The 115,343-nt window shown below is 43.4% G+C and carries 99 protein-coding genes and 1 pseudogene (1 of these 100 running past the window's edge); 15 read left to right on the top strand and 85 right to left on the bottom strand.

Going from position 1 to position 115,343, the window contains the following annotated elements; translation table 11 throughout:
• From EDD59_RS05300 to EDD59_RS05285, 4 genes are all read right to left on the bottom strand, one after another.
• Window positions 1-311 carry the 5' portion of an LCP family protein gene (locus EDD59_RS05300; RefSeq protein WP_132379755.1) on the bottom strand. The gene continues 1,084 nt to the left of window position 1, outside the view, so the window shows 311 of its 1,395 coding nt (coding positions 1-311); it begins with the start codon at window positions 309-311; its stop codon lies off the left edge, out of view.
• Window positions 312-417: 106 nt separating this feature from the next.
• Window positions 418-1,347: a glycosyltransferase family 2 protein gene (locus EDD59_RS05295; RefSeq protein WP_132379653.1), complete on the bottom strand. Its 930-nt coding sequence runs from the start codon at window positions 1,345-1,347 to the stop codon at window positions 418-420.
• A gap of 10 nt (window positions 1,348-1,357) precedes the next feature.
• Window positions 1,358-2,647, bottom strand: a complete 1,290-nt coding sequence (locus EDD59_RS05290; RefSeq protein ID WP_132379651.1) for an LCP family protein — start codon at window positions 2,645-2,647, stop codon at window positions 1,358-1,360.
• A gap of 27 nt (window positions 2,648-2,674) precedes the next feature.
• The gene (locus EDD59_RS05285; RefSeq protein ID WP_132379753.1) at window positions 2,675-4,078 is read right to left on the bottom strand and encodes an undecaprenyl-phosphate glucose phosphotransferase; all 1,404 of its coding nucleotides are present in this window, start codon (window positions 4,076-4,078) and stop codon (window positions 2,675-2,677) included.
• Between the two features lie 249 nt (window positions 4,079-4,327).
• Here EDD59_RS05285 and EDD59_RS05280 point away from each other — a divergent pair, with 249 nt between their 5' ends.
• Complete coding sequence (locus tag EDD59_RS05280; protein WP_132379649.1) at window positions 4,328-5,308, top strand: glycosyltransferase family 2 protein; 981 nt, start codon at window positions 4,328-4,330, stop codon at window positions 5,306-5,308.
• Between the two features lie 14 nt (window positions 5,309-5,322).
• On the opposite strand, the gene rfbD is transcribed toward EDD59_RS05280, so the two are convergent.
• The 28 genes from rfbD to mreB all read right to left on the bottom strand — a co-directional run bounded on the left by rfbD (window position 5,323) and on the right by mreB (window position 36,263).
• Window positions 5,323-6,168, bottom strand: a complete 846-nt coding sequence (gene rfbD / locus EDD59_RS05275; protein ID WP_132379647.1) for a dTDP-4-dehydrorhamnose reductase — start codon at window positions 6,166-6,168, stop codon at window positions 5,323-5,325.
• A 1-nt stretch (window position 6,169) separates the two neighbouring features.
• Window positions 6,170-8,641: a glycosyltransferase family 2 protein gene (locus EDD59_RS05270; RefSeq protein ID WP_330571905.1), complete on the bottom strand. Its 2,472-nt coding sequence runs from the start codon at window positions 8,639-8,641 to the stop codon at window positions 6,170-6,172.
• Between the two features lie 5 nt (window positions 8,642-8,646).
• Entirely contained in the window at window positions 8,647-9,246 is a 600-nt protein-coding gene (locus tag EDD59_RS05265) for a hypothetical protein (RefSeq protein ID WP_132379645.1), read from the bottom strand.
• A gap of 15 nt (window positions 9,247-9,261) precedes the next feature.
• A complete protein-coding gene (locus EDD59_RS05260) occupies window positions 9,262-9,996 on the bottom strand; it encodes an ABC transporter ATP-binding protein (protein WP_132379643.1) in 735 nt (244 codons plus the stop codon).
• Between the two features lie 10 nt (window positions 9,997-10,006).
• Window positions 10,007-10,783: an ABC transporter permease gene (locus EDD59_RS05255; protein ID WP_132379641.1), complete on the bottom strand. Its 777-nt coding sequence runs from the start codon at window positions 10,781-10,783 to the stop codon at window positions 10,007-10,009.
• A gap of 19 nt (window positions 10,784-10,802) precedes the next feature.
• Window positions 10,803-11,360, bottom strand: coding sequence for a dTDP-4-dehydrorhamnose 3,5-epimerase (gene rfbC, locus EDD59_RS05250; protein WP_132379639.1), 558 nt, complete (start codon window positions 11,358-11,360; stop codon window positions 10,803-10,805).
• 19 nt (window positions 11,361-11,379) lie between these two features.
• Window positions 11,380-12,264: a glucose-1-phosphate thymidylyltransferase RfbA gene (rfbA, locus tag EDD59_RS05245; RefSeq protein WP_132379637.1), complete on the bottom strand. Its 885-nt coding sequence runs from the start codon at window positions 12,262-12,264 to the stop codon at window positions 11,380-11,382.
• 100 nt (window positions 12,265-12,364) lie between these two features.
• Window positions 12,365-13,441, bottom strand: coding sequence for a dTDP-glucose 4,6-dehydratase (gene rfbB, locus EDD59_RS05240; protein ID WP_132379635.1), 1,077 nt, complete (start codon window positions 13,439-13,441; stop codon window positions 12,365-12,367).
• A gap of 68 nt (window positions 13,442-13,509) precedes the next feature.
• Window positions 13,510-15,456, bottom strand: a complete 1,947-nt coding sequence (locus EDD59_RS05235; RefSeq protein WP_132379633.1) for a hypothetical protein — start codon at window positions 15,454-15,456, stop codon at window positions 13,510-13,512.
• 1 nt (window position 15,457) lies between these two features.
• On the bottom strand, window positions 15,458-15,811 hold the full coding sequence (locus EDD59_RS05230; RefSeq protein ID WP_132379631.1) for a DUF2304 domain-containing protein: 354 nt from the start codon (window positions 15,809-15,811) through the stop codon (window positions 15,458-15,460).
• A 6-nt stretch (window positions 15,812-15,817) separates the two neighbouring features.
• Window positions 15,818-16,510 (bottom strand): glycosyltransferase family 2 protein, encoded by a 693-nt coding sequence (locus tag EDD59_RS05225; RefSeq protein ID WP_132379629.1) that lies wholly within the window; start codon window positions 16,508-16,510, stop codon window positions 15,818-15,820.
• Between the two features lies 1 nt (window position 16,511).
• Window positions 16,512-17,648 (bottom strand): glycosyltransferase family 4 protein, encoded by a 1,137-nt coding sequence (locus EDD59_RS05220; RefSeq protein WP_132379627.1) that lies wholly within the window; start codon window positions 17,646-17,648, stop codon window positions 16,512-16,514.
• A gap of 467 nt (window positions 17,649-18,115) precedes the next feature.
• Window positions 18,116-20,077, bottom strand: coding sequence for an LTA synthase family protein (locus EDD59_RS05215; RefSeq protein WP_165920868.1), 1,962 nt, complete (start codon window positions 20,075-20,077; stop codon window positions 18,116-18,118).
• A gap of 165 nt (window positions 20,078-20,242) precedes the next feature.
• Window positions 20,243-21,463: a lipopolysaccharide biosynthesis protein gene (locus EDD59_RS05210; RefSeq protein ID WP_132379623.1), complete on the bottom strand. Its 1,221-nt coding sequence runs from the start codon at window positions 21,461-21,463 to the stop codon at window positions 20,243-20,245.
• Entirely contained in the window at window positions 21,460-22,482 is a 1,023-nt protein-coding gene (locus EDD59_RS05205) for a glycosyltransferase (protein WP_132379621.1), read from the bottom strand. The genes EDD59_RS05210 and EDD59_RS05205 overlap by 4 nt, the downstream gene beginning before the upstream one ends.
• Window positions 22,483-22,512: 30 nt before the next feature.
• On the bottom strand, window positions 22,513-23,598 hold the full coding sequence (locus EDD59_RS05200) for an NAD-dependent epimerase/dehydratase family protein (protein ID WP_132379618.1): 1,086 nt from the start codon (window positions 23,596-23,598) through the stop codon (window positions 22,513-22,515).
• A 36-nt stretch (window positions 23,599-23,634) separates the two neighbouring features.
• Entirely contained in the window at window positions 23,635-24,486 is an 852-nt protein-coding gene (locus tag EDD59_RS05195; RefSeq protein WP_132379614.1) for a LicD family protein, read from the bottom strand.
• An 18-nt stretch (window positions 24,487-24,504) separates the two neighbouring features.
• Complete coding sequence (locus EDD59_RS05190; RefSeq protein WP_132379611.1) at window positions 24,505-25,221, bottom strand: IspD/TarI family cytidylyltransferase; 717 nt, start codon at window positions 25,219-25,221, stop codon at window positions 24,505-24,507.
• 141 nt (window positions 25,222-25,362) lie between these two features.
• Window positions 25,363-26,916: an S-layer homology domain-containing protein gene (locus EDD59_RS05185; RefSeq protein ID WP_132379607.1), complete on the bottom strand. Its 1,554-nt coding sequence runs from the start codon at window positions 26,914-26,916 to the stop codon at window positions 25,363-25,365.
• 451 nt (window positions 26,917-27,367) lie between these two features.
• Window positions 27,368-28,288 carry a nucleotidyltransferase family protein gene (locus EDD59_RS05180; protein ID WP_132379603.1) on the bottom strand — a complete coding sequence of 307 codons (921 nt, stop codon included), beginning with the start codon at window positions 28,286-28,288 and terminating at the stop codon, window positions 27,368-27,370.
• Between the two features lie 4 nt (window positions 28,289-28,292).
• A complete protein-coding gene (locus EDD59_RS05175) occupies window positions 28,293-28,568 on the bottom strand; it encodes an HPr family phosphocarrier protein (protein WP_132379599.1) in 276 nt (91 codons plus the stop codon).
• A gap of 17 nt (window positions 28,569-28,585) precedes the next feature.
• Window positions 28,586-29,890 (bottom strand): CdaR family protein, encoded by a 1,305-nt coding sequence (locus tag EDD59_RS05170; RefSeq protein ID WP_132379595.1) that lies wholly within the window; start codon window positions 29,888-29,890, stop codon window positions 28,586-28,588.
• Window positions 29,877-30,749, bottom strand: coding sequence for a diadenylate cyclase CdaA (gene cdaA / locus EDD59_RS05165; protein WP_132379593.1), 873 nt, complete (start codon window positions 30,747-30,749; stop codon window positions 29,877-29,879). Before cdaA ends, EDD59_RS05170 begins: the two co-directional genes overlap by 14 nt.
• Window positions 30,750-30,802: 53 nt before the next feature.
• Entirely contained in the window at window positions 30,803-31,864 is a 1,062-nt protein-coding gene (locus EDD59_RS05160) for a hypothetical protein (RefSeq protein ID WP_132379591.1), read from the bottom strand.
• A 4-nt stretch (window positions 31,865-31,868) separates the two neighbouring features.
• The gene (locus EDD59_RS05155; RefSeq protein WP_132379589.1) at window positions 31,869-32,264 is read right to left on the bottom strand and encodes a hypothetical protein; all 396 of its coding nucleotides are present in this window, start codon (window positions 32,262-32,264) and stop codon (window positions 31,869-31,871) included.
• Between the two features lie 56 nt (window positions 32,265-32,320).
• Window positions 32,321-32,995, bottom strand: coding sequence for a ComFC family protein (locus tag EDD59_RS05150; protein WP_165920866.1), 675 nt, complete (start codon window positions 32,993-32,995; stop codon window positions 32,321-32,323).
• 5 nt (window positions 32,996-33,000) lie between these two features.
• The gene (gene recD2 / locus EDD59_RS05145; RefSeq protein WP_132379585.1) at window positions 33,001-35,211 is read right to left on the bottom strand and encodes an SF1B family DNA helicase RecD2; all 2,211 of its coding nucleotides are present in this window, start codon (window positions 35,209-35,211) and stop codon (window positions 33,001-33,003) included.
• Window positions 35,212-35,273: 62 nt separating this feature from the next.
• Window positions 35,274-36,263, bottom strand: a complete 990-nt coding sequence (mreB, locus tag EDD59_RS05140) for a rod shape-determining protein (RefSeq protein WP_132379749.1) — start codon at window positions 36,261-36,263, stop codon at window positions 35,274-35,276.
• Between the two features lie 565 nt (window positions 36,264-36,828).
• On the opposite strand from mreB, the gene uvrB reads away from it, so the two are divergent.
• Together uvrB and uvrA are read left to right on the top strand one after the other, a co-directional pair.
• Window positions 36,829-38,823, top strand: coding sequence for an excinuclease ABC subunit UvrB (uvrB, locus tag EDD59_RS05135; RefSeq protein WP_132379747.1), 1,995 nt, complete (start codon window positions 36,829-36,831; stop codon window positions 38,821-38,823).
• Window positions 38,824-38,851: 28 nt separating this feature from the next.
• Window positions 38,852-41,734, top strand: coding sequence for an excinuclease ABC subunit UvrA (gene uvrA, locus EDD59_RS05130; RefSeq protein ID WP_132379583.1), 2,883 nt, complete (start codon window positions 38,852-38,854; stop codon window positions 41,732-41,734).
• Window positions 41,735-41,743: 9 nt separating this feature from the next.
• On the opposite strand, the gene ytvI is transcribed toward uvrA, so the two are convergent.
• The 7 genes from ytvI to EDD59_RS05095 all read right to left on the bottom strand — a co-directional run bounded on the left by ytvI (window position 41,744) and on the right by EDD59_RS05095 (window position 49,826).
• Window positions 41,744-42,880 carry a sporulation integral membrane protein YtvI gene (gene ytvI, locus EDD59_RS05125; RefSeq protein WP_132379745.1) on the bottom strand — a complete coding sequence of 379 codons (1,137 nt, stop codon included), beginning with the start codon at window positions 42,878-42,880 and terminating at the stop codon, window positions 41,744-41,746.
• 2 nt (window positions 42,881-42,882) lie between these two features.
• On the bottom strand, window positions 42,883-43,470 hold the full coding sequence (gene yihA / locus EDD59_RS05120; RefSeq protein ID WP_132379581.1) for a ribosome biogenesis GTP-binding protein YihA/YsxC: 588 nt from the start codon (window positions 43,468-43,470) through the stop codon (window positions 42,883-42,885).
• A 23-nt stretch (window positions 43,471-43,493) separates the two neighbouring features.
• On the bottom strand, window positions 43,494-45,818 hold the full coding sequence (lon, locus tag EDD59_RS05115) for an endopeptidase La (protein WP_132379578.1): 2,325 nt from the start codon (window positions 45,816-45,818) through the stop codon (window positions 43,494-43,496).
• Window positions 45,819-45,922: 104 nt separating this feature from the next.
• Window positions 45,923-47,194, bottom strand: coding sequence for an ATP-dependent Clp protease ATP-binding subunit ClpX (clpX, locus tag EDD59_RS05110; RefSeq protein ID WP_132379573.1), 1,272 nt, complete (start codon window positions 47,192-47,194; stop codon window positions 45,923-45,925).
• A gap of 25 nt (window positions 47,195-47,219) precedes the next feature.
• Window positions 47,220-47,801, bottom strand: a complete 582-nt coding sequence (gene clpP / locus EDD59_RS05105) for an ATP-dependent Clp endopeptidase proteolytic subunit ClpP (protein WP_132379571.1) — start codon at window positions 47,799-47,801, stop codon at window positions 47,220-47,222.
• A gap of 16 nt (window positions 47,802-47,817) precedes the next feature.
• Complete coding sequence (tig, locus tag EDD59_RS05100) at window positions 47,818-49,104, bottom strand: trigger factor (RefSeq protein WP_132379569.1); 1,287 nt, start codon at window positions 49,102-49,104, stop codon at window positions 47,818-47,820.
• A gap of 164 nt (window positions 49,105-49,268) precedes the next feature.
• The gene (locus EDD59_RS05095) at window positions 49,269-49,826 is read right to left on the bottom strand and encodes a DJ-1 family glyoxalase III (protein WP_132379567.1); all 558 of its coding nucleotides are present in this window, start codon (window positions 49,824-49,826) and stop codon (window positions 49,269-49,271) included.
• A gap of 353 nt (window positions 49,827-50,179) precedes the next feature.
• Here EDD59_RS05095 and EDD59_RS05090 point away from each other — a divergent pair, with 353 nt between their 5' ends.
• Window positions 50,180-50,626 (top strand): CYTH domain-containing protein, encoded by a 447-nt coding sequence (locus tag EDD59_RS05090; protein ID WP_132379743.1) that lies wholly within the window; start codon window positions 50,180-50,182, stop codon window positions 50,624-50,626.
• Window positions 50,627-50,829: 203 nt separating this feature from the next.
• On the top strand, window positions 50,830-51,204 hold the full coding sequence (locus tag EDD59_RS05085; RefSeq protein ID WP_132379565.1) for a helix-turn-helix domain-containing protein: 375 nt from the start codon (window positions 50,830-50,832) through the stop codon (window positions 51,202-51,204).
• A 102-nt stretch (window positions 51,205-51,306) separates the two neighbouring features.
• Here EDD59_RS05085 and EDD59_RS05080 read toward each other — a convergent pair whose 3' ends face one another.
• The 14 genes from EDD59_RS05080 to EDD59_RS05015 all read right to left on the bottom strand — a co-directional run bounded on the left by EDD59_RS05080 (window position 51,307) and on the right by EDD59_RS05015 (window position 69,091).
• The gene (locus EDD59_RS05080) at window positions 51,307-52,515 is read right to left on the bottom strand and encodes an aspartate kinase (protein ID WP_132379563.1); all 1,209 of its coding nucleotides are present in this window, start codon (window positions 52,513-52,515) and stop codon (window positions 51,307-51,309) included.
• Window positions 52,516-52,561: 46 nt separating this feature from the next.
• Window positions 52,562-53,782, bottom strand: a complete 1,221-nt coding sequence (locus EDD59_RS05075) for a cofactor-independent phosphoglycerate mutase (protein ID WP_132379561.1) — start codon at window positions 53,780-53,782, stop codon at window positions 52,562-52,564.
• 36 nt (window positions 53,783-53,818) lie between these two features.
• Entirely contained in the window at window positions 53,819-55,036 is a 1,218-nt protein-coding gene (locus EDD59_RS05070) for a homoserine dehydrogenase (protein WP_132379559.1), read from the bottom strand.
• Window positions 55,037-55,073: 37 nt separating this feature from the next.
• A protein-coding gene (prfB, locus tag EDD59_RS05065; RefSeq protein WP_132379557.1) for a peptide chain release factor 2 occupies window positions 55,074-56,175 on the bottom strand; the annotation gives its coding sequence in 2 pieces (ribosomal slippage) (window positions 55,074-56,099 and window positions 56,101-56,175; 1,101 coding nt in all).
• Window positions 56,176-56,383: 208 nt separating this feature from the next.
• On the bottom strand, window positions 56,384-58,957 hold the full coding sequence (gene secA / locus EDD59_RS05060) for a preprotein translocase subunit SecA (protein WP_132379555.1): 2,574 nt from the start codon (window positions 58,955-58,957) through the stop codon (window positions 56,384-56,386).
• A gap of 66 nt (window positions 58,958-59,023) precedes the next feature.
• Window positions 59,024-59,803: a phosphoribosylformimino-5-aminoimidazole carboxamide ribotide isomerase gene (gene hisA / locus EDD59_RS05055; RefSeq protein WP_132379553.1), complete on the bottom strand. Its 780-nt coding sequence runs from the start codon at window positions 59,801-59,803 to the stop codon at window positions 59,024-59,026.
• Between the two features lie 109 nt (window positions 59,804-59,912).
• The gene (locus EDD59_RS05050) at window positions 59,913-61,145 is read right to left on the bottom strand and encodes a phenylacetate--CoA ligase family protein (protein WP_132379551.1); all 1,233 of its coding nucleotides are present in this window, start codon (window positions 61,143-61,145) and stop codon (window positions 59,913-59,915) included.
• A 13-nt stretch (window positions 61,146-61,158) separates the two neighbouring features.
• A complete protein-coding gene (locus tag EDD59_RS05045) occupies window positions 61,159-61,749 on the bottom strand; it encodes an indolepyruvate oxidoreductase subunit beta (RefSeq protein WP_132379549.1) in 591 nt (196 codons plus the stop codon).
• Entirely contained in the window at window positions 61,742-63,553 is a 1,812-nt protein-coding gene (gene iorA / locus EDD59_RS05040; RefSeq protein WP_132379547.1) for an indolepyruvate ferredoxin oxidoreductase subunit alpha, read from the bottom strand. The genes EDD59_RS05045 and iorA overlap by 8 nt, the downstream gene beginning before the upstream one ends.
• A gap of 364 nt (window positions 63,554-63,917) precedes the next feature.
• On the bottom strand, window positions 63,918-64,214 hold the full coding sequence (locus EDD59_RS05035) for a hypothetical protein (RefSeq protein WP_132379545.1): 297 nt from the start codon (window positions 64,212-64,214) through the stop codon (window positions 63,918-63,920).
• A 230-nt stretch (window positions 64,215-64,444) separates the two neighbouring features.
• Window positions 64,445-66,397: a fructose-1,6-bisphosphatase gene (locus EDD59_RS05030; protein ID WP_132379543.1), complete on the bottom strand. Its 1,953-nt coding sequence runs from the start codon at window positions 66,395-66,397 to the stop codon at window positions 64,445-64,447.
• A 23-nt stretch (window positions 66,398-66,420) separates the two neighbouring features.
• Complete coding sequence (gene dapB, locus EDD59_RS05025; RefSeq protein ID WP_132379541.1) at window positions 66,421-67,179, bottom strand: 4-hydroxy-tetrahydrodipicolinate reductase; 759 nt, start codon at window positions 67,177-67,179, stop codon at window positions 66,421-66,423.
• A 273-nt stretch (window positions 67,180-67,452) separates the two neighbouring features.
• Window positions 67,453-68,343 (bottom strand): 4-hydroxy-tetrahydrodipicolinate synthase, encoded by an 891-nt coding sequence (gene dapA, locus EDD59_RS05020; protein WP_132379539.1) that lies wholly within the window; start codon window positions 68,341-68,343, stop codon window positions 67,453-67,455.
• A gap of 118 nt (window positions 68,344-68,461) precedes the next feature.
• Window positions 68,462-69,091 (bottom strand): single-stranded DNA-binding protein, encoded by a 630-nt coding sequence (locus EDD59_RS05015; protein ID WP_132379537.1) that lies wholly within the window; start codon window positions 69,089-69,091, stop codon window positions 68,462-68,464.
• A gap of 517 nt (window positions 69,092-69,608) precedes the next feature.
• Between EDD59_RS05015 and typA the strand changes: the two genes are divergently transcribed.
• Together typA and hpf are read left to right on the top strand one after the other, a co-directional pair.
• Window positions 69,609-71,435, top strand: coding sequence for a translational GTPase TypA (typA, locus tag EDD59_RS05010; protein ID WP_132379536.1), 1,827 nt, complete (start codon window positions 69,609-69,611; stop codon window positions 71,433-71,435).
• A 112-nt stretch (window positions 71,436-71,547) separates the two neighbouring features.
• Entirely contained in the window at window positions 71,548-72,105 is a 558-nt protein-coding gene (gene hpf, locus EDD59_RS05005) for a ribosome hibernation-promoting factor, HPF/YfiA family (protein WP_132379535.1), read from the top strand.
• A 95-nt stretch (window positions 72,106-72,200) separates the two neighbouring features.
• On the opposite strand, the gene EDD59_RS05000 is transcribed toward hpf, so the two are convergent.
• Window positions 72,201-72,863, bottom strand: coding sequence for a YigZ family protein (locus EDD59_RS05000; protein ID WP_132379534.1), 663 nt, complete (start codon window positions 72,861-72,863; stop codon window positions 72,201-72,203).
• 204 nt (window positions 72,864-73,067) lie between these two features.
• Here EDD59_RS05000 and EDD59_RS04995 point away from each other — a divergent pair, with 204 nt between their 5' ends.
• Complete coding sequence (locus EDD59_RS04995; protein WP_132379533.1) at window positions 73,068-75,650, top strand: PBP1A family penicillin-binding protein; 2,583 nt, start codon at window positions 73,068-73,070, stop codon at window positions 75,648-75,650.
• Window positions 75,651-75,760: 110 nt separating this feature from the next.
• On the opposite strand, the gene EDD59_RS04990 is transcribed toward EDD59_RS04995, so the two are convergent.
• From EDD59_RS04990 to ftsH, 4 genes are all read right to left on the bottom strand, one after another.
• Entirely contained in the window at window positions 75,761-76,696 is a 936-nt protein-coding gene (locus tag EDD59_RS04990) for an ROK family glucokinase (protein WP_132379532.1), read from the bottom strand.
• A gap of 33 nt (window positions 76,697-76,729) precedes the next feature.
• Window positions 76,730-77,659, bottom strand: a complete 930-nt coding sequence (gene hprK, locus EDD59_RS04985) for an HPr(Ser) kinase/phosphatase (RefSeq protein ID WP_132379531.1) — start codon at window positions 77,657-77,659, stop codon at window positions 76,730-76,732.
• Between the two features lie 14 nt (window positions 77,660-77,673).
• On the bottom strand, window positions 77,674-79,557 hold the full coding sequence (gene uvrC, locus EDD59_RS04980) for an excinuclease ABC subunit UvrC (RefSeq protein ID WP_132379529.1): 1,884 nt from the start codon (window positions 79,555-79,557) through the stop codon (window positions 77,674-77,676).
• 119 nt (window positions 79,558-79,676) lie between these two features.
• Window positions 79,677-81,644 carry an ATP-dependent zinc metalloprotease FtsH gene (gene ftsH, locus EDD59_RS04975; protein WP_132379527.1) on the bottom strand — a complete coding sequence of 656 codons (1,968 nt, stop codon included), beginning with the start codon at window positions 81,642-81,644 and terminating at the stop codon, window positions 79,677-79,679.
• 139 nt (window positions 81,645-81,783) lie between these two features.
• Here ftsH and EDD59_RS04970 point away from each other — a divergent pair, with 139 nt between their 5' ends.
• Together EDD59_RS04970 and EDD59_RS04965 are read left to right on the top strand one after the other, a co-directional pair.
• On the top strand, window positions 81,784-83,262 hold the full coding sequence (locus EDD59_RS04970) for a DUF1846 domain-containing protein (RefSeq protein WP_132379525.1): 1,479 nt from the start codon (window positions 81,784-81,786) through the stop codon (window positions 83,260-83,262).
• A 77-nt stretch (window positions 83,263-83,339) separates the two neighbouring features.
• Window positions 83,340-84,944, top strand: coding sequence for a CTP synthase (locus EDD59_RS04965; protein WP_132379523.1), 1,605 nt, complete (start codon window positions 83,340-83,342; stop codon window positions 84,942-84,944).
• 36 nt (window positions 84,945-84,980) lie between these two features.
• Here EDD59_RS04965 and EDD59_RS04960 read toward each other — a convergent pair whose 3' ends face one another.
• Window positions 84,981-85,529 (bottom strand): phosphatase PAP2 family protein, encoded by a 549-nt coding sequence (locus EDD59_RS04960; protein ID WP_132379521.1) that lies wholly within the window; start codon window positions 85,527-85,529, stop codon window positions 84,981-84,983.
• A 115-nt stretch (window positions 85,530-85,644) separates the two neighbouring features.
• Window positions 85,645-86,763, bottom strand: coding sequence for a M23 family metallopeptidase (locus EDD59_RS04955; protein ID WP_132379519.1), 1,119 nt, complete (start codon window positions 86,761-86,763; stop codon window positions 85,645-85,647).
• A gap of 107 nt (window positions 86,764-86,870) precedes the next feature.
• Here EDD59_RS04955 and EDD59_RS04950 point away from each other — a divergent pair, with 107 nt between their 5' ends.
• Window positions 86,871-87,473, top strand: coding sequence for a manganese efflux pump (locus EDD59_RS04950; protein WP_132379517.1), 603 nt, complete (start codon window positions 86,871-86,873; stop codon window positions 87,471-87,473).
• Here the strand turns inward: EDD59_RS04950 and EDD59_RS04945 are convergent.
• From EDD59_RS04945 to EDD59_RS04895, 12 genes are all read right to left on the bottom strand, one after another.
• A complete protein-coding gene (locus EDD59_RS04945; protein ID WP_132379515.1) occupies window positions 87,470-88,411 on the bottom strand; it encodes a tRNA dihydrouridine synthase in 942 nt (313 codons plus the stop codon). The genes EDD59_RS04950 and EDD59_RS04945 overlap by 4 nt on opposite strands.
• 4 nt (window positions 88,412-88,415) lie before the next feature.
• The gene (locus tag EDD59_RS17715; RefSeq protein WP_165920865.1) at window positions 88,416-88,610 is read right to left on the bottom strand and encodes a hypothetical protein; all 195 of its coding nucleotides are present in this window, start codon (window positions 88,608-88,610) and stop codon (window positions 88,416-88,418) included.
• Window positions 88,574-89,488, bottom strand: a complete 915-nt coding sequence (locus EDD59_RS04940; RefSeq protein ID WP_132379513.1) for a sensor histidine kinase — start codon at window positions 89,486-89,488, stop codon at window positions 88,574-88,576. Before EDD59_RS04940 ends, EDD59_RS17715 begins: the two co-directional genes overlap by 37 nt.
• 22 nt (window positions 89,489-89,510) lie before the next feature.
• Complete coding sequence (locus EDD59_RS04935; RefSeq protein ID WP_132379511.1) at window positions 89,511-90,287, bottom strand: ABC transporter permease; 777 nt, start codon at window positions 90,285-90,287, stop codon at window positions 89,511-89,513.
• Window positions 90,281-91,207: an ABC transporter ATP-binding protein gene (locus tag EDD59_RS04930; protein ID WP_132379509.1), complete on the bottom strand. Its 927-nt coding sequence runs from the start codon at window positions 91,205-91,207 to the stop codon at window positions 90,281-90,283. Before EDD59_RS04930 ends, EDD59_RS04935 begins: the two co-directional genes overlap by 7 nt.
• Window positions 91,208-91,320: 113 nt before the next feature.
• A complete protein-coding gene (locus tag EDD59_RS04925; RefSeq protein ID WP_132379507.1) occupies window positions 91,321-92,019 on the bottom strand; it encodes a response regulator transcription factor in 699 nt (232 codons plus the stop codon).
• Window positions 92,020-92,130: 111 nt separating this feature from the next.
• A complete protein-coding gene (locus tag EDD59_RS04920) occupies window positions 92,131-92,664 on the bottom strand; it encodes a hypothetical protein (RefSeq protein WP_132379505.1) in 534 nt (177 codons plus the stop codon).
• Window positions 92,655-93,296 (bottom strand): J domain-containing protein, encoded by a 642-nt coding sequence (locus tag EDD59_RS04915; protein WP_132379503.1) that lies wholly within the window; start codon window positions 93,294-93,296, stop codon window positions 92,655-92,657. Before EDD59_RS04915 ends, EDD59_RS04920 begins: the two co-directional genes overlap by 10 nt.
• Window positions 93,277-94,134, bottom strand: coding sequence for a DUF5685 family protein (locus tag EDD59_RS04910; RefSeq protein ID WP_132379501.1), 858 nt, complete (start codon window positions 94,132-94,134; stop codon window positions 93,277-93,279). The genes EDD59_RS04915 and EDD59_RS04910 overlap by 20 nt, the downstream gene beginning before the upstream one ends.
• 113 nt (window positions 94,135-94,247) lie before the next feature.
• Entirely contained in the window at window positions 94,248-94,856 is a 609-nt protein-coding gene (locus EDD59_RS04905) for a DedA family protein (RefSeq protein ID WP_132379499.1), read from the bottom strand.
• A gap of 81 nt (window positions 94,857-94,937) precedes the next feature.
• Window positions 94,938-95,477, bottom strand: a complete 540-nt coding sequence (locus tag EDD59_RS04900) for a methylated-DNA--[protein]-cysteine S-methyltransferase (protein ID WP_333676346.1) — start codon at window positions 95,475-95,477, stop codon at window positions 94,938-94,940.
• A gap of 96 nt (window positions 95,478-95,573) precedes the next feature.
• Entirely contained in the window at window positions 95,574-96,806 is a 1,233-nt protein-coding gene (locus tag EDD59_RS04895) for a [Fe-Fe] hydrogenase large subunit C-terminal domain-containing protein (protein WP_132379495.1), read from the bottom strand.
• Window positions 96,807-96,990: 184 nt separating this feature from the next.
• On the opposite strand from EDD59_RS04895, the gene EDD59_RS04890 reads away from it, so the two are divergent.
• The gene (locus EDD59_RS04890) at window positions 96,991-98,865 is read left to right on the top strand and encodes an APC family permease (protein ID WP_132379493.1); all 1,875 of its coding nucleotides are present in this window, start codon (window positions 96,991-96,993) and stop codon (window positions 98,863-98,865) included.
• 69 nt (window positions 98,866-98,934) lie between these two features.
• On the opposite strand, the gene EDD59_RS04885 is transcribed toward EDD59_RS04890, so the two are convergent.
• The 5 genes from EDD59_RS04885 to spoVT form a co-directional block, all read right to left on the bottom strand.
• Window positions 98,935-99,549: a DNA-3-methyladenine glycosylase gene (locus tag EDD59_RS04885; RefSeq protein ID WP_132379491.1), complete on the bottom strand. Its 615-nt coding sequence runs from the start codon at window positions 99,547-99,549 to the stop codon at window positions 98,935-98,937.
• Between the two features lie 65 nt (window positions 99,550-99,614).
• Window positions 99,615-101,543, bottom strand: a complete 1,929-nt coding sequence (locus EDD59_RS04880) for an oxidoreductase (RefSeq protein WP_132379489.1) — start codon at window positions 101,541-101,543, stop codon at window positions 99,615-99,617.
• Between the two features lie 16 nt (window positions 101,544-101,559).
• Window positions 101,560-102,105, bottom strand: coding sequence for a PadR family transcriptional regulator (locus EDD59_RS04875; RefSeq protein WP_132379487.1), 546 nt, complete (start codon window positions 102,103-102,105; stop codon window positions 101,560-101,562).
• Window positions 102,106-102,412: 307 nt separating this feature from the next.
• The gene (locus EDD59_RS04870) at window positions 102,413-102,799 is read right to left on the bottom strand and encodes a TIGR04086 family membrane protein (protein ID WP_132379485.1); all 387 of its coding nucleotides are present in this window, start codon (window positions 102,797-102,799) and stop codon (window positions 102,413-102,415) included.
• A 196-nt stretch (window positions 102,800-102,995) separates the two neighbouring features.
• Window positions 102,996-103,541, bottom strand: a complete 546-nt coding sequence (spoVT, locus tag EDD59_RS04865) for a stage V sporulation protein T (protein ID WP_132379483.1) — start codon at window positions 103,539-103,541, stop codon at window positions 102,996-102,998.
• Between the two features lie 248 nt (window positions 103,542-103,789).
• On the opposite strand from spoVT, the gene EDD59_RS04860 reads away from it, so the two are divergent.
• Both EDD59_RS04860 and EDD59_RS04855 read left to right on the top strand, forming a co-directional pair.
• Window positions 103,790-104,236: a GatB/YqeY domain-containing protein gene (locus EDD59_RS04860; protein ID WP_132379481.1), complete on the top strand. Its 447-nt coding sequence runs from the start codon at window positions 103,790-103,792 to the stop codon at window positions 104,234-104,236.
• A gap of 62 nt (window positions 104,237-104,298) precedes the next feature.
• The gene (locus EDD59_RS04855; protein ID WP_132379479.1) at window positions 104,299-105,219 is read left to right on the top strand and encodes an AEC family transporter; all 921 of its coding nucleotides are present in this window, start codon (window positions 104,299-104,301) and stop codon (window positions 105,217-105,219) included.
• 192 nt (window positions 105,220-105,411) lie between these two features.
• Here the strand turns inward: EDD59_RS04855 and eno are convergent, their stop codons facing one another.
• Window positions 105,412-106,707, bottom strand: a complete 1,296-nt coding sequence (eno, locus tag EDD59_RS04850) for a phosphopyruvate hydratase (RefSeq protein WP_132379477.1) — start codon at window positions 106,705-106,707, stop codon at window positions 105,412-105,414.
• A 211-nt stretch (window positions 106,708-106,918) separates the two neighbouring features.
• Here eno and EDD59_RS04845 point away from each other — a divergent pair, with 211 nt between their 5' ends.
• Entirely contained in the window at window positions 106,919-107,815 is an 897-nt protein-coding gene (locus EDD59_RS04845) for a YitT family protein (protein WP_132379475.1), read from the top strand.
• A gap of 51 nt (window positions 107,816-107,866) precedes the next feature.
• On the opposite strand, the gene EDD59_RS04840 is transcribed toward EDD59_RS04845, so the two are convergent.
• The 7 genes and pseudogenes from EDD59_RS04840 to EDD59_RS04805 form a co-directional block, all read right to left on the bottom strand.
• Entirely contained in the window at window positions 107,867-108,175 is a 309-nt protein-coding gene (locus EDD59_RS04840; protein WP_132379473.1) for a YolD-like family protein, read from the bottom strand.
• 1 nt (window position 108,176) lies between these two features.
• Window positions 108,177-109,445: a Y-family DNA polymerase gene (locus EDD59_RS04835; RefSeq protein WP_132379471.1), complete on the bottom strand. Its 1,269-nt coding sequence runs from the start codon at window positions 109,443-109,445 to the stop codon at window positions 108,177-108,179.
• 246 nt (window positions 109,446-109,691) lie between these two features.
• On the bottom strand, window positions 109,692-111,386 hold the full coding sequence (ade, locus tag EDD59_RS04830) for an adenine deaminase (RefSeq protein ID WP_132379469.1): 1,695 nt from the start codon (window positions 111,384-111,386) through the stop codon (window positions 109,692-109,694).
• A 75-nt stretch (window positions 111,387-111,461) separates the two neighbouring features.
• Window positions 111,462-112,856, bottom strand: coding sequence for an NCS2 family permease (locus tag EDD59_RS04825; protein ID WP_132379467.1), 1,395 nt, complete (start codon window positions 112,854-112,856; stop codon window positions 111,462-111,464).
• Between the two features lie 331 nt (window positions 112,857-113,187).
• A pseudogene (locus EDD59_RS18060) lies at window positions 113,188-113,331 on the bottom strand (VOC family protein); the annotation flags it as partial.
• A gap of 223 nt (window positions 113,332-113,554) precedes the next feature.
• Window positions 113,555-114,160 carry a Rossmann-fold NAD(P)-binding domain-containing protein gene (locus tag EDD59_RS04810; RefSeq protein WP_132379465.1) on the bottom strand — a complete coding sequence of 202 codons (606 nt, stop codon included), beginning with the start codon at window positions 114,158-114,160 and terminating at the stop codon, window positions 113,555-113,557.
• 12 nt (window positions 114,161-114,172) lie between these two features.
• Window positions 114,173-114,967: an HpcH/HpaI aldolase family protein gene (locus EDD59_RS04805; RefSeq protein WP_132379463.1), complete on the bottom strand. Its 795-nt coding sequence runs from the start codon at window positions 114,965-114,967 to the stop codon at window positions 114,173-114,175.
• Window positions 114,968-115,343 lie beyond the last annotated feature (376 nt).

The raw sequence follows: 115,343 nt of genomic DNA, 5'->3' as shown, positions 1-115,343 counted from the left end.
TTCAGGCTGACAACGATGATTGTATCACTGCGGTCTCCCGAGGTGATAGCCCCGTCGCGGGAATCAAGGCCAAATAGCGCTACATTCAAGTACCCCGTTTCATTATGTTTAATTTCCGATGAAATATTCAATTTTGTTGTATCCAGCTGTGTTGTCTCCAGTTTGCCCAGCTTTGATGCCGCAAATGCTACACCTGCTGTTGTCAATAAAACAAAAGCCCCGCCGACCACAGCCAGTACTATCTTCCATGGTGTCATCTTTCTTCGGTCTTTTTGTACTCGTCTGTGTCTTCTGTGTCTTTTCTTTGTCATGGTAATCCCTTTCTGACAATTATTGATTACATAATTACACTTTATCATACAATAATTTCGGACAAACTTCAATCACAAGATGACTGAACTGTAATGAACTGCAACTCTATACTTGAACCTTTGCCCAATACTTGGGGCTGGAGGAACACTTTATCACTAGTTTTAACGGCAGTCTTTTATATTTTTTCCCAAAGAGATATCCTGCATACTTAAAACCACTGTTCACAACTAATTTTATAATCAACCATGGTTTTTTTATTCTAACAAGATATGCGGCAGTCTTTTTCACAAGCCGAATACCTTCTTTTTCAGGGGGAACTCCTTCAAATATTTCTGGGTGTTCAGCCTGAGATACAGCCAAATCAAAATTTCTTTTAAACTGTTGTATGCACGTGTAGTTGTGGGAATGCACCACTTTTGCCTCCGCCGCATAAAAACATTGATATCCGAGCTTCATCATATTGGCTGCCATAATCATGTCTTCATTAAATATGGTACGTTTTACAAACCCCCCTGCCTCCTCATAACAGGTTCTCCGGTAGGCCGCACATACATTGGAGCAGAAAAATGCTTTAATTCCCATATTTTTTATAGAATCCAGATTTTTCACACAGCTCCGAGGCGGATAATTAAATTCTCTGATATACCTTTCAATCACATCACTCGTTTCATCGGGAAGTTGTCTTGCATAAGTACACCCTACACTTTCATCTGCAAAAGGGGCAATCAGATTTTCAATCAGCCGGTTATCCCGGGGTACGGCATCCTGGGTCATGAAAACTACCGCATCCGCATCCGACAACCCTACAGCCATGCGTCTGGTACCCCCATGGTCAAATTCACTTTTGCTGATTTCCTTTACCACAATCCGCGAATCGAATCCCACGATATCCCACGGAAATGTATCAGTTTTTGTGTTTACCACAATAATCTTCTGTACCGGGAATGTCTGACGCAGCAGATGCCGGATTAATTGCTCAAACTTCTCATCCGGCTTATACGTCGGTATGATAATATCCACTTTCTTAATATTCATTTATCTCCCTCTAGTAACCATAATCTCCACTGTCTCCGTAGCCGCTGTCATCCGTATAGCCACTGTCATCTGTATAGCCGCTGTCATCCGCATACCCGCTGTCATCCGCATACCCACTATCATCTGCATAGCCACTGTCATCCGTATAGCTCCCGTCAGTGCCTCCGCTGTCCTGTCCGTCTGCAGGAGGTACCTCATAGTCATCCCCGTCTATGCCCGTAAGGTATACTATATCATCATTAATCTCCTGCACCTTAGCCGAAGGCTGATAACTCTCTTTGTCAAATAGAAATTTGTGAAGCTGCTTTACGTTATCGGCAAATCCGATAGCCACAACATAAGAGCCCTCAAAGCCTGTTACATTTTCTGAGGTTGTAACATCAAAGGGGAATCCCTTCATCTCCCCGAGCTCATATTTTACCGCATTCGCCGCCATTCCCATAAAATCAGAAGCTGAGAGGTTCGTTGAAACCTGGGGCAGCACTTTGTCAATAATTCTATTTAAAGTGGGAAGGCTTGCTTTCTTTGCCTTTGCAACTACCTGCTGCAACACAAATCTCTGCCGCTCTGCCCTTCTGAAGTCAGTTCCATCATTCGGGTCTCCATCGAAAACCTGATACCTGATCCGGGCATAGGAGACAGCCTGGATTCCATCCAGGGTTTGCTTTCCTGTCTCAGTCAGCTGTGTAGTTGTGCGCCCAACTACCTTGGCGGTCTCAGTTCCATAACCGTTCACAAGCTCTACTTCCGTAGGAGTTTTTAAGTCAACTTCAATACCGCCCAGCAAATCTATTATATCGGCAAGGGCATTAAAATTCACGCTTACATATTTCTGAATATCCAAATCAAGATTACGGTTCAAAAGGGCAACTGCCTTTTCCGGCCCTCCATAGGAATAGGCTGCATTTGCCTTTTCGTAAGACCCGTCTCCCTGCTGGGTCAAAGTATCCCTGAATACGGATACCACTTTTACAGCCTTTGTCTTGTTATTGATGCTTACAATCATAATTGTATCACTTCTCACACCCTCCTCCGAATCCCAATCCACCCCCCTGGAGTCCAGTCCGAAAAGTGCAATATTCGTATAGTCACCTGTATCCTGATAAATTTCCAGGTTTTTCTTATTCAGCGTATGAAAATCTAGTTTGTCCAGTTTGGACATCCCATATGCGGCCGTCCCCAAAATTATAAGGATAAGAATTTCCAGCACAAGGAGGATAATCCTCTTCCTCATTTTTTTCTTGTGCAGCAAGGCACGCTGCTGCCTTGTCAGTCTACCTTTGGATTTCTTTCTTGACATATTTTATACCCCTTATTACAGTCTGCTTTAATAAGCGTTTTTATTAACAAAACCTTTGAAAAAAGTCAGGAACAATATTTTAAAGTCAAAACCAATCGTCCAGTTCTCAATATAGTACAGGTCAAACTCAATACGCTTCCTTATGGAAGTATCCCCTCTGTATCCGTTGACCTGAGCCCAGCCGGTGAGTCCCGGACGCACCTGGTGCTTTATCATATATCTTGGAATTTCTTCTTTAAATTTCTCCACAAACAGAGGCCGCTCCGGTCTTGGCCCCACCAGACTCATATCCCCTTTAAGCACATTCCAAAGCTGTGGTAATTCATCAATACTTGTTTTTCTTATAAACCTTCCTACTTTAGTAACTCTCGGGTCATCTTTGGTTGTCCACTTATTCTTCTCTCTACTTGCGTCCTGTACAACCATGGAGCGGAATTTGTACATAGCAAAGGACTTATTCTGAAGCCCTACTCTCTCCTGCTTGAAAATAAGAGGACCGGTCGATGTCAACTTAATCGTCAAGGCAGTAATCAGCATAACCGGAGAAAATAAGACCAGTGCAAATACGGCTCCAAAAATATCGACTGCCCTCTTTGCAGCTTTATTGACTGTATTGTTCAGTGGAACATGACGGATATTTACTACAGGCAGCCCCAGCAAATCTTCTGTATAGGGTTTCGTAGGAATCATGTTATTGTAATCAGGAATAAACTGCGTGTGAACACCGGATTTCTCGCACATATTTACAATATATTCCAGCTTATGATACTCCTCAAGCCCTAAAGTAATTGCAATCTCATCTATAGTATTCTGCGGAAGAATAATCATCAGATTGTCAATACTTCCAATTACTTTTACTCCTTTGTATTCCATACCTCTTGGCTGATGGTCGTCCAAAATCCCTCTGATAGAATATCCCCATTCCGGATTCGCCGTAATTCTGTCGATATACTGTTCCGCTGCCCGGCTGTACCCCACCAGAATTAAATATTTCTGATTGAGCCCTTTCTTCCTGATGTTCCTCAGAAACATACGTATCAAATTCCGGGCCAACACCTCAAGAAAGACATTGATAAGGAAAAATACGAACAACATCGTCCTGGAAAAATTCTGTTCCTTTGTCAAATACAGAACAAGAATAAATCCCAGCAGACCAATCACATTCGCCTGTGTGATGTGCCACGCTTCCAGCCTTCTCCCCTGTACCCTTTTTGGCGTATATAATTGAAAAACCCCATATAGCACCAGATAGCCGGGAACTACATAGGTTAATGCCTGCAAATATATTGCCATCGAAAGATACCCTTCATCCATGGCAAAAAGTCCACTTCTGAACCGAAGATACCACGCTAAAACATAGGCTATAACAATAATCAACCCGTCTGCCACGACCTGTATACGGTTGAAATATTTCTGATTATCTTTAATCACCGATTTCACCCTGCTTCTCTTAATCTAATGTGTTCATCCAAGTCATATTTAACCTGACGAATCATATAATTATCTGTTATATGATACAATACTTTTCTCAAAAGGACAAGTACATTCTCTCCAGTATTTAACATTCCCTTAACAACTTTGTAATCATGTTTAATCTTTTTATGAAGAATTAATGGCATCCTGTTCTATTCTCTGCTATAATAAAGAAATCTTAGCAATTGATTCGGAGGATGCTCATCAATGGAGGTTACAATTATTATCCCCAATTACAATGGAAAACATTTTATGAAGCTCTGTCTTGACTCATTGAAAAACCAGTCCCTTTCCGATTTTAAAATTTTAGTGGTAGATAACGGCTCAACTGACGGCAGCCTTTCTTATATGGAGGAAAATTATCCTCACATTGAAGTCATTGCCCTGGGAAAGAATTTTGGCTTCAGCAGAGCGGTGAATGAGGGAATCCGACACACCCGCACTCCCTATGTGATTTTGCTGAATAACGACACTACTGTTGATTCACACTATGTGGAAGAAATGGTCAAGGCAATCAGTTGGTCCCCAAGGATTTTCTCCGTGAGCAGTAAGATGATACAGATGTACCATCCTGAGCTTATCGACAGCGCCGGTGACCTGTATACAGTCATAGGCTGGGGGATATGCCGCGGCAGCGGCCGTCCTGTCACAAATTATACAAAGCCCTCCCCCATTTTTACGGCCTGCGCAGGAGCTGCTATTTACAGGCGTTCTGCTTTTGACAAAATCGGATATTTTGACGAAAGTCATTTTGCATACCTGGAAGATATCGATGTTGGCTACCGCGCTAAAATCTATGGCTACCGTAATATGTACTGTCCCTTGGCACTTGTTTTCCATGTGGGAAGTGGGACAAGCGGCTCCAAATACAACTCCTTTAAAGTAAAGCTGTCTGCTAGGAACAGTGTATATCTTAACTACAAAAACATGCCTTTGTTCCAGCTGATTCTGAATTTTGTTCCTCTGGCCGCAGGCTACTGCATTAAATATCTTTTTTTCTGCAGAAAAGGGTTTTCAAAAGATTACAGAGAAGGACTTGCAGAGGGATTTAAGACATTAAAAAAGCAAAAAAAGGTACCGTTTAATTTACGGCACCTTCCCTATTATTGTCGTATTGAGATAGAATTAATCATTAATACTTTTTCCTATGCAAAGGACTGGTTCACAAGAAAGCTGATGAAAAAATAATAGCTCAATTCTCTTTATTCGCCTATGAGTGTAAGGTATCTTTTCAGCGCATCCTCCCATCTTGGCAGATGTGTAAATCCATTTTTCGTCAGTTTATCTTTGTTCATCCTGCTGTTGAATGGTCTCTTTGCCTTTGCAGGGAACTGTTTACTTGTCACAGGTGTTACCTTGACATCAATCCCCGCCTGTCTGAAAATCTCACGGGCAAATTCATACCAGGTACATAGGCCTTCATTTGTGGCATGATAGTGCCCGTAATGTTCTGTTTCAATCATATCTACCAGAAGCCTTGCCAGATCCGGGGTGTAAGTGGGTGAACCAATCTGGTCATTTACTACACTTACCTCGCCCCTAGTTTTTCCCAGGTTAAGCATTGTTTTCACGAAGTTTTTCCCATTCAAACCAAATACCCACGCAATCCGGACAATGAAGAATTTTTCCACATTTTCTTCCACTGCTAACTCACCCTCATATTTGGTCTGTCCGTATACATTCAGAGGATGTCTTTCATCATCCGGCTCCCAAGGACGTTCTCCCTCTCCGTCAAATACATAGTCTGTACTAATATACATCATTTTCAAACCATGCTCTTTACAGACCTTCGCAATATTTTCTGTACCCGCGGCATTAATTTTGCGGCACAACTCCACGTTATCTTCTGCCGCATCCACTGCAGTATAGGCAGCACAGTGAACCACGGCTTCCACATCTGCCTGCGCAATCACCTCTTCCACTTTTTCCAGATCAGTGATATCCATCTCTTCTACATCAGTTCCGATGCCGACATGTCCGTGTTTTTCCAGCTCCGCCATTACGTCACTGCCCAACTGTCCCTTTGCACCTGTAACCAAAACTCTCATACTATTGACCTCCTATTTTATCCATATTTACATTCAGGCTAAAATCATTCTTGTCCAGTGTCAGATTAGGGTTATAATAAGGATCGCCTTTTATCAGGAATTCCTTCCACCTACTTGAAAACAGTCTTACCTCGGAATGAAATCTCTCAACCTTCTCATCGCTGTCCTCATATCCTCTTGACTTTGATTCATAATGTTTTAGCTTTGCATACGGATTATAAACAATCAAATACCCGGCTTTGCGGATCTTCATACATAAATCAACATCATTAAAGGCAACAGCGTATTCCTCATCAAACCCACCCACTTCTTCAAAAACTTCTCGTTTAATCATCATACACGCAGCAGTTACGGCGCTATAATCCTGTGCCATTACAATCCGGCCAAAATATCCCGGGTCACCAGGACCTGCTCCCACAAACGCATGCCCTGCAACGCCCCCAAGTCCGACAATGACACCCGCATGCTGAATCGTTTCGTCCTCATAAAAGAGTCTGGCCCCAACTGCTCCGACATCACTGCGCATACAGAATCCAAGCATTTCTTCAATACAATCTTTATTCAAAATCTCAGTATCATTATTTAGAAATAGAATGTAATTTCCTTTTGCCTGTTTTTTGCCAAAATTATTGATTGCGGGGTAATTAAATCCTTTTCCTTCCCAAAAAATGACACGGGCCTTGGGATTATTTTTTTCCAATTCCTTATAGAAATCGAAAGTCCTTTCTTCTTTACTATTATTCTCGACAATAATGTATTCCAGGTTTGTGTATTCGTTTTTATTTTGTAAAGATTTGATACACTTATCCAAATCCTCTATGTGATCTTTATTGGGAATAACAATTGATACCAAAGGCTGTTCCGTTAGAATGTACTTTGTACGATATATCCCGTTAAGCGCAGTGGAACTTACCTTTGCCTGGATCCTCAATCTGTCATAATGTGCCTGGACAGCTCTCACGCCTGCCTCAAACGCATACATTTTACTTTCGGGATTTTCTGCCGTTGAATCCTTATGTGCACGCCAGTGGTATAGTATTTTCGGAATATGTTTAATATTCCCTGTTTTTTCGATGCAACGTAGGACAAAATCATAATCCTGTGCCCCGTCAAACTCATGATTTAACATTCCTACCTTTTCATAAATATCTCGTTTCACAACAAACAGATGACAAATATAGTTCGTGCTGCGCAACATATCAATGTTAAAATCTGTTTTAAAATGGGGCATAAAATGTTCTTTTCCGCTCATATCTATTTTATCTTCATCAGTGTATATAATATCAATATCTTTATTTCTATTTAATTCGTATATACACTCAAATAATGCATTGGGGGCAAGCATATCATCGTGATCCGTAAACGCAATAAACTCTCCTGTTGAAATCTTTAATGCTTCATTTGTATTATCTGAAATCTTCAATGGTTTTTCGTTATAAACTACCCGAATCCTTTTATCTTCATTTTCATACTTCTGAAGCACATCCTTAATAGGAGAATTTGTTCCACTTCCATCAGACAGACATAATTCCCAGTTTAAATAGCTCTGTCCCCTTATAGATGCAATCATTGCCGTCAAGTATTTTTCAGGAGTCTTATATAGGGGTACAACAATTGAAATCTTTGGCATATATGGAAATACCTGTTTACTTTGGGCGGATAAAACACTCCGCGATGGCCGCTGCATCTTATACCATGATTGATAACTTATCGTATCGCGTTTGGTAGCCTTACCGTAAATCTTCTTAACTGTTGACACTGCCCCAAACTGATGATAGTAACTTTTTACTTTATTATATCCCCTTTTCAGTTTGATGCTTTTTCTTCGTAATGCAGACATCTTCAAGGTCAATACATAATCATTCTTTTTGGTGTCCGATTCCAGATGTACTCTTACTTTTTTAGGAACTTCACCTTTATATGTCGCTACAAATCCCACAATCTCCGATTCTTGAACTTCCGGGTATGCACGCGCAACATCAAGACGCTTTTTGATCTTAATATACATCGGGTAGTTCTTACCATTTGCATCCCAAAATGTCATTTTTACATTCTCATAGTCAATATACCAGCCAGATACACTGAAGCCATTATCAGTCAGTGTACCCGCATCAATATGTTTAGGCATCTTCTGTCCAGCGTGCTGCAATTTTTCGGTTGTCACCATGCAGCATGTATCATTCTTATCTTTCCGAGTATTTATAACATATAATTTTTTACTTTCCTTCCAATTTGAGGGCAAATTAACCCACAGATAGTATTGTTTTGTTATGAGCATTCCATCTCTTTCCTTCTGCTCCCCAATAACCAAATCTTTTTCTTCCACAACAAACGAAAGCTCTTTCTTATCCAGAAGGACTGTTAAACGGTTATCACTCATCTGATTTTCCCAGAACCAGCCCATAATCAATAATTTATTTTTATCTTTTACATGAAGCCTGCATACTGTTACCACAAATCTGTTTTTCATCATATCTCCTACTCAAATAACCCGTATAATACTTTTATAAACACAACCACAAACGCTATAAACCCTAATAAAACAATAAAAGTTTCAAGATCAAATCTATGGCTGATCAATCTGACAACCAGAGAACCTTGTGTTTCATTCCCTTTTACGCTTAAACTCTCTTTGGCTTTTGTTGAATCAATATAAAAGCTAACCCCATTACTTAAATCTGTACCAGTTTCTGATAGTGTAAGAGTGTAGCTTTTATCCTTAGCACCGTTGATTCTCGGAAATGTGTATTCATTAAATTTGTTATTCTTTATTTCTGTCCCCTTGGCAGTCTCTTTTGTGATTTCACCTGTTTCATTGTCTATAATCGCATATTCTAAAAGCACATTGTCTACACTTCCGACAATTGTGGACTTCAAGTTAATGCCATCCAGAGCCTCCTCCCTACAGAAAAATGTTTGTGAGATTGTTTCTCCCTTCTGCAAAACTCCTGTCTGGACATAACTTTCCAGTTCGGCATTTCTATCGTATAGATAAGTGTTTTTATCTATACGTGCATATAAAAAAGCCAGTGCAATTACTATCAAAGCTATTGCTATTGATTTTATCTTTTTTTTCATTTTCAAGATCCTCACTCAAGATTCTGCATATATCTTACATATCTCTTCTGCGTCGCCAAACATTTTCAAATGTCCCTTTTCAAGCCATACAATTCTGTCACAGATACTCTCCACCTGTTCCAAGCTATGTGATACAAATAATATTGTAGTCCCATTGTCTCTCATTCTCTGAATGCGAGCTTCACATTTTTCCTGAAACCGAAAATCGCCTACTGACAGCACCTCATCCACGATCAAAATGTCGGGGGTTCCTATGGTTGCAATGGCAAAAGCCAGCCTGGAGACCATTCCTGATGAAAAGTTCTTGACCGGAATATTCATAAATTCTGACAGTTCTGAAAACTCTACAATATTTTCATATTGTTCCTCCATCTGTGCACGATTATATCCCAGAAGCGCCCCGTTTAAGAAAACATTTTCTCTGGCAGTCAAATCCATATCAAATCCTGCGCCCAATTCAATCAGCGGAGCTATATCTCCATTCACAGTCAATTTGCCCTTTGTGGGTTTCAACACTCCTGCTATGACTTTAAGCATTGTGCTTTTCCCACTTCCATTCAAGCCAATCAATCCCAGAGATTCACTTCTTTTTACCTCGAAGGAAACATCCTTAAGTGCCCAAAACTCGTCAAAGCTGACCTGTCTTTTAACACTCTTTATCACATATTCCTTGAAACTGTCAAACTTTTCAGAAGACAGATTAAATTTCATAGATACATGTTCAACCTTTACAATTGTATCACTGTCCATGTCACGTCTCCTATATATTTAAAATAAATTCATCCTGCTTCTTATAAAATACGTAAACTCCTAATATCAGTACAATTACCATTTCTGCAATCCCAACTAATATAGAAGACCAAGACGGCAATGTATTATCCAGCATCAAATTTCTAAACATAATCAAATAATTGGTAAGAGGATTCAGCATTACAACCTGTTTAATCCTCTCCGGCAAAATATTCATGGGGTAAATAATAGGAGTCAGATACATAAGGCCTGTAGTGAACACAGAATATAAATGCATTATGTCCCTGAATTTCACCGTCAATGCTGCCAGAATTAATCCTACCCCCAGTGAGAAGCCCACTACCATAAAGAGTGGAATAAATGCCAGAAATGCCGTCCAGTGAAGCTCTATACGAGTCGCCATCATGACAAGCAAAAGAGCAGTAAACGCCGCCATTAAATTAATAAAACTTGATACAACTCTGGATAAGACAAATAAATATTTGGGCACATATACTTTTTTAATTAATGATGCGCTGCTGATAATAGATGTCATGGAATTAGTTGTTGCATCATTAAAAAAATTAAAAATAACCTGTCCACTCAATACATACAATGGGAAATTTTCCACCTCAAATTTAAATATATTAGAAAATACAATGGACAGGATAATCATCATAAACAATGGATTTAATAATGTCCATAAAACTCCCAGAACAGAACGCCTGTACTTAATTTTAATATCCCGGGCAACTAATTCTGATAATAAAGGCTGAAATTTCAAAAAATTATTTATATATTTCGACACAATATCCCTCCGAGGCTTTCTATTTCAGCGCTTTGATTCCTGGCCATTTCTGATCTTTCTCAGAAATAATCAAATCTTTTGCTGTCATACCCTCCGGCATTGGCCATTCTACACCGATATCCGGATCGTTCCAGGCAATTCCGCCCTCATCATTTGGATGGTAAAAATCCGCACATTTATATGCAAATTCAGCATTTTCAGAGAGGACAATAAATCCGTGTGCAAAGTTTTTTGGTATAAAGAACTGCTTTCTATTTTCTGCAGAAAGTCTCACACCATACCACTTTCCATAAGTTTTCGATCCTTCTCTCAAATCAACAGCCACATCAAATACTTCTCCGCTCACAACACGGACCAGTTTATCCTGAGGATAGTTGATTTGAAAATGCAGGCCTCTTAGCACACCTTTTTTGGAACTGGACTGATTATCCTGGACAAAATCCATGTCAATTCCAGCTTCTTTAAAGTCATTTTGATTATAGGTTTCCATAAAATACCCGCGCTCATCCCCAAATACAGAGGGTGTAATAACCTTCAGTCCCTCTATTTCGCAGGTTTCTACTGTGATCTTACTCATTGCTAAATCCTTCTTTCTGTTATTGCTGGTCAATATACTTTCCGTCCAGAACATCCTTAAGATAGCTTCCGTACTGATTCTTCTGATATAGTTTGCAGGCACATTCAAGCTTTTCCTTATCAATCCAGCCATTGTTAAAAGCAATTTCCTCCAGGCATGCAATCTTCCGGTTCTGGTGCGTCTCTACAGTTTTCACAAAGGTTGTGGCATCTACCAAAGATTCATGTGTACCAGTGTCAAGCCAGGTAAAGCCCTGACCAAGCAGAGTCACATCCAACTTTCCGTTTTCCAGGTAAATTCTATTCAAGTCTGTAATTTCCAGTTCACCTCTGGAACTTGGTTTAATCTGCTTGGCATATTCCACAACATGACTGTCATAAAAGTATAGTCCGGTTACCGCATAATTAGACTTTGGCTCCTCAGGTTTTTCCTCAAGAGACACTGCTTTTCCTTCCGCATCAAATTCTACAACACCAAAACGTTCCGGGTCATCCACATAATACCCAAATACAGTAGCTCCTTCTTCTTTTGCTGCCGCCGCCTTAAGTCTCTTGCGTAGCCCATGCCCCTGGAAAATGTTGTCTCCCAGAATCATGGCGCAGCTGTCTCCGTCAATAAACTCTTCTCCTAATAAAAATGCCTGTGCAAGACCGTCCGGCGATGGCTGCACTTTATACTGCAGATGAATTCCGAATTGACTGCCATCCTTTAAGAGCTCTTCGAAGCGCGGGGTGTCTTCCGGGGTGGAGATTATCAGAATCTCACGGATTCCTGCTTCCATTAAAATACTTAAAGGATAATAAATCATAGGTTTATCATAAATAGGAAGCAATTGCTTACTTGTCACCTGTGTCAATGGATACAATCTTGTCCCTGAACCGCCTGCTAAAATAATGCCTTTCATTCTTTTACCTCCATCTTTTGCATGGCAGCTTAAATTCTCACACTGCCCTTCGCATAACGTAAACCAGCAGTATCTCTCGATACTGCCTGTCTGAATTTTATTACTTATACATCTCTTCGTAGTACTTCTGATAGTCACCGCTAGTCACATTCTTCATCCACTCTTCATGCTCAAAGAACCATTTTATTGTAAGTCTGATTCCCTCTTTAAACATTGTCTCAGGATACCATCCTATCTCTTCTTTAATCTTATCCGGTGCAATGGCATAGCGCCTGTCATGCCCTTTACGATCTTCCACGTAGGTAATCAGTTTCTCGGAAACAAGGTCTTTCCTTGGATCATCCTCAGGCAGCATCTCCTGCAGTGTATCCAGGATAATATGAATAATCTCAATATTCTGCTTCTCATTGTGCCCGCCGATATTGTAAGTTTCGAAAAGCCGTCCCTTTTCCTGTACCATATCAATGCCTTTGGCATGATCTTCTACATACAGCCAGTCACGTACATTCTTTCCGTCTCCGTAAACTGGAAGACTCTTACCCTGCAGTGCGTTGTTGATAATCAGGGGAATCAGTTTCTCTGGAAACTGATACGGGCCGTAATTGTTGCTGCAGTTTGTAATATTTGCCGGGAATTTATAAGTGTCCATATAGGACTTCACCAGCATATCGGAGGAAGCTTTACTTGCAGAATACGGACTGTGGGGATCATATGGAGTCGTCTCATAGAAAAACTCATCTTCCTTTTCCAACGAACCGTACACCTCATCCGTAGAGACATGTAAAAACTTCTTGTCTGCCTTGAAGGATCCGTCTTCCAGTTCCCATGCTGCCTTCGCCGCGTTCAGCATTACAAGTGTACCCAGCACATTAGTCTTTACAAATATATCCGGATTCTTGATGCTTCTGTCAACATGACTCTCTGCCGCAAAGTGCACAACCCTGTCAATCTCATTTTCGTCAAAAATCCGGTTGATGGCATCTGCATCACAGATATCGGCTTTTATAAAAGTATAATTGTCTCTGTTTTCAACGTCTTTGAGATTTTCCAGATTGCCTGCATACGTCAGCTTGTCTACATTGATGATACGAATTTCATTATTATATTTTTTAAACATATAATGAATATAATTTGATCCTATGAACCCGGCTCCGCCGGTTACTAAATACGTTCTCATATTTACCTCCACTAAATAATCTTAGCCTAGTATAGCATCGCATAAACAAAATAGCAAGAATAAAGGATCTATATATCTTTGTTATCCACTGATGGACGATACCAGATATAATAGAAGTTATCTTTGGTTACTGAATACAATTCATATCCCATATTTCTCAGCCATTCTGAACAATTTGTATTCTGTGTCACAACACAGTTTACCTCTGCTTTGTCCAATTCTTTCTCGAAAGCTGCACTATTTTTCTCATTAGGCTCCGCCACAAATTTGGCATATGCATCCTGATTATAGAATTCCAACGGTGAACCATTATTGACGGGAAAGCGTCCTGAAGCAGATACCGAAACGATATCGGGGGCAAAGGTTCTCAGTATAACTGCCAGAGCATGTGGGGCCTGATTATCTTCAACCCACTCCGGAGTTACAACGTATAATTGCTCATCAATCTCTTTCGTCAGTTGTTCTAAGCTATCTCCTAATACTATAGTGGAGTCCGGGGCGAAATATATATTATTTCTGATTACTCTGAGACAGCCCTTGACATCTGTCTCCTCTACATCTTCATCCGCAGTTATGGCATTTCCTGTTTTATTAAATCCATATGCTGTCATTACAATTAAAACAGCACCAAGGCACGCGTAACATGCCTTCAACACTCTCTCTTTAGCCCCCAGCTTAGTTATTATAGAACATAGATAGATTGAATTTAATATAATGAATGTGTAAACCCAGGTTGTCCAGGCCCTTAATAAAACAAAGGTATAAACCGAAAGTTCTTCAGCAATATCATTCACCTGAGGAACCAGCATAAGCATTGCGCTCAGAATCATAATACAATTTATTCGGTTAATTACCTTTTCTTTCAAAAAAAAGCTACACAGGAAAATAATAATTCCCCCTATAATTACAGGAGAATGCAGTGAATTTATTACATCAGAATATAGTGCCGTCTGTGTGTCTGATGAGCCAGGTATTATTATTGCCGCTAAAAAATAAGCCGTTACAAACAATAAAGAAAGTATCTTTCCCCCTTTCTCGTAATTAAAAAACAGGCAAGTTATTAAGTATGAGCAAACTGTAATCAAAATGATAGGTAACGCAATTGTAGATTTAGAAATTAAAATCAAACTAGTCGCCATAACAACTGTCACCATTTCCCATGTCAGTTTTGGAGTATCTGTATAATAAAACAACAAAAAAACAATGCCCAGCATTTTAACCAGAGTACCACCTAAAAACATTCCCGTGTTAAAGTGAAAAGTATCTCTCAATACAAGTAAATGTGCTTTTGTTGTAAATACATAATATATGCCAAACAGCAGAGTAATGATAACCGTATACTGAACTATACAGTCTGCTATATTAATTTTTATTTTCTTTAGAATGTTTTCTGCAAAAGCTTTCACTATATTCAAAAACAAAAAATAATAAAATGCAGACTGAAACAGGCGCAAAAACAGTGTCGGTCTCACACCCAACAATTTTATATACACCGAAGCTTCCAGTTCCCATGTATTAAAAATATAGCTGTCCATTCCGGCATTCACCACCCCCACAGAATAATTTGCACTATAGCTGCTGTGTGTAAAGGGGAGTGTTGCCACTTTGGTGATATAGTAGCCATCATCCAAATGATTTCCTATCCAGAAACCTCGGTAATAAAAAAACAGCATCCCCACAAATACCGCCAAAACAGTATAAATAACCCAATTATTCTTTATATACTGTTTGATACTAGTTTGAAAGAAACTTATAGGCTCCTTCTTTTGTCTGTACAAAATGTATGCTATAAGTACCATCCATATAACAGCAGTATAACCGGCAAAAATTACCCACGGCAGATTTGCAAACTGTATAGCCATCCCCCCCACAGCTATCAGGATACTATACACCAGATATCCGGTCATCAGTCCATATGACTCACTTTTTTTCCCTTTTGTAGCCACTCTGCCCAACATATGTAAAAGCAATGTGAATATTGTCCAGAATACGCCACATAATACATAATTTCTCATTCTAGTCTACCTTTTTTTTCTCTTTATCAATCTTCCTATCTATTGCAATCTGTTGCACTAGAGCTTCCACCCTATGCTCCAACTGTGATATCTGTAAAGTCATAAAAAACATCTTAACAATCAAGACAAAAATAATCACCAAGTATACCATATTAATAGGTGATTGAAATCCTATAAGGTCAGAAATCACATAAAGTACACCCGGAAAAATTCCCATAATAACAAGAATTACCGAAAAGACTATCCAAAATATCATATATTCAATTTTTAGTTTTGCCTGCCGGATTTTTTTTAACATAAAGACAAGCATTAAAACGGCACTGATAATTAGCAAAACCCTTATTAAAACTGACATGCTTTTTTATCCTCTTTTCCTGAAATTTTGTACCAAAAATATAGAAATCAGCATTTTTATCATATATTTCGCAGAACCAGTCAGGTTCAGGTAGCTTTCTCCAAATTGTCTTTTTTCCATTTTGACCTGTACTTCAGAAACCTTCGCTCCATTCTTTAGGAGATACGAAACAGTATCTGGTTCCGGTCCATAGTTCAGATTCTGAGCAAATTCCTTAATCATAGATTGAGAAAACATCCGCATCCCAGATGTAGGGTCTGAAACCCTTACTCCCGTAGTTATTCTAATAGCCGCTGTCAGCATTTTACTTCCTATCATTCTCAGAGATTTACTTTTTCTGTGATTTAAAAAACGAGAACCAATGACTATATCATAACCTTCTTTTATTCTGTCCAGCATGGCTTGGATAAATTCCGGTCTGTGCTGTCCATCCGCATCAAACTGAATAGCATAAGAATATTCTTTAATGTAGGCATATTTTAAGCCTGCCTGAAAAGCCCCCGCAAGCCCCAAATTAGTCGGAAGATCCAGAAGTTCATAACCTTTGCTTCTGCATATCTCCGCAGTCCGGTCTCTTGAACCATCATTAACAACAATATAATCATACTGCCCATAATTATCCCGGATGTATGTCACTACGCTTTCTATATTTTCCTCTTCGTTATACGCAGGTATCACGATTAGTAAGTCGCTTTGCATATTATAATATTTCCTCCATTTCCTTCGCTCTGGTATCCCATGTGAAGTATTTTAGTACTCTGTTATAATTATTCTCTACTGCTCTTCTGCATAATTCAGGATTATCCAACACATATTCTATAGCATTCTTTAATACTTCAGCACCTTGGTTTTGTTCCAGAACCATCCCATAGTCCATACCGGTGAGCAATTCCTTTGATCCCCCTGCAGTTGTAGTAATGGTATAGCATCTGCAAACTGCAGCTTCAAGCACAGAAGTGGGAAAACCTTCCGCGTAATCAGACGGGAGACAAAAAATCAGCGACCTTTTCATCAATTCCAGTACCTCATTATGCTTTACCCTGCCTAGCCATATACAATTTCCCACATTCTTTTCAGAAAGCTCTTTATACAGTTCTCCATCCCCCGCAACCACCAGGCATAATTCCGGATGCTTTTCTCTCAGCCCACTAACAGCTTCTACCAATTTTTCAATTCCCTTTTCCCTTAACAGCCTGCCTGCATATAAGATAATCTTCACGTCCTCAGGAATAGCATATTTTTTTAATATATCATGAGCCTGCATTTCCTGTGCCACTTCCCGTTCAATTGAATTATATAAAACACCTTGAGGAACAATATGAAAATGCTCCAGCCATCTGTTGCAGGCCTGAGAAACACCAAAAAACCTGCAGTCCAAAGATTTTAAAATTTCTGTCATAACATGCTCATAGACTGCAAACATCTTGTTGATAACACTTCCTCCAACATTGACATGAGCTGTAGAATGATCCAGTACAATACAGGAAATGTTTTTCATTTTAGCATATCTGGCACCATAGACGGATATCGGATAATATCTTGTCTGGACAATCACTAAGTCAAACGTCTCACTTTTAAAATTCCCGCAAAATTTCCTAAAAGCTTTATTAAATCGAATTAAGGGAAGTCTTCCAGCAAAAGCATCTATTCCCGGGATCTTAATGATTCGAATTCCATTATCCCACTGAATTTCAGATACCTTTTTATCATTCAGCGTCACAATAGTAACTTCATTTCCTCTTCTTACCAGCGCCTTTGCCAAACACTGTGTATATATCTCCACCCCACCCAGCTTGGGTGGGTAGTTCGCTGTAAAAAAGCAATAAATTCTTCCCATGAAGTTTCCCTTTCCTTTAGATGTTCGAAAATAATCTTTCACATGTGCCAGAGTGTTTCATCGACTTTAACTTACCCAAATCTTTATGAACCAATACACCAAGTACTGCACTTATACTCATAATTATGCACCAGCCAACAACGCCTCTGAATCTGGAAACAGTTATAGTATCAAGAACATAATGTAAGTACACATTCTTCATGAAAATATGTATCAGATATATCTCAAACAAATATTTTCCGGCAGCACTCAGAAAACGATTCAGCCATTCTGCGTTCACAAGTCTCAATATAAGTCCAATACACAGACATCCTATAAGTCCCCCAAGCGGCGAATATATTAAACGCAAACTTTCTAAATACCTACGATATAATTTAATATGAATGCTGCAGCAATAAGCACCAGGTAATCGGGCTGTTTTCTTCTCTTTTCAAAAATCTGTCCTTCGAACCTCTTTCTGTCCTTTTCTATCTGTCAAACAATTCCTTGTACTGCACAATAGAATAATCCTGAATTTCCTTGAAATTCTGTGCTTCATCCCAACTGTGCCATTTCCCCTCTCTGTCCATAACCCCGTTCACGTTGATCACAGGATAAATCTTATACAAATTTTCCAGATACTTCTGATAATCATTAAGTGGAAGTCCTGCCGCTTCCATGAGCAGCACCTGCAAATAATTCACACTCAGATTATCAATTTGTTGTCCCTCCATCTCATAATTCGAGTAAAGAATATAGGGGGTCTGATATTTCTTTGCCAATTTTACAATATCCGAATCTTCAGAAGCCTGTTGAATTTCATTGAAGAATTCATCTTCGACAGAAGGCTGGTGATCTCCGAACATACAGATAAGTACCGGATTTTCTTTTTGGGAAAAGTAAGTTACCAGCTCTTTAAAAGCATTGTCTGATTCCCGTATTAAACTCAGGTACTGCTCTGTCAAAGGATAATTCCCCTCTAAATCTGTGATATGCACAGTACTCTCATATGACCCATCAACATAGCCCCCATGATTCTGCATTGTAACATTGAAGAGAAATACATTATCATTCTCTTTTTTTGCTTTTTCATATCTGGAAATCACATCTTTATAATCACCGCTGTCGGACACCGCGCCACGCAGCATCTCCGGATTTTCCCAGTCTTCAATATAATATGCCTCGTCAAATTTCAAAGCCTGATAGACATTTTTCCTATTCCAGCCATTTGAGTTCATCGGATGCATAAAGATACTATAGTATCCCTGTGAAAAAAGTTGCTCCCGAAGACTTGGGGTATTATCTTTCACATAATTTTGATAAGGCATAATCCCCGCAGGAAAGAATGCATTAGAAAATCCTGTCATAAATTCAAATTCTGTGTTTGCAGTTAACCCTCCAAATACAGGTACACTGGTGTAACCCCGAATCACATTATCCTGCAGGCTGTTAAAGTAATCCAGATATTCCGTATCTGTATCAAAATTGCCTACCTGCCTCAAATCCGAAAAGCTTTCATTCATAATCACTATAATATCCGGTTTCTTCCCATTTAATTTCGTATGAACATTCAGTCTACTGTCCTCACTGGCCCCCTCTTGTTTCAGTTCCTGCGCTTTTGCAGAAGAATATGATATCGGCTTTTCCACCTTCAAGCCCGGAATTCCTGCCGCAAACTCAAGAACTCCTCCGTGATTTTTAGCGCTCTCAGTTAACTCCCACAGATAGGGTTTCACTGCATTTTCTGTCATGAATTCATTATCCCAGAAGATGCTATACATGAGAACCAGATAACATAGAGTTACAGCCGCAGTCTGGATTCTCCTTTTTACATTTTTTTGCCGGTAATCACATCGTAGCCCTAAAAGTATTACCGCAAACGCAACTAGAATAATATACCCTCTCTGATGTGTAAAAACAAGAGAATATCTTCCCGACACATTGAACGCGGTCTTCCATGCGTAAATATCTGCCGTGCGGATTCCATTCCCCCTGAATTCTGTAATAAAACTGTTTGTCAGAGCATAAATTGTAAAGACACTCATTCCAAGACAAACCGCAATCTGTACTCGGTTTGTCAGGAGATACAGAACAAGAAAAGCCATTAAATAAAGAGCATAATTCAGCACTACCATTAAAAAGGTCATTTTTCGGATTTGGTTTCCCACTGCCTCCTCCGTATTTATAAGACACAGCGCCGGGGCAATTATAAGTAGCAGCCAGCAGAACACTCTGTCATAGTGTTCTGAAAGCCTTACTCTTGCAAATAATGTCACACATAAAAAACAATCCAGAAGGAACATAATCATTGTATCTCCCTTAAATGTAGGAAAGTTCCTTGGAAGGGATTTCCAAAATATCAAAAATAAAAGAAACAGGCACCCGGAAACAACTCCCCATTTCTTATCCAAAACTATATATTTTTTATACAAATCCTTTATCTTATCCACGCATTTGCCCAAGTATCCCATCACCATTTTATCCTGCCTTCAATATATTTATTTATCTTTTAATATGGCTATATTAACACTTTTTCGACATTTTTTCCACCCTTTTCGTTTCATAGCTATCTTGAAAACTAAAGAGCTTTTAATAATTTGAAAATATCAAAGTGTTTAGTCTTTGCGTACTCTCATGATTGTCGTAGCCAAAATGATTAAAAAAACAAGTCCCATTATAGTCATAGAAACAATATAGGAATAGCACGCCCCCATTAAAGAATATTTTTTAACCAACATTGGACAAAAAATAATTGTAACTACAAATGCAATAACATATCCCCACATAGACATTAATTGTTTCCTGACAACCGTCAGGGTGAAACGTAGAATCGTGACAATAGCATTTGCCCCGCCTCCCAGCATAATAAGCATTAAATGGAGTTTATATGGCGTTAAGTCAATGCCATATATAACCGATAAGATTGGTATTCCTAATAAATATGCCGCACCCAGACCTAATGCCAATACAACTAACGCCCAAACCAGTGCCTTACCTAAGATTTTCAAAAAAGAATAAATCTTTTTTTCATTCCAGCTGATAGCCATGCTTGTCAGCATAGGCCTGAAAACAAACAAGCTAAAAAGATTTATTACAAAAGCTGGCATAAATATAATAGAAAAAACGTTTTGTGTCTCCGGTCCCAAATAGGCATCCACGGCATATTTAGGAGCATTTCCCACATAAAGTGCAAGAAAAGCCCCTATTGCCAAAGGTATACACTGAATTCCCAGACCTTTCCATTTAGAAGGTTCAAATGTCATTTTAAATTTAAACCAATTTTTTTCTGTGGTATATTTATTATAAACAGCTGCAACTGTCAGCGCTGAAATGAACATTATTAACGTGGAAAGTACAAGGTTTTTCGTCAACACAATTACTACTACAAAAATGGAGGTGGCTATAACAATTCTGTAAACCGCTGCCTTTCCTGACAAGTCAATTCTGTTTTTCTGTTGATATAATCCTTCAAATACATCTGAAAAAGCTTCTACCATTTTATATAAGCATAATAAAATGGTAATTATCATCTTTTCCGCAGTATAGCCATTGGCAAATACGTAACAAATGCTGCAAAAAAGCATAAATGCACATGTACTTATTCTAAAAGAATAATAATCATTAAAGCTAAATTCTTCTTTAACATCTGTAGCTTGATAGTTCCTAACTTCCAGCGTTCCTAATGTTGTCATCATCTGTGCAGTAGCAAACCCTAATGAAAATATACCGCCATTATAAGGGGTCGTCGCTCTGTTAACAACAATCAAAAGCAGCATGGAAGAAAAAGCATTACATAAGCTTCCAAACATATTCCAGATAAACATCTTTTTCTTCATGAATGATTTCTCCTAAATAAGTAATTACAGTGCCTTATAAAATTGTATAGATTTAAAGCTTTAATAGTAAATGAAAACCCTAATAATTTATAAAATTTTTTAATTTTTTTCATATAAGGGTTCGTATCATAATTCAACACAAAAGCATATTTTTTTATATCTTGAATATCCTTCTTGATCCTACTATCTTTTATCCCTCCGGTAAACATCATTAGAACAGCATAGGGATAGGCAATATATGAATAATATACTTCTTTTAGCTCTTCTGAATCATTCGATTTCTTAACGGTCTCTATAAAATCAACACATACATCCTTTAAATCTTTTGCTATCTGATAAGACACCTTTTGATCAGACTGTGATTTCCCCGTGCCTTTTCTGTACATATATGTAGCCAAATCGCACCAATCAAAAGTACTAGCGTATCGTATAAGTTCACCTGTAAAATAGGTGTCCTCATTGCGTTTACCCTCTGGGAAAAAAATATTGTGGTCAATTACTAATTGCCGTTTTATTGCCTTTGTCCATACTGCACGGGTTAAAATATCTGTTTTAATACAGTATTTTAAGGCTTTAGCTTTTGAAGAAGTATTTATTATACTTCTATCTATTGAGGTAGTTGTTTCTACATTTTCCCCATTTTCCCAAAAATCAGTTCTTCTAAACATAATTACATCTGGTTGGGTTTGAGATAAACAGTTAACTATATTGGAAAATACGTTATTGCTCTTATAAAAATCATCATTATCCATAAACATTAGATAATCACCCACAGCATTACTTATCCCTTTATTTCTAGCAGCTGATACGCCTTTACGATTTTGGAGAAATACCTTAACTCTATTATTCTTTTCAGCATAAGAAAAGCATTTTTCTCTTGAACCATCATCGGACCCATCATCAACTAAAATAAGCTCATAATTTGTATACGTCTGACTTAAAATGCTGCAGATACACTCTTCAAAATAAATGCCCGCATTATATACGGGAACTATTATACTCATTTTTATCGAATCCATACTGTCTCCTATCCAAACATTTCAAACAGTCTACCGCATCATATCGCAGATCATCCGCTCGTACATCTGCTGCAAATCCACTTCAGGTTCCCAGCCCAGGCCTCTCATTTTGGCGCTGCTTAGTTTCATTTTTACTATCGGTGCATAACCAAATGCCTGAGTAGATTCTGGTATCTCAAATCTGACTTGGATCTTTCCCCCACTAATTTTTTCTGCTACTAATTTGGCCATCTCCCGTATCTGCATATGGGTACTTTCATTTACAATATTATACGCTTCACCTTTTTCACCCTTATACCCCAAAAGAAGCAGTGCTTTTACAACATCTCTTATGTAACAGTAGTTTCCTTCTGAGGTTCCCTCCGTGTGTAGCACAATATCTTCACCATAAATTGCGCTTTTGGCAAACTGTACATATACCCGGTTATCATTTGGCAGAATCCCTGCGCCAAAGGTCTGAGCCAGTCTGGCAATTTTCACTGGTACATTGTATTCTGAGACATACCCCGAGCACAGGCATTCACAAATCCGTTTCCCTTCTGAATAACTGCTTCTCACGCTGCTGATATCTATATATCCCAGATCCTTTTCCGTTACATATTCAAATTCTGAATCCGGTCTTCCATATACCTCCATGGAAGACACATATACCAGCCCCCTGGCCTGTTTTTCTCTGGCAAGCTCCAGCACATTGTGAGTTCCCTGATAAGCTGTTTCTATAGTGCCAACCGGGTGTTCCACCATAGTCTTGGACGCAGTAACACTGGCAGTATGAAAAATATATTCTATACTTCCCTTGTAAACCATTGGTTCTGTCACGTCACCGATGTATAGCTCTAAGTCAGATCTCTCCAGCAACTTTCCATATATTCTTTCAGCTTTATTTGTGCTTCTCACAGCTGCAATCAGATGCATACCCAAGCTATTTTTCTGATTACTGTATAAAAGGCTTTTTATAATTGACGAACCGATTAATCCGGTTGCTCCCGTAACAAATACAGTAGTATTACGATACATTTCAAAGTCAAGACTGTTATCGCCGGCAATGAGTTCTATGTCCTCCTGCTGCTTGGACTTTTTGGGAGATTTTTTATCCAAAGTTGTTCTTTCTGTCATACTATTGCTCCTCGTCATAATAGGATTATAATCTGATTACCGTTCGTCCCCAAAATCAATCAAATATGGTCTGTGATTGATACGCTTATCTTTTGGAGGTAGCTGCATGTAGTCTCCAAAAATCGTAGTCAACAGCTGATCAGTATTTTTAGGTATCTTTACTGTAAAATCCATAAAAGGCATATCCTGCAGCGGATATGCATCACTCTTTCTCATAGCGTTGGCCCATGGCTTAGGCGTTTCAAAAGCGGCATAATATTCTGTCCGTCTGAGATTGTACCTCTGTGAAACCTTTTGAAATCTCCGATATACCTTTATCGGAGTGATATGCAGGACTCTAAGCCCCCATCGTACCAGATTACAAATCAACTCTGCTGCTTTTTTCTTCACACCTGTATAAGGTATAAACGGAGTCCCTTTTCCGCTGAGATATAGCAAGCGGCCCAGAAACCACGTCATAAAATATTGGTATTTTCTTGCTATACAGCCATCTGCAAGATGGTCATATACAAAAATATCAATATTAATTCCCGGCGTATATTTACAATCTTTCACATCTCTCGAAATAAACTTTGTTCCTTTTTTCTGAAAATGTGTTACTGTGCACGCATAATTTTTATTTGTTTCACAGGTGAGAAACTCATACCTGTTCCCCAGGTCTTCCTCAGCTGCTCTTTTAAAGCGGGGCAAGTCTTCTCTGAATATACCAATATCAATATCATCATCCCAGGGAATAAAACCCTGATGGCGCACAACACCCAGGGCGCTTCCAAAAATAATAAAAATATCTATTTTGTGCCTATCACACAAAGCAAGGACATCCTTAAGGATGTCCGCCTGTGTTTTTTGTACCTTTTCCAGTGTTTCTTTGTCATAAAACTCTTCCATAATTTCCAACTTTCATCTTTAACCAAAAATCTGTGAGTTTTCCTCTGCCTCCACAATTGCCCGGAAGGTATAAAAATCAGAAGGAGTCGTTATCTTTATATTGTCGGGTCTCCCAACTACAGGATATAATGTATGCCCGGCTTCCGACATCATAGTGGCAGAATCAATCATGTTAATGATGCCTTTTTCTCTTGCCCTGTCATGTGCGTTCATCAGCTCCTGATAGATAAAGCTCTGGGGAGCCCGCACCACCCGGCATTTATTCCGGTCAACACTCTCAACAATCTCTCCTTTATCATCTACCAGCATCACGGTCTCTATCGCAGGAACAACCGTAACAGCACAACCCTTCTCTTGCACCATTTTGATATTGTCGGTAATAAGTTTTTCATCAATCAGAGGACGGACACCGTCATGAATTAGAACAATAGAGTCCTTATCAATATCACCCCGCATAGCATTAAGTCCGTTAAAAATAGACTCCTGACCTGTACCGCCCCCCGGTGATATCCACTTTACCTTCTGTATATGATATTTCTCCAATAGCTTTTTCAGATAATCTATCCATTCTGCAATGCATACAACCGAAATCCCCTCTATCCCCGGATGATTTTCAAAGTGCTCAAGTGTATATATTATAATTTCCTTCCCATGCAATGTGAGAAACTGCTTTGGCCGGGTTTTCGTGTTCATCCTCGTACCGGTTCCCCCAGCAAATATTACTGCATAATTCATCAGGTTTTCTCCTTCATGCTTTGAAACGTATCTTTCACGTTCATAAAGTATAACACTATTTGCACAGTCTAGCAACCGCTGAATTTTTTTAATCTCCGTTGAATTTTTTTAATCTCCGTTAGATTCGTATCTGTATATTGTCTATTTTATAGTTGTTTTATAGCGCATCACAGTCGTAGCGCCGGCTGCACGGTCTGCGTAGGCCTGAGGTGCCAGCGTTCCATTCTCATTCCCGGTAATAATTCCTGCTCCCACACACCACTGAGCTGCTGTCAGAGCAAATGGACTAACCTGCCCACCATCTCTAAATCGGTTGAGGTTTCCCCGGGCTGAAACATCATATCCTTTATAGATTGCATATCTGTATAACATGCTCATCATCTGTTCACGGGTTATATTATCTGCCGGTCCAAAATATCCATTGTCATATCCTGTTGTTATTCCCGCCGCTGAAGCCCACAGTGCTGCACTTGTATAAAACTGATTTGCCGCCACATCTGGAAAAACCCTAGAGTAAGCTGTGGCTGGAGAGCCCGACATACGATACAGCATTGTTACAAAATGCGCACGGCTCACTTTCGTAGCCGGTCCAAACTTCGTTGAATTCAATCCTGTCATAATCCCATTATTATACACATACAAAACCGCATCATAATACCAGTCCGTTGCTCTTACATCAGCAAAGGGAAGCATACTGCCCATCAAAAAATTTAAATCCACTTCTCCATTTATTCCCGCTACACTGCCTTCACTTGTACACTGCCAAAGATCATAAGTTCCGCTATACTTGCAGGTTGTATTATACTGCGCTACCCATTTTGACCAGGAGCTGTTATTAAATACTGAATCTGTGAGCTCGTTATCCCACCAGTCCAGATTCGCATAAATACCCACCTTGTATCCTGCTGCCGATACTGTATCACAGAAAGTCTTCGCCAGCTGCCCCTTTGTTGCTGGATTTAGAGACTTGATTCTATCCTCTTCCATGTCTAAATAAACCGGATAAGAAGGATTATGACCATTGAGCAGTCTCAGCACATGTGCTGCTTCACTTTTTGCCTGCGTTGTCGTTGTCGCATAGGAATACAGATAAACACCATAGGGAATGCCAAGCCGCTCACATTCAGATACATTATATTTCCACTGGGGATCATCCTGGCTCGAATCATTATCGCCATAACCACATTGAATGATTGCAAAATCAATTCCATCGGACTTCACCTTGGCCCAGTCAATTTTTCCCTGGTAAAAACTAACGTCAATACCCTTTTTTGTGGCACCTTTAATCGGTTCACCGACACTATTGACATAAACTCCGTTGATTTTCCGCCACGCATTTGCATTTGGCACCGATCTTGAGCGAAATTTTGGATTTGTGATCAGTTCCCCATCTTGATAACTCCAACTGTTTTTTAACAATCCGTTTTGTGACTCTGTATCCGTTGTATCCTGGCTTTTCGTAGCATCACTTACAGATTCTGCATTTTCGTCCTCTCCGCTTTCGGCATCTTCATTTTCTATTTCTGTTGTTTCTGATACTTCATTATCTGTATCCCCAGCAGATTCCTCTACTATTGTCTCTTGTTGCGAGTCCGTCCTTGTCTCATCTACCGCAGAAACCTTTACGTCCTGTGTAGAAATCATCCCTAAAATCAGGCAAACACTCACCCCAACAGCCAACCACCTTTTTTTCATATACTCACCCTTATCTTTAGTCCTTTCTGCAAATCAACATTGCTTTTCATTTTTGCCGAAAATCATACTCTCCCAAATAATTTTTTCGGATATTTACGCTCATAAATCAGTTTCCTTAATGTTGAAATCATACTCTTATGTCCCCCCTATTTCTTATACACAAAAAAGAAATCAGCATCCTGAAGCTGTATGAGATTCATTTATAATTTATTATATAATATTATCTTTGTCAAGTTTTTCCCAGTATATCCGTAATTTTCCATTTATTTGTTTGTTATCTATATGTGATTTAACATTTCTGTAACATATATAAACATTCATATTCCTGAATATAAAAACTTTTATTCTCAAAATATTTTTTTACTCAATACTTTTTTCGCACCCTCATTTTCTCAAAAAAATAAGAAGCATATGCATCCCATTTCTCAGATACATATGCTTCTCATCTTCTTTAGCGCTCAAATAACTTCGCCGGATACACGCCCTCATCAATCAGTTTTCTTACCGCCGAGACTACGGCATCTTTATCCTCCTTGTAAGTTACTCCAAACCATTTGTCTTTCGATCTTAATACTCTGACTGACAGCTTGTCCTCTTCCAGCAGTTCCCCAATGATTGTCGGAAGCAGGTATTCAGCCTTCAAATCAGTCTTGTCTACCCCAGATAAAAATTCCCGGAACCTATTTTCCAATATCTGGAAGAAGCCGGGCCTGAGTCCCCACATATTCATGGAAACCGGTGATTCTACATCTATTTCCTGTGCACTGACTTCCTTTTGTACAACAGCCTTTCCATTTACCTTTTCTATGTTATGAGTCTCTACTATCTGTGCCAGCATCCCTGCTGCATCTACCCGGCAGACTCCGCGGGTCACTGCTCCGTTATCGCTTAGTGTGTTCTTCAGCACAAAGCTGATCATACAGATTTCCATTTTATTTTCCCGCGGTTCTCTGGTCAGATATTCATAGCCTTCTTTAAAAGCCTGCTTTCCGTAGTAATCATCCGCATTGATGACTAGGAACGGTGCATCCACCACATCTTTGCAACACAATATTGCCTGCCCTGTTCCCCAGGGCTTTGTCCTGTCCCGGAATCTTTCTTTGTATGTCCCGGGTATGTCGTCAATTTCCTGATAGGCATAGTCCACATCTACAATTTTTTCAATGCGGTTTCCAATTACCTCTTTAAAGTCCTTCTCCAAATCCTTTCTGATGACAAATACTACCTTATCAAATCCTGCCCCCATAGCATCATAGATGGAATAATCCATGATAATTTCACCATTTGGCCCTACAGGCTCCAGCTGCTTGATACCGCCTCCGAACCTGCTGCCAATTCCCGCTGCCATAATTACTAATGTTGCTTTACTCATTTGTTTACTCCCCCAGACCATCTTCTACAATGCGTATCATCTCACTGAGAGCTGCTTCCTCATCCTCACCCTCGCATACAATTGTGATTATATCTCCACTTTTGATGCAGGCTCCGAGAACGCTCAGAACACTTTTTGCATTTGCAGTTATGTCCTCTGTTTTTGATTTTTTCTCTATTGTAACTTTGCTTTCATACTGCATAGCCGTCTTACAGAACAATCCTGCAGGCCTTAAGTGCAGGCCTGTAGGGTTCTTAATTGTAACCTTCTCACTAACCATACCTAAAATGTCTCCTCCTATGATTTATCTTCTGCTGCCGTGTCCTGATCTTCTTTCTTATCCTGACTCTTATCCGCATCCTTATTAGTCAGAGTTATTTTTACTTTAGGCTGTTCCGCCAGAGTAATGTTGGCTGCGGTTTCTATATCCACCGGTACCTCATAGTTTCCCGCCTTTGTATATTTTTCCAAATCTATGGAAACTGCATTCCTTATATCCAAATTGTTCAGAGCTTCCTGAACACCCCTGAACTGAAGCTCAATATCTGTATCTGAGTCAAAAGAAATCTTCAACTTATTCTGCAGGTTATCCACCCGGATAGCATACACCGAGAGTTCAATAGTCCGGGTTCCCTCCGCTTCTATGGACACTGTTACAACAATATTATTGGCAGTCTCATCTACAAGCTGAATTTCCTCCGGCAGATAGGGGAGTATATCTACTGTCTTTTCCAATTTTTCTGTTGCACCGGTTACATCAACTTCCGATGCCGGAATGTCCAGTTGATCAAAGCCCTCCAATTCTTCCGGTGTCCCGCATACCTGAATGGTATCAGGCTCACAGGTGATTCCACTGACGAGATATCCTTGCTCTGGAGTACCTGAGGTACTGAAGTTCAATGCCACGTTTTTCGTGTTGAGTACTTCGATATTTACCGTAATCCCTTCATCTCCCAGGTTATCCTCCAGCTGTGTTTTATCCAAAACATTCCCATTCTTGTCATAGTACACCAGATCAGCTTTCTTCGCCGTGGTTTTTGATACGCCGGAGACGTCTACCTTAGCAACTGCTTTGTCTATACTGTTGACCAGGGATTCCGCACCGCGCACTGTGATTTTTACCGGGTTCGTTGTCATATCTCCCACAACATACCCATCTCTTGGAGTCCCCGAAGCACTTACAGTCAGCGGGAACACATTTTTCGTCTGTTCCTCCACCTTGACCCTTAAGTTTGAGGGGGATGCCTCTGCGGAGTAGTAACTCCCCTCATATCCCGGAATGGTTGCTGTTATAGGCACCAGCGATTCAAACTGCATCTCACTCATATCGGCAGTTGCGACTATATTCTCAGCTTTCAGTTTAGTTAATACAGAGCGCTTTGCTTTCACCAAGACAGTAACCGTCTGTGTATCATCCAATTTCTTATATGTTCTTCCCTTGTTCGTTATAACCTCTTTATTCACCTCATCCACTGGTACATTGCGGAAAGGACGCGTTTCGACCGGGTCATCTACATTCACAACTATCAGCCACAGGACAGCAGCAAAAACAATAGCCATTATCTTCAAGCCCAGGTTGTTCGTAAATTTATACTTCTTCATGTCCATGCCGTCCTTTCCATATGTTAAACTTCTTAAGCTCCGAAGCTCTAAACTGGATCTGGCTCAGCCTTGTAGAAAGATATTCTGGAGTAATCCCTCTCACCAGTTGTCCGCCCATGGCTACTGAAACCTGACCGGTCTCCTCTGACACAACAATAGTCAGCGCATCACTGACTTCGCTCATCCCAAGTGCAGCCCGGTGTCTGGTCCCAAGTTCTTTACTAATCTGCATATTGTCTGACAGAGGAAGATAGCATGTGGCAGATACGATTCTGTCCCCGCGCACAATAACTGCTCCGTCATGAAGAGGAGTATTGTGCTCAAATATATTCAGCAGGATTTGAGATGAGACTTTACAGTCCAGCTCAATCCCTGTCACTTCATATTCCGTAAGCTGGGTAGCCTGCTCCACAACAATAAGTGCCCCCGTGCACACACTTCCCATATCAAATGATGCTTTTACCAATGATTCCAGTGTGCCATCAGAAAATCTGTGATTATCTCTGCTTCGGTCAAATGGATTGATATTGTTCAGGAGGTTCTTTTCTCCCAACTTTTCCAAAGCCCTCCGCAATTCAGGCTGGAAAATGACTACGGCCGCCGTTGCCAATGCGGGTATAGATTCTCTGGCAAGGAACAATATCGTATGCATCCGCAATAGAGCTGCTGCCGCTATAAACGCTGCGAGAACAATCATCCCCTTTAAAAGCATCCAGGCCTTTGTATTTTTTATCCAAAGCATAACGCGGTATACAATTGCCGCTATAATGAGGATTTCTATGATATCGGTCAGGCGGACATCCGGAAAGTACATACCACTTATATAGTTGTCAAAAAAACTTTTTATCCAATGGCCCATCTGTGCCGCCTCCTGTTTCGATATACGCAATTACATAACTGAACTGTGTAATGTTATTTATCATCCAGCTTTCCCAATCCAAGTTCCTTTGTGAGACTTCTGGTCAGCAAAATGTCATCCGCTGCTTCTGCGTGATCGACATTTTCTTCCCTGCCTCTTGCTTTAGGCATGGCAGGAGCCCCTTTGGGCTGGCTGGCATTAATATGCTTCACACTGACCTCGGGTGCAGAAACTACAATCTTAGGAACGGCCTTCACATAATAATAATATTCATCATCTTCAAAACGCATACGCTCCGTGCTGGAATAGTTTACGGAGAAAAAGAGAAATTCCAGAACCAATCCTGCAGCAAAAGCAAACAGACCGCCAAATACCAAGGCTCCGTAGGAAAGGTGAACATTCAGTGTTACATTTCCAACTGCTCCAATCACAATGGCGGCAATACTTCCCGCCGCAGATCCGATTTTCCATGCATGATTCACGGATCTGGTGCGGACTGCATATACAAGCAGGAGACTGACCGTAACCGCCAGAACCATAATCCACATTTCCCTGTTCGTCAGAGACTGCTTTGCGAAAGCCATAAGGCTCTCTGCCATCCCACTCGTGCCGCCGCCCTTCAGCGCGGAGGCAGATGACTTCACATAGTGCAGTACATAATAAACAATCGTTCCAAATGCCGCCGGCACCACATAGACCGGTGTTCCCAAAAGCCCAAATGCAACCGGGATTACGAAAGGCACTTTAAATGCAAATGCCACCGGAGTCAGAAGAATGAGCCACGCCTTCCTGGGGGTAAACCGGAAATAGAAGATATACATAATGAGAAAAATAGCCAGAGATACCAGTGCTATCGGTGCAGACAATGCATAGAAATGCAGTAGTATCAGAATTGTTGCCGCCACCGCCATTACGATTGGCGGCAGGAACGCGCATACGGCTGAAAGACCCAATGTACACAATATGGATGAAGCTGCCTTCATAAATCCTATGTTGGAATTAATAAGGCCAAAAACACACAGTCCCAGAATAAATTGCAATGCTTTCACAATATAAATAGAAAACCTCGCATAAATTTTCTGAAGTTGTTCTTTCCAGACAAGTAATGTACTCATATTCTTATTTTTTCTCCTTCACATACATCTTTCCCAACCGTGACAGGCTCCGGTAATATCTCTTTACGCGCTGCTTTGCTCTGTTGTGCTTGGACTTATAGAAACTTCCCGCATAGACACAGTACACTACCAGCAATACAATATATATGCCAACCGCAATTGATACAACAATAATAAATTTTGCTATTGTCAGATTTTTCATTAAGGCATCTATGTTGCTGATTATAATCAGCCCGGCCAGAAGCGCGTATCCGACGGTAACCCAGATGGCCGTAATCAATGTATTCAGACTGGCATAATCCTTTTTATAATAGCTGCTGATTTTCAAATCTTCAGCTGCCTGAGACTTCTCGTACTTCGCCATCTTTGTCATCAGCCTGATACGATTTTTATCTAACATTTCGTTCACCTAAAATATCCTTCCGTTATAAACATCGTTTTTAGTATAGCATATACTCAGAGTCCTTGTCCAATGCTTACAGTCAAAAAATATACTTTTTCAGCACCTCCAAGTTTCAGCATATGAGCGGCTTTATTTATGGTACTCCCGGTGGTATAAATGTCGTCTATAATCAGTATATTCCGTTTTATATTATGTTGCTTAGATACCGCAAAAGCCCCTTTCAGGTTTTGGGTTCTCTGCGCATCATCCAAGCTCTTTTGGGGCTTTGTATTTCGGATCCGGTACAGGATTTTATCATTTACCGGAATGTCTATTATCTTTCCCAGTTCCTCCGCCAGTATTTCTGCCTGATTGTATCCCCGCATCTTTCTTCTGGCAGGGTGAAGAGGAACCGGAATCATTTCCTCAATTTGCCATCTGTAAATCTGATCTTCCAATGACTTTGCCATCTCTTCGGCAAATATTCTGCCATAATATCTTTTATTTTTATATTTAAAACGGTATAATGCCGAAGAGACAGGAGGACGGTGCACCCAGAGACTTCGCCCCTGCTCATAAGCTTTCTGATGACAGGAGCAGTCCCTGCAAAATTCCTGTTCTTCCTTTTCTACAGGTTTTCCGCAGCACATACACCTTGAATCCTTTATATATATAACTTTCTTCTTACAGCAGTCACAAATCCCTTCTGCCGATATTTTTCCACAAAAAGGACAGACTTTCGGATACAAAAGGTCTAAAATTCCTGAATACGCTCTGCCAGGCTTGTGTAACGGTTTTGCTCGTTTTTGTTTTGTATCATTTCCTGAAATGTTGTATCACTCCCCACGATGGTCAGACATTGTTTTGCACGTGTCACTGCAGTATAAAGCAAATTCCTGTTGTAGAGCATTCTTGGTCCCTGTAGTAAGGGTATAATAACAGCAGGGTACTCACTGCCCTGAGATTTATGTACTGTAATAGCATAGGCCAGTTCCAGTTCCTCCAGCAGTTCAAAGGGATATTTTACTTTTCTGTGTTCATCATATTCTACGACTACCAGATCCTCATAGGTATTGATATCCGTTACAATCCCCATATCGCCGTTAAAAATTCCCATGCCTTTATCCACAGTCAGTCCGTATTTTGTGCTGATTTCCCACTCCAGCTGGTAATTATTTTTGATCTGCATCACTTTATCTCCCACCCGGAAGATACGTTGCCCGTTTTCCTTCTCCGCTTTCTCCGGCCCAGGAGGGTTCAGGTATCTCTGCAAAATTATATTCAGATGCTCCACCCCCAGAAGTCCTTTTCGCGTAGGTGTCATGACCTGTATCTCGTAAGGAGCTGCATCCACATATTTAGGGAGTTTCTTCTGTATCAGTGTAAGCATTACACTGATGATAACGTTTGGATCCCGGCGCTTCAGGAAGAAGAAATCCCGGCTCTTATTGTCCAGGAGCACAGGCTCCCCTGCATTGATTTTATGAGCATTAACTACAATATCGCTCTCCCCGGCCTGACGGAAAATTTTGGTCAGTGTCACAACCGGGAAGCTGCCTGATGCGATGATATCTTTTAATACACTGCCGGGGCCTACCGACGGCAGCTGATTCATGTCACCCACCAGGATCAGCCGGGTCCCTTCCACCACAGCAGATAAAAGAGCATGCATCAGGGGAAGATCCACCATAGACATCTCATCTATGATTAATACATCCGTTTCCAGAGGGTTCTGCCGGTTTCTCATAAATCCGTTTACGTTGCCCTCTTCCTCAGGGTTACCGTTTACCTCTAAAAGGCGGTGAATCGTCTGTGCCTCATACCCTGTTGTCTCTGTCATCCGCTTAGCCGCCCGCCCTGTGGGCGCTGCCAGAAGAATGCTCATGCCTTCGCTCTCAAAAAACTGTATCATGGTGTTGATGGTAGTAGTCTTTCCCGTCCCCGGGCCGCCCGTCAGAACCAAAAGCCCATGCTTGATAGATTCAATCACAGCTCTGTGCTGCATCGGATCCAGTCCGATTTGCTCCTTTTTCTCCACCTGATGCAGGCGTTTCTCCATCATGTCCTCCGGCATGCTGCAGTCAATATTCAGATCGTGGAGCATTCTCGCCGTATTCAGCTCCATATAATAATAATGAGAAGGGTAAACTCTGATTTCCCCTCCCACTTCTTTTTGAACCGTCTTTTTCTCAATACAAAGATCCATGATATATTTTCCCGTATCCTGAATCTCCACCCCAAGCAGGTGCCCTGCACGTGCCTTCAAAACCGGTCCGGGAAGATAGATGTGTCCCTCCCCCACAGCCTGCTGCAGTGCATAAAAAATACCGCTTTGGATTCTAAAATCTGAATCCATATGAATTCCCGCTCTGGCAGCAATTTCATCTGCTGTCTTAAATCCCACACCCTCTATATTGTCGGCCAGCTGATAGGGATTTTCTTCTAGGACCTTATATAATTTCGCACCATAATATTTATAAATCTTCACGGCAAGAGTGGTGGAAATCCCGTACTTCTGCAGATAGATCATCGCCTGGCGCATATCTCTTTTTTCTTCCACCTGCTCTGCAATCTCTCTGGCTTTTCTCTCACTGATTCCCTTTACCTCGGCAAGCCTCTCCGGCTCCTCTTCTATAATCCGAAACGTATCCTTTTTGAACTTTCTGACAATTCTTCCTGCGAGGGCTGCCCCCAGACCTTTTACCGCACCGGAGCCCAGATACCGCTCAATGGAAACCAGGTCTTCCGGTTCTTTCAGCTCATGAGAGCTGACTCGAAGTTGACTTCCATACACATTGTGGTTGACAAAATCACCATGCAGCTCAAGCATCTCTCCCTCGTTTATAAAATTAAAGTTCCCGACGCAGGTCAGTTCTCCTTCTTTATTCTCCAGATTGAATACCGTATATCCATTTTCCTCATTGCGGAACACAATGTGCTCCACATACCCGGTAACTACTTCCACATCTTCCTCCTGGTTAAAAATTGTAACAGTTCAGCCATCAACCTGCTATGACAGAACTGTTACTAAAAGTCATTTCTGCTGCTCATAAATTCCACAAACTGGCCTGTCCCAATCGCCACGACTTTCATAGGATCTTCAGCCGTCATTGTATGAATTCCCGTTCTTTCTTCTATCATTTCTTCCATACCGCGCAACATGGCACCGCCTCCTGTCAGAACGATCCCCCTGTCCAAAATATCAGCCGACAGTTCCGGGGGGGTCTGTTCCAGGATCCCCATAACAGCCTCCACAATCTGTCCTGTAGACTCGCGGAGGGCTTCCTCTGTCTCTGAAGATGTCACTGTCACAGTCTTTGGAAGCCCTGTCACAAGATTGCGTCCTCTGACCTCCATGCTTTCTTCTTCTGCAAGTGGGTATGTTGTCCCTATCTTAATCTTAATATCCTCGGCAGTCCGCTCTCCTATTAAAAGATTATGCTTCTTGCGCATATAGCGGACGATTGCCTCGTCAAAATCATCACCGGCAATCTTGATAGATGTATTGACTACAGTGCCTCCCAGGGAAATAACTGCAATATCTGCAGTACCCCCTCCGATGTCCACGATCATATTTCCACAGGGCTTGGAAATATCAATCCCTGCTCCGATAGCAGCCGCCACCGGCTCCTCTATAAGATTCACCTCTCTTGCCCCCGCAGCAAAGGTTGCTTCCTGCACAGCCTTCTTCTCTACCTCTGTAACACCGCTGGGCACACAGATACTAATCCGGGGTTTCTTAAATGTTCTCTTTCCAAGAGACTTCTGTACAAAATATTTAATCATCTTCTCCGTCACAGTATAGTCTGATATAACACCCTGACGTAAGGGACGGACCGCCACAATATTACCCGGGGTTCTTCCCAGCATAAGGCGGGCTTCTTCCCCGATTGCTTTAATCACATTCGTATCCCGGTCAAAAGCCACCACAGAGGGCTCCTTAAGTACAACTCCCTTTCCTTTTACATATACAAGCACACTGGCTGTTCCTAAATCTATTCCGATATCTATAGGCATCTTAACTCTCCCTTCCAGAACCCTTATTACATTTCTTAATTTTCCTTTGTATCTCACTGATAGGGTAGAATCTCTCCGCAAGTATTCTTTCACTTCATCTACCTTTTCTATCACAGCTCTCCCCAAGTTGCAACACTAGTATAATAAAATTTCCCTAAAATGGAAACCCTTTTTTGAAATTTTACTCTTTCTTTATGATATGATACCAGGGTCAAAAGGTCATGCGTTTCATGCTTGCATGAAAAAGCATGACTTTGGGACCCGCAAAACATGAGAAAGAAGCCCGAGTAGGGCGGATTTCGAATGTTTTTAGGATTGCGGGAGCACAAAGTGCGGAGCAATCCGTAGGTATCAAGGGGCAAAATACCTTTTGACCCCAACATCATGATATGATGATATAGTATTAGTATGGCATCTGTAGGTGTGATTTTATACTCATAAAGATAACAATACATGCCGCAGGAAAATACAGAACAAACATTCGATTCTGCTCTATACTTTTTAGATGTATTCTGCTATAATCAATTTTGATACAATGTACGAGGAAGTGATCAGAGAGGTGACTATGAGCGAACAACAGTTTAAATTAAAAGCTCCTTATAATCCCACCGGAGACCAGCCCCAGGCAATCAAAGAACTGGTTCAGGGATTTAAAGAGGGCAATCAATTTCAGACTTTACTGGGAGTTACAGGATCCGGCAAGACCTTCACTATGGCGAATATAATCCAGCAGATTCAGAAGCCAACCCTGATAATTGCACACAACAAGACTCTTGCCGCCCAGCTCTACGGGGAGTTCAAAGAGTTCTTCCCCGATAATGCGGTAGAATATTTTGTCTCTTATTATGACTACTATCAGCCTGAGGCTTATGTTCCCTCATCTGATACTTATATTGCCAAGGACTCCGCTATCAATGATGAAATTGACAAGCTGCGTCTGTCTGCCACCATGGCTCTGGCAGAGCGCCGGGATACAATTATAGTTGCCAGCGTTTCCTGTATCTACGGACTGGGCAGTCCTGTAGACTATCAGAATATGGTAGTTTCTCTGCGTCCGGGCATGATTCGGGACAGAGATGAAGTGATGGCCAAACTGATTGAAATCCAATACGACAGAAATGAGATGGATTTCCACAGAGGTACTTTCCGGGTGCGGGGTGATGTATTGGAGGTAATACCTGCCAACTCTGCCGACACGGCAATCCGGATAGAATGGTTTGGTGATGAGGTTGACCGGATTACCGAAATTGATATTTTGACCGGAGAGATAAAGGATGAATTAAAGCATACCGCCATATTTCCGGCCTCCCACTATGTTGTAGACAAGGAAAATATTACACGGGCTGTCAAAGATATCGAGGTTGAACTGGATGATCGTGTAAAAGAATTTAAACGACAGGACAAGCTGTTGGAGGCCCAGCGGATTGCAGAACGTACGAATTTTGATATCGAAATGCTTAAAGAAACGGGATTCTGTTCCGGAATTGAAAACTATTCCCGCCATCTGGCAGGACTGGCTCCGGGACAGCCCCCTTATACACTGATTGACTATTTCCCAGATGATTTTGTGATTATGATTGACGAGTCCCACAAGACGATACCACAGATTGGCGGTATGTACGCAGGTGACCAGTCACGGAAATCTACCCTTGTGGACTATGGATTCCGTCTGCCTTCAGCGAAAGACAACCGTCCCTTAAATTTTGAAGAATTTGAAAGTAAAATAAATCAGGTTTTGTTTGTCTCCGCCACACCTGGCCCTTATGAAGAAGAACATGAATTGCTCCGGGCCGAGCAGGTAATCCGTCCCACAGGCCTTCTGGATCCTCATGTAGAAGTCCGCCCGGTGGAGGGCCAGATTGACGATCTTGTAGGTGAAATAAATAAAGAAGTTTCAAAGAGAAACAAAGTTCTTGTCACTACACTTACCAAACGGATGGCAGAAGACCTCACCGACTATATGCGTGAAGTCGGTATTCGTGTAAAATATCTGCATTCTGATGTGGATACACTTGAGCGCAGCGAAATCATCCGTGACATGCGGCTGGACGTATTTGATGTCCTTGTTGGTATTAACCTTCTGCGTGAGGGACTGGATATTCCTGAAATCACACTGGTAGCTATCCTGGATGCCGATAAGGAAGGGTTCCTCCGTTCGTCCACCTCCCTGATTCAGACCATAGGGCGTGCAGCGAGAAACTCCGATGGGCATGTGATTATGTATGCAGATACCGTCACAGACTCCATGCAGGTTGCCATAGATGAAACAAAGAGACGGCGCAAGATTCAGATGATGTACAATGAAGAACACGGCATCACGCCTCAGACAATACACAAAGCAGTCCGGGATTTAATTAGTATTTCTAAAAAGGTAGCTGCCGAGGAGCTGAGAATAGAAAAAGACCCGGAATCCATGAGCAAGAAGGAGCTGGAAAAATTAGTTGCAGATTTATCAAAGCAAATGAAAAAAGCTGCCGCAGAGCTGAACTTTGAAGCCGCTGCGGAACTTAGAGACAAACTGATAGAGTTAAAGAAAACTCTAAATGATATAGAAAATTGACATAACTGTTCAGAACTAAGGAGACAATATGAGCAAAAAGATGAACGCCAGAGAATATATCAAGATACGTGGCGCAAATGAAAATAATTTAAAAAATATTGATGTGGACATTCCGAGGAATGAACTCGTGGTACTTACAGGACTCAGCGGTTCCGGAAAGTCCTCTCTCGCATTTGATACAATCTATGCCGAGGGTCAGAGAAGATATATGGAATCCCTATCCTCCTATGCAAGACAATTCCTGGGGCAGATGGAAAAGCCCAATGTAGAAAGCATAGAAGGGCTCTCTCCTGCAATTTCCATTGACCAGAAATCTACAAACCACAATCCCCGCTCCACTGTAGGAACGGTAACGGAAATTTATGACTATCTTCGGTTACTTTACGCCCGTGTGGGGATTCCGCATTGCCCAAACTGTGGGAAAGAAATCACAAAACAGACGGTGGATCAGATGGTAGACCAGATAATGGAGCTGCACGAAGGCACAAAAATTCAACTTCTGTCTCCTGTGGTCAGGGGGCGGAAGGGTACCCACGCCAAGCTGTTGGAACGAGCCAAACGGAGCGGCTATGTACGAGTGAGAATCGATGGCAGCCTATATGAGCTTTCTGAGGAGATTGTCCTGAATAAAAACATCAAGCATAATATTGAAATTATTGTGGATCGTCTGATTGTGAAGCCCGGAATTGAAAAAAGGCTCACCGATTCAGTGGAAAACGTACTTTCTTTAGCTGAAGGGCTGCTCATTGTAGACGTTATCGGCGGAGAACCCATGAACTTCAGTCAGACTTTCTCATGCCCGGACTGTGGCATTAGTATTGATGAGATTGAGCCCAGGAGCTTCTCCTTCAATAATCCTTTCGGTGCATGCCCTGTATGCTTTGGGCTAGGATATAAGATGGAATTTTCTGAAGATCTCATGATCCCGGATCCGTCCCTTTGCATCAGCAAAGGGGCAATCGCAGTCACAGGCTGGCAGTCCTGCACGGACAAGTCCAGTTTCACTAGGGCAATCCTTGATGCCCTGTGCCTGGAGTACCACTTTGATCTCGATACTCCCTTTGAACAATACCCCCAGGAGATACATGATGTCATTCTCTATGGTACGAACGGGAAATCCATAAAAGTTTATTATAAAGGACAGCGGGGTGAAGGTGTCTATGATGTCGCCTTTGAAGGCCTCATTAAAAATGTAGAGCGGCGTTACCGCGAAACCGGCTCCGACACCATGAAGGCAGAGTACGAAAGTTTCATGAACATCACTCCCTGCCCCGAGTGCGGCGGACAAAGACTGAAGAAAGGTGCTCTGGCAGTCACCATAGGAGACAAGAATATCGCAGAGGCCACTGCACTGTCTATTGCAAAATTTCAGGAATTTCTAAAAGAACTTCGGCTGTCCCAGACGCAGCTGATGATAGGCGGACAGATTCTCAAAGAGATTTCCGCCCGCATTCAATTTTTGTTGGATGTAGGACTGGACTATCTGACTCTCGCCAGAGCGGCCGCATCCTTATCGGGCGGTGAGGCTCAGCGAATCCGCCTTGCCACGCAAATTGGCTCCGGCCTGGTCGGCGTGGCCTATATCCTGGATGAGCCAAGTATTGGTCTTCACCAAAGAGATAATGATAAACTGCTTGGGACTTTGAAACACCTGCGGGATTTAGGGAATTCTCTGATTGTTGTAGAACACGATGAGGATACCATGCTGGCAGCGGACTGCGTAGTAGATATCGGTCCCGGAGCCGGCGAATACGGCGGTGAAGTGGTTGCTATAGGTACAGCCCAGGAGATTATGAAAAATAAGGAATCTATTACCGGAGCATACCTAAGCGGCAGAATTCAGATTCCGGTTCCCGAAAAAAGGGAAAAGCCAACCGGTTTTCTCAAGATAATCGGCGCCAGCGAAAATAACCTGAAAAATATTGACGTGGATATTCCTCTGGGAATCATGACCTGTGTGACCGGGGTATCCGGCTCCGGAAAGAGTTCTCTTGTAAATGAAATTTTATATAAAAAACTGGCAAGAGATTTGAACCGGGCAAGGACAATCCCCGGGAAGCATAAGAGAATTGAAGGAATGGATCAGATTGACAAAGTCATCAACATTGACCAGTCTCCTATCGGACGTACTCCCCGTTCCAACCCGGCAACTTACACAGGAGTCTTTGATTTAATCCGGGATTTGTTTGCTGCAACCCCGGATGCAAAATCCAGAGGATATAAAAAAGGACGGTTCAGTTTCAATGTGAAAGGCGGGCGCTGTGAAGCCTGCAACGGAGACGGAATCTTAAAGATTGAGATGCATTTCCTGCCGGATGTATACGTACCATGTGAAGTATGCGGCGGAAAACGCTATAACAGAGAAACCCTGGAGGTGAAATATAAAGGGAAAAATATTTATGATATTCTAAACATGACTGTGGGCGAAGCTTTGCACTTCTTTGAACATGTCCCCAGCATACGCAGAAAGATGGAGACCCTCAATGATGTGGGGCTTTCTTATATCCGCCTGGGCCAGCCTTCCACGGAATTATCGGGAGGTGAAGCACAGCGAATAAAGCTGGCTTCAGAGCTGAGCAGGCGCAGCACAGGGAAGACTGTTTACATTCTGGACGAGCCTACAACCGGACTCCATTTTGCCGATGTCCACAAGCTGACGGAAATCCTGCGCCGTCTTTCCGGTGACGGGAACACTGTTATTGTCATTGAGCATAATCTTGATGTTATAAAGACTGCGGACTATATTATTGATATAGGCCCCGAGGGCGGAGACAAAGGCGGGACCATTGTGGCCACCGGCACCCCCGAGAAAGTGGCAAAAAGTCCCAAGTCTTACACAGGAAAATACATTGCCGAAGTTCTCCGCAAAAGTAAAAAGTTAAAAACCCCACAGCAACCTGCGGGGCAATAAGAAAGAACTTTATTTTTTTTCGTCAGGCTCTTCCCTTAAACCCAGGATACCTTCCACCAGAAGCCTTACATCGTTCAAAATGTAATCAAAAGCACCTGCCCGGGTCATATTGATCAACACCATACCGATGGGTACTGCCAGAATCATTCCCAGAATACTGCTCACCTTATACCCTATATAGAGCAGAAGCAATGTGACCAGCGGATGCAGTCCCATGCTGTCTCCTACTAGCTTGGGCTGAACTAGCTGACGCATCAGCTGGGTCAGGATATAAACAATAACAAGAGCAACTGCCATCTTATAATCCCCCATGAGTCCCTGATAGAGAGCCCACGGTATCAGTGCAGTTCCCGTCCCGAAAAACGGGAGGAAGTCTAGAAATGAAATTAAAAAGGCAACTAATATGAAATAGTGAACACCAAGCACTACGAAGCTGACAAACAAAACCACAAACACAATTGCCATAATTTTAAATTGTGCTTTAAAGTATCCTCCAACTGCATATTTCAGATTATCTATCACCAGCTCCATTCTCTTTGTGACAGAGGGAGGCGAAACCTTTCTCAACCATTGAATTACTTCTTCTCTGTTCACTGTGAACAGATAGGCCGACATCATTGCCACAATAAATGAAATCAGATAAGAGGGAAGACTCTTTGCAAAGTTACCGGCTGCAGCCATTGTCGGCTCGCTGATCCCGGCAATTAATTTGGCTGCATACTTATTCAGATTATCCAGTGCAGTATCCCATCCACTCTGCACTGCCTGGGGCAGCCTGGAAAACACACCTGAGAGCGTATTTCCAATCTGCTCCAGTCCTGATTCAAACTGGGCATACAAATTCGGGAAATTTGATATCAGATCTCCTATTTCGACAGCAATATGGCTTACTGCAAAATAAAGCAGCAATACAATCAAAACCAGCACTATGACCACAATAAGGGCAGACCCCAGTTTCTTTACAATCTTCAGTCTTTTCTCAAGCCAGTTAACTACCGGGGCGGCAATGGTGGACATAATCCACCCAATCACAAAAGGCATCAAAAGCCCCAATACCTTTATTCCAATAATCACAAAGGCAGCTGTCGCCGCCAGGCTAAACACAAGACTCACGATAATCTGCCAGTAGGGCCGTCTGCTCTCCATTGTCATTCCCCCAGTTCTGTCTCCACAAATTCCCATATTTCATCCCGCCCCTGCTTTGTCACAGATGAAAAGGGAATAATCTTTGAATCATTTTCAAGCTCCAGACCCTCTCTGACCATTTTTACATGCTTCTGGATCTGGCTTCTTTTTAGTTTGTCAAGCTTTGTCGCTATGATAATCGGCTTGTAGCCCTGTTCAACAATCCACCGGTACATCATCTTATCATTAGCAGAAGGCTCATGCCGTATATCAATCAAGAGAAATACAGCTTTCAGCCGGGCAGAAGCGTGCAGATAACGTTCCACCAGCCTTCCCCATTGCTCCTTTTCCTTCTCGGAAACTTTGGCATACCCGTAACCTGGAAGATCTACAAGATACATCTCATCATTGATATTGTAAAAATTGATTGTCTGCGTTTTTCCGGGCGTTGCCGAGATTCTGGCATAGGATTTCCGGTTCATCAGAGCGTTGATTAGGGAGGATTTACCTACATTGGATTTTCCCGCAAATGCTATTTCGGGTTTATCATTGTCTGGAAGCACACTTGTGATTCCACAAACTGTCTCTAAATTAACATTTTTGATAACCATACCTATTTTCCCTTCCTGCAGACTTATTCCTCTGTTATAAGTGCTGATTTAAGTACTTCATCCATATTTTCCACAGGCAGTATTTCCAGTCCTTTTGTAATCTCCGAGGACAATTCCTCCACATCTGCCTGGTTCTTCCCGGGAACAAGTACTGTCTTAATACCGGCATTTTTTGCGGCAAGCAGCTTTTCCTTTAATCCTCCGACGGGAAGGACTCTTCCCCGCAATGTAACCTCACCTGTCATTGCCAGATCTGCCCTGACCTTATACCCGGTTATGGCGGACAGCATAGCTGTTGCCATGGTAATTCCGGCAGACGGCCCATCCTTGGGCACCGCTCCCTCTGGTATATGTACATGGATATCATGCTTTTCAAGGAAATCCTGTGCAATCTGATACTGCTCACTTACGGATCGTATATAACTGATCCCCGTCCGTGCAGACTCTTTCATTACATCGCCGAGCTTCCCTGTGAGCATGATTTCTCCTTTCCCGGGCATAACATTAACTTCAATCTGAAGAGTGTCTCCTCCCACACTGGTCCAGGCAAGTCCGCGCACAATACCCACTTCATCAACAGGATTTGCCATCTTATATGTATACTTTTCTTTTCCCAAATACTTATGGATATTCTTTTCTGTTATTATAACCTTCTTTTTCTTTGTTGTCAGTATTTCTTTTGTAGCTTTTCTGCAAATATCCGCTATCTTTCTTTCTAGCTGTCTGACTCCTGCTTCTTTTGTATAATTGCGGGCCATCTTCCAGATTGCCTGTTTACTGAAAGACAGCTGTTCCGGTTTCAAACCATGTTTCTGAATCTGTTTTGGTATCAGATGCTCTACCGCGATATGCATCTTCTCATTTTCCGTATAGCTGCTGATTTCAATAACTTCCATACGGTCCAAAAGTGGTCTGGGTATGGTCTGAAGAGTGTTTGCCGTTGTAATAAATAAAACTTCAGACAAATCCAGCGGAAGCTCCAGATAGTGATCCCTAAATTTACTGTTCTGCTCACTGTCGAGTACTTCCAGAAGGGCCGAAAAGGTGTCTCCCTTATAATCTTTGCTCACTTTATCAATCTCATCCAGAAGCATAACCGGATTCTTCACTCCCGCCGTCTTCATTGCATCTGCAACCCTTCCCGGCATCGCTCCCACATAAGTCTTTCTGTGTCCCCTGATTTCTGCCTCATCTCTGATTCCTCCCAGGGAGATTCTCACATAGGGCTTCTTCAATGCTCTTGCAAGAGATTTGGCAATGGATGTCTTTCCTGTACCCGGAGGTCCCACAAGACATAAAATAGGGCTCTCTCCTTTTTTTGTCAGAGAACGAACAGCTAGAAATTCCAGCACTCTTTCCTTGACCTGCTCCAGCCCGTAATGATCCTCCGCTAAAACTTTCCGGGCATATTCTATATCCCGGCTGTCCTTTGCCGCTTTGTCCCAGGGCATTTCCAGAAGAGTCTCAATATAAGTACGGATAACTCCGGTCTCCGCCGGACTGTTCAGAGAATTTTTAAACCGTCCTATTTCCTTTGTGAGCTTTTCCTTTACTTCCCGAGATGCTTTTAATGATTTTGCCGCCTTTTCAAACTCATCTGCGTCTGAAAGCGTGGTGTCATCTCCCAGTTCCTCACGTATTAGTTTTAACTGTTCTCTGAGAATATATTCCTTCTGATGCTTATCTACCCTCTCTTTTACTTTTATCTGAATCTGTTCTTTAATATCCATAATCTGCACTTCATTCACAAGCTTGAATGCCAGTGTCTCATATCTTTTCCAGAAATCCGTCTCATTTAATATCTCCTGGAGATCTTTGTAAGGCAGCGGTGTGTTTGCGGCAACTTCGTCTACCAGCTTTATCAGGCCCTGTACCTCCAGTATCTGGGCAACCGATTCTTTGGACATCTTTCCGTTTTTTGCTGCAAAATCTACAAACATATCCTTCAGACTGCGCTCCATGGCCTCCCCGTTCAAATCCTCCGGTATAGTGATTTCAGAATCATCAATCACCACCACACGGGCGCGCATATAGGGTTCTTCATACTCAATACTCTGAAGCACACCTCGTCCTTCTCCTGCCACAAGAACCCGCACAATATGTCTGGGCAGCTTAACAATCTGCTTGATTGTCCCGACAGTTCCTACTTCAAACAAATCCTCCTGCTTTGGTTTCTCATCTTCAGCATCCCTCTGTGTTATCAGAAAAATCTTCTGGTCTTCCACCATAGCTTCCTGAACCGCCGCTATGGACTGGTTCCGGCTTATATCAAAATGTACAACCATCTCCGGCATAATCGTCATGCCTCTTAAGGCTACCATAGGAAGGCTCTGTGTCTCATTTTTCATATATGTCTTTCCTCCTGAGTTTCAAAACGTAGCTTTTCGAGCCCGGTTCTGAATAGTTACTGTAATATAAGAAGGGCGGATACCATTGCACCCGCCCGAATTTCCTATGCACTCTCTGATGTAAGGAATGATCTGCGTTCTTCCCCGTCGCACTCATAAAGGGGACCTCCTGTTCCTTTCACCACTTCTTTTGTTATCCGGCACTCCTTGATTGTATCATCTGATGGGACCTTAAACATTGTGTCCATCATGATGTTCTCCATAATAGCCCGCAGGCCTCTGGCCCCGGTCCTCCTTGCAAGAGATGTCTCCGCAATTGCCAGAAGGGCCTCTTTGTCAAATTCCAGCCGTACCCCGTCCAGTTCCAGCAGTTTCTGATACTGCTTTACAATTGCACTCTTTGGTTCTGTCAGAATTCTGATCAGTGCTTCTTTATCCAGCATATCCAGAGATACTGTAACCGGCAGGCGCCCCACCAGCTCCGGTATTAATCCGAATTTTACCAGATCCTGAGGGAGAACCTGATGCAGAAGGACATCCACATTCTCCTCGTGTTTGGATGCAATCTCAGCATTAAATCCGATAGATTTTTTGTCAAGCCGTGTCTCAATCAGCTTGTCGATCCCCTCAAAAGCACCACCACAGATAAACAGGATATTGGTTGTATCAATCTGTATCAGCTCTTGATGCGGGTGCTTTCTGCCTCCCTGAGGAGGAACAGAGGCGATAGTGCCTTCTATTATCTTCAACAAAGCCTGCTGTACCCCTTCACCTGATACATCACGGGTGATAGAAGGATTCTCTGACTTTCTCGTAATCTTGTCAATTTCATCAATGTAGATAATACCATGCTCCGCACGTTCTATATCTCCATCCGCAGCCTGGATTACCTTCAGCAGAATGTTCTCCACATCCTCACCAACATAGCCTGCCTCTGTCAAAGCTGTGGCATCTGCAATTGCAAAAGGTACATTTAAAATTTTTGCCAGTGTCTGGGCAAGCAGGGTCTTTCCGCAGCCGGTAGGCCCCAGCATCAATATATTGCTTTTCTGCAGCTCAACGCCCAGATCCTGTTCAGCCATAATCCGCTTGTAATGATTATATACGGACACAGAAAGAACTTTCTTTGCTTCATCCTGTCCAATGACATATTCATCCAGAAATGCCTTTATCTCTTCCGGTGTCAGAAGGTTAATATCTTCGTACTTGCTGCCTTCCTCATATTCAAATTCCTCTTCAATGATCTCAGAGCAGACCTCAATACATTCATCACATATAAACGCCCCGTTAGGTCCTGCTATCAGCTTCCTCACCTGTGATTGTGTCTTATTGCAGAAGGAACACCTCACTGCATCCTCGCTTACTCTTCCTGCCATAATGCTATTTCACCTCATATTGCCATTAGTGATTGGCAATCACCTCGTCTATTAATCCATATTCCTTTGCTTCCTGGGCAGTCATGAAATTATCTCTCTCTGTATCGACCTCGATAACTTCCAGATCCTGTCCGGTATTTGCAGCCAAAATATCGTTTAATTTCTTACGTGTCTTCAAAATATGATCTGCCGCAATCCGGATCTCAGTTGCCTGTCCCTGTGCCCCGCCCGAAGGCTGGTGAATCATGATTTCTGAATTTGGAAGAGCAAAACGCTTTCCCTTCTTGCCGCCTGAAAGTAGGAATGATCCCATACTTGCAGCCATGCCAATGCACACTGTAGAAATATCACACTTAATATACTTCATCGTATCATAAATTGCCAGCCCGGCTGTCACAGAGCCTCCGGGACTGTTAATGTAAAGCTGGATATCCTTGTCCGGATCATCCGCCTCCAGGAAAAGGAGCTGTGCAACAATCACACTTGCCGACACATCAGTCACTTCTTCCCCCAGAAAAATAATTCTTTCCTTTAATAACCTTGAATATATGTCGTAGGAGCGTTCCCCTCGGCTGGTCTGTTCAATGACGTAAGGTACTAAACTCATTTAAAATTCCTCCTGTCTACTCTTCAACTGCCGCATCTGCAAGAAATGTAACAGCCTCCTGCACTGCGATATCTTCTTTCATCTGTTCTTTCTCACGGTCACCCATGAATTCTTTCAGCTTATCAACTTCCATCTGATATGCCTCTGCCATCTTCTGCAGCTCTTCATCCAGACGCTCGTTGGAAACCTCGATATTCTCGGTCTTTACAATAGCTTCCAGAACCAGTCTTGTCTTAATCTGCTTCACTGCCTGAGGCCTCATCTCTTCTTCCATCTTCTGTGCTGTCATTCCTGTAAACTGGAAGTATTGCTCAAGGGAAAGCCCCTGCTGCTGAATGCGGCGCACAAAGTCATCTGTCATCTGTCTTACCTGGCTGTCAATCATAGCCTCGGGAATGTCCATCTGTGCATTCTCCACAGCCTGTTCTACTGCCTGGTTTTCTTTCTGTTCTTTATATTCACGCTCCTTGCGCTCTTCAATCGTCTTCTTTACTTCTGCCTTATACTCCTTTAATGTATCACACTCGGACACTTCAGATGCGAACTCGTCATCCAGTTCCGGGAGTTCCTTTGCCTTGATTTCATGTACAGTACATTTGAACACTGCCTCTTTACCAGCCAGCTCTGCTGCCTGATAGTCCTCCGGGAATGTCACCTTTACTTCCAGCTCTTTACCGATCTCAGCGCCAATCAGCTGTTCTTCAAATCCGGGAATAAATGACCCGGAGCCAATTGTCAGTGAGTAATTCTCAGCCTTTCCGCCTTCAAATGCCACCCCGTCTGCAAATCCTTCGAAATCCAACACTACCTGATCTTTGTCCTGAACAGCACGGTCTGTCACCTCGATCGTTCTTGCGCTTTTCTCACGTTCCTTATCAATCTCCGCGTTGATTTCTTCTTCTGTGACTCCTTCCGGTGCCTTCTCCACTTTCATTTCTTTATACTCGCCCAGTGTAACTTCTGGTTTCACTGCAACTTCCGCGGTAAAGATAAAGGGTTTGCCTTTCTCTATCTGAACGACATCGATCTGAGGCTGAGAAACAAGCTCTAGCTCACATTCATCGTATGCTTTGCCATATGCATCAGGAATCATACGGTTTACCGCCTCATCATAAAACACTTCCGGTCCGTACATCTTCTCAATCAGCTGTCTGGGGACTTTTCCCTTGCGGAACCCCGGAATATTAATCTGTCCTCGTTGTTTTAAATATGCTGACTGGAGTGCTTTTTCCACATCCTCTGCGCCGACCTCGATTGTCAGCTTAGCCATGTTATGCTCTAAATTTTCTACCTGTAAACCCATTGTTATTTTCCTCCTTGATTTGTATCATATAGATGATATTAAGATATCAAATGATGTAGGGGTCAAAAGGTATTTTGCCCCCTGATACCTACGGATTGTCATTTATGCTTTCGCAGTCATTGAAAGAGTATATCACATTCGATGCTAAATTTCCAGTATTTCTTCTATAAAGCTTCTATAAACACAATTGACTTTTTAATTTCTTCTGCCCTTTCCCGGCCGCATAATATCGAAATCAATTCTAGGGCAAATGGAATTGCAGTTCCCACTCCCCGGCTGGTAACGATATTCCCATCTGCGACAACAGAATCCTGCACTACCTCTGCACCTGTAAGTTTTTCTTCCACGGAAGGGTAAGAACATGCCCGGCGTCCCTGAAGGAAGGAAAGACTGCCCAGAACACTTGGAGCGGCACAGATTGCTCCGATATACTTTTCCTTTGCATACTGCTCTTCCAGAAGCTTCTGCAGCCCTGTGTGCTCCTGCAGGTGCAGAGTTCCCGGCATACCGCCTGGAAGCACCAGCATATCCACATCGGAAAAGTCCCGGCCTTCAAACAAAGCATCCGCCTTCACTATTATATCATGGGCACCATGAATGTCCTGCCTTCCGGTTATAGATATTGTGCTTACTTCTACTCCTGCCCGCCTCAGTAAATCCACTGCTGTGAGCCCTTCAACCTCTTCAAAACCATCTGCCAGAAACACACTTGCCTTCTTCATATCTTATTCCCTTCTTTCTCAAACTTTACCTGCATTTTCCGCATGTTCTCAGTTTAACAAAAGAGGTGTAAAAATGCAATGGTTTACATTTCACACATGGCGTATTATGATGATACCAGGGTCAAAAGGTCATGCGTTTCATGCTTGCATGAAAAAGCATGACTTTGGGACCCATAAAACATGAGAAAGTAGCCCGAATAGGGCGAATTTCGAATGTTTTTAGGATTGCGGGAGCACAAAGTGCGGAGCAATCCGTAGGTATCAGGGGGCAAAACACTTTTTGGCCCCTACATTTTATGATGATACCTGGAGCAATCCGTAAGTATTATACGATAAATAAAAAGGAGTCTATCATGGAAATTGAACGTAAATATCTGATAAACAGCAGAAATGTTCCCGGCAATCTGCATGACTATCCCTGCAGGAATATTGAACAGGGCTATCTCTGCAGGGAACCCGTTATCCGTATCCGCAGAGACAATGAAGAGTATGTCCTCACCTATAAATCAAAAGGACTTATGGTGCGGGAAGAATATAACCTTCCCCTCACAAAAGAGGCCTATGAACATTTAAAACCCAAAACAGATGGGAAATTCATCAGTAAAATCCGTTATATGCTGCCTTTGGAAGGGAATCTGACAATTGAACTGGATGTATTCCTGGAAGATCTGGCTCCACTGATTCTGGCCGAGGTTGAATTTTCCGATGAGGAGTCTGCAAATGCCTTTGTTCCTCCTGCATGGTTTGGCGAGGATGTCACCTTTTCTTCACATTATCATAACAGCACGCTGAGCGTTTAGCAACTTCTTGTTGCACTTTTATATAAAACTACGTTTTGTCGCAATCATTTCTATTTACAGGGAAAATTGCTATAATTTATGACAGCTATACAGGAGGGCAGAAATATCTACAAGCCGCCCTTAGTAAGCTCGCTTACTAAGGGATTCGAGCTTGCCCTCCTGAACAGTTATAAAGAATTCCTGTAAGTGGAGGTGGTATAGCATTGTCTAACATACAACTGGTAGAAAACTTATGCAATTTGCGGAAGGCAAAAGGGTACACACAGGAAGCTTTGGGCAGAAAGCTTAATATCTCCAGACAGGCATACTCGAATTATGAGACAAGTAAGCGAACCCCTGATTTGGATCTTTTAATCAAGCTCTCACAGATTTATAATATCACACTAGATCAGCTGGTCAATCAGCCTATCTCGGCCAAAGGCATTATACTGGAGCAAAAGGGACCCTACACACCCGGTATGGAAATTGAAACTGCTGACATGTTTTATCTCACGGCGGATGAAGTTAACTTCATTAAAAGATACCGAAGAACAGACCATGAGTGTAAAATCATCATAGATAAACTTTTAGACCAATAAAGAGCCACTTTTTTGAAACAGGATTCCCTTACTTCAAAAGAGCAGCTCTTTTTATTCCCGCGGGCAACGAGCCAAGCGGAAATGCTTGCATTTCCATTTGACTTAATCTGCCAGTCCAAAGCCATCATGAACCGCACGCATGGCCCTCTCTACATCATTTTCATCTATCAGTACAGTTATCCGCACCTCAGATGTGGATATCATGCTTATGTTTATATTTGCATTGAAAAGTGCTTCAAACATTTGGGCCGCAACTCCCGGATTGCTCATCATGCCCGCCCCTACGATAGATATTTTCGCCACATTATCTTCATAGCTGATTTCCTGAATTGTCAGTATCTCTTTATTTTTCTCCAGCACCTCCAGGGTCGCATCCCGGTCATCCTGGGCAACCGTAAAGGAGATATCTTTTGTCCCCTCACGGCCTACGGACTGTAAAATGATGTCCACGTTAATATTGTTTTTCGCAAGTGTATTGAATATCTTAAATGCCACGCCGGGCTTATCATCAATTCCGATTACAGAGATCCTCGATGTATTCTTATCGGATGCAACTCCGCTGATTAACATTTTTTCCAATTTTCCTACCTCCTTGACAACCGTTCCTTCTTCCCGGTTCATACTGGAACGTACCACCAGCTGCACCCCGTATTTTTTTGCCATCTCCACTGATCGGTTATGAAGCACCTTTGCTCCCAGGGAAGCAAGTTCCAGCATCTCATCATAACTGATAGTATCCAATTTCCTTGCATTTGATACAACACGGGGATCTGCTGTGTATACACCGTCCACATCTGTGTAGATTTCACAGGTATCTGCATGCATTGCGGCTGCAATAGCTACAGCTGTGGTGTCGGAGCCGCCCCGCCCTAAAGTACTATAATCCTCGTATTTATTTATTCCCTGAAAGCCTGTTATGACTACAATTTTTTTGGAATCCAGTTCATGGCGTATCCGTTCCGCCTCCACGCGCTTCATCCTGGCACTTCCGTATGCAGAAGTGCTGTGCATTCTTATCTGAAATGCATTCAAAGAAACTGCGGGGACTCCCAGTGAATTGATTGCCATAGCCATCAGAGAAACCGAAACCTGCTCCCCGGTTGTGAGCAGCATATCCATTTCTCGTTTTGATGGCCGGGCTGTAATGTTTTTCGCCTTTTCGATCAACTGGTCTGTTGTATCGCCCATTGCCGATAATACAACAATGACCTCATTTCCGTTCCTGTAATCCTCTATGCAACGCTCTGCTACACGGAAAATGCACTCCTGGTCTGCAACTGAGCTGCCCCCAAATTTTTTTACTATCAGCATATTATCCTCCTGGCTGCCTACATTTCGTAAAGTTACAGTTCAGTCATCAGCTCAATTCTGCTAAACTGCAATCAAATAAATGGGTAATTAGTGTATACCCCTCTTCTTCCAGTATTCCTGTCTGACTTGCCGTCTCTTCATTATATTCCCTCATTCCCTTGAACGTGTGTCTGCTATCATAAAGCAGATATGGAACCGGGTCCTTTGTATGGGTTCTGATTCTAACAGGGGTAGGATGATCCGGTAATATCAGCATGCGGAACTCTTCGCCCGCAGCCTTAAGAGCTTCTGTCACTGATCCGATGATATACGCGTCTATATTTTCAATAGCTTTGATTTTATTTTCTGCGCTTCCCTGATGTCCCATCTCATCCGGCGCCTCTATGTGGATATACACAAAGTCATAACCTTCGCGCAACAATGCATCCACAGCAGCCTGAGCTTTTCCGGCATAGTTTGTATCTAACCCGCCGTTGGCTCCTTTTACAGGAATATTATGCATCCCTGCGCCTGCTGCAATGCCTTTTAGCAAATCCACCGCCGAAATCATAGCACCCCGTTTTTTATTTTTTTCCTCGAAAGAGGTCAGGGCAGGTCTTGTGCCTGCTCCCCAGAACCACGCGGAGTTGGCAGAATTTTTCCCATTCTTCTTTCTCTCAATATTCAGAGGATGGAGAGACAGGATTTCATAACTCTTTTCCATCATTTCCCGCAGCACGGGTTCTTTCGGAAGATAATCTCCTATCCGTCTTGTGAGAATATCATGAGGCGGCGTCAGCTCCACCACCTTTCCTTGCTTTTGTACCAGCAAATGACGGTAGCTGGTTCCCACATAAAATTCATAGCCCTCCCGGGCCAGACCTTTCTTTAGGGCATCCATAAGAACCGAGGCATCTTCTGTACTGATTTCACCAGAACTGTGATCCGTGATGATTCTGTCCTCATATGTATCCTGTTCTTCTGTCAAAGTTACAAGATTACACCGAAAGGCCACATCTGACGGCTCCATATCCACTCCAATGCTTAAGGCCTCCAGAGGGGATCTTCCTGTATAGTATCTTCTTGGATCGTATCCTATGACAGACAAGTTTGCGGTATCACTTCCCGGTGCCATGCCCTCGGGTACAGTACGCACCATGCCAATCTCTGATTTTGGAGCCAGAACATCCATATTCGGTGTCTTGGCTGCCCCAAGAGGTGTCTTTCCTCCCAGCTCCCCCAAAGGTTCATCCGCCATTCCGTCACACAATACAATTATATATTTCATCTTCTCTCTCCCGTTAAAAACCAATGTACCGTCTTATCATTCTTCTATGCGTATCATATGCAGAATTCCCGGAAACTCTTTTGCCTGCTCTGCATATGTGCCTTCTGTCATCTTGCCGGTCACAAAGCCGAACTCATTTTCCAGTTCCTCAATCCGCACAATTTCAACAGGACCGAATTTGCTTTCCAGATGTGCTTTCAGGGCATCAGCCTCGCCTTTGATTCTTACAAAATATTTCTTACTTGTATCTTCTATAGGCTGCAGATTTAACTTTTCGCTGTCCCACATGGTCATAATATTTCTGTTCAAATGCTTTGCCTCATCCACAATATCAGCAACTACTGCACTAGCAGTGGGCAGCTTGCCTGCACCACTTCCATAAAACATAAGATCGCCCACTACATTGCCATGAACAAAAATTGCATTAAATACATCATTTACATTATAAAGGGGATGATTTCTTTGAAGCATATAGGGGGCCACAATAGCATGAAGATGATCGCTGTCCCTCCTGCTGGAAGCCAGCAGCTTGATGGTCATGCCCAGAGCCTTTGCATACATCATGTCCTGTTTTGTAATTTCCGTGATGCCCTCTGTATAGATATCCTCAAAATCAACCTGCTGGCCGGAGATCAATGAAGATAAAATAGCAATTTTTCTGCAGGCGTCATAACCCTCCACATCAGCCTCCGGGTTGCGCTCCGCATATCCCTTTGCCTGGGCTTCCTTCAGAACCTCATCATAATCGGCCCCCTCATAAAACATTTTGCTCAGCATATAATTTGTGGTACCGTTTAAGATCCCTGTAATTTCCTCAATCTCATCTGCCGTCATGGAGGAATTTAAGGGACGGATAATCGGGATGCCGCCTCCTACACTGGCTTCAAAGAGGAAGTTGATGTTGTTGTCCATGGCAATAGACAGCAGCTCAGCTCCGTGTTTCGCCACTAGGGCTTTGTTTGAGGTGGCAACACTTTTTCCGGCCTGCAGGCACCTTTTCACAAAAGTATAGGCGGGTTCAATACCTCCCATCACTTCTGCTACGATTTTGACCTCCGCATCTTTCTCTATAATCTCAAAATCATGCACTATTTTTTCCTGCACCGGATCTCCTGGAAAATCTTTCAAATCCAGAACATATTTGATGTTGATGTCATCTCCTACCCTCTGGTTGATTCGCTTTCCATTTGTGTTGACGACTTCCACAATTCCCGAGCCAACTGTACCATATCCCATTACCGCTATGTTTACCATCTCTTCCTCCTTTTTGTCTCATTTCCCTTCTTTTTGTCTATGACTTTGCAGCCAGGTATGCGTTGATGAACAAGTCAATGTTTCCATCCATAACTGCATTAACATTGCCTGTTTCTGCATCAGTTCTGTGATCTTTTACTAATGTGTACGGCTGCATTACATAGGATCTGATCTGGTTTCCAAATCCAATATCCTTTGTCTCGCCCCGAATATCAGATACCTTTTCCGCCTGCTCCTGCTGCTTTAAAAGATAGAGCTTTGCTTTTAACATCTGCATTGCCTTATCTTTGTTCATGTGCTGGGAGCGCTCATTTTGGCACTGCACCACAATTCCCGTCGGCAGATGTGTGATACGGACTGCGGAAGAGGTCTTATTTACATGCTGCCCCCCTGCACCGCCTGAACGGTATGTGTCGATGCGCAGATCATCTTCATTTATTTCAATGTCTATATCGTCCTCAATATCCGGGATGACATCACAGGAGGCAAAAGATGTCTGCCGTTTTCCCGCCGCATTGAAAGGAGAAATTCTGACCAGACGGTGTACCCCTTTCTCAGAGCGGAGATACCCATAAGCATTCTCCCCCGCCACCTCGAAAGTGACTCCTTTTACGCCTGCTATATCTCCGTCCAGATAGTCCAGAACCTCAAGAGAAAATCCCTTTTTCTCGGCCCAGCGGGTGTACATCCGGTACAGCATGCCGGTCCAGTCGCAGGATTCCGTGCCTCCGGCCCCTGCGTGGAGTGTGACGATTGCATTGCTGCTGTCATATTCCCCTATAAGGAGTGTCTGAATTCTCAGTTCTTCAAAATCTTCCGAAAATCTGTCCAGCTCTTCCTCAATTCCTTTTATTGTCTCTTCGTCGGAATCTTCTTCGCTCATTTCAATCAGAAGGTTCATGTCCTCGTAATCGGTGTAGAGATTTTCTATCTGCTTCACAGACTCCTGAAGACCTTTTAGATATTTCATGGTGCGTGTGGAATCATCGGGATTGTCCCAGAATCCCGGCTCTTCGATCTTGCGCTCCAGCTCTTCTATCCGCTTTTTCTTTGACGCTAAGTCAAAGTGAATCCCTCAGATCTTTCAGCGGTTCTTCATATGCACTCAGCCTTGTTTTCAATTCTTCCAACAAAACCACTTTTCTCACCTCTTTCTTATTTTAAATGAGAATCTGTTTTTATGCAGATTCTCATATGGCATCCAGATTCTTTATTCCCGCGAGCAACAAGCCAAATGGAAATGCTTGCATTTCCATTTGGCGACTGCCGCGAGGGTCAAAGACCCCGCAGCTTGCTGCGCTGCAAGTTTGATGCCCCGTCAGCTTGCTGCGGGGTCTTTGACCCTACTTACGCCCTGCGCCCGTGGCATTGTTTGTATTTCTTTCCACTGCCACAGGGGCATGGATCGTTGGGATAAATCTTCTTCTCTGCCCTCTTCTTTGGTTCACGCAGGGCACTCTCATCCTTATTCGTACCTGTAGCCTGCGCAACCTGCTCTCTCTCTACTTTCTGTTCAATGCGGATGTGGAACAGGGTGCGGACAGTTATTTCAGCTATAGCGTTTGTCATTTCACCGAACATATCATAGCCTATCATCTTATATTCCACAAGCGGATCCCTCTGTCCGTATGCCTGAAGCCCGATGCCCTGGCGAAGCTGATCCATATCGTCAATGTGATCCATCCATCTTCCGTCAATGGCCTTCAGCAATACTACCCGCTCAATTTCACGCAGATGCTCCGCCTCCGGAAATTCTGCTTCCTTTGCCTCGTATGCTTTTACAGCACGCTCTTTGAGAAGATGTTTCAGTTCCTTCTGCTGCATGTCCCTTGTTTCCTCTGCAGCCGGCAGCTGAAGCTGGGGAATGACACTGCGGAGTGTAACATCAAGGCCCTGCATATCCCATTCCTCCGCTTCTGCCTCAGAAGAGGCAAAACGGTCTGTCACATTTTCCACATACTCGGTGATCATATTGTAAATAGTGTCCCGCATGCTTTCGCCGTCCAGAACGCGGCGTCTCTCTCCATAGATGATTTCACGCTGTTCATTCATAACCTGGTCATATTCCAGCAAATTCTTGCGGATACCGAAGTTGTTGCTTTCAATCTTTTGCTGAGCCTTCTCGATTGCATTGGAAAGCATCTTATGTTCAATCTGCTCTCCCTCTGCCACGCCGAGGGTGGTAAAGACATTCATTAATTTCTCGGAGCCGAACAGACGCATCAGATCGTCCTCCAGTGAAATGTAAAACCGTGACTCTCCCGGATCGCCCTGACGTCCGGAACGTCCCCGGAGCTGATTATCGATTCGTCTGGATTCATGGCGCTCAGTACCGATAATTTTCAGTCCTCCTGCAGCTCTTGACTCGTCATCCAGCTTAATATCCGTACCGCGGCCAGCCATATTGGTAGCAATGGTCACAGCCCCGTGTATACCTGCATCTGCCACAATTTCAGCTTCCAGCTCATGGTACTTTGCATTCAGCACCTTGTGAAGAATACCTTCCTTTTTCAACATTTTGCTCAGAAGTTCGGAAATCTCTATGGTAATCGTACCTACCAACACCGGCTGTCCTTTTTCGTGAGCTTTCTTCACTTCCTCTACGACAGCCTTAAACTTCTCTTTCTCAGTCTTATAGACAGCGTCCTCCAGATCCACTCTCCGAACCGGTTCATTGGTCGGAATCTCTATAACGTCCATCCCGTAAATGTCACGGAATTCCTTTTCCTCGGTAAGGGCTGTACCGGTCATACCGCTCTTTTTATCAAATTTATTAAACAAATTCTGGAATGTGATATTGGCGAGAGTCTTGCTTTCTCTTTTTACCTTCACATGTTCTTTCGCCTCAATTGCCTGATGCAGTCCGTCCGAATAGCGGCGTCCCGGCATAATCCGCCCGGTGAACTCATCGACAATCATAACCTCTCCTTCCGGGGTCACTACATAATCCTGATCACGGAACATCAGGTTATGTGCGCGCAGTGCAAGTATAATGTTATGCTGGATTTCCAGGTTCTCCGCATCTGCCAGATTATCAATGTGGAAAAACTTCTCTGCCTTTTTTACCCCGTCTTCTGTAAGATTGACCGTCTTTTCCTTTTCATTTACAATGAAATCTCCGGTCTCCTCAATCTCCTCGCCCATAATAGCGTTCATCTTGGAGAACTCACCGCTGGCTTCGCCTTTTTCCAGCTGGCCGGCGAGAATATCGCATGCTTCGTACAGTTTTGTAGATTTATCACTCTGCCCGGATATAATAAGAGGGGTTCTCGCCTCATCAATCAATACAGAATCGACCTCATCAATAATTGCGTAATGAAGGCCTCTCTGGACAAGTTGTTCTTTGTATATAACCATATTATCACGAAGATAGTCAAAGCCCAGCTCATTATTTGTCACATAAGTAATGTCACAGTTATACGCCGCACGGCGCTCATCGTTATCCATAGAGTTCAGGACGACACCAACAGTCAGTCCAAGGAACTCATGGACCTTTCCCATCCACTCGGCATCACGTTTTGCAAGGTAGTCATTGACTGTTACAATGTGCACGCCCTTTTCCTCCAGCGCATTCAGATACGCAGGAAGAGTGGAAACCAAAGTCTTTCCCTCACCGGTCTTCATCTCGGAGATACGTCCCTGATGGAGAATAATACCGCCAATAAGCTGAACCCGGTAATGGCGCATCCCCAGGCATCTTGTTGCCGCCTCCCTTACAACGGCAAATGCCTCAGGGAGGATATCATCCAGAGTTTCTCCATCCTCGAGGCGTTTTTTGAACTCTCTTGTTTTATCTTTTAATTCTGTATCAGACAGGGCCTGCATCTCTGGTTCCAAGGCCTCTATACGGTCTACAATCGGATAAATACGCTTTAATTCATTTTCGCTATGCGTTCCGAAAATTTTTTCAATCAAACCCATAATCTACAATTTACTCCTTGTCTAAATTTACTCTAAACCTCATTCTAACACTATCCTCTTGTTTATTCAACATTTTCCTTTATAGTTTGCGATAACGTCATAGGGAATATTTCCGCCGAATAAGTCCAGTGCACTTCCGATTGTAAAGTCAAGGTTCCCTCCGCTCATTTCGCAGAATTTTCCCAGATCCTCCAGACTCCCGATTCCACCTGCATATGTGACTGGTATTTGATTCCACTGGCCCAGCATGCGCACAAGTCCTGTCTCCATCCCGGAAGACCTGCCCTCAACATCCGCTCCGTGCACAAGAAACTCATCACAGTATTTGGATAAATCCGATAATACTTCCTGTGTCAGACAAAGATCCGTAAAGCTCTGCCAACGGTCAGTCACAATAAAATAAGAATCTCCCCTTTTCCGGCAGCTCAAATCCAAAACCAGATGTTTTTTCCCCACGGCTTGTACCAGTTTCTCCAGATTTTCCCGGCAGAACTTCCCCTCCCGAAATACATACGAAGTCACAATGACATGGCTGGCTCCCGCCTCCAGATATCCGGCGGCATTCTCCGCCGTAATTCCACCCCCGATCTGCATCCCCTTGGGATATGCTTTAAGAGCTTCCAATGCCTGGTTCCTCGTCGCCTCAAAACACTCTGACTCCCGGGAATTCAAAAGAATAATATGTCCCCCCGTAAGGTTGTCCCTCCGGTAAAGGCCGGCATACCAGGCAGCATCAATCTCAGAAGAAAAATTTACCACCGCCTGATTCCCCTCATCCTTAAGGCTTCCGCCCACAATCTGCTTCACCTTCCCATTATGAATATCAATACACGGTCTGAACCTCATAGAAAACCTCACATTTCTGAAAAGGGGTCTGACCCTTTTGAACTCCATTTTCTGAATTATCGCGATAATTCAGAAAACGGTGGGCAAAAGGGTCAGACCCCTTTTTCCACTAATATCTATTGTCAAATATTCTGGTTGATTTTTTTTCGCTTCTCGGCAGGTCTCCGATAGAGACAGGCATTACATTTACCGTGATGCCGATTTTTGTTTTGAATTCTTTTTTCACGGCATTCCCGGCCTGCTTTTTATCGATGCCTCTGTTGATTTCCACAAACAGGGTGCATACATCTTTTCCACTCATATGATCCAGCATAAATTGATACTCGCTGGATGCCTCCGGCACATTTTTAAGCATGTCTTCTATCTGGCTCGGGAAAATGTTGACCCCTTTTACTTTTACCATATCGTCTGTTCTTCCAATCAGTGTGTCGATTCTGGGAAATCGGGAACCGCATTTGCATTCACCTGGCAGGAAGCGTGTCAGATCATGGGTGCGATATCGTATAAGTGGAGCTCCCTGCTTGCGCAAGGTTGTAATGACCAGTTCTCCGATTTCTCCGTCGGGGACATTTTTTCCGGTCTTCGGATCCACAATTTCAAAGTACAGATAATCATCCCAGTAGTGCATTCCGCATTCGTAATCGCAGCTCATGGCGATTCCTGGACCATATACCTCTGTCAGCCCGTAAATATCATACAACTGTACTCCCAGCTCATCTGCAATACGTTTTCTCATTTTTTCGCCCCAGCGCTCGGAGCCAATGACACCCTTTTTCAGGTAAATTTTATTTCCTATCCCTCTCTTTGCAATCTCCTCTGCCAGAAGGAGGGCATAGGAAGATGTGGCACACAAAACTGTCGGTTTCATGTCCTGCATCATCCGAAGCTGTTTATCGGTATTTCCCGGGCCCATAGGTATAGTCATAGCGCCCAGATGCTCTGCTCCTGCCTGGAATCCGATTCCAGCGGTCCACAATCCATACCCCGGTGTGATCTGAATCCTATCCAGGGATGTGATTCCAGCGAGCTCATAACAGCGGGCAAACATTTTTGCCCAGTCATCCACATCCTTCTTTGTGTAAGGAATAATCACAGGGGTACCTGTTGTCCCCGAAGAAGAATGAATGCGCACAATCTCCTCATCCGGAACAGCCTGCAGCCCCAAGGGATAAGCTTCCCGCAGGTCACCCTTCCAGGTGAACGGGAGTGTTTCAAATTCTTCCTGGCTTTGTACAGAAGAAATGTTGATGTCTTTAAACTTTTCTTTGTAAAAGCAGTCCTTGGAGGTCAGCTGTTTCAAGTTATCCTTTATCAATTCTAACTGAAGTTCTGTCATTTTCATACGATTTTCTCCTCTATATCTGTTCAAAGGCTGCTTTTCCAAGCTCCAGTGCTTTATGATTCATTTCCTGATATTTTTCTTTTACATTCTCTTTGACAGCCCGGCCCATTTCTTCTATAGAAATGTCAAGTGCTCCGCTGGCTGCCGCTGCTCCCAAAAGTGCTGCATTCAGCACTTTTGCCGAACCTGCCTGGCGGCAGATATACTCACCGGACAGGACAGCCACTTTATCTGCCTTTTCCTTTAGATAGTCCAGCATCTCTTTTCCTTCATATGCGCTGCCGTTCAAAGTAGAAATAACCGGCTTTATTGCCTTGCTGCTCACAATTACTGTGCCGCCCGCTTTCAGGTAAGGAAGACTCCGCACCGCCTCCGCCGGCTCAAAAGCAAGAATCAGATCTGCACTTTTTAAAGGGATCTGAGGAGAATATATTTCTTCACCTATTCGCACATGACTCACCACAGAGCCTCCCCGCTGTGCCATCCCGATGGTTTCTGCAGTGCGCACGGATTTTCCCTGTCTCATCGCCGCAAATGCAATCAATTTTGAGGCGAGAACCACGCCCTGCCCGCCTACACCGCATAACAGACAATTTTTATTCATTGGTTTCCACCTCCCTGATTGCCTGAAAGGGACAGACTTGGCTGCACAGCCCGCAGCCATAACACAGTGATGAATCTATCTCCACCGCCCCATCGTTTATTGTGATTGCCGGACATCCCAATTGATTGATACACGTTCTACATTTTCTGCACTCTTCCTGGTCTACCTGAAAAAGTTTTCCCGGCCTGCAGACAGCAATGCATGGGGATTTAAATATGACTGCACGGACTCCCGGTGCATCTGCTGCCCGTTTCACTGTATCTACAGCGGCATCCAGCTCCAGCGGGTCCACAGTTTCCACAAAAGTCACCCCGATTCCTCTCAGAATGTTTTCTATGCTGATTTTTGCCACCACATCTCCCATCATGGTTATTCCTGTACCTGGATGAGGCTGGTGCCCCGTCATGGCTGTCGTAGAATTATCCAGCACGATCAGGACAATATCTGTCTGATTGTAAACTGCATTTACAACACCTGTGATTCCTGATGCAAAAAACGTAGAATCTCCGATAAACGCAAAATTTACCGCATCATTTTCAATAATATGTAATCCCTGGGCAATGGTTACATCGGCTCCCATGCACAGACAGGTGTCCACCATATCCAGCGGTTTTGCATTTCCCAGGGTATAGCATCCGATATCTCCGCTGAATACAGCCTTCTTTCCCTTCATAGCCTTTTTCACCGCATAAAAGGAGGCTCGGTGGGGACATCCCGCACATAAGACCGGCGGCCTGACGGGCAAGGCGGGTGCTTTCTCCGGTGCCGGCTCTGTCCTTTTCTCTCCTTTTGAGTTCTTCAGAAAGCTTTCCAAATCCTCTGCGATGCTCTCCACGCTGTTCTCACCGGCGTTTTTCGTATCGTGGGTCAATTTCCCCCGTATTGTCACGTTGAGATGATATTTTCCTACAATCTGAAGTAACTCTTTTTCAATCACAGGATCCAGTTCTTCCAGAACCAGAACCTCATCCAGCTGCTCTACAAATTCTTTTGCAAGCCGCTCCGGAAAAGGATGGGGCGTACTGACTTTCAAAAGTGGAACTTCTTTCGGAAGCACTTCATTTGTATAAGCATAACTCACCCCACCTGAAACAATACCCTTTTTCCCATTTCCCGCCCGTATACAATTCCCGGCATAAGAAGAAAATACATCTGAAAGCTTTTCATTTCTGTCTTCAATTTTTATATGATTCTCATAGGATGTCCTTGGAAAAATCACCCACCTCATTGTGTCCTTCACAAACCCTTCTGGTTCAGGCACTTCCATATCCGGCAGCAGATTGAGACTGACACAGGCATGGCAAATCCTGGTAGTCGGCCGGAATAGTACCGGCGTCTGATATCTCTCAGAGAATTCAAAAGCGTCCGCTATCATCAAATATGCCTCCTCCGGGGAGGAAGGATCAAATACAGGGAGCTTGGAAAATTGTGCAAAATTTCTTGTATCCTGCTCTGTCTGGGAAGAAATGGGGCCCGGATCATCCGCGGAGACAATAACCATTCCGCCTTTTACTCCCACATAGGCAAGGCTCATCAAGGGGTCGGATGCCACATTCAAACCGACTTGTTTCATCGTCACCAGGGTTCGGGCCCCTGCATATGCAGCACCTGCGCCGACCTCCATCGCCGCCTTCTCATTGACTGACCACTCCACATGGATATTTCCCCTATTCTGCTTTGCGACTGTCTCCAGTATTTCCGTGGAAGGTGTCCCCGGATACCCGGCCACCATCCGCACACCGGCGCGAATGGCTCCCAGAGCAATCGCTTCATTCCCCATTACAAGCTTCCTATTTACGCTCATACGAATCTCCCTTTCACTTTTTTTGACTCTGTGGTAATAGTTTAAGTTCAAGCTCAGCCCAAAAATCTGCGGTTCAAGCTCAGCTCAAAAACCTGCGGTTCAAGCTCAGCTCAAAAACCTGCGGTTTTCTCGCTGTTTGGCTCTCGCCAAATAGATATATTTAGAAATACACCTTAGAAAGCAAGCTTTCACGGTGTATTTCTAAATATATCTGCTTGCTTCTGAGCAGTTATCACTTTGCTATTTTAACACATTAAAGTTGAAAATGAAAGAAAAAAAGGGGTCTGACCCTTTTGAGCTCCATTTTCTGAATTATCGCGATAATTCAGAATTCGGCGGTCAAAAGGGTCAGACCCCTTTTCACTTATTTATCATTTGTGTTTCTTTCATCCAGATTATCTTTCGCTGCCCCATTGTCATCTGTCAGATTATCTGTAGCTTTGTCTACATTGTCTGTAGCCTTATCCACCGCGTCGTCTACTACTCCGTCATTTTCATCGTCGACGGTCGTATCATTTGTGTCATTCGTATCGTTTACTCCGTTATCGTCTGTGGTATCTGTTGTTCCATTGGTTGTGTCTTTGTTGTTACCGCAGGCTGTCATACTTCCAAGTACGCCTACGCACATCATCAATAATAAGAACTTTTTTATTTTTTTCATTCTATTTCTCCCTTTCCATAAATAATCTTGCGTTAGTAATATTTGCAATTTTTTGATTCTTTATGTATGGGAAAATTTTCTAAATTTTTCGCAACTATTCAGGAGGGCAGAAATATTTACGAACGGCTTGTGCAAGCTTGCTTGCTAAAAGCCGTTCGTAAATATTTCTATCCGGCGTTTAGCCGAAGCGAGATGAAGCGAAGCGGAATCGAGCTTGCCCTTCTGAGCAGTTACATTTTTTCTTTAATCTCTCCGCTTCGGTATGCTCCCAGCAAACGCTCCAGATCCGTCACCTGGCCTTTCAATTCCTTTCCAACGTCTGTATCCCCAACCAGCCGGCGCTTCACTACACGCTTTACAACCATATAGTCGGAATGTATGTCACTTTCCTTCTGAATCGCTGCCTCTGTAGATTCAAAGGGCTCATGGGCAACAAGAAGGAGTCCGTATGAATTGTAAATCAATGTATATCCCGCAATTCCTGTTTCTTTCTGATATGCCCTGGAAAAGCCGCCGTCTATGACCAGCACCTTACCATTACACTTAATCGGACTCTCGCCATCTTTACGCTTTACAGGCATATGACCATTTACAATATGCGCCTCCTCGGAGCTCAGGCCGAACTCCCGCAGAATACTGTCCATAACCTTTTCGTCCTCCAGAAGGTTATAATAAGGGTTCTTTCTCTCCAGATGTGTCATCTTCTCCGCAAGAAAATATCTCTCAAAAGTGGCCATTTTGTCCTTGCCAAACAAAGGAGAGCCGGGGTGCAGCCAGATATACCACATCATATCTCTGCCTTCCTCTCTCGCCTGTGGATCCAAGGCAAAAAAGCCTTTCCGTATATATCGTTCCAGAGCATCATACAGAGATTTTCCTTTAAACGTCTCTCCAAATAGAGAAACCTCCTTAAAGCTGCCATCTTCATTCAGAGGAACACATCCGTGATATAATAAATTGTCATTATAAACCTTATACAGCCCTCCTTTGGCGAGCAGGAACCGTATGTGCTTCTGAAGCTTCTCACATCCCATAAAAGCACGCTCCAGCCGCTCCATTACCTCTTCTTCCTCCGGACACAGCCGATAGGGGTCTTTTGGGTCTATTGTGGGGAAATTTGTATCCAGAAGTTGATATTCTTTTTTCCCTAGCATAATAGTTCCCTTCTCATAATCAATACGATGCAGAAGTGCCCTGTCCTCCAACCCAAATTCCTTCCGCCCCTTAATAATCTGTCCTTCCACCTTAAACTGAATCACAGAAATTGCCTTGTGCATCCTGAGATCCATCTCCATCTCAGCCTTGTTTGGCTTCTCCGGCCCTTTCAACGCAAAGCAAGTGCAGGGGTCATCCCCATAAGTCCGCAGTGAAAATGTCGCCAGAGGCAGAAGATTGATTCCATACCCATCCTCCAGGATATCCAAGTTTCCATATCTGGCACAGATGCGGATTACATTGGCTATACACCCTCTCTGCCCTGCGGCTGCTCCCATCCAGAGAACATCATGGTTTCCCCACTGAATATCAAGAGAATGATAGGTCATCAGTTTGTCCATAATGATGTGGGGACCCGGTCCTCTGTCATAAATATCACCCACAATATGTAAATGGTCAACCACCAGCCGCTGAATCAACTCAGATATTGCTTCAATAAACTCTTCCGCGCGGCCGATCCGGATAATCGTCATGATAATCTCATTGTAGTAAGATTCCTTGTCATTTACCTCGGACTTTTCTGTAATCAGCTCCTCAATTACATAGGCAAAATCTTTTGGAAGCGCCTTCCTCACTTTTGACCTGGTATATTTGCTTGCCGAGCGCTTGCTCACCTCAATCAGACGGTACAGATTAATCTTGTACCAGTCCTCCATGTTTGTTTCTGCCTTCTTCACCTGGGCCATCTTTTCCTTCGGATAATAAATCAGTGTGGCAAGAGACTGCTTATCCCGTTTACTTAATGTATTGCCGAAAACATCGTCAATCTTCCTCCTGACAGAGCCAGAACCATTTTTCAGTACATGGGAAAACGCTTCATATTCCCCGTGTATATCGGTCAGGAAATGCTCCGTTCCTTTGGGCAGATTCAAAATAGCCTGCAAATTAATGATCTCTGTAGATGCCGCTGCAATGGTTGGATAGCACTCTGAAAGCCGCTTCAGGTATCTTGTTTCCAAATTTTTCATGAGCTCCCCCTTGTTTCCTGCGTTTAAAGCTGAATCACATCACTCATATCATACATCCCAGCCGGTTTTCCGGCTAAAAACTTTGCTGCCTCCACAGCTCCCTTTCCAAAAACGCTTCTGGAATATGCAGTGTGCTTAAACTCTATGACTTCGTCCGGTCCCGCAAAGATTACCTCGTGATCCCCCACAATTGTGCCGCCGCGGACTGCTGAGATACCCATTTCTTTTTTGTCCCGTTTTCTTCGCACCTGGCTTCGGTCATATACATACGTATATTCATGATTCAGGGCATCATTCATAGAATCCGCCAGTGCCATGGCTGTTCCACTGGGCGCATCCAACTTCTGGTTATGATGGCGCTCTACCAACTCAATATCATAGCCCGCGGGTGCCAGTATCCTCGCTGCATCCTTCAGCATTTTTAAAAGCAGATTAATCCCCATAGACATATTGGCCGACTTCAACACCGCAGTCTCTCCTGATGTCTCCTGAACCTTTCCCAGCTGTTCCTTAGAAAGTCCCGTTGTACAGAGCACAACCGGAACCTGATTCGCAGTGCAGTAATCCAGAAGTCCCTCCACCGCAGCTGCATTGGAAAAATCAATCACTACGTCCGGCTTTACATCACACAACTGAATATTTTCAAAAACCGGATAGGTATTTTCTGTTGCCGTAAATGTATCCACTCCGGCGACAACCTCTGCCTGCTCGTCTTCCCTGATGAGCCCAGTTACCATCTGTCCCATCCTTCCATTGCATCCATGAATCAATACCTTCACCATGTCCGTTCCTCCTGACCTTTTTCTTAAAGTTCGTAACTGTCACTATTTGCAGAAAAAAGGATACCATATCTGAGTCTGTTACTCAACGCATGATATCCCTTTCACAATCATCTCTGTCTATTGTGTTACTGTTCACAGGCTAGCCTGCAAACAGTAACGCCGCCTGCCCATTATTAAAGCCGCCTTCGGCGAGGGGCAGGCTCACCGACTGTTTTACGTTGTCGAGCCTAGCCTATCAGCGTAGTGATAGGCTAGGAGTGAACAATAACTCTATTATACCAGTTTTATACCAAAATCAGTCATTGCTCTTGCAAGACCTGCCGCATTTTTCTCTGTCATCTCTGTAAGGGGCATTCTCAGTCCGCCCACTTCCATCCCCATCAAATTCATCGCCTTCTTAACCGGAATCGGATTCACCTCGCAGAACAGCTTCTCGACCAGCGGAAGCACTTTGAACTGCAGCGCCCGGCTGCCTTCCAAATCTCCGGCAAAGAACTTCTCACAGATATCATGAGTTTCCTTGGGGGCAATATTGGATAAAACAGAAATAACACCCTTCGCTCCAAGTGCAAGAAGAGGTAAAATCTGATCATCATTGCCAGAATACAAATCTACCCTGCCCTCTGTCATCTGCATGATCCTGGAAATCTGTGAAATATCGCCGGAAGCCTCCTTAATCCCCACAATATTATCCACCTCGTTCACCAGGCGGGCTACCGTGGCGGGCTCAATATTCATTCCTGTCCTGCTCTTCACACTGTATAAGATAACCGGTATCTTTGCTTCATCCGCCACAGCCTTGTAATGTGAAAAAAGTCCGTCCTGTGTCGCCTTATTATAGTAGGGTGTGACCAAAAGCACACCGTCCGCTCCCGCCTCTGCTGCTTCCTTAGACATCTCCATAGCAGTACGTGTACAATTAGAGCCGGTCCCTGCTATCACCGGAATCCGTTTTTTTGTATGCTCTATTGTAAACTTGATACAATCCATGTGCTCTTCTTCTGTTAATGTGGAAGATTCGCCTGTCGTGCCACAAATAATAATACTGTCGGTGCTATTCTCACAATGGAAATCAATCAATTCATCCAGCTTATCGTAATTTATGCTTCCATCTGCGTGAAACGGCGTAATAATCGCCACTCCGGCTCCCTTAAATAATGACATATATATCCTCCTAATCTAAACGCTCCTCTTTTCTCAAAGTTTAACACTAATTATATCCGATGTCAACGCAAAGAAAGGGCGCCATTTGTGGACATGGCGCCTGTTTATTTTCTATTTTTTACTCTTCCATGCACTCCAGTTTACTGACGGAAACTTCATATGCAGTGCGGGTTTCAGTCTCTATCTCAGATAATTTCTTTACATACTCCCTGCTCTGTATTCTTCCCAGTATTTGCACATGATCTCCCACCTCAAATCCTGATGCATACCTGGCATTCCTGCCCCAGCAAATGCACGGAATATAGTCTGATTTTCCATACGGCCTGTTTACTGCCAGAAGCAAATCTGCAATTTCTCTTCCCAGCGGCGTTTTTCTGTATACGGGTTTTTTGCAGATATACCCTTCCAGCAAAATGTTATTTGTCTTTGCTCCGTCCAACTCCTCATCAATAAATTCAACCTCACGGACGAAAACAGACAAAACCAACCTGTTCTTCTGCTCTTCATGCCGGTTGTAAGAACGGAACTGCCCCAAAGCCATAATAAACTCTCCCGTATAATCCTGCGTCACATCAATGAGTCTCTCTGAAATCATGAGGGGAATCCTGTCTTCTGAATTGCTGAGCCTCTTCACCAGCACATCCACCATGTAAAAGCCTTCTCCAAAGACCTCATGGCTGTATGTAAAACCGGAAGCCACTTCCCCCATAATTGTTACCTGATTGTTTTCAATAATCTTATCTGACATGATTTGTAGCTCTCCCTTCCTCTGATTGGTATTTTTGAGTCAATACTAAGTTTATGAATATAGTACATGCATTAGAACAGAAATGGGACAATAATCGCTCGACAAAGTTCTAATGAAAATGCACATTTTGTGGAAAATCCCCCCAATTTTGTCAGAAAAAGTAACTGTTCAGGAGGGCAAGCTCGATTTTGTTTTGGTTAGGCACCTCGCTTCGGCTAAACGCCGAATAGAAATATCTTCCCATATGAAATGTTTTGTGATAGAATAAAAAAGTTGCAAGCACATAATAATACACATGATGTAGGGGTCAAAAGGTATTTTGCCCCCTGATACCTACGGATTGCTCCGCACTTTGTGCTCCCGCAATCCTAAAAACATTCGAAATCCGCCCTGCTCGGGCTACTTTCTCATGTTTTGCGGGTCCCAAAGTCATGCTTTTTCATGCAAGCATGAAACGCATAACCTTTTGACCCTGGTATCATACACATAACATAAGCAGAAAGAGTGTTGAATATTTATGAAAACAAAGCGTGAAGATGTTAGAAATATTGCGATTATTGCCCATGTCGACCACGGCAAAACCACTCTGGTAGATGAGCTTTTAAAGCAGAGCGGTGTATTCCGCCAAAACCAGGAAGTAGCCGAGCGTGTCATGGACTCTAACGATATTGAAAGGGAGAGAGGCATTACAATTCTTTCCAAGAATACTGCTGTATTTTACAAAGGAACAAAAATTAACATTATTGATACTCCCGGACATGCAGACTTCGGCGGTGAAGTAGAACGTGTACTAAAGATGGTAAACGGTGTAATCCTCGTGGTGGATGCCTTTGAGGGTCCCATGCCCCAGACCAAATTCGTACTCCGCAAGGCACTGGAGCTGGACTTACCGGTCATTGTGTGCATCAATAAGATTGACAGACCAGAAGCAAGACCGGACGCAGTAATCGATGAGGTGCTGGAGCTTTTCATGGATCTGGATGCATCCGACGAACAGCTGGACTGTCCCTTTGTATATGCCTCTGCCAAAGCAGGTATTGCAGTTCTGGATCTGACAGACGAAGAAAAGAACATGCAGCCCTTGTTTGAGACCATTCTGGATTATATCCCGGCCCCTGAAGGTGACCCTGAAGCGCCAACACAGGTTCTCATCAGCACCATAGATTACAATGAATATGTAGGGCGTATCGGTGTGGGAAAAGTAGATAACGGAACGATCTCTGTCAACCAAGATATGGTTCTGCTCAATCACCATGACCCTGATAAACAGGAAAAGGTAAAAATCAGTAAATTATATGAATTTGACGGGTTGAACAAAGTAGATGTCAAAGAAGCATCTGTCGGTTCAATAGTGGCAATCTCTGGTATTTCGGATATTTCTATCGGGGATACCCTCTGCTCACCGGAGAACCCAGAGGCCATTCCTTTCCAGAAAATTTCCGAGCCTACGATCGCCATGCAGTTTATCGTCAATGACAGTCCTTTCGCAGGCCAGGAAGGAAAGTATGTCACCTCCCGCCATATCCGTGACCGTCTGTTCAGAGAGCTGAACACCGATGTGAGCCTTCGTGTGGAAGAAACAGAGGATACAGACAGCTTCAAGGTGTCCGGCCGCGGTGAGCTTCACCTTTCTGTTTTAATTGAAAATATGAGACGTGAGGGTTACGAATTTGCCGTAAGTAAAGCTGAAGTACTTTATAAGACAGATAAGAAAGGCCGGAAGCTTGAGCCTATGGAAGTAGCTTATATTGACGTACCTGATGAATTTGCAGGAAGTGTCATTGAAAAACTGGGCCGGCGCAAGGGCGAGCTGCAGAACATGGGTACTTCCAATGGTGGTTACACACGTCTGGAGTTCTCCATCCCGGCCCGGGGATTGATCGGCTACAGAGGAGAATTCCTCACAGATACAAAAGGAAACGGAATCTTGAACACCAGCTTTGACGGGTATGCGCCTTATAAAGGGGATATCCAGTACCGCAAGCAGGGCTCCCTGATTTCTTTTGAAACTGGAGAATCGGTCACTTACGGATTATACGCAGCCCAGGAGCGCGGTACCTTATTCATCGGTGCGGGAGAAAAAGTATATTCCGGCATGGTAATCGGACAAAATGGGAAGACAGAAGACATTGAGCTAAACGTGTGCAAGACCAAGCACCTGACGAACACCCGGTCCTCCGGTGCCGACGATGCCTTAAAGCTGACGACTCCTCATGTTTTAAGCCTGGAGGAAGCTCTGGACTTCATTGATACGGACGAGCTTCTGGAAGTTACACCTAAATCCCTGCGTATCCGCAAAAAAATTCTAGATTCCAGAATGAGAAGGAGAAGTTCTCTGAAATAGGGAAAAATTGATTCATTCTATACAATAAAGCTTTTCCATGCTATAATATGGACATAATACAGACAGAGGTATTTATTCTTCCTGTATAATATGAACAAAGGAGTTGATCATCATGAAATTTATTATCAGCGGAAAAAACATTGATGTAACGCCAAGCCTTAAAGACACTATTGAAAACAAACTGGGAAAACTCGAAAGGTACTTTACTCCTGAAACAGAAATTATCGTAACCCTCAGTGTAGAAAAGGAAAGACAAAAGATTGAGGTGACTATCCCCGTAAAGGGGAATATTATCCGCTCAGAGCAGACAAGCAATGATATGTACGTATCCATTGACCTTGTAGAGGAAGTTATCGAACGTCAGCTTCGCAAGTATAAAAATAAACTGGTTGCCAGAAATCAGGGACATCCGACGGCAGCTGTGGGCGGGAGCAATTTTAAGAAGGAATTCTTTGAGTCGGAGGATGAGAATCCGCACGATGAAGAGATTCGCATCGTGCGGACCAAGCGCTTCGGAATCAAACCAATGTATCCTGAGGATGCATGCATCCAAATGGAGCTGCTGGGACATTCTTTCTTTGTATTCAGCAATGCAGAGACAGACGAAGTAAATGTGGTATACAAGAGAAAAGACGGCTCCTTCGGATTGATTGAACCTGAATTCGATTAATATGATGTAGGGGTCATGCTTTTTATGGAGTATGATATAAAGAGGCAGGTACCCTCAGGTTAGGTACCTGCCTTTTCATATCCTTACTTCTGATTTCATTTCTGGACAACCTGTCCGAAAATCTTTATCTTAGTTCCTGTCTGTGCATACCAGTACTCTCCGTCTTTTCTGATGTCACTCTTTCCATTGGTTTCTTCTATAATCTCTGCAGCAACCCCGTCTGCCTCCTTTAAAGGAACCATAACTTCCATCTCAACCTGTTCAGTGTACTCTATTCCAACAGAAGCCAGCCCTCTCTCTGCAAAAAAATGCTGCAGCTTTCCAAGTTCTGTATATTCTATTGCTATTTTCAGTTTTGCCCCATGAATTTTGGTAATAATTATACTATGTGCAAGGCCTTCACGGGCTGCAGCTGTATACGCTCTCACAAGGCCTCCGGTGCCAAGCAGTGTGCCCCCGAAATAACGGGTTACTACAATCAGCACATCGCGCAGAGCCTGCCCTCTGATTACCTCCAGAATCGGCTTTCCTGCAGTTCCTCCTGGCTCCCCGTCATCACTTAAACGCTCTAGTACTCCCTCTGCCCCAATGACACAAGCCCAGCAGTGATGCCTTGCATCCCGGTATTGCCCTTTTACATGCTCCAGGCAGTCCAGGACCTCCTCTTCAGAGGATACAGGAAATACATCGGCAATAAATCGAGACCTTTTTTCGACGACTTCCGCACTTCCACTTTGATATACTGTTTTATAATCCATTGCCCTACCTCGTTTCCTGCCTCCCTGATACCTACGGATTGCTGCGCACTCTCTGCTCCCGCAATCTTAATAATATACCAAACCCTTGAAAAACCGCAAGACTTTATTAAGATTCTTTAAGAAATGTGAACTTTTCTATTTTTTCTTTATTTAAGCAGGTAAATTTGTTATAATGGGTGGAATGAATAAAGGAGGATATTATTCATGAACTACGGAAAAGAAAATCTCACGAAAAAGAAGAAAGATATCTCTTCAAAGAAAAATATGAAAAAAAAGCGGGTGGGAGTCCGGCTGTTTAAAGCTATCATCATCTGCCTGCTGCTGATAATTGTAATCGGTGCTGCCGGTGCCGGCTTGTTTGTCAAGAAAATCATCGACAGTACTCCAAAAGTCACTCCAGCCGATGTAAGGCCCTCAGGAGCCACTTCCTTTGTTTATGCAGAGGATGGCACCATGCTGGACAAGTTTCTGCAGAAGGGCTCTAATCGTATCTATAAGAATTACGATGAGATTCCCATTAACCTTACCCATGCTTTCGTGTCCATCGAAGATGAACGTTTCTACCAGCACAACGGTATTGATATGCAGGGCATTTTGAGAGCCGGAGTCGTTGGACTGACTTCCGGAAACTTTTCAGAAGGTGCGAGTACACTGACCCAGCAGTTAATCAAGAACAATGTCTTCCCCAATTTCACGGAAGAAAAGACGTTCTATGACCGTCTGGAAAGAAAGCTGCAGGAGCAGTACCTGGCCGTGGATATTGAGAAGCAGATGAGCAAGGAAGAAATTGTGGAAGCCTATATGAACACCATCAACCTGGGGCAGAACTGCCTGGGAGTACAGACAGCCGCAAAGAGATATTTTGGCAAGGATGTGTCAGAATTAGCACTTTCTGAGTGTGCCGTTTTAGCAGGAATCACCCAGAGCCCGTCCGATTACGATCCGGTTACACACCCGGATGATAATAAAAAACGCCGGGATAAAGTCCTGAAGAATATGCTGAAACAAAAATATATCAGTCAGGCGGAATATGACGAGGCGGAGGCTGACCCCGTATATGATCGGATTCAGGCAACAGCCCAGGACACTACAACCGATACACCTAATTCTTACTTTATAGATGAGCTGGCACAGCAGATTATCAGAGACCTCCGTGAGCGCAAGAATTATACGGAGACACAAGCCTACAATGCTCTCTACAGCGGCGGCCTTAATATCACCGCCACACAGGATCCAGCCATCCAGAAGATTTGTGATGAGGAAGCGGCAAATCCTGCCAATTACCCTGCCACTGTGCGGTATGGGTTAGAATATGCACTTACAATCACACGGGCCGACGGAACTTCAGAAAATTACAGCAAGGAAATGCTTGGAGAATACATCAAGAGTGCCTGGGGAAAAGAATTTCCCCTTGTCTTTGATTCACCTGATGAAGCAAATCAAGCCATTGCTGAATATAAAAGTACCTTGAATATCGTCGAGGGAGACACTGTCAATGAGAATATTGACATTACACCTCAGCCTCAGATTTCTGTAGTTGTAATGGATCAGTCCACAGGACAGGTTAAGGCTATCGTAGGCGGCAGAGGTGAAAAGAAAACTAGTCTTTCCTTAAACCGGGCAACAGACTCTACAAGACAGCCCGGCTCCTGTTTCAAGATTGTTTCAACTTATGCCCCCGCGCTGGATTCCGGCAAATATACCTTGGCCAGCACGATTCTGGATGAGCCATATGCCTATGCAAATGGCAAACCTGTCAATAACTGGGATGACAAATATATCGGCAACACAAGCGTTCGCTATGCAATATTGCATTCCATGAATATTTGTGCGGTAAAAACCCTGACAGACATTGGACTTCAGACCGGCTATGACTCTTTGTTGAATTTTGGATTTACTTCACTGGTAAATTTTGATGATCCTAATTATCCTGATTTTACCGATGTAGCTCAAGCTACAGCCTTGGGTGGTATCACGAGGGGTGTTTATAACCTGGAAATGACTGCTGCATACGCGGCAATTGCAAACAAAGGCACTTACACGGAGCCTATTCTCTACACAAAGGTTCTGGACCGCGACGGAAATATCCTTCTTGACAACACTTCACCTGCCACCCATCAGGTGATTAAGGATTCTACTGCTGCACTTCTCACCAGTGCAATGGAGGATGTTATCAATCAGGGAACCGGTACCCCGGCAAAGCTTAACAATATGCCGGCGGCAGGCAAGACCGGTACCACAGAGAAAAGTACAGATCTCTGGCTCTCGGCCTACACACCGTACTATACCTGCTCCGTGTGGACAGGATTCGACTCTAATATGCCGATGGAAGGCTGGGAGTATGCAGACCAGAAATGGCATGAGGTTCTTTGGAAAAATATCATGGACAGAGTTCATGCTGATCTTCCATACAAGGACTTTACAATGCCTACTTCTGTAGAGCAGAAAACAATATGTACCATAACAGGGCTTCTTGCAACCTCAAGCTGTCCAACATTAACAGAATATTTTGCTCAAGGAACTGCTCCCACGCAGAGTTGTCCCGGACATGTGATAGAAAAGCCGGCAGAAAAAAATACGGATGATGACAATAAGGAAAAGCCCAAAGACGAACAGGATACTGATACCGAGAAGCCCGACGACAGCGGCGACGGCACCGATACGGAAAATCCAAAGCCGGATGAAGGCGGCGGCACTGACACTGAGAATCCGGACGAGGGCGGCGGTACTGATCCTGGAAATACGGGTGGCAATGAAGGCAGCGGAGGAACCGAACCGGCTCCATAAACCAACGGTAAGATATAAGTAAAGAGACAAAGAAGATGAGAAAACCTGGCATCTTCTTTGTCTCTTTATTTATCCTTCGCGAGGAATTTCTTGTAATCAGTCTCAGGAGCCTATTCTCCCAAAATCATTTTAGCCGAGCCGCAAATTCCTGCGTCATTCCCAAGAGTTGCCAGTGTGAATTTCACATCTTTTATAGCAAAGAAAGCCCACTCTCGATACGGCTTTTGTATGAAAGGAATCAGTACTTTCCCTGCCTTAGATACACCGCCTCCAATAACAAAAACCGACGGATCTGCCGCCGCTGCTATACCTGCAAGTGCATGCCCCAGATAGCGACCAAACTCCTCTGCTATCTCCACAGCAACAGCATCCCCAGCCTTTACGGCATCAAACACCGCCTTGGCAGTCACTGTCTCTTTTGTCAACATGGTATCTCTTTTGTCTTTTTTCAGCTTTCTTTTTGCCAGCCGCACAATTCCTGTTGCAGAAGCGTACTGCTCCAGGCACCCATAATTCCCGCAGCCACACTGTTCTGGTTCCTCATCATTCACATGCATGTGCCCGATTTCCCCGGCTGCGCCATGGGCGCCGTTTACAATTCGGCCGTCTGAAACGATGCCGCCGCCCACACCCGTACCCAGAGTCACCATAACCATATTTTTCTCCCCAAGACCTCCGCCTTTCCACATTTCTCCTAATGCAGCTACATTTGCATCATTTCCAAATCGTGCTTTTAATCCTGTGAGATGTTCCAGTTCCTTTTTTGCCTCCTTATATTCCCAGCCCAGATTAGCGCTCCCGTCGACCACTCCATCATCACTGACAGGTGCGGGCACTCCCACACCTATCCCCAGAACAACAGCCCCGGAAAGCTCTCTTTCTTTCATTTTATTAAGAATGGATGCCGCAACATCCGGGAGAATAGCCTCTCCCTTATTTTCCGTATGGGTTACAATCTCCCATTTGTCAATGATTTCTCCTGATTCTCCAAACAGCCCCATCTTTACTGTGGTTCCGCCGATATCTACACCAAAACAATATCTCATAGTGCTTCTCCTGCTCTCTTATCTTTTATGCAATCATTTGTTTTTACTCAGATTATCCTGTACACGCTTATATAATTCTTGGGCCGCATTGTATCCCATCTGCTTCTGTCTGTGGTTTACGGCTGCAGACTCAACAATAATTGCAAGATTACGCCCCGGCCGAAGCGGAATTCTGTGGCATACCACACGATTTCCTAAAAATTCTGTATACTGTTCTTCCAGACCAAGCCGGTCATATTGTTTATCCCTGTCCCATTCCTCAAGGGTAATTACAAGGTCAATGTTCTGTGTCTCCCTGACGCTCTGTACACCAAACATAGACTTCACATCCACAATACCAATTCCCCTAAGTTCTATAAAATGTCTGGTAATATCAGGAGCCGCCCCTACAAGGGTAACGTCACTTACTTTTCTTATCTCCACAACATCATCGGACACCAGACGATGTCCCCTCTTAATCAGTTCCAGGGCAGCCTCGCTCTTGCCTATTCCACTTTCTCCCATAATCAGGACACCAACACCATACACATCCACAAGCACACCATGGATGGATATGCAGGGAGCAAGCTCTACATTCAGCCAACGGATAATTTCGCCCATAAAGGAGGAGGTTGGTTTCGATGTACTAAAAATCGGGACTTCATATTCCCGGGCTTTTTCCAGAAGCATCTCCTCCGGCTCCAAATCTCTGCTGAATATAATGCAGGGAACCTTGTTGCGCAGAAGTTCATTATACATTTTATTCTTTTTCTCTTCAGGCAGAGTCTGCAAATATGTGTACTCCACATATCCGATAATCTGAACCCTGTCAGAATCAAAATGTTCAAAAAAACCTGCCAGCTGCAGTGCCGGCCTGTTAATGTCCGGAATATTAACCTCTCTGCCGGTCAGATCTACTTCCGGGGTCAGGTTTTTCAGATCCATGGTTTCAACAATTTTTTGTAATTTCACGCTTCGTCCCATTGTGTTCTCCTTTTCTACATTTTTTCAGGCGCAGCATCTTTTTTCTGCTCATGAAAAAAATTATGCACAGCCTTTGCTGACTTTTCATTCATAGAAGGCACCGCTGCCAACTCTTCCACCGTTGCAGACTTTATAGCATCCAAATTCATATAATGCCGCATCAGTGCTTTGCGGCGGGCAGGTCCGATTCCCTCAATATCATCCAGAATTGAATGTACCTGTCCCTTCCCCCTGAGCTGTCTGTGATACTCTATCGCAAAGCGGTGGGCCTCATCCTGGATTCTTGTGACCAGCCGGAAGGCTTCGGAGGACTTGTCAATGGGAATCTCTTCATTGTGGTAATACAGTCCCCTGGTTCTGTGATAATCGTCCTTTACCATCCCGCACACCGGAATATTAAGATGCAGCTCCTCCAGCACCTGCAGAGCCACATTCACCTGCCCCTTCCCCCCATCCATGAGGATCAGGTCAGGAAAAACAGTAAAGCTTCCCAGCTCTTTATTCTCCTCCCTCTCGCGCAGCCCGTGGGTAAACCTCCTCGTAAGCACTTCCCGCATACTCCCGTAATCATCAGCCCCCTGTATTCCTTTAATCCTGAACTTCCGGTAATCATTTCTTTTGGGTTTTCCTCTCTCATACACTACCATGGAGCCAACGGACTCAAACCCGTTGGTATTGGAAATGTCAAAAGCCTCCATCCGGCTAATATCTTCCACCCCTAAAAGCTTCCCGATTTCTTTTACTGCCCCGATAGTCCTGCCTTCCTCCCGCTTTAGTCTTTCCTTATCCTTGCTCAGTACAAGGCCTGCATTATCGGCCGCCAGCTCCACCAGCTTTTCTTTTGACCCCTTCTTCGGAACCCTGATGGATACCTTCCCGCCCCGCTTTGTACTCAGCCACTCTTCCAGAAGGTGCATATCTTCCAACTCTTGAGGAAGCATTAATTCTCCGGGAATAAACGGAGTACCTGCATAGTACTGTTTAATAAAGCTGTCCAGGATCTTATCGGCCGGTTCATCTTTTGAGATACGAAGGTAAAAATGATCTCTGCCGATAAGTCTCCCTCCCCGGATAAAAAAGACTTGTACCACGGCATCCTCCTCCTCAGAGGCCACTGCAAGGATATCTCTGTCGTCTCCGCTGCTGTCCGTAATCTTCTGTTTCTGTGCAACTTTCTTCACACTCTCCAAAAGCTCTCGGTATTCAATGGCCTTTTCAAACTCCAATGCCTCCGAGGCCTCAATCATTTTGGACTCCAGATCATTTAAAATGTCATCAAAACTTCCGTTCAAAAAACGAATGACTTCCTGAACGGCCTTTCCATATTCTTCCTGAGAAATATATCCCTGACATGGGGCATCGCACTGCTTGATGTAGTAGCTCAGACAGGGGCGCTCTTTTCCAGTGTCTCTTGGCAGATTACGATTGCAGTTTCTTATATGGTACAGTTTATGCGCCAAATCGATGGTATCCCTGACCGCCTGTGTGCTCGTATAAGGCCCGAAATACTTTGCTTTATCCTTCTGCATCTTTCTGGCCAGCATCACACGTGGAAAAGGCTCATTTACTGTTACCTTAATGAACGGATAGGCCTTATCATCCATCAGCATGGTGTTATACTTGGGCCTGTACTCCTTGATTAGATTGCATTCCAGAACAAGTGCCTCCAGCTCCGAATCCGTCACAATATACTCAAACCGCCGTATATGAGTGACCATCTGCTCTATCTTAACCCCCTTGTTCCTGCTGCTCTGGAAATACTGGCGCACTCTGTTCTTCAGGCTGATGGCCTTGCCGACATAAATGATATTGTCCTTCTCATCATGCATAATATAAACCCCCGGTCTTCCGGGGAGTTTTTTTAATTCTTCCTGAATGTCAAAATTATAAGTATCCATGTCTGTATTATAAATGTTCTTCTGAATAATTGCAACGCTAATAAAGGCAGTGTGCATCCCCCCGGAGGATTTCATGTATAATGGGAAACAAAGTTTCCCATTATACAAAAGCCGGTTGATTACTCAACCGGCTTCATGGAAACACGCACTTCTTTTTTAGGTTCTGCCCCTTCTTCCGGCTCTTCTATACCTTTTACTACGCGGAAGATCTTCATAAATTCTTTGCCTGTGATTGTTTCCTTTTCTATCAGGAAGTCTGCTATCTTATCCAGAGCCTCTCTATTTTTACTCAGAAGGTTCTTTGCCTCCTCATATGCTTTTTTAAGCATCTGCATAACTTCGTTGTCAATCTCGGCCGCCGTTGCATCTCCACAGTTCATAACCGGGCGTCCGTCCAGATAGCGGTTTTGGATGGATTCAAGTCCAATTAGACCGAACTTATCAGACATACCGTACTGGGTAATCATAGCTCTTGCAATCTTGGTGGCCTGCTCAATGTCATTGGAAGCACCTGTCGTCACAGTATCAAATACGATTTCCTCGGCGGCGCGTCCTGCCAATGCTCCAACCAGCATCGCTTCCAGCTCCTTCTTGGTGTTGAGGAACTTCTCCTCCTCCGGTGTCTGCATTACATATCCGAGAGCGCCCATGGTCCTGGGCACGATGGTAATCTTCTGAACCGGCTCTGCATCTTTCTGAAGTGCACCCACCAGTGCATGTCCCACCTCATGGTAGGATACGATTCTCCGCTCCTCTGCACTCATGATGCGGTCCTTCTTCTCCTTGCCGACCAGAACAACCTCTACTGCTTCAAATAAATCTTTCTGGCCTACCACTTTTCTTCCGCGCTTTACTGCATTGATGGCGGCTTCATTAATCATGTTAGCAAGGTCGGAGCCTACCGCTCCGGACGTTGCCAGTGCAATCGCCTCTAAATCTACAGTTTCATCCATCTTTACATCTTTAGAATGTACTTTCAGAACATCTACACGCCCTTTTAAGTCCGGTTTATCAACAATAATCCGCCTGTCGAAACGGCCGGGACGCAAAAGTGCAGGATCCAATACTTCCGGACGGTTTGTCGCCGCAAGAAGCAGCAGTCCCTTATTTGTATCAAATCCGTCCATCTCAGCTAAAAGCTGATTCAGTGTCTGCTCGCGCTCATCATTGCCGCCGCCCAGTGCACTGTCACGTGACTTTCCAATTGCGTCAATCTCGTCAATAAACACAATGCACGGTGCCATCTGCTGTGCCTGCTTGAACAGGTCACGGACACGGGAAGCGCCCACACCTACGTACATCTCAACAAAAGCGGAACCTGACAGAGAAAAAAACGGTACCTTGGCCTCCCCGGCCACCGCTTTTGCAAGCAAAGTCTTTCCCGTTCCCGGAGGCCCCACCAGCAGGGCCCCTTTCGGGAGCTTGGCGCCGATTCCTGTATACTTCCCGGGATTGTGGAGAAAATCCACCACTTCCTGCAGAGATTCTTTTGCCTCGTCCTGACCTGCCACATCCTGGAAAGTGACACCGGTCTCTTTTTCCACGTAAACTTTTGCGTTGCTTTTGCCGATTCCCATCATTCCGCCGCCTTTTGACATGCGCCTCATAAGGAAATTAAACAAAACAATCAGCATAATAATCGGGAGAATAACTGTAACAAATATCTCGAAGGCCATCGAAGATGCAGTATCAGGAATCTTCTGTTCATATTCCACCCCCGCTTTATACAGACGGTCGGACAATGTATCGTCATTCACAACACCGGTGTAATAATCCGGCTCCTTCTCTCCAGTTCTCTGCTCAAGCTGGGTGACAATATCGGCACCGGTGTCTTTCTTTTCCTCAGTTCTTGCTTTATCTGTCAGAGTAATATAAATCTTTGTCGAATCGATGGTGACCTTTTCCACCTCTTTTTCATCTACCATCTTTAGGAATTTACTATAACTGATTTCATCAGGGTTCTTATCCTGCATCATAGAATACAGGCCCATCACTATAAAAACGGTCAGCAATGTGGTTATAAAAATAATACCCCACCCCTGCCGGTTATTTCTGGGATTATTATTATTTCTATTTTGATTATCCATTCTTCGCCTCCTACAATCCACTACATTCATTATAAGTACAGCTATCCCATAAATCAATAAAAAGATTATGAAAATATTGTAAACACAAGGCATTTTATAGTATACTGGGTACGAATATGTCATGAAAAGGAATGAAAAAATGAAAATAGGATTTGATAACAAAAAGTACCTAACTATGCAATCAGAACATATCCGTCAGCGGATTAACCAGTTTGACAACAAGCTTTACCTTGAATTTGGGGGGAAATTATTCGATGACTATCATGCGTCCAGAGTGTTGCCTGGGTTTGACCCTGACAGCAAGCTCCGCCTTCTGGAGCAGCTTGGGAGTCAGGCGGAAATTGTCATTGTCATCAGCGCAAAGGATATCGAAAAAAATAAAGTCCGCGGAGATTTAGGGATCACCTATGATCTGGATGTCCTCCGCCTTATGGATTCTTTCCGGGACAATGGCCTGTATGTAGGCAGCGTCGTCATCACACAGTACTCCGGCCAGGAAAGTGCACTGCTCTTTAAAAACCGTCTGGAAAATCTTTCCATCCCTGTTTATATGCACTATAATATCAACGGCTATCCCTCCAACATCCCACTGATTATCAGCGATGAAGGGTACGGTAAAAATGATTACATTGAAACAACACGTCCCCTGGTAATCATAACCGCTCCCGGTCCGGGAAGCGGCAAAATGGCAACCTGTCTTTCTCAGCTTTATCATGAGCACAAACGCGGAATTCATGCGGGGTATGCCAAATTTGAAACATTTCCCATCTGGAATCTCCCACTGAAACATCCTATTAATCTCGCTTATGAAGCGGCCACTGCAGATTTAAATGATGTGAATATGATTGATCCTTTCCACTTGGAAGCATACGGAATTACAACGGTAAATTATAACCGGGATGTAGAAATCTTTCCAGTTCTGAATACTATTTTTGAAAAAATTTACGGCAAAAGCCCCTACAAATCTCCCACCGATATGGGTGTCAACATGGCTGGAAATTGCATCTGTGACGATAAGGTCTGCCGTGAAGCATCCCGTCAGGAAATCGTCCGGAGATATTTTGCGGCGCTGAACCGCCTGTTGGAAGGGACATGCTCCGAAGAAGAAATTCAGAAATTGGAGCTGCTGATGAATCAGGCCAATGTAACTGTACAGGACCGCCGTGTAGTCGGGAAGGCACTGGAACGCGCCAGGGAAACTCATGCGCCAGCCGCTGCCCTGGAACTGGATGACGGCCGCATCATAACTGGTAAGACTTCCAACCTGCTGGGAGCCTCCGCTGCACTGCTTCTCAATGTGTTAAAGGAGCTGGCCGGCATTGACCATGGACTACATGTAATTTCTCCGGAGTCCATTGAACCAATTCAAAAACTAAAAGTAGATTATCTAAAAAGTAAGAATCCCCGGCTGCATACAGATGAAGTTCTAATTGCACTGTCTACCAGCGCTGCAGGAAACCCCGATGCAAGGAAAGCACTGGAACAGCTTCCGAAATTAAAGGGGTGTCAAGCCCATACTTCTGTTATGCTTTCAGATGTGGATATCAAAATCTTCAAAAAACTAGACGTACAGATTACCAGCGAGGCAGTTTACGAAACGGATCATATTTACCATTAAAAAGTGTTGTATTTTTTCTCAAAACTGGTGTATACTTTTTAGGTATTTTTTAATGTTCTTTACTAAAGGAGGAGCGTATGGCAGTAAAATATGTATTTGTTACCGGTGGGGTTGTTTCTGGTCTGGGAAAGGGCATCACTGCCGCATCACTGGGTCGTCTGCTGAAGGCACGTGGGTATACAGTGACCATGCAGAAATTTGATCCCTACATCAACATAGACCCGGGAACCATGAACCCGGTACAGCACGGTGAAGTATTCGTAACTGACGATGGGGCAGAGACAGATCTGGATTTGGGACATTATGAGCGTTTTATTGATGAGAGTCTCACAAAGAATTCAAATGTCACAACGGGAAAGATTTACTGGTCTGTCCTGCAGAAAGAGCGCCGGGGTGATTTCGGCGGAGGAACCGTACAGGTCATTCCCCACATCACAAATGAAATTAAAAGCAGATTTTACCGCAATCCGGCTGCTGCCAAAACAGAGATTGCTATCATAGAAGTGGGCGGAACCGTCGGAGATATTGAGAGTCAGCCTTTTCTCGAGGCCATACGCCAATTTCAGCATGAGAAAGGATTCGAGAATGTTATTTTGATACATGTAACTCTGATTCCTTATCTGAAAGCCTCCCAGGAAATGAAGACTAAGCCAACCCAGGCGAGTGTAAAAGAGCTGCAGGGAATGGGAATCCGGCCGGATATCATTGTCTGCCGTTCGGAATACCCGCTGGATAACACCATGAAAGATAAGATTTCCCTCTTCTGTAATATCCCGGCAAAGCATGTTTTACAAAACCTGGATGTGGAATATTTGTATGAAGCGCCTCTTGCCATGGAGCGCGAGAATTTGGCGCAGGTAGTATGTGAATGTCTTCATCTAGACTGTCCAGAGCCGGATCTGGAAGACTGGGCAGAGATGGTGGACAATCTGCGGCATCCTACACAGGAGATCACTGTCGCACTTGTAGGCAAATATATACAGCTTCATGACGCTTACATCAGCGTGGTGGAAGCACTGAAGCACGGAGGTATTTACAGTCATACCACAGTGAATATTAAGTGGATTGACTCCGAAACAGTCACTGCCGACAATGCAGCCGACTTGTTCCGGGATGTCAGTGGAATTCTTGTTCCGGGCGGTTTCGGCGACAGGGGCATTGACGGCAAAATAGAAGCCATACGGTATGCCCGCACCCATAATATTCCATTCCTTGGCCTGTGCCTTGGGATGCAGCTTGCTATCGTAGAATTTGCGCGGGATGTGCTTGGCTACAACGATGCACACAGCATGGAGCTAAATCCCGACACCACCCACCCTGTGATTCATATTATGCCGGATCAGATTGGTGTTGAAGATATCGGCGGAACCCTCCGTCTAGGTGCCTATCCCTGTGTTTTGAAAAAAGAGTCCAAAGCCTATGTATTATATGGCAAAGAGGAGATCAAGGAACGCCACCGTCATCGCTATGAGGTAAATAACGACTACCGTGAGGCCCTGGAGGAACACGGGATGATGCTCTCCGGACTTTCACCTGACGGCCGGATTGTGGAAATGATTGAGATACCGGAACATCCCTGGTTTATCGCCACGCAGGCTCACCCCGAACTGAAGTCTCGGCCAAACCGCCCTCATCCATTATTTAAAGGATTCGTGGAGGCGGCTTTGGCCAAAGGGGTCTGACCCCTTTGCGGCTCGTTTTCAGAATATTCTTAAAATTTACGAGGAACGATATGAATTCCGCTCTATGTATTCGACAAGGTGTATCGCTGCCCATGCAGCCCAAATACCTATCACCGCACCTGCAAGAACATCCGTCGGATAATGAACTCCCACATACAGGCGGGAAAACGCAATCAGAGCAGCCAGCACAACTGCCGATATTCCCCACTTTTGAGGCAGCTTCCTGAAATACACGGAAGCTGCGGCAAAAGAAGCACATGCATGGCCCGAGGGAAAAGAAAAATCACTCTGTCTTGCAATCAAAAGTTTTAGACCCTCCACCGTTTCATAAGGTCGGATTCTCGCCACCAGATTTTTCAATGCCAAATTTGTTATCAAGAACCCTATTGACAGCGCCAGCAGCGCCATAATCCCAATTTTTCTCGTTCTCCTGGGGATCAGCATCAGTGCAGAAACTGCCAGCCAGAACCATCCTTTATTTCCCAATGACGTAATAAATATCCAAAATGGTGTCATCCAATCCTGTCTGATATGTTCCTGTATAAAGAGCAAAATGTTTCCCTCTAACTGTAATAAAAAATTCATATAATCTCCAACCTAAAAAGGGGTCAGACCCTTTTGAGTTCCGTTTTCAGAATATTCTTAACTTTCTCTATGACACCCCGTGGAATCGGGATTCCCCGTTAAAGCCCCGCTCTTATTATCGGAATTTTTCTACAATTGGGTCTTTTATCTGGTATTTACGGTACCACTCTTTGTTTGCATCGTTTCGCAGTACTTCAGATCTGTTCTGTGACAGAAATCTAACCAGAGGATATACGTCCACCCATATCTCATGGTTTCCTTCTCTTTGTGATTCATCAAATATAAGCTGCAGCCCGAAATGGAGATGATAAGTGTCAATATTGTTGACATTTTCCTTTGCACTGTATCCGGTCCTTCCCATGTAACCGATGACATCGCCAGCCTGCACTACATCCCCTTCCTTCAGTGATTCTGCAAAAGGAACATTCTGTCTTAAATGGGCATAATAGTAGTATTTCTTCTCGTCAAAGCTGCTGATTCCTATCCGCCATCCGCCATACTGATTCCAGCCCAGAACCTTTACATAGCCGCTTTGGGCACATATCACGGGAGTACCGACCTGCCCCATCATATCATGTCCCAGATGATTTCTCCGATAACCATAGCTTCTCGAGACACCGAAATCATCATAGTCAGAATACGGAAATCCTTTTGCAATGGGGGCAAATGCCTTCAGTCCATAATATTTCTTCCATACTTTTTTGCCAGATTTTGCAGCGGCAGTTTCTTTCTCCATTTTTCCCTCTGCATCCTCTTCAATCTCATATTCCCCCACCATTCCATCCAGCACTGTACCATATGCCTCCAGGTAATATGGATAATACTGCATATCTGCGGCCAATTTTTCCATTGTCGTATCACCGGAGAGAAGCCTCTCGGCCGCTTCCGTCATATCCTTTTCTCTGTACCGGGTAAAATCCCCCCCGTATTTTGCACCTAGGTAGGCCAGAAGCTCCACCCAGTCCAGGTGTACATCTTCCATGTAAGTTTCCACATCATATGTATAGGCCCGATTCAAAGCCTCATAAGTAACATTAAATTCCACCCATTTTATAAAGTCCTTTTCCTTCTCCGAGGCTTTCGCAGACCCAGTATCTTCCTCTGCCAAAGCGGAGGCTTTCGTCTCCCTGTCTTCAAAACCAGACTGATTTTTGCTCTGCCAGACACCCAGCACAAGAAGCAGCAACAGTATTTCTGCCATAATCCCAGAAGGGGAAATGATATGTTTGCGCATGTACAGGCTCCTGTCAATCAACTCTTAATAGTCTATGCATAAGGAACCCAACAAATACTTCTGAATATACTGAATAGAAACAACTGCCATGATATCAGGAGAAGATTATGCATCTTATTTCATCACTTCTATTTGCTATTTCCGCAAATATAGATAGCTTTATCGTCGGACTTTCCTATGGAATCAAAAAATCAAATATCAGCCTCCTAAAAAGTACTATCATCAGCTTGGTCACTCTAATTGGAACCGTAACAGCAATCTTACTAGGAGCTGAAATCTCCCGGTTCCTCCCGGCCTCCTCTTCCCAGGCCATCGGGTGTGCACTGTTAATCGGCCTTGGACTGTACTATATCATAAAATCCCTTTATACTTACCTCAGCATGAAATTCAAGAAGGTCGAAGTAAAAGCCAGTGAATTCACATCCGATTCTAAAGACAACAGCCAGGCCGAAGATTCTCTTCTCACTATAAAAGAGGGGCTTTTTCTGGGACTCACCCTTTCAATAAACAATATAGGGATGGGCATCGGGGCCAGTATCACCGGATTAAAGCTTTTGCCCACAGCCCTCCTCTCTCTCATTATATCCGTCACATTTCTTTATGCCGGAAATGTTATAGGGAAAACAAAAGTCCCTCCTATTTCCGACAGGACGGCAGATGTACTTTCTGGTCTGATTCTGGTGGGACTGGGCATTTATGAGCTGTTTTAGCTCTCCAGGATTTCCTGCTCAGCAAACAGTGCTTCCACGGCATCTTCATACACTGTCAGTCTCTCCGCTTTTTTTATCCTTTTCGCATACTTCTCATAATTGGTAAATAAAGCGGCCATATAAGACCACAATTCTTTCATTTTAAATAAAATATTTTTCTCGCCGTACAACTCTTTCTGATATGCCTCATATATCTGATTATGAAATGCCTCAAATGTGGATTTGTCCGTTTCAGCTTCCCCGCGGATGGCCCCTGCCAGTCCCGGATTAAAGAGAGTTCCCCGTCCCAGCATGATGCAGTCCACTCCCGGAAATGCCACAGTGAATTTTTTATAATCCTCTACAGTAAAAATATCTCCGTTATAGCACACACTGCATTTACAGCTTTTCAGAGTACCCCCAAATACCACCCAGTTCGGTGTGTTCTTATAGAAATCCATCTGCACTCTGGGATGGATAATCAGCTCCTCAAGAGGATACTGATTATATATTCCCAGCAGCCTTTCAAATTCCTCCGGGCTTTCCTTTCCAATTCGGGTTTTAATCGATATCTTCATATCTGTGTGCTCAAATATCTCTTCCAGAAAAGCATCCAGTTTATCCGGGAATGCCAGAAATCCGGAGCCCCGCCCTTTCGCCACTACGGTCTTTGAAGGGCAGCCCAGATTCAGGTTCACTTCACCGTATCCATATTGTTGAAGCTTATGTGCTGTACGGATAAAATCCTGTGCCGAGTTCGTCAGAATCTGAGGTACTGCATACATTCCGTCATTGTGCTCAGGCAAAATATTGTTTTTCTCTTTTGAACTGAGGTGGCCAAACTGATTGGGGTTGATAAAAGGAATAAAATACTTGTCCATTTGGCCAAAGTATTTATGATATGCATTTCGGTATACATAACCGGTGATCCCCTCCAAAGGGGCTAAATATAATGTCATCGTGCTACTCTTCCTTTTCCCAATTTACATTTTCCGGTACAGTTTCCTGCCTTTTCGGCGATTTAAAAAATGCTTTTAGAACGCCGCTCCAAGGGCCAGCAGATCTCCTAATGGATTCAGATGCAAGTTTGATTCCCCGTCCGCTTGCTGCGGGGTCTTTGACTATCTGCGGGGGAGCTTTAAATATATTTTCAACCATCTTACAGGGCCCGGTTCTGTTACCTCAGCATAAAGCTCACCGTCCATTTTTTCTGCAAGATATCTTGCGATTGAAAGTCCAAGACCAGTGCTGCCCTGACTCCGAGAACTGTCGGCAGTATAAAATCTTTTAAACAGTGATGCCCCCTCCTCCGGACTCAGATATTCCGTATCATTTTCCAATAATACGATAGCCCTTTCTCCCTCTGCCTTCAATTGTATATGAAATGTGCTGTATGCATACCTGGCTGCATTCTGCAATAAATTAGACAAAATCCGTTCAAGTGCATCATCATCTCCCCTGACAAAAACAGGAATATCAGGAATGTCCAATTTCACATCCAACTTTCTGTTTTTCAATTCTGTATAATACTCCAGTGCCATCTCCCTTACTTTTCTGCCAAACTCTATTTGCTTCAGCTCCAGCTTGTAATCATCGGCAGCCAGACGGGATAAATCATAAAACTCTGTAATAAGCTTTTTCAAAGTCTGTGCCTTTTTCTCAATCACCTGTAACGATTCTCTGTCTTCACCGCTCAACGATTCCCTGTCAATCATATTAATAAATCCCAGCATAGCTGTCAAGGGCGTTCTCAGATCATGGCTGATATCCTCAATCTGCTTTTGAAGTTCTTTCTCCTTATTCTCGTAAAGTATGCGCGCTTTCTGGGTTGCACTCAAATTGCGGTTAACTTCTGCCAGGAAAATTTCCAGATCTTTATGGGGACTAGACAACTTCACAACTCGGTTCAATTCTAGATCTTCAGTGATTTCATGCAGTTCCTGTGCAGCATCCCTAAGTGCTTTTCTTTGCAGCAGGTAGCGTACGCAGAAATAAACCGCTATAATATTTACCGCCCCTAATAAAATATAAGCCATTCTGCGCACTCTCCTTCTGTGATCAGGCAATATCCCTTCGCTTAAGGCAAATAACTCCGGCTGTATAGAAAACTATCATTCCTATAACTCCGGCTATAATGGATTTTGTCAGCCCCTCTGCTGTATTCCATAAGCATTGATAATCTGACCAGGTAACCTGAACTTCATGATTCAAATAATTCCATGGCATCCAACTTGCCACTTTCCCAATCCAATTGATTTTTAGTCCCAGAAAAAAACAGGCTGTAGGGATACCCCATATAATTCCCAACCAACACAAAACCGCAGTTCCCTCCTTTTTAAAAATGCAAAAAAGAGCGGCTGCCAGAATTAACGCTGCAAATGCCGCAGGAAGCGTTGACACAATTCCTTTTAACAATTGCTCAAGCGGAAGGCTTTCCGGCTCATTTAAAAGCAGATACGTACTCCCCACATAAACTGCCAGTATGACAGTCATACTGGCTAAAGCCATAGTCCCACAGACAATACATTTTCCTGTAAAAAATGACTTTCTGGAAATGCCAAAGGCAAATACGTTTTTCATAGTCCCATTTTTGTATTCGTCTGAGAACAAAAATCCTACTATAATCAATGCAGCTATAAACAAAAAAGACATACTGCTTGTCAGCGTGTTCATAGAAAACCTGACTATAGCATAAGGAAAATTCGGTGTCAGCCTATCAAATGCAAACAAGGCCAAATTCATTGCGAGTAACAGTCCCGACAGCGTCAACGTAATTACATAAACTTCTTTCCCGTGAAATACACGATAAAATTCACTTTTAATATAGTTTAACATGACAATCTTCCTCTCTCCTTTAAATTCATATAATACTCTTCCAGTGTCATATGCCTTTGTTCCAACTCCAGAACACCAATTCCGTTTCTGAATGCAAGGGTACTGTAAGCTTCTGTCGGTAATTGTGGATTTTGTATATGGACTGCATTATCTGGCATGACCTGATAATGAATATCTCCCCACTCTTTTTCCAAAAGTGCTGCATACCTTTCCGGCTCAGTGACAGCAATCTTTAAGTAACCGGTACAGCACTCATGCAATTTTTCAGCAGTTATCTCCTTCAGCAGCCATCCACGGCTTAAGAAACCATAAACTGTAGCAAGCTGTTCCAATTCCGAAAGAATATGACTGGAAATGACGATTGTAATGTTTTTGTCTCTATTTAATTTCAAAAGCAAATTTCGAATTTCAACAATTCCGCTGGGATCCAGGCCATTAATTGGTTCATCCAAAATCAATAACTCAGGCTCTCCCAGCAATGCGATTCCCAGCCCAAGCCTCTGTTTCATCCCCATAGAAAGAGCATTACATTTTTTCTTTCTTCCTTCCCAAAGTCCAATTTCTTTAAGTGTTTCCTCTACCTTTTTACGCCCCGGTATTCCCCTCTGTATACGGTAATATTCAAGATTCTGCTCTACTGTAAGTTTTGGATAGAACCCAGGGGACTCTACAATGGCTCCTGTACGGCTTCTGTTTTTCTCAAGCTCGTTTTCTAAATAGGCTCCAAATAACTCCAGCTCACCGCCTGTTGAATAGGCCTGCCCTGTCAGCAATTTCATAAATGTTGTCTTCCCTGCTCCGTTATCTCCGATGAGTCCATAAATATCCCCTTGTCTTACGGTAATATTTACATTTCTAAGAGCGGTAACATTTCCAAATTTTTTAGTAATGTTTTTGGCCTCTATGACGTACTTTCTCATTTTCCCTCATTCCTTCCGTCTGTTGTCTTGCCCGTCGTTTCAGCTTTACATGTGCTATTATAGCTGACTGACTCTTAATAAGTCCTCAAGGAAACATAAAGAAAACATAAAGATTATGCCATTTTAAATCCAATCCCCCATACCGTACGAATATACTCCTCTTCAGGATCCGCCGCAGCCAGTTTCCTGCGCAGATTACTTATGTGGACATTTATTGTATTATCTTCTCCATAGTAACCATCCTTCCAAACCATCTCATACAGGTTTTCTCTGGAATATACTTTGTCCGGTTCTTTCATAAGTAGAAAAAGAATATCATATTCAAGTACTGTTAACGTTAATTCCTCACCTTCAATCTCCACCTTCCGGGATTTTGGGCAGAGACGAAGCTTTTTATATACATACTCTTTTATTTCCGGTACCTTTTTGTCCGTTTCCTTTTTGTAACGCCGCAAAGCTGCATAAACATGCGCCAACACTTCCTCCGGCTCGAAAGGCTTTGTCAAATAATCATCTGCACCGCTTTTTAACGTATGCACCTTTGTTTCCAGAGCTGCCTTGGCCGATAATACAAGAATGGGGATATTTAAACCCATTTCCTCTCTTACTGCGCTGATTAATTCTTCTCCGGTCATGCCAGGCAGCATCAGATCTAATATCATTAAATCAGGCGATTCCAGCTGCAGCAGAAGCTTTGCCTCTGTCCCTGAAAACGCCTGTATTGTATCATAGCCGGACTTTGCAAGCATCCGATGCAGCAAGTGATTGATATCCGTATCATCTTCAACTATTAGAATTTTACTTTTCTCCATCTTCCGCTTCTCCTTCTGCCATGTCTACTAGTTTACACTATAATACAGGAGAAAAAAAGTGTGATATTCCAATGGAATAACCGTCCTGATGTGTTTCAACAATTACCTGTTTCAGGAGAATAGTCTCCCTCTGAATTTGCCCCATATATGTTTCTGTACGTATTCATAGGCCCTGTCATATATCCAAAGAGCAATCTGCCCTGCTGCCACTGCACCAATCATCCATACAGCGGGCAGGCTTCTCCCGAATAGAAGCTCCTGAAAAAAGAAGAGCCCCGGGACATACAGCAGATTGAATATTACATATTTCACTGCCCAAAGCAAAGCTTTTCTGTTAATTTTTTTCGTGCTCCTGCCAAGCTGTCTCCATGTAAACTCTATCCCCAGAATATAAAACCCCATAGCTGAAAAAGAGACTACATACAGCTTGTTCGGTGCCAGCAAAAAACCCAGCAATACAGCCCCGAGGTAAAATGCCAGTCCTGTCATCATCCCGGTCTCGCGGATAACAATTCCCACAAAATAGGACGCTGCCGCCAACAGAAACAGCGTATTGCTCTCAATCACACTTCCCAACACCATACACAAAATAGTTAGTGCAAGCATCAGACCGCCAAAAGCTACTCTTTTCGCATTTACATGCATGAACAAAGGTCTCCTCCCATACATTCGCATAAACTGTCTGCACACCATAAGTCGCAGCACATATTCCCGGTACTGCAGGAAGAATTTCCTGCGCCGTACCCGCCGCCGTAAGGATTGCCTTGATATCTCCGGCTGTTCCACTCCAGCTGACTCAAAAGCTGACGGTACTGGGGATTATTGGGCTCCATATTCACAGCCTGGCCTGCATGGTCTCTGGCAAGCACATTGTTGCCCATTCCCGCGTTCGCCGCCGCACTTAAATAATACCACTGAGCCGAACGGCCCGGCATCCTATTCAACAGGTTCACTGCATCCTGAAAACGTCTGGCATTGATAAAATTATAGGCTGCCTGCATTTCTGCATCCATATCTCCTGTGTAGGAACCACTGTTCTGCTGATATCCTCGGCCGCCGAAGCCGCCGTAGCTCCCGCCGCCTTGCTCCCGCTCTTTCATAATGATATCATAAGCTTCCTGAACTTCTTTAAACTTCTCCTCCGCCAGATCAGCCAGAGGATTGTTCACATTGGCATCCGGGTGATATTTTCTCGTCAAATCTCTATATGCTCTCTTTATCTCATCATCTGATGCATTTGCAGGTACGCCCAACACATCATAGGGGTTTTTCGTCATGCTTTCCTTCCTCGCTTTTCTTCTTTTGTTCCTGTATCTTCCGATACCGGGACCACACACCATCATATAATATATTTCTAAGAATGTCCACATCCAGAAGACAGGGCAAGGTCTCAAACGAAGCGGTACATTCTGCAATCATCATACAGAGCATTTCTCTGCACTTTGTTTCATAGCCTTCATTTTGGCTCAGCTCTTTTAAGGGATTATAGCTCCCCGTCTTCAGGTCTTTTTCCAGATCATCGTAGGCATCCATAATATAAATAAACTTTCCCAGAAAGAATGCCATTTTCCGCAGACGCTCTTCCCACATATCCTCCCGGTACACAAGCAGCTCGGACATTAGCCTTCCAAAGCAGCCCGCAGTTCTGTCAATATCTGTACATCCATTCTTTTCACAGGCAGAAAGTTCACTTAATTCTTTCTCAACAGCACGGCTCTGTCTCGGGTAGAGAAAAGCAATTTTTTCAGCCTTGCCTTTCAGGACATGGACCCCGGCAAAACCGCCTGCCTTTCTCTCATCCTCCCAATCATCCTTCATGTGATAATAAGCCAGGAGAACATTCATATCCGCCGCATATTCCGTAATCTCATTCTGCAGCACATTCTGCTTCCTCACCGGATGAACTTTGCACCGGTAGGCGGACAGTTTCGCCTCACTCTCATACAGTGAAGTCAGCAAAATAACGGCAAAAGTCATGTCATAAGTTAGAGTCATCTGTCCAAGGCTTCCATGCCGCTCTTTCAAGGTTCTGCAGAGCCCGCAGTAATAGGCCTTATACTTTTTCCAGTCCTTCACCTTAAGTTCGGGCTCATCAATCTTTACATAGCCAAACATAAATCACCTTCGTATCTCCGATACATTCTCCTTTTTCTCGTACCGTGCTATTATAACACCAATTTTAAATGTTGAAAAGAAATTTGATAACAGTTTAACCATAAGGATTTTCGTCAGCTGATTTTCTTTTTCACAAGACGGATTACAAAGAACAGAACCGTCACAACCAATGCAGCCTTGATAAATGCCGAATATCTTCCTATATATATCAAAACCGTTTCCCAAGAAGCTCCCAGAACCGCTCCCAGGGACACGAGCAGGATATTCCAGACCGTACTTCCAATTATCGTATATGTGAGAAACAGGGGGATGCTGATTTGTGCCATGCCTGCCGGTACAGACACTAGGCTGCGGATAATCGGGACACACCGCCCCAGCAGAATGGCTTTCTTCCCATGCTTATCGAACCACTGCACTGTTTTTTCCATGTCCTCTCTCTCAAACCCAAGCCACTTAAATGCGCGGCCTTTCATCAGTGTGTCCAACCTCTGCGGACTGAGGGCGGTTCCTGCCCAGTAGAGCACCAGTGCCCCAATCGTTGAACCCAGAGTTGAAAATATCACTACCCCGGGAACTGTCAACCGTGTATATGTAGTCATAAAGCCCCCGAAGGTAAGAATTACTTCCGAAGGAATCGGAGGGAAAATGTTCTCTACGGCAACCAGAAAGCAGACTCCCAGATATCCAAACTGATCCATAATCTGAATGATAAGTTCCTGCATATATTCATCCTTTTCACTATATTCTGTTAAATAAATATATGAGAATCCTGAAAAATCATTCCTCCCCGCACTGGTTGTACCCTAAAGAGCCGTTCCCTTCTTTGGAATATAAAGGCTCTTCATGTCAGCATGCTCCAGTTCCAGCAGCTTTACCTTGTTGTGGATTCCTCCTGCATACCCCGTAAGACTGCCATCCGCACCTACCACACGGTGACAGGGAATCATGACAGAAATCGGGTTGTGCCCCACGGCTCCCCCCACAGCCTGTGCAGACATTTTCGCCTTTCCTGATTCTTTCGCCAGAGCCTTTGCAATATCTCCATAGGTCACCACCTGCCCGTAAGGTATGTCACAGAGCATCTTCCACACCTTTTGACGAAAAGGACTTCCCTTCGGTGCCAGAGGCAGAGAGAAGTCTGGCTCTTTTCCGGAAAAATACATGTCCAGCCACCGCTTTGCCTGCTTAAATACCGGAAGCATTTCTTCTTTATTGTTTCTCTCTGGGCTGTTTACTGCCATTATATCTCCGTAATATTTCTGCCCTTCAAGCCATAGTCCGGTGATGTTTTCCCCATCCGAAGTAAGTGTCATTTTTCCTATATCCGACAAATAATAATACACAAATTCTTTCGTGTTCTGCTCCATTTTTTCTTTCCTCCTGCGTATCAGTCTACTTTTGCTCTGTTATTCTAAATCAAGCATAGAGGAACAAAAATCTCATGTCAAGTCCCGGATGAGCCAGTCGCTTTTCTCAACAAGAGCTTCAATGGTATCGAATCCCGATTCTTCCAGTAGTTTCATTACGTATGGGTTTTCAAGAGGTGTGGCAAAGGGAGCATCTTTCCCATATTCATTGACATACCGCCGCCCTGTATCCCTGTCCAGGATCACTTTCGGACCACCCACACAGCCCCCGGGACATCCCATCCCTTCAAAGAAATTTGCTTCTGTCTCTTTATTTTGTATACGTTTTATCATTTCACGGCATGCAGGGATTCCATCTGCTTGTTCCGGCCGAACCTTTATCTTCCTGCCCGGCCGTAATTGCTCTGCCGTCTCCCGCACTGCCTCACTTACACCACCTGTACGTGCATAAATCCGGCCGGCCCGTGAGGAATGTTCCTTTTCATTGTCCGCCATTTCCTCCGGGCGGATATCAGCCGCCTCAAAAATATCCTGTATTTCCCGGAAAGTAAGCACATAATCCACCGCCCCCGCGATGTCCGGCTCCCTTGCCTCACTTTTTTTTGCCAGACAGGGGCCCACAAATACCGTCACTGCATCCGGATGCAGTAATTTTATCATCCGGCCGCAGGCAATCATAGGCGATACTGCTCCCGGCACATGAGGCATCAATTCGTGGTATATCCTGCGTATCATGGATATCCATACCGGACAGCAGCAGCTTGTGAGTTGATAATCCCCATTTTTCAGGACATGCCTGTCAAATTCCAACGCTTCTTTTAAGGTGAGAACATCCGCCATCAGCGCCACCTCCACCATTCCCGTGAAACCCAGAGCCTGAAACGCCGTGCGCAGTTTTCCCGGGGTGGCTTCTTTGGTAAACTGTCCCAGAAATGCCGGTGCTGCCAGTACATAGGAAGGGCCTTCCGCTTCCCTGACAGCCTTCATTGCAGCCAGCACATCTTTCCCTGCGGTAATTTTTTTCGATTTGCAGGCTTCTATACATGCCGCACACCCGGTACACAGGTTGGGATTAATCTGCAGCTTCCCATCCTTGTCCTCTTCAATTGCATCAAAAATACAACTATTTTTACAGGCACGCTCGTATTCACACTTTTCACAGGGCTCATTGAAAATAACAGGTGCATAATTATGCGGATTTAGGAGACAATCCAGATGAAAAGGCTCATATTCGGGCGGCAATGGGGTTTTCAAAGATATTTTCCGATTAAGAACGTCTCTGTAAAGTTCTTCCAAGGTTTTCATTCATTTCTGCCCTCCTAAATAGTTAACTGATAGTATGGGTAAAATTTTTATTATTATTCTCTCAAAAGTCTATTGACAAACATGTAGGAAGTTCATATACTTAGTTGCTAAGATTTGATATATCTTGCGTTGGCAGACTGCCTTCGCAAAGTAAAAACTGAATATAGGTTTTGGAGGTTTTAAAGTGAATATTAAAGATGTGTTACTAGGCAGACCATTGAAGAACAATGAACTTGCACATGAAAAGTTGTCAAAGTTGTGGGGGCTTCCTATACTGGCCAGTGATGCCGTATCCTCGGTTGCCTACGCGATTGAGGAAATCCTTCTTGTTCTGATACCGCTTGCCGGGGCAGCAGCATTTCATTTTGTACCATATGTCGTTATACCCATATTGCTTCTTTTGCTTATTTTAGTATTTTCCTATTCACAGATTATACAACACTACCCGCAGGGCGGCGGTGCCTATGCGGTGGCAAGGGAAAATATTGGTGACAAAGCCGCACTGCTGACAGCAGCAGCACTGATTATCGATTACATCATGACCGTGGCGGTCAGTATATCTTCCTCAACCGCTGCCCTGGTATCTGCTTTTCCAGTCTTTCAGGACTATAAGGTAGTGATTTCCCTGGTATCTGTTTCTATTATTACACTAATCAATCTCAGGGGGGCAAGGGAAGCTTCGAAAATATTCGGGCTGCCTACTTACATTTTTATTTTCTCCATGGTGATACTCATTATCGTTGGATTCTTCAGACTGGCAACCGGCAGTCTTCACCCTATTGAGTACTCGGCAGGAGTGTTTCCCAGGGAAACACTCCAGGGCATCGGGATTCTGATACTGTTAAAAGCATTTTCCTCCGGTTGTTCTGCAATGTCTGGTATAGAAGCTGTAAGCAACTCAGTTCCAAGTTTTAAGGATCCGGCAGTGCACAATGCGAAGATGATTTTATGTATGCTAGGTGGAATCATTGTATTTATCTTCGGCGGCATTTCACTGCTGACGATAAACTTAAAAGTTGGCATTGTTCCCGGACACACTGTGTTGTCTCAGTTGTCTTCGGCAGTTTTCGGACATACCTTTATGTTTTATGTGATTCAGATATTTACTTCTTTAATACTGATTCTGGCAGCAAACACCGCATATAACGGGCTGCCTCAATTGTTATATATACTGGCTCATGACGGATATGTGCCGCGGCAGTTCGCCTCAAGGGGGACAAAACTAAGCTTTTCCAATGGCATCATGTTTATTTACGTGATTTCGTCTCTGCTGATAATTGGATTCCAAAGTGAAACACATAAAATGGTTCCTCTGTATTCTGTCGGCGTATTTATCTCTTTTACTGTCGCCCAATTCAGCATGTTTTTGAAATGGAGAAAGTTGAAAGAAAAAGGCTGGCAATATAAATGCTGGATTAACGGGATAGGTGCAATTGTAACACTGGTAGTGTCTGTGATCGTCTTCTCCACAAAATTTGCAGATGGCGCCTGGATGCTCGGTATTGCCATACCGTTTCTTATGTACCTTATGCACTCTATCCACAAACACTATGCATTTATAGGACATCAACTGGCACTGACACCGGATAAATTTGATCCTTACAATAAGGTATCTTCTACACAGTGTATTATAATGGTACATGATGTCAACAAACCGTTTTTGAAAGCCATAAACTATGCCAACTCTATCTCCAATAATGTCTCTGCCCTGCATATCTGCCGGCATCCCGAACATGCGGAAAATCTGCGGAAGCAGTGGGAAGAGTTTCAGGTACCATGCACGCTAAGAATTATAGAAACCCCCTACCGTGATATTATTAAGCCCATGGATGAATACCTCTGGAAAAGAGAGAAGGCATTAAAACCGGGAGAGAATATTTCTGTTATCGTCATTAAATTTATGATTGACCACTGGTACGATAACATACTGCACAATCAGACTACCTACTTTATCAGTCACCACTTAAGTAAGCATAAAAATATATCTACAGTTGTGCTGCCTTTCCACTATGACTTACATCATGTGGAAAAAGAAGAACAAGCTGCACTGAAAAATTAATACGTAACTGCAGGAAAGCCGGTATCTTTTGGATGCCGGCTTTATTACTCACAATCTTCATTTTAATATTCACTTTGTCACGGAAACATATCTGTTATCTTTTATATAAAATCTCCAGAGATAGTCCCGTGCTTCTTCCGTTCTGTCAATTCCCACTCTTTTAGCTGAAACTATGTGGAAGTCAGTTCCATCCCCTTCTTCAATATACAGACTGTTTCCGCACAAATCCTCTCCGTTCAGACTTTTATCAATCTGAAGCGCGGTGCATAATTTCCCAGGTCCGCTGGTCAGGCCGGTAATCTGTTTCCTGTTCAGTTCATCGTATTGCTTTTTATACCTGTTCTGAGCCATGAAGTCCAATCCTTCCAGGGGTTCAAGTGCTCTTATAAGAACTGCCTGAGGGACTCCTTCTTCTCTGGTTACCACATTAAAACAAAAATACATCCCGTAAATAAAATATACGTAGGACACTCCTGGTTTTCCATACATAACCTCAACCCTGGGGGTTCGTCTCCCGCCATAAGAATGTGCCGCTTTGTCCTCCACTCCCATATAGGCCTCGGTCTCCACGATTTTTGCATGGACTTTCTCTCCATTTACCTCATGGACCAACACTTTTCCCAAAAGTTCTTTTGCAATAATCAATGAATCTCTGTTATAAAATTCTCTGGATAACTTCTCCATCCTAAGTGTCCTCTCTAATATTTTTTAATCATTTCATGATGTAGAGCTCAAAAGGTATTTTGCCTCTAAATACTAACTGCTATCCGTGCGCCTTCTTCTACAGCAGCTGCAATCCTTCTCGCTTTAACTGCATCACCTATAACATGCAATTCGGATACTTTGTCTTTCAAACTCTCTTCCAGCGGATTATAAGCCTTAGAACCAATAGCCAGAATCACATTGTCAAAACCGGAAAGCTGGATTTCCCCATCTTTTCCTGAGCAAACGGCACCGTCCACAGTGAATCGCTCTACCTTTGTATTTGTTTTAATATCAACTCCATTTTCTTTAAGGGACTTAAATACAAAGAATGCAATACTTGGATGCATATCTGCACCGGCCTTGTCCAGCATTTCCACAACTGTGGCTCCCCGGTTCTCTGAGCGCAAATATTCCGCGGTTTCCAGACCGACCATCCCGCCGCCGACTACAAGGTTATTATACCCCATTTCTTCACTTCCGCTGAGAATATCATTTGCCTGGGCTATCCGAATTCCTTCATTCGGAATATTCGGGAAGATCGGTGCCGCCCCGGTAGCCAATATTACAGTATCCGGCTTGTATTTAAGAACGCTTTCTGCTGTTGCTTCGGTATTATACTTTATCTCGGCACCGTATTTTTTGCACATTGTCAGATAATACTTTACTGCCCTCGCAAGTTCAGTCTTGTTCGGCGGCATACAGCCGGGAAGAACCTGACCTCCTGCTTTTTCGGATTTTTCAAGAACAGTTACATGGTGTCCTCTGGCCGCTGCAACCCAGGCAGTTTCCAGCCCACCTACACCTGCACCTACAATTACAACATTTTTAGGTGCGTCTGTCTTCTCAATCTTCAGGCTGCCCTCATGCCCTGAAAATGGATTGAATGCACATGAAACGCCATAATCTCCCGGCAAGACTCCCGGAGTACCATTACATCTGGTCATACATCCAACACAAGGCGAAATTTCATCTGTGCGGTTCTCCTGAACCTTGAGCGGGAACTCAGCATCTGCAATTGCACCTCTGCCCAGTGAAACAAAGTCGGCAATTCCATCTTCTATGAGCGAATCTGCAAGCACCGGGTCATTGATACGTCCTACTGTTATTACCGGAATCTTCACAGATTTCTTAACTGCCTCTGCATATTTAGTAATAAAACCAACAGGGACATTGCTAGGCGGAACAAGATAAGGCATTACGGCATAAACACCAAGAGAAATATGCAGAGCATCTGCACCGGCCCTCTCCAGAAGTTTGGCCACAGCCTTTGTCTCTGCAATCTGCCTTCCTCCATCTACCAGCTCTTCACCACTGATACGCACACATACCGGAAAGCCTTTGCCGCATTTTTCCTTGATATTTTTTATAATCTCTACTGCAAAGCGTGCTCGTCCGGTTATGTCGCCACCAAATTCGTCTGTCCGCTTATTGGAATAGGAAGAAAGAAACTGAGCAATCATGTATCCATGAGCCCCATGCAGTTCCACGCCGTCAAATCCGGCCTTTTGTGCTCGGACTGCCCCATCACCGAATTTTTCAATCAAATCATAAACTTCCTCTGTACTCAGTTCCCGGGGACGGCTCCCCAGCAGTGGACATGGGATGACTGAGGGCGCTGCCGGCTGCTGCCCGGTTGTCTGTTCCATTGTTTCACGCCCTGCATGGTGCAGCTGCATAAAATTTTTTCCGCCTTCGGCATGGACACGCCCGGTGAGCCTCCTGCAGCCGGGGATAAAGTCATCGGAATAAATAGCAAGCTGCCCCGGATTAGCTTGTCCGGCAGGATCCACAAAGGTATATTCGGTGATTACAAGACCAAACCCCCCTCTTGCCCGCGCAGCAAAATATTCGATAAGTTCATCTGTGACATGGCCGTCCATCGTCACATGTGCACTTCCCATTGCAGGCATGATCATTCTGTTTCTTAGTGCGGCATTCCCAATACTTCCTGTTTGTAATAAATTTTCAAACATTGTAATACTCCTTTCGCTATTGCAAATATTCTTTCGGAGCCAGACATGGCTCGTCAATTCGAAGTTTAAATTTCTCAATAGTCTCCATTTCAAGACTATACAGGGCAATGAGAAACTCTTGTCCCTCTTTTGAGCGCTGACTGTATATACTTTCTCCATCTCTCCGAGATTTTGCATTGTTCAATGATTCTCTGATAAATGCAGCCCGGCCTTCGAGCATCTTCCTTCGTGTATCTGGAGTCATTAGATGAAAAAAAGAAAGCTTCACAAAGAATTCTTCACGGTTTGATGTCAGAGATCCCGTCACTGAATTGAGTGCCTGTATAAAGCCCCTCTTCCCAAGTTCTGTTATTTCATAGACAAATCTATCGGGCCTTCCCTCCTGGGTTTGCTTTTTTTTCGTTATATATCCCAGTTTCTGAAATTTTTTTAAAATTGGATAAATCGTATTGTTACTGATGCGGGTGCAGGAATCAAAGCTATCCTTTAAAATTTTTCCAATTTCATATCCGTACATTTGTCTTTCCATAAGACAGCTTAGAATGCAGATATCATAATACATTTTTATACCTCTCCAACTAATGATACCAGGGTCAAAAGGTATTTTGCCCCTGGATACGTACGGATTGTTACGCACTACGTGCTCTCACAATCCTAAAATCATGCTTTTTCATGCAAGCATGAAACGCATAACCTTTTGACCCTCGTATCAACTAATTATTATATGTTAACTTAGAATATGTTAACTTAACATATCATAACTAATTATTTCGCCTTTGTCAATACTTTAACACAGTAATTGTAAAAAAAAGTAACAGTTCAGCTACAGCGAGGTGAACTGTTACCAAAAAAGAAGGTATCCTGCAAATTTAGGATACCATTCCCCCCAGCATGCCTCCCCCTGCACACAACAGGAAGGTTGTCAGTACACCCATCCCACCTCCCTGTATGGTATGATAGATACCCAGGGTAATCAGCAGCAACAGGGCAAAATACAGGACTCCTGTGGTTAGGCCCCATATAAACTTTCGTACCTTCGCCAGTTTCCCGGCAAAAAAACCGCCTGCAAAAGTGGATATAACGTAAATTGCCGTAATTCCCCCCGTCACTTTTCCTTCATCCAGATTTACTTTATAAAGCAGCAAGGTCAGCAAGAGCAATAGAATCCCAGTCACTATATAAGCGCACAAGAGTGACTTTAGAATCCAGACAGCCTTGTTCTCCCCCCTGTGTTCATTCCTTGTCTTTTTCTCCATCCTCATCCTCCTCATCCAGAAAATACATCGGTGTGCCATACACCACGACTTATAAATTTTCAAACATGTCTTAATCCAACATATGTATTTTGTCATAAAAATATGACACACCGATGTCTACGAAAAATTCCAGATTTTTTCGCCGAATACCGTGTGTCATTTTTCTTAACCTGTCTTTTGTTTACCCTGCTTTTGTCTACTGTTCCATCTGCCGCCCGAGAAATCCGGCTGCACTCATGGCAACCTTCTGCTCCAGCTCTCCAAACTTCTTTTTCTCGTCTTTATTTAAAAATACAACTGCTCCAATGGCATCACCTTCACAAAGGATCGGGCATATTGCCTCTTCCTTAAATTCCTTCTCATCTGAAGTAATGTTGGTGTATTTAGCGCTGTCAATTCCGGCCACCACCTGTTCTCTTGCCTGAATCACTTTTTCCAGCTCCTTGCTGATAAATTTATCCTGCAGATCTTTTTTTCCGCTGCCCGATGCGGCCACCACCTGATCGTTGTCTGTAATACATACCGTGCACCCCATTGTCTGAGCCAGGCTCTCTGAATATTGACGCGCCAGTGCTCCCAGCTCTCCTATGGGAGAATACTTTTTAAGTATGACCTCCCCTTCTCTGTCTGTAAATATCTCCAACGGGTCGCCCTCTCGAATCCGCAGGGTCCTCCGTATTTCTTTCGGAATAACCACCCTTCCCAGGTCGTCAATCCTCCTTACGATTCCTGTAGCTTTCATAAAAGAAATTCCTCCATTTGACATCATAGTAATCATTAAAGCTGATACTAGTATTTGTCAAATAGAGGAAATTATTCGTGCAGCTTACATTTGTCTTTTTTCAGGCAATACATTTGTTTATTGAAAATCTCGCTTTATTCTGTTAAACTTTAAAGGATGCAAAAGATACATTAAAACAATTCAAAACAGAAAGACCGGACTTAAAATTGAAAATCCGATCCATATATATGAAAAAGGAGGCAGTAAAAATGAGTAAAATTGAAGAAGTAAGAAGTGCAATGGTATCCGCAATGAAAGCCGGGGATAAAGAAAGAAAAGCAGCCCTTTCATTCCTGTTGTCTTCTCTGAAGAACAAAGCGATTGACAAACGTGCCGATTTGACAGAAGAGGAAGAAAACCAGATTGTGCTCAAGGAAATTAAGCAAACAAAAGAAACCCTGGAAATGACCCCGCCAGACCGTACTGACATTATTGATGAGTGTGAAAAACGCCTGTCTGTGCTGGAGGAATATGCGCCCAAAATGATGGGGGAAGAAGAAATTAAAGAGATAATTAAAGGAGTACTATCCGAACTTGGGATAGAAACTCTGACTCCAAAAGAAAAAGGGAAACTTATGAAAGAACTTATGCCAAGAGTAAAAGGAAAAGCAGACGGCAAGTTAGTCAGCCAGATTGTAGGGACTTTCATGAACTAAATGATGCGATGGGTGCCCATTACGATGATTGACATCTTTGCTGAGAGGATAACGTGTTTAATATGTTTTTTTTAATTTTTAACCAACTGATGAAAATGCTGCTGATTATGTTATTGGCATTTGTCTGTTATAAACTAAAGATTGTAAGTCAGGAGGGAAATAAGTCCATTTCTAATCTGCTCCTGATGATTGTAAATCCCTGTATAATTATCAGAGCCTACCAGGTGGACTATGATGCCCACCTGGTAAAGGGGCTTTTGATCTCCTTTGGTCTGGCATTTGCTGCCCATATTATTGCTATTGTCATCGTAAGACTTCTTGTGCCTGCCAAAAATAACCCCGATTATTTCCTTGACCGCTTTGGTGCTATCTATTCTAATTGTGGTTTTATCGGAATTCCACTGGTGTACAGCGTACTGGGAAATGAAGGTGTGTTCTATCTCACCGCCTATATGGCTACCTTTAACCTGTTCTTCTGGACCCACGGACTCAGCCTGATGGAAAACGGGTTTTCCCTGAAACAGCTCAAGGAAGGACTTCTTTCTCCCATGATAGTCAGCACCTTAGCCGCTATCTGTTTGTTTTTCGCCCGGCTGCATATTCCTTCCACTATTCTGGATTCTATAAGCTACGTCGCAGATACGAATACACCTCTCGCCATGATGGTTGCCGGTTTCTCTGTTGCCCAGGCTGATCTCAGAAAAGTCTTCACCAATCTTCGCCTTTATTGGGTAAGTTTTCTGAAGCTTTTAATCGTTCCTATGGCTGTAACATTGTTTTTGTCCCTGGCACGTATTGATTATACACTTGCTTACACTACATTAATTGCAGCCGCATGTCCTTCATCTGCCGCCATGACGATGATGGCAATTCGTTATAATAAAAACTATAAATATACTTCAGAAATTTTTTCATTCACCACAATGCTATCTATTGTCACAATCCCCATAGTAACATTTTTTGCCGGATTTCTTATAAAATAAGGGATCTGACCTCTTTTTCTTAACTTGTAGCACAGCAAGCTGCGGGGTATTGACCCTCGCGGCAGTCGCCAAATGGAAATGCTTGCATTTCCGCTTGGCTCGTTGCTCGCGGGAATAAACAGATAAAAGAAACCACAGGTTTCAGGATAGAAATCTGCGGTTTGCCTTTGTTTAAAGTTTTGCATAACGTCTCTAACGCTTAATATTAAATGTCTCTATACCCGGATATACTGCCGCATCCCCCAACTCTTCCTCAATTCTCAGTAATTGGTTGTATTTTGCCACACGCTCACTTCTGCTCGGTGCACCGGTTTTAATCTGCCCTGTGTTCAATGCCACTGCAAGATCTGCTATTGTGGTGTCCTCTGTCTCCCCTGAACGGTGGGAAGCAATTGTAGTATAACCTGCTTTATGTGCCATTTTAATAGCTTCCAGAGTCTCGGAAACAGTGCCAATCTGATTCAACTTAATCAGGATAGAGTTGCCGCAGCCCAGGCTAATTCCTTTGGACAATCTCTCTGTATTGGTCACAAATAAATCATCGCCTACCAGTTGGATTTTGTCACCCAGTTCCGCTGTCATCATCTTCCAGCCTTCCCAGTCCTCCTCATCCAACCCGTCCTCGATAGAATAGATTGGATATTTGCCACAGAGCGTTTTCCAATGTGCCGCCAACTCTTCTGAAGTAAATTTCTTTCCTGATTTAGGCAATAAATATTCACCCTTTGTACCGCTCTTCCACTCACTGGAAGCAGCATCCATCGCAAGCACGAAGTCTTTTCCCGGTTTATATCCGGCTTTTTGTACAGCCTCAAGAATACACTCGATTGCTTCTTCGTCACTTCCAAGGTCAGGTGCAAATCCACCCTCATCACCGACGGAAGTGGTCAGCTTTCTCGACTTTAACAACACCGCCAGGGCGTGGAATACTTCTGTACACCATCGCAGGCCTTCGCGAAAGCTTGCTGCCCCTACAGGCATAATCATGAATTCCTGAACATCTACTGTATTCGCAGCGTGGGCACCACCGTTTAAAATATTCATCATAGGTACCGGAAGCCTGTTCCCGTTTACACCGCCCAGAAAACGATACAGCGGCATATCAAGAGCATTGGCGGCTGCCCTCGCACTGGCTATAGATACTGCAAGAATCGCATTTGCACCCAGCTTGGACTTATCCTTTGTCTTATCTGCAGCAAGCATGGCCTTGTCCACTGCATAAGTATCTGCCGCATTCGCTCCTTTGAGTATGTCGGAAATAATTGTATTAATATTTGCAACAGCTTTAGAAACTCCTTTTCCCTCAAATCTGGCGTTGTCTCCGTCTCTTAATTCCAGTGCTTCAAATTCTCCTGTGGATGCACCGCTTGGAGCTGTTCCTCTTCCAACCGTACCGTCTGTAAGATAAACTTCCGCTTCCACGGTCGGGTTGCCTCTGGAGTCAATAATCTCTCTGCCTATTACCTTTTCAATCTCTAAGTGCTTCATATTATCATCCTTTCCTATGGAATCTATGCCTCAAGTTAAAATAAGACAAATCGGTATCCATGTAATTGAGTTTATCTGCTTATAACTGCATTATAGCATGAAAATATCAGATGTAAACTATTTTAATGATAATCTTGTAATGGGTAAATCAAAGTGCTAAAATATAGTGACATCTAATAGATTATTACCACAATAAGGGGGGGCTTTTACCATGGTATCCTTTAATTCTTTAAGTGCGCCGCAGAAGCAGCGTCTATACAGCACCGGCAACATGACACTTGGTGCCGTCATGTTCGCTTTTGGACTGAATGTTTTCATTACCCCACTTTCATTATATAACGGAGGCTTTATGGGTATAGCCCAGTTGATCCGTACTCTCATCATAAGACTGGTTCCCTTTTCTTTCGGGCAGACAGATATTGCGGGTATCGTATACCTGTTACTCAACGTGCCTCTGGTTTACATGGCATGGAGCAAAATGGGAAAGGTTTTCTTTACCCGTTCCATTATAACTATTATTATCCAGACTGTAGCACTTACCTTGCTCCCGATTCCCTCAACGCCCATCATCGATGACTATCTGACTGCCTGTGTTATCGGCGGAATTATCGCGGGAACCGGATCAGGCATGGTTTTAAGAGGCGGCAGCTCCGGCGGCGGCCAGGATATCCTTGGTATCTATTTTTCCAAAAAATTTCCAGGCTTCAGTGTGGGCAAAATAGGAATCATCATTAACATTTTTGTATATGGTATCTGCCTCATGGTGTTTAATGTTGAGATTGCAATTTACTCTCTTATTTATGGCGTAATTTACTCTATCGCATGTGACCGTGTGCATATCCAGAATATCAATATGAGTGTTATGATCTTCACGAAAAAGCTAGGCATCTCCAGGGCCATTATTGAGCAGACCGGCAGAGGGGTTACCAACTGGGACGGTGCAGGGGCTTACACCAACGAAACCTCTTATATTTTGCTCGTAGTAATTTCAAAATACGAAGTCAGCCAATTGAAAAGGATTGTCCGGAGCATAGACCCTAACGCATTTATGATTTTTACAGAAGGCTGCTCTGTAGCCGGCAACTTTGAAAGGAGACTGTATCCTTGAGAGGATACAGTCTCTTATGCCTCCCTTCTTATCTCCGGTAAGAACCTGTCACTAATCTTTGATAAGCTTATACAAATTCTCAAACGGAATTTTTGTATTCACAATCTTAAGTACTCCGGCTGTCTCATCAATTCTGGACACCATCCCGGTCTTTCTTAAGTACTCATGATCAGAAAAATATATTGCCGTTATTATATCATTTTTATATACCTGTCTGAGTTTTCGCTCCAATTCCTCCTGATACTCTTCAGAAAGTTCCTTTTTAGGTACTACAACTTTTTCTTTTTTTCTCAAGGCCTCCGGATATCCTTTTAGTGCTGCAAAGGGCATAAACTGCTTTGCTCTCTCCTCTCTATTCATTTTAGATACCACTTTTATGTCCCCCAATCTGGCAATTTCTTTCTATCGTTGTTGCCCCGGCTTGTAAGTCCATCCCCTTCAAAATAGCATTCTTGCCATATTTATTCTTAATATCCAGCACCGCCTTTTGCATACGGTGTTCCTTTTCCAATTCCTCCGGGTCCGTAAACAGATCGTATTGCTGATACATTTCATCTATCACATTATTAAATGTAAGACTGACCCTGCGGATAAACATATGTCTGCCCACAATCTGATCATATAGCTTCATGGTGTATGCAGTAATCTGCCTTGCAGAACTCGTAGTGACAGTCATCCGGGTAGTTCCATGTGCAGCTTTTCTTTCAATCCTGCTGCCATATCTCACATGGAGCGTAATGGAATCTGTCACCAGTCCTTTATCCACCAGATCCAGAGAAAGCAAATCCGCCATTTCCTTTACAATCAGTCTGCCCTCATCAAAATTATAATCATGGCTTAACACCTGCCCGCTGGATATGGAATTGGATTTGGGTCTATAGGCTTTAATATCTGCTATTGTGGCCGTCTCCCTCCCCCATGCATGATCAATCAGCAGTTCTGCGTCTATTCCGAACAAATGGTATAGCATTGCCTCATCGCCATTCGCAATCTCGCCCATAGTTGTAATTCCTATCCTTTCCAGCCTGCTGCAAATTCCGGGGCCAATACGCCAAAAGTCTATGAGGGGCTTATGCCTCCACAAAGTTCTTTGATATGATTCCTCGTCCAGAATGCCAATGTGATCCTCCACATGCTTGGCTGTAATATCCAATGCAATCTTTGCCAGATATAGATTTGTTCCGATTCCACAGGTTGCTGTTATACCTATTATATTCAGAATGTCCTGCATAATTTTTATACACAGCTCTTTTGCTGTTACCCGGTACATCTTAAGGTAATCCGTTACATCCATAAAAACCTCGTCGATAGAATAAACATGTATATCTTCTTTTGCTATATATTTTAGGTAAATAGAATAGATTTCAGCGGAGCAGTCTATATAGAGCTGCATTCTCGGCGGAGCCATAATATAATCAATATTGTCAGGAATCTCAAAAACTCTGCATCTGCCCGGTACGCCGAGAGCTTTCATAGCCGGTGAAACAGCCAGGCAAATCGTCTTTTCGGAGCGCTCCGGATCAGCCACAACAAGGTTTGCCGTCATAGGATCCAGACCCCGCTTTACGCATTCCACCGAAGCGTAAAAAGACTTTAAATCAATACATGCATAAATACGATTACCGGGCATCTGCACCGCCTCACTTTCCGTTAAAATTATGTAACTATTGTCTTTGCTTTTCCATTTATCCTAGTATGAATGCCCATAATTGTTCAAACGTTTGTTCTTGTTTATTGTAACAGAACATATGTTCTTTTTCAACAAATAAGTTGTATATGGTAAAAGAAACCAGATGATTTTTCGGGTTTGAAAATCACCTGGCTTTGTAAAGTGTTATTGTATTTTATTAAATCGTCATAACTTAAACTCCTGACATTACTGCAGAAACTTCATGTTGCTGACATCAAAAATCCCTGCTTCCGTCAATCGAAGCTCTGGAATTACAGTAAGTGCCATAAAGGACAGGGTGATAAAAGGATCTACCCCTTCCTGCACCCCCATATTTCTTGCTGCCTGCACCATCCTACTTGTTTTCTTCTGTACGTTGGCAGCTTTGTCCAGACTCATAAGCCCCCCTATAGTAAGAGGCAGCTCATCGACAATATGATTGCCGGAAGCAATTACGTATCCGCCTTGAATTTCCTTTAGTTCATTAATTGCACGTAAAATATCATTATCATTATCACCCACCGCAATGATATTATGTGAATCATGAGAAACGGTCGTTGCCACTGCCCCATTTTTAATTCCATATCCTTTTATCGGGCAAACACCTACTTTCCCATTCTTTCCATGCCGTTCGGCCACAACCAGTTTTGCATATTCAGAATTAGGTACAAACTCCCCGTTTTTTCCCGGGATCCTTTCTTCTTTATGCAGTGTCAATAATTGATTCGGCACCAATTCTATCACATGATTGACTTCCTTTTGGGCCAAAGCCAGGTCTTTCTGGTTAAGGTTTCCTACTTTTACTGTTTTTAATAGTGATTCATCTTTTAACTCATAGTGAAAAGACTCAAGCCATTCTTCATCAACAATTTTCCCGCCCTTAATCACAAAGCTTGGTTCAGCTTTGCTCAAATCGCCGACAACAACTATGTCTGCCAGCCGCCCCGGGCCTATAGCCCCGGCATTATTTATTTGATAAGCCCTTGCCGCATTAAAGGATGCCATTTTGTACGCTTTCACAGCAGGAACCCCAATCGCAATCGCCTTGCGGATACACGCATTAATATGTCCCTCTTTTTCAATATCTTCCAAATGCTTGTCATCCGTGCAAAACATGCATTGCTCCAGCGATACTCCGGCCTCCAGAAATCCTTTCAGGAGGCTCTCCAGATTTCTTGCACCGCTTCCTTCCCGCACAAGAATACAAAAACCAGCGCGCAGCTTTTCCAGTCCCTCTTCTGCTGTTGCACATTCATGGTCATCCATGACACCTGCAGCACGGTAGGCCTGCACATCTTTCCCTGTTATGCCCGGCGCATGCCCATCTATGATCATATCAGAAAATGCTTCCAGCTTATCCAGCGTTTCCCTCTGCTCATTAAGTACGTCAACAAAACGCATCATCTCCCCGAGCCCAAGCACCCTTGGGTTTGCTTTATAGGGCAGCATGTCTTCCGCCAGAAATTTCCCTGCACCATTGGTGTCAATTTCAGTGGCCGGAACCGAGGAAGGTATCATAACATATGTATTTACCGGTACATCTTCCGATGCATCTAAAATAAAATCCAGCCCCTTCTTCCCGTTTACATTCACAATCTCATGAGGGTCTGCAATAATTCCTGTAGTTCCGGTACGTACGATATGCTTTGAAAACTCCAACGGTGTCACCATAGACGATTCAATATGAACGTGTGCATCAATGAAGCCCGGGACTATATATTTTCCTGTGCAGTCAATCTCTTGCTCTCCTTTGTAATTCCCGACCCCCACAATAGTATTCCCTGTGATGGCCACATCCGCAGCATATATCTCCTCAGTAAATACATTTAGCACCTTGCCATTTTTTAGTACCAGGTCCGCAGGTATGTCCCCTTTAGCCGCCCGAATTATACTTTTGCTCATACACAGCCTCCTTATTTTATTCCCGCGGGCAACAAGCCAAGCGGAAATGCTTGCATTTCCATTTGACTAGTTACATTATATCAATATATATTTCAATATAAACAATACCGCTAAAATATACATGATAACGCTGATTTTCTTTTTCTTTGCATTGCCCGTTGCCAGATTGATTATTACATAAGAAATAATCCCCATAGAAATTCCCTCTGAAATGCTGTACATAAAAGGCATCGCGATAATCGTAATATAACTTGGAATTGCCTCTGTATAGTCTGTAAAGTCAATCTTGGTGACAGAAGTGAGCATCAGAAAACCTACCACTACTAGGGCAGGAGCCGTTGCAAAGCTTGGAATCGCCAGGAAAAATGGGGATAAAAACAGAGATAAACCAAACAGGATAGCTGTAACCACTGACGTTAATCCGGTTCTTCCGCCTTCTGCAACACCTGCAGCACTTTCCACAAAAGTGGTGGTGGTTGATGTACCCAGCAGTGCCCCCACAGATGTTCCGACAGCATCTGCCAGCAGCGCGCCCTTTATCCGTGGAAGCTTGCCGTCTTTATCCAGCATATCAGCTTTGGATGCCACACCAATCAGGGTCCCCAATGTATCAAACATATCAACAAATAAAAATGCAAACATAACAACTATGAAATCCAGAGAAAGTACCTTACTAAAATCCAATTTAAAAAAGGTGAAACTCATATCTGGAATGCCAAAGCCTGCTGAAAAATCAGGAAATACACTGTACATTCCCAACTCCGGGTTCGGCTGGTATAGACCGGCGGCCTGGCAAAGCATACCTAAAATCCACGTAATAATAATTCCCCACAAGATATTTCCTTTCACGTTCTTCACTACCAGCACTGAGGTAATCAGAATGCCTATGATTGCCAGCAATACAGTAATCCCAACGGTGTGAAAGGAGCCATCTGCCAAAGAATCCTTAAAAGAAAACACGGATACAAGAGTTTCTCCGTCTACAACGATTTTTGCATTCTGAAGCCCAAGGAATGCAATAAACAGCCCGATGCCAACAGATACTGCATGTTTTAAATTCATAGGGATTGCATTGAATATTCCTTCCCGGACCTTAGTCAGGGAAAGTGCGATAAAAATGAGCCCCTCAATAAATACAGCCGCCAGGGCCATCTGCCAGGTGTAGCCCATATTGAGTACAACAGTATACGCAAAATATGCATTAAGCCCCATCCCGGGTGCCAGCGCAAAGGGGTAATTAGACAGTCCCGCCATTAAAAGCGTGGCAATAAATGATGCAAGGGCAGTTGCTGTGAATACAGCTCCGCTGTCCATCCCTGTGGCACTCAAAATACTGGGATTAACTGCCAGAATATAGGCCATAGTCATGAACGTAGTAAATCCGGCCATAACCTCTGTTTTTACATCTGTGTGGTGTTCCGATAAATGAAATACTCTCTCTAAAAATCCCCCTTTTCCCTTTGTTTCCATCCTCTTCCTCCTCAATGATTTGAAATAATTACCGGTTACCTGATAAATGCTATGCATCTACACTATCTTTAATTCTATAGGTTGTTCTCTATATAAGCAAGTTCTTTTTGGCCATTCGCAGTAAACATTTTTTTATCTGAAGAGCAAAAAATCGCCCTCTGTTATGAGTGGCGATTCTTCAGCTGGGATTTATTCTGTGGGATATAGGATTCTTCAAAGAACGGGAATCTATGCGACATCTTGGAAAAGGAATATAGGGCAGGTATAATCTAGCTGCATGCAGGCATTTGTGCTATCCGCTCCGGCTACTGCAAAAATAGAATTTGTATCCTCAAGCAATATTATCTTTAGCACAAAGACAAAAGGGATGTCCGGAAGGGTCTATCATAGTGACAAACTCGCTGCCCCCAACTTGTGATGTCGCTTTAACAGCACCAAGAGATTGGGCATATTCAACTGCCGCTGCAACATCCGAAACTTTAAAATCATCTGGCTATGTAAAATGCTAACTATTTTTGTATTAAATCAGCTCGCAATCCTTTAATATCACTTGGATAGCTTCCCATGCTGTCAATGAAGGGTTTTCTTTATAATAGCGATAACTTTTATACTGGTGCAAAATATATCCATTTTCTTTATTCCTCTGCATAATCGTTTTAGCACGCTCGCTTCAATCACATTGGACAAGTCTAGTTTCTTCAAGCACCGTTTAAAATTATCCTCTTTTTTAAATTCAGCCATGTTTTCAAAACATTCTTCATAAGCTTTGTTGATCGGCATAATATATTGTTTTCTATGCGAAAACGAACCGTTACAATTAGTCTTGTGAAGAACAATCCATAAATCAAAAGTAAAATAAAGCCAAGGATTCCCAAAGTTCTCCTGGTCAGCTCCGAATTAAGATCAGAAAAGACCGGTGAATTCCAGATGCCCCGGCGTATCTCTTTATCGTATCTGGCTACTCCCCGCATCGTCGCGGCAATTAAAGTTGTAGCCATCTCTGCTGTAGCATCCGTAACCTGAGTTGGGGTGTTAACCACCGCAATACCCTTTTCTGTTGCGTATTTCCAATCAATATTGTCATATCCACCCCCCAGATTGGCAACCGCCCTTAACTTAATGCCGCTATCAATTACCTGTTTATCACCCTTGTTATTAATAATAAAGTATGCATCGTAATCAGCTATTTGCTCAAGTACTTCATCATAGGTGTATGGTTTTTCCGGTACAGTAAATTCATATCTGCCTTCATAAGATTCAAGGCATTCCACAGGCACCGGCTGAGTAATTAATATTTTTTTCATCAAACTTCCCCCTTATTTCAAACCTTCTGCTAGTTCCTTGACCTGTTTTGCGGGCCCATTCCAATATGCCATCTGATTTCTAAACTCATCACCGACACAAAAATGCTTGACCCCAAGGCTCTTATAATATTCTGCCTGCTCTATGGTATCAATCTCACAGCGCGGTGCCACGCCATGCTCCAATGCCACCTGAATCATCTTTTCTTCTGCTTTACGTATTTCATCACGATGATCTTTGAGGTTCCAGCCCTTGCTCATACTATAGTCAGACGGACCAAACTGAACCATATCAACACCATCAATAGAACAGATTTCTTCAATGCTGTCCATCGTTTCAGCTTTTTCTATCATGAAGGCCTTAACCGTACCCTTCACCATCGCTGCATACTTCATCTGTGGATTGTTGGGCTGAAAGCCCACCCAGCGGTTATTAGGATACCCGAAACGCCCCCCGCTTTCCGGGCAGTCAGGACTAACAATGTGGAGTGATTCTGCCACTTCTTCCGCTGTCTTGTGGTCAGTGAATAAAACTGATTGAAAACCAGCTGCCATAGCTTTCTGTGCAACATAGAAACGGTTTTGCAAATCAACCTTAATCATCGACGAGATGTTATGTAACTCACATGCCCTGGCCAGATTCTCCAGGCTATGTAGATCGTACGGTACATACTCTGCAACGAATTCAATATAATCAAAACTTCCAGTTGATGCGCAAGCTTCTGTCAATGTCGGCCAAGTACTCCAGATTCTTGTTCCAACCGTAGCCTGACCATTTACCAGCATATTGCGTAATTTGTTCTCTTTCATTAATTAGTCCCTCTTTTCTTTGAATTTAAACCAGTTAACTATGTCGTTGTAATAAATTTTACAAAAAGGGAACAGCTATATCAATTGAGAATCCTATCTCGATAATGTCATTTATAAAAGCAAATAAAATTAGCTGTTTTTACCCTTTATATAAATTTATTTTTTATTTTTTGTAGATAATAGACAGCCCATATCCAAATTGTATGAAAAAGTGCCTTTGGCACTTCAACTCCCCTGCCCCTCAATCTTGAGGGGTTAGGGCTTTTCTTTTGTACCTTTTCCCTTTATAATAACCTTATGAATATATTACAAACTATTTTCCGTGACCATTTTGAAGAAATGGTCTATATCCTGCACCCACGGGACTCTGTCATTG

Source organism: Muricomes intestini (assembly GCF_004346165.1).
GTDB lineage: Bacteria > Bacillota > Clostridia > Lachnospirales > Lachnospiraceae > Muricomes > Muricomes intestini.
The sequence above is the reverse complement of the archived record's forward strand: the minus strand, read 5'-3'. Positions and strand labels throughout refer to the sequence as shown.

Bases quoted from the DNA above. Each gene is read 5' to 3' on its own strand.
- EDD59_RS04920 (WP_132379505.1), bottom strand. From the start codon at position 92,664: ATGCATGTAAATGCGAAAAGAGTAGCTTTTGGCGGTCTGATGCTTGCA.
- iorA (WP_132379547.1), bottom strand. From the start codon at position 63,553: ATGAGCGTAAATAGGAAGCTTGTAATGGGGAATGAAGCGATTGCTCTG.
- EDD59_RS17715 (WP_165920865.1), bottom strand. From the start codon at position 88,610: ATGGTTGAAAATATATTTAAAGCTCCCCCGCAGATAGTCAAAGACCCC.
- EDD59_RS04995 (WP_132379533.1), top strand. From the start codon at position 73,068: ATGAACTACGGAAAAGAAAATCTCACGAAAAAGAAGAAAGATATCTCT.
- EDD59_RS05160 (WP_132379591.1), bottom strand. From the start codon at position 31,864: ATGAGTACATTACTTGTCTGGAAAGAACAACTTCAGAAAATTTATGCG.
- clpP (WP_132379571.1), bottom strand. From the start codon at position 47,801: ATGAGTTTAGTACCTTACGTCATTGAACAGACCAGCCGAGGGGAACGC.
- EDD59_RS04870 (WP_132379485.1), bottom strand. From the start codon at position 102,799: ATGGAGAAAAAGACAAGGAATGAACACAGGGGGGAGAACAAGGCTGTC.
- EDD59_RS04860 (WP_132379481.1), top strand. From the start codon at position 103,790: ATGAGTAAAATTGAAGAAGTAAGAAGTGCAATGGTATCCGCAATGAAA.
- EDD59_RS05050 (WP_132379551.1), bottom strand. From the start codon at position 61,145: ATGAAAATGACAGAACTTCAGTTAGAATTGATAAAGGATAACTTGAAA.
- EDD59_RS05235 (WP_132379633.1), bottom strand. From the start codon at position 15,456: ATGAGAAATTATGTATTATGTGGCGTATTCTGGACAATATTCACATTG.
- lon (WP_132379578.1), bottom strand. From the start codon at position 45,818: ATGAAAAATGAGACACAGAGCCTTCCTATGGTAGCCTTAAGAGGCATG.
- EDD59_RS05190 (WP_132379611.1), bottom strand. From the start codon at position 25,221: ATGAATTATGCAGTAATATTTGCTGGGGGAACCGGTACGAGGATGAAC.
- secA (WP_132379555.1), bottom strand. From the start codon at position 58,957: ATGGGTTTGATTGAAAAAATTTTCGGAACGCATAGCGAAAATGAATTA.
- uvrA (WP_132379583.1), top strand. From the start codon at position 38,852: ATGAGCAAAAAGATGAACGCCAGAGAATATATCAAGATACGTGGCGCA.
- EDD59_RS04810 (WP_132379465.1), bottom strand. From the start codon at position 114,160: ATGAAAAAAATATTAATTACTCAGCCGGTGCCTGTGGAATGCCTTGAA.
- EDD59_RS05260 (WP_132379643.1), bottom strand. From the start codon at position 9,996: ATGGACAGTGATACAATTGTAAAGGTTGAACATGTATCTATGAAATTT.
- hprK (WP_132379531.1), bottom strand. From the start codon at position 77,659: ATGGGACGAAGCGTGAAATTACAAAAAATTGTTGAAACCATGGATCTG.
- EDD59_RS05015 (WP_132379537.1), bottom strand. From the start codon at position 69,091: ATGTCAGATAAGATTATTGAAAACAATCAGGTAACAATTATGGGGGAA.
- EDD59_RS05180 (WP_132379603.1), bottom strand. From the start codon at position 28,288: ATGAGTAAAGCAACATTAGTAATTATGGCAGCGGGAATTGGCAGCAGG.
- EDD59_RS05035 (WP_132379545.1), bottom strand. From the start codon at position 64,214: ATGAAAAAAATAAAAAAGTTCTTATTATTGATGATGTGCGTAGGCGTA.
- EDD59_RS04955 (WP_132379519.1), bottom strand. From the start codon at position 86,763: ATGCGCAAACATATCATTTCCCCTTCTGGGATTATGGCAGAAATACTG.
- EDD59_RS05205 (WP_132379621.1), bottom strand. From the start codon at position 22,482: ATGGATTCGATAAAAATGAGTATAATAGTTCCCGTATATAATGCGGGC.
- typA (WP_132379536.1), top strand. From the start codon at position 69,609: ATGAAAACAAAGCGTGAAGATGTTAGAAATATTGCGATTATTGCCCAT.
- dapA (WP_132379539.1), bottom strand. From the start codon at position 68,343: ATGTCATTATTTAAGGGAGCCGGAGTGGCGATTATTACGCCGTTTCAC.
- EDD59_RS05185 (WP_132379607.1), bottom strand. From the start codon at position 26,916: ATGAAAAAAAGGTGGTTGGCTGTTGGGGTGAGTGTTTGCCTGATTTTA.
- clpX (WP_132379573.1), bottom strand. From the start codon at position 47,194: ATGGCAGGAAGAGTAAGCGAGGATGCAGTGAGGTGTTCCTTCTGCAAT.
- EDD59_RS05225 (WP_132379629.1), bottom strand. From the start codon at position 16,510: ATGCAAAGCGACTTACTAATCGTGATACCTGCGTATAACGAAGAGGAA.
- EDD59_RS04805 (WP_132379463.1), bottom strand. From the start codon at position 114,967: ATGAAAGAGAACAAATTACGCAATATGCTGGTAAATGGTCAGGCTACG.
- EDD59_RS05070 (WP_132379559.1), bottom strand. From the start codon at position 55,036: ATGGTAAACATAGCGGTAATGGGATATGGTACAGTTGGCTCGGGAATT.
- EDD59_RS05000 (WP_132379534.1), bottom strand. From the start codon at position 72,863: ATGGATTATAAAACAGTATATCAAAGTGGAAGTGCGGAAGTCGTCGAA.
- EDD59_RS05075 (WP_132379561.1), bottom strand. From the start codon at position 53,782: ATGAAATATATAATTGTATTGTGTGACGGAATGGCGGATGAACCTTTG.
- rfbD (WP_132379647.1), bottom strand. From the start codon at position 6,168: ATGAGAGTTTTGGTTACAGGTGCAAAGGGACAGTTGGGCAGTGACGTA.
- tig (WP_132379569.1), bottom strand. From the start codon at position 49,104: ATGGGTTTACAGGTAGAAAATTTAGAGCATAACATGGCTAAGCTGACA.
- rfbA (WP_132379637.1), bottom strand. From the start codon at position 12,264: ATGAAAGGCATTATTTTAGCAGGCGGTTCAGGGACAAGATTGTATCCA.
- rfbC (WP_132379639.1), bottom strand. From the start codon at position 11,360: ATGAGTAAGATCACAGTAGAAACCTGCGAAATAGAGGGACTGAAGGTT.
- rfbB (WP_132379635.1), bottom strand. From the start codon at position 13,441: ATGAGAACGTATTTAGTAACCGGCGGAGCCGGGTTCATAGGATCAAAT.
- EDD59_RS04835 (WP_132379471.1), bottom strand. From the start codon at position 109,445: ATGCCCGGTAATCGTATTTATGCATGTATTGATTTAAAGTCTTTTTAC.
- eno (WP_132379477.1), bottom strand. From the start codon at position 106,707: ATGAAGCACTTAGAGATTGAAAAGGTAATAGGCAGAGAGATTATTGAC.
- cdaA (WP_132379593.1), bottom strand. From the start codon at position 30,749: ATGGGCCATTGGATAAAAAGTTTTTTTGACAACTATATAAGTGGTATG.
- EDD59_RS04940 (WP_132379513.1), bottom strand. From the start codon at position 89,488: ATGGCTTATATTTTATTAGGGGCGGTAAATATTATAGCGGTTTATTTC.
- hisA (WP_132379553.1), bottom strand. From the start codon at position 59,803: ATGAGGTTCAGACCGTGTATTGATATTCATAATGGGAAGGTGAAGCAG.
- EDD59_RS05030 (WP_132379543.1), bottom strand. From the start codon at position 66,397: ATGAAAAATTTGGAAACAAGATACCTGAAGCGGCTTTCAGAGTGCTAT.
- EDD59_RS05175 (WP_132379599.1), bottom strand. From the start codon at position 28,568: ATGGTTAGTGAGAAGGTTACAATTAAGAACCCTACAGGCCTGCACTTA.
- hpf (WP_132379535.1), top strand. From the start codon at position 71,548: ATGAAATTTATTATCAGCGGAAAAAACATTGATGTAACGCCAAGCCTT.
- EDD59_RS05155 (WP_132379589.1), bottom strand. From the start codon at position 32,264: ATGTTAGATAAAAATCGTATCAGGCTGATGACAAAGATGGCGAAGTAC.
- EDD59_RS05045 (WP_132379549.1), bottom strand. From the start codon at position 61,749: ATGAATAAAAATTGTCTGTTATGCGGTGTAGGCGGGCAGGGCGTGGTT.
- EDD59_RS04910 (WP_132379501.1), bottom strand. From the start codon at position 94,134: ATGTTTGGCTATGTAAAGATTGATGAGCCCGAACTTAAGGTGAAGGAC.
- EDD59_RS05295 (WP_132379653.1), bottom strand. From the start codon at position 1,347: ATGAATATTAAGAAAGTGGATATTATCATACCGACGTATAAGCCGGAT.
- ytvI (WP_132379745.1), bottom strand. From the start codon at position 42,880: ATGGAGAGCAGACGGCCCTACTGGCAGATTATCGTGAGTCTTGTGTTT.
- ftsH (WP_132379527.1), bottom strand. From the start codon at position 81,644: ATGGATAATCAAAATAGAAATAATAATAATCCCAGAAATAACCGGCAG.
- EDD59_RS05220 (WP_132379627.1), bottom strand. From the start codon at position 17,648: ATGGGAAGAATTTATTGCTTTTTTACAGCGAACTACCCACCCAAGCTG.
- EDD59_RS04990 (WP_132379532.1), bottom strand. From the start codon at position 76,696: ATGAGATATTGTTTTGGTGTAGATATCGGCGGAACCACAGTAAAGATG.
- EDD59_RS05095 (WP_132379567.1), bottom strand. From the start codon at position 49,826: ATGAAGAAGGCAAGTGTGTTTCTGGCAGATGGTTTTGAAGAGGTTGAA.
- EDD59_RS04880 (WP_132379489.1), bottom strand. From the start codon at position 101,543: ATGTTTGAAAATTTATTACAAACAGGAAGTATTGGGAATGCCGCACTA.
- EDD59_RS04840 (WP_132379473.1), bottom strand. From the start codon at position 108,175: ATGAATAGAGAGGAGAGAGCAAAGCAGTTTATGCCCTTTGCAGCACTA.
- EDD59_RS05200 (WP_132379618.1), bottom strand. From the start codon at position 23,598: ATGACAGAAAGAACAACTTTGGATAAAAAATCTCCCAAAAAGTCCAAG.
- EDD59_RS04935 (WP_132379511.1), bottom strand. From the start codon at position 90,287: ATGTTAAACTATATTAAAAGTGAATTTTATCGTGTATTTCACGGGAAA.
- EDD59_RS05170 (WP_132379595.1), bottom strand. From the start codon at position 29,890: ATGAAGAAGTATAAATTTACGAACAACCTGGGCTTGAAGATAATGGCT.
- EDD59_RS04875 (WP_132379487.1), bottom strand. From the start codon at position 102,105: ATGTATTATGATATCTGCATTCTAAGCTGTCTTATGGAAAGACAAATG.
- EDD59_RS05080 (WP_132379563.1), bottom strand. From the start codon at position 52,515: ATGCTGATAGTAAAAAAATTTGGGGGCAGCTCAGTTGCAGACCAGGAG.
- dapB (WP_132379541.1), bottom strand. From the start codon at position 67,179: ATGGTGAAGGTATTGATTCATGGATGCAATGGAAGGATGGGACAGATG.
- EDD59_RS05210 (WP_132379623.1), bottom strand. From the start codon at position 21,463: ATGAAGAAAAAGATGTTTATCTGGAATATGTTTGGAAGCTTATGTAAT.
- ade (WP_132379469.1), bottom strand. From the start codon at position 111,386: ATGAGCAAAAGTATAATTCGGGCGGCTAAAGGGGACATACCTGCGGAC.
- EDD59_RS04915 (WP_132379503.1), bottom strand. From the start codon at position 93,296: ATGACGAAAAACCCCTATGATGTGTTGGGCGTACCTGCAAATGCATCA.
- EDD59_RS05280 (WP_132379649.1), top strand. From the start codon at position 4,328: ATGGAGGTTACAATTATTATCCCCAATTACAATGGAAAACATTTTATG.
- EDD59_RS04845 (WP_132379475.1), top strand. From the start codon at position 106,919: ATGGTATCCTTTAATTCTTTAAGTGCGCCGCAGAAGCAGCGTCTATAC.
- EDD59_RS04905 (WP_132379499.1), bottom strand. From the start codon at position 94,856: ATGCAGGAACTTATCATTCAGATTATGGATCAGTTTGGATATCTGGGA.
- EDD59_RS04950 (WP_132379517.1), top strand. From the start codon at position 86,871: ATGCATCTTATTTCATCACTTCTATTTGCTATTTCCGCAAATATAGAT.
- EDD59_RS04960 (WP_132379521.1), bottom strand. From the start codon at position 85,529: ATGAATTTTTTATTACAGTTAGAGGGAAACATTTTGCTCTTTATACAG.
- EDD59_RS04945 (WP_132379515.1), bottom strand. From the start codon at position 88,411: ATGACATTATATTTAGCCCCTTTGGAGGGGATCACCGGTTATGTATAC.
- EDD59_RS04825 (WP_132379467.1), bottom strand. From the start codon at position 112,856: ATGGAAACAAAGGGAAAAGGGGGATTTTTAGAGAGAGTATTTCATTTA.
- EDD59_RS04885 (WP_132379491.1), bottom strand. From the start codon at position 99,549: ATGGAGAAGTTATCCAGAGAATTTTATAACAGAGATTCATTGATTATT.
- uvrB (WP_132379747.1), top strand. From the start codon at position 36,829: ATGAGCGAACAACAGTTTAAATTAAAAGCTCCTTATAATCCCACCGGA.
- mreB (WP_132379749.1), bottom strand. From the start codon at position 36,263: ATGCCTATAGATATCGGAATAGATTTAGGAACAGCCAGTGTGCTTGTA.
- EDD59_RS04930 (WP_132379509.1), bottom strand. From the start codon at position 91,207: ATGAGAAAGTACGTCATAGAGGCCAAAAACATTACTAAAAAATTTGGA.
- EDD59_RS05195 (WP_132379614.1), bottom strand. From the start codon at position 24,486: ATGGAAGAGTTTTATGACAAAGAAACACTGGAAAAGGTACAAAAAACA.
- yihA (WP_132379581.1), bottom strand. From the start codon at position 43,470: ATGGTTATCAAAAATGTTAATTTAGAGACAGTTTGTGGAATCACAAGT.
- EDD59_RS04970 (WP_132379525.1), top strand. From the start codon at position 81,784: ATGAAAATAGGATTTGATAACAAAAAGTACCTAACTATGCAATCAGAA.
- EDD59_RS04965 (WP_132379523.1), top strand. From the start codon at position 83,340: ATGGCAGTAAAATATGTATTTGTTACCGGTGGGGTTGTTTCTGGTCTG.
- EDD59_RS05230 (WP_132379631.1), bottom strand. From the start codon at position 15,811: ATGTCAGTTTTAATAAGGGTTTTGCTAATTATCAGTGCCGTTTTAATG.
- EDD59_RS04855 (WP_132379479.1), top strand. From the start codon at position 104,299: ATGTTTTTTTTAATTTTTAACCAACTGATGAAAATGCTGCTGATTATG.
- EDD59_RS04895 (WP_132379495.1), bottom strand. From the start codon at position 96,806: ATGAAAACCTTGGAAGAACTTTACAGAGACGTTCTTAATCGGAAAATA.
- EDD59_RS05290 (WP_132379651.1), bottom strand. From the start codon at position 2,647: ATGTCAAGAAAGAAATCCAAAGGTAGACTGACAAGGCAGCAGCGTGCC.
- EDD59_RS05265 (WP_132379645.1), bottom strand. From the start codon at position 9,246: ATGAAAAAAAAGATAAAATCAATAGCAATAGCTTTGATAGTAATTGCA.
- EDD59_RS04925 (WP_132379507.1), bottom strand. From the start codon at position 92,019: ATGGAGAAAAGTAAAATTCTAATAGTTGAAGATGATACGGATATCAAT.
- spoVT (WP_132379483.1), bottom strand. From the start codon at position 103,541: ATGAAAGCTACAGGAATCGTAAGGAGGATTGACGACCTGGGAAGGGTG.
- EDD59_RS05090 (WP_132379743.1), top strand. From the start codon at position 50,180: ATGGAAATTGAACGTAAATATCTGATAAACAGCAGAAATGTTCCCGGC.
- EDD59_RS05270 (WP_330571905.1), bottom strand. From the start codon at position 8,641: ATGATGAAAAACAGATTTGTGGTAACAGTATGCAGGCTTCATGTAAAA.
- uvrC (WP_132379529.1), bottom strand. From the start codon at position 79,557: ATGGATACTTATAATTTTGACATTCAGGAAGAATTAAAAAAACTCCCC.